Raw genomic sequence first — 110703 nt, forward strand, 5'->3', positions numbered from 1 at the left:
CCGGTACGAAACGTATTGTTATAACTTCCATAACCGGGGTCCAGCGAGGGTTTGCCCGGCCTACTGTGTGGCCGCCCCGGTATCGGCGACACTACCGCTCCGGATGTGTCACCCCGTCGAACCCGCCCCGGACCAGCGGCTTGGCGATGTGCCGACGAGCCACCGGCGGGACCTCGTACCAGCCCGGTTCGAGGTCGCGGGCGACGGGTTCCGGGACCTTCCCGTCGGCGCTGGTCCCGCAGTCCCGACAGCGGTAGCCCTGATTCCGCCCGGCCGAGGACATCGTCGCTCCGCAGTCGGGGCAGTCGGGCGTCGCCGGCTCGGTCCGGACCAGCTCGCGGACGGCGAACTTCTCGAGTTTCAGGGTCCCGTCGCTCACCTCGCCACAGACCGTGAGTTCGTCGCCCTCGCGCAGCGCTCGCACGCGGTCGCGAAAGCTCTTCGTGGGCTCGAAGGCGGCACACCGGAGCCGGGCGTCACCGTCGGCGAGCGTCAGGAACACGTGGCCGCCCTCGCGGGTCTCCGGGCCGTCGGCGACGGTGCCGGTGACGCGGTAGGCGCTGTCGTCGGCCACCGAGTCGACGGTCCCCGCCTGCAGATGCACGTCGGTCCCCTGGTTGGTCACGAACGTCGCCCGGCGGTCGACCGGCTCGCTCTCGATGGCGTCGGCGACGGCCCGGCAGGCGTCGGGCTCGTCGCCCCGAATCCCGTAGAGGATCGGACAGGGCGTCCGGGGCACACAGACCGGGTAGCCCGACGCGCTGTCGACGGTGTCCCACACCGTCGGGTAGTGGGCCTCGGCGGCGGCTCGAACGCTCCCGGCGTCGACCTCGCGCTCGGTGCCCCAGCGCGACGCCTCGCGGTAGGCGATGTGTTCGTAGGTCCAGTCGTCGATAGCGGCCCACGCGCCGACGGCCGCGAGCGCGCCGACGAGCCCGCGGCCGTTGCCCCGCTGGGCCCGGGCAAAGCCCGCGGTGTCGGCAAGCAGCGTCGCGGTCGTTCGGTCCTGAATCTCCCTGATCGCGTCGAGGGCGAACTCGGCGACCTGTGCCGGCACCGCGTCGGGCTCGCAGTCGGCGACGACGACGCCGGGGTTCGTCTTCGGGTCGTCGGTCTGAGCGAGGGCGAGCGTCTCGCGGGCCAGCGCGAGCGCGCGGTCGGGGTCGAGGTCGGTGTGTACCGAAAGTGCGGCGTTACCGCGGGTCTTGTGCTCGACGGCCGGGTTGAGACGGACGAGCAGCAGACGCTCGACGCTGCCGCCGGCGTCGCGTATCCGCTCGGCGAGCCGGGCGGCGGCGTAGGTCGTACACATTCCCGTCTCCCGGGAGTCGGTATCGTCCAGTCCGACGACGGTCACACCCTCGGGTACTGGGTTCTCCGGCATAGCGGTTTCGTCGCTGTTCGAGGTCGGCCAGAAACAGTCGCCCGGTTGTCTGTTTCACCGGACGGGAGAGAGGGCAAGGGCTGTCAGGCGGTGTGGACACAGGGGTACCGTCGGCGTTCAGACGGTGACACCGGTAGCTACGGCGACGTTCAGGCCGCGACTAACCGAGTCTCCAGCGACGGCACAACGCATATATGGGGTGACTGGCTTAGGGCCGAATAGAGAAACGATGTCACGGTCGGCACTGGTAGGCAACGTCACCGCTATGCTCGAGGACGCCGGGTTCCTCGTGAGCGACCGGTGTGCGATTCGACCCAAGAGCTTCGACATCGCGGCCCGCCGCGGCGAGGACGTGTTGCTCGTGAAGATTCTGGGCAACATCGACGCCTTCGACGCCCGAACTGGAGCGGAGATGCGCCGGCTGGGGACCTATCTGAACGCGACCCCGATCGTCGTCGGTCTCCGGACGCGCGACGAGGAGCTGAAACCGGGCGTGGTCTACTTCCGCAACGGCGTCCCGGTGCTCTCGCCCGACACCGCACTGGACCTGTTCGTCGAGGAGGTCCCGCCGCTCATCTACGCCGCACCGGGCGGGCTCTACGTCAACATCGACTCCGAGGTGCTGGCAGACATCCGCGAAGAGAAGGAGTGGTCGCTGGGGAAACTCGCCAAGGAACTGGGGGTGTCCAGACGGACGGTCTCGAAGTACGAGGACGGGATGGACGCCTCCGTCGAGGTCGCCGCCGAGCTGGAGGACCTCTTCGATGCCCCCCTCACGTCACCGGTCAGCGTCCTCGACGGCGCCGAAGAGATCCGGGACGAGGAGCCGACGCCGGAAGACCCCGACGTGGCGCCCGAGGACGAACCCATCGCCACCGTCTTCACCCGCATCGGCTTCGAGGTCCACCCGACCAACCGCGCGCCGTTCAAGACCGTCAACGAGAACGCCCGCCGGCGCGAGCAGGTGCTGACCGGCCACTCGACGTTCACCGAGGCCGCCGAGAAGCGCGCCCGCATCATGTCGTCGGTGGGTGCGGTCACCCGGACCCGCTCGGTGTACGTCGTCGACGAGCTGACCCGTGAGTCCGTCGACGGGACGGCGCTCATCGAGGAGGCGGAGATGGAAGATATCGAGGACGCCGACGACCTCCGGGACCTCATCATGGAGCGCGGCGAGGAGCCCGAAGAAGTGGCCTGAGAAGCGGTCGGTGGTTTCTATTCCCCGTGCCGGCGCCGAAAGAATTAGCGTCGATGCCGTCGAACGGCCGCCAATGGCGACACGACTCACTGAGGGGCTCTGGCATATCGACTGCCAGACCCGCGACAAGCCGAACGTCTACGTCGTCGAGGGGGATGGCGGCCGGACGCTCGTGGATGCCGGGTGGGCGGGGGACGAATCGGGGGTCCGAGACGGGCTCGCCGATGCTGGGGTCGACCCGGAGACTATCGACCGCGTACTGCTGACACACTACGACGCCGACCACGTCGGCACGCTAGCGCGGCTGACGCCCGACCTGGACGCGCCGGTGTTCATCCACCACGAGGACCGCGACTACGTCGCCGGTGAGAGCCTGCCACCGTGGACCGCGCGGTTCGGTCTAGAGGCGCTACACCGGCTGTACTACCGACAGCTCACGCTCCCCGACCTCCCGGTTCGCCCGGTCCGCGACGGCGACGATATCGGCGGGTTCGAGGCCCGCCACACGCCGGGACACACGCCCGGCCACACGGTGTACGTGCACGACGGCGTCGATGCGGCGTTCCTGGGTGACCTCGTCAACGCCAGGGGCGAGCGGCTCCGACCGACCGGGCGGGCGACCAACTACGACAGCGAGCGGCTCGAAGCGAGTATCCGGGAACTGCTCGATGACGTGCCGGAGTTCGAACACGCGTGCCCGGGTCACGGGCCGCCGCTGACCGACGGGTTCAGGCGACTGTCACGAGCGGTCGACGGCTGATACTGCGGCCACAACGGTGTTCGGACAGCGGTGCACCTCGAAAAACGCTCACTCACTCCCTTCGAGAACGGTAACGAGCCGGTTACGGACCTACTTACGCCGCGTTGCCGTACGTCTCTTCGAGGTACTCTACGATGTCGTCTGATTCGGGCATCCCCTCGACGCCGTGGTCGGGGTCCACGAGCACCGGGACGCCCGTCTGGCCGGATACCTCCTCGACCTCGGTGCGCTCGCTGTGGGAGCGCGGAACCATGTGTGAGTCGTAGTCCAGCCCCAGTTCGTCGAGCTTCGTGGTCACCTTCGCGCAGTACGGACACCCCTCCAGTTCGTAGAGTTCGAGATTCGCCATTACGCGAGCTTCTACGGGGTCGACCGGAAAAAGCGCGTCGGTGGTGTGTTCGGACGCCACCAGACGGATGGCAGCGGCTCCGCGAGGCAGTTCGTGCTCGCGGTTCCACCACTCGTTACGCGTCGATATCGTCCGGCGCGTCGGCGAGCAGGTCCGAGGCGGTCACCAGCGATTCCAGTTCGAGGTCGTGGTCGGCGAGGTTCTCGGTGGCGCCTTCCTCGCGGTCGACGACCACGAGGACACGTTCGACGACCGCGCCAGCGTCCCGAAGCGCCTCGGCCGCGTCGACGGCGCTCTGGCCCGTCGTCGCGATGTCTTCGATGATGACGACCTCCTCGCCGTCTTCGAGAGCGCCCTCGACGAGGTTCGCCGTGCCGTACTCCTTCTGTTGCTTGCGGGCGATGACGTAGGGGCGGCCCGTCTCGACGCTGGTGACGGCGACCAGCGGGACCCCGCCCAGCGCGACGCCGCCGAGCTTCGCGTCACCGAGGCGCTCGGCGAAGGCCTCGGCGATGAGTTCGAGACACCGCGGGTTCGTCTCGAAGACGTACTTGTCGACGTAGTAGTTCGAAGTCCCACCGTGGGAGAGCTCGAACTCCCCGTACTTGACCGCGTCCGCGTCCCGGAGCGCCGCGATGAGTTCCTGCTTGGCCATACCCCATCTGGACCGGCGGGTGGCTAATGGCTGTTGGAATCGCGTTCCGCGCCGTGAGACCACACAGTAACGGAGTTTGACAGGATTTCCGGCTGTCGACATTCATAAGCCAATCGGCCACGCAGTCTTCCATGAATGCACGTGTTCGGGTCGAGCGGCGTCCGAGGCGTCGCCGGCGAAGAGCTGACGCCACAGGACGCCATGCAGGTCGCACAGGCCGCGGGGAGCGTGTGGACCACGGACACCGAGCGGGTCGCCGTCGCTCGGGACACCCGGACCACCGGGCGGACCTACGAGAACGCCGTGACGAGCGGGTTCACCGGTGTCGGGTTCGACGTCGACAGGCTGGGTATCGTCCCGACGCCGGGGCTACAGGCGTACTGCGAGTCCGAGGGCGTGCCGGGGCTGATGGTGACGGCGAGTCACAACCCGCCGGCGTACAACGGTATCAAGCTCATCGGCCCCGAGGGCGTCGAACTGACGCGCGAGACGCTGGACGACGTCGAACGGGCGCTGGCGGAGGAGCCGACCCACGCCACGTGGGACCGGATGGGGACCGACCGGCGCGTCGAGAGCGCGCGGCGGGCCTACGAGACCGGCATACTGGCGTCGGTCGACCGTGACCGCATCGCCGGCGCCGACCTGACCGTCGTCGTCGACCCGGGCCACGGCGCGGGGGCGCTCGTCAGCCCCGGCCTGTTCCGGGAGCTGGGCTGTACGGTCCACACCGTCAACGCCCAGCCGGACGGCCACTTCCCGGGCAGGAATCCCGAACCCGTCGCGGCCACGCTGGGGGACCTGCGAAGCTACGTCGCCGCGACCGACGCCGACCTGGGCATCGCGCACGACGGCGACGGCGACCGAGCGATGTTCGTCGACGAACGGGGCGAGCATATCGACGGGAGCGCGATGTTCGCGGCGCTGGCCGCCGCAGAGCTCGAAGACGGCGACGGGGTCGTCAGCGCGGTCAACGCCTCACAGCGCCTCGTCGACGTCGTCGAGGAGGCCGGTGCGACCCTCTCGCTGACCCCCATCGGCTCGACGTACATCGTCAGCCGCATCCGGGAGCGACAGGCGGCGGGGACCCACGTCCCCATCGCCGGCGAGGGCAACGGCGGCGTCCTCTTCCCGAACTACCGCATCGCCCGCGACGGCGCCTACACCGCCGCTCGCTTCTGTGAACTGCTCGCGGACCGGTCGGCCCGCGAGCTGGTGGCGCCCTACGACGACTACTACAACGTCCGGCGGAACCTCCACGTCGACGACGAGAGCGCCCGCGAGTCGATGCTCGCCGGTATCGAGGCCCACGCCACAGACGCCGACGCCGAGCTCGACACGACCGACGGCTGGCGGCTGGACTACGGCGACGGCTGGGTGCTGGCCCGGCCCTCGGGGACGGAGCCGGTCGTCCGCGTCTACGCCGAAGCGCGGGCCCCGGAGCGGGCCGAGGAACTGGCCGGCCAGATGGTCGGCGCGGCCGAGCGGGGCGGATAAGATTCTTGATGCTGTGTTCGACGTAGCGGAGACTGACGTGTCGACAGGGAATCGCCCTGGCATACAACAACCTGGTCTTGGTGACACCCTCAATCGGTGAGAGGTGGTAGCAGCCGTGCTGCATACAGGGCGCATATCTCGCAGGGCACACTCCGAGAGCAGAAAATTGAATGAGCCGATACAGAAGACGAGCGTGGCGGTTAGTTCCGTCTGTAGGCCAACCAATACGAGAGTGGGAGCGTCACCGCTAGAATTAGCAATGTCGATATCACTTGGCTATAGAGGTCCGGAGGCAACACCTGAGCGGCAGTAGCGAATCCGAGTATGATCAGGAGCGATTCGTACACACCGAACTTCAGACGCCGTGATAGAGCCATTAATAAAGTGTGAGTTGATCAGAATATAACCCTGCCGGTAGCGGTGTCACACGTTCAGTCTCAGTGTGTAATTGGTTCAATAATCTCGGTACGACACAGGCGCAGTCATCGTGCTGACTACACCCGCTGTGTTCAGCATCCAGTTCCGCACAGACTACAACGCATCGTACTCTTCGAGCGCGTCCTCGACAGCCGCTTGCTCCTCACGAGCGTCCCGCAGTTCGTTCGCAACGGCCCCGCTCGACAGCCGCTCGCGCTCGCTCTCGTCCAATTCCGCCCGGGCCAGCGCGCTCTCGCGCAGCCGCTCGTAGTCCTCGCGTCGGGCCAGTACTCGGACCTCACGCAGTTTCTCGACCACGCCCTCGCCGGCAAACCCCGAAAGCACCGAGCGGTACTCCCGGACGAGCCACGGGAGGTGGTCGGCCGGCGGCGGCGGCCAGCCCACCGTCAGCGGGTCGGCGTCGAGATTCCGGAGGTAGGTCCGCCGGGTGCCCACGGCCCGCTTGAGCGCCGCGGTGTCGTCGACGTAGTGGTCGAGCTTCGAGGCGGAGTAGTCGGCGTATTCGAGCAGTTTCGGTATCGGTTCGGTGCCGGCCGCGTGGCTGTGGACGTAGTCGAACAGCTCGCTCGGCGGCGACTGGAACGGCACCAGCGGGAACGCGTCGGCCCGGGACACCGCCGACAGCACCTCGCGGGCCGACGCGGTCGACCGGAACTCGTCGAAGGCCGCCCGGACGGCCTCGTCGTAGGTCTTGATGGGGTAACGCAGCTTCTCGACCGGCGCGTCGAGGTCCGCCTCGCCGAGCCGCCGGAGTCGTTCGAGTTCGTCGATGCGGTCGTCCAGCTCACGCAGTCGCTTGCGAGCCACGCGGCGGGCGTCGGCGTAGCGCTCGCGGGCGTCCTCCCACTCGTCCAGCAGCGCCACGCGCTCGCCCACCGGTTCGAGCTTCCGTCGGGCGGTCTCGAAGTCGGACTCGCTGAGGCGGCGCTGCTGGAGGTGGTCGTCGACGGCCTCGAACGTCTCCTTCTCCGGGAGGTCGTCGGCCAGGTCGTCGGTCAGCGTCGCCACCCGTCCCTCGAACTCGGTGAACGCCTGGAAGTTCCCGCTCCCCGTCGCCGTGTCCCCGTAGCGGTCGAGCAGCTCGAGCAGCTCCCGGTAGCGCTCCTGACAGCGTCGCAGCCGGTCCTCGCCGACGTCCTCGACGCGCTCGCGGGCCTGTCGACGCTGCGTGGCAGCGTCCCGAAGCCGTTGGGCAGCGTCGGCCATCAGTAGACGTCGTCGGGGTCGAACACCTGCTCGCCGACCGTCTCGCCGTCGACGGTCCGGTGGAAACAGGACTCGTAGCCGGTGTGACAGGCCCCGCCGGACTGGTCTATCAGGTACAGCAGGGCGTCCCCGTCACAGTCGACCCGCACTTCCTCGATTTGCTGGGTGTGGCCACTCGTCGCGCCCTTCTTCCAGAGCTCGTCGCGGCTCCGGGAGTAGTAGTGGGCGTAGCCCGTCTCGCGCGTCTGTTCGAGGGCTTCCTCGGTGACGTACGCGAGCATCAGCACGTCGCCCGACTCGGCGTCCTGTGCGACCGCCGGGAGGTACTCGTTGTCGTCGAAAGCGAGCGTGACGTCGGTCATGTTCGGACGGTCGCCTGTGGCTAGTATAGGTCTTTTGCACGGTCAGGCGAACCCGAGCGCCGAAAGCAGCGCGTACAGCACGTCGCCGTAGACCAGCGCCGTCACCAGCCCGACGAACATCGGGACGAGGAACGGGATGCCCGGCGACACCCACACCTCGTCGGCGTCGACCACCAGTTCGAGCCCCTCACGGAGCGTTTCGGCGTCAGTGCCGTAGGCGGACCCCTCGATATCGTCGAGGAACCGCTCGGCCCCCCACGGGTCGGCCGTGCCGGCGGTGCCGAACTGGTCGGCGGAGCCCTCCGGCATGGGCATGCCGCCGTCAGAGCGTCCCTCTGACGAGTCTCGCCTCACGTCGTTCGGCTCACCGCCCTCGGACCGTGGCTCCGATGTGCCTCGCCTCGCGTCGTTCGGCTCACCGCCCTCGGACCGTGGCTCCGATGTGCCTCGCCTCGCGTCGTTCGGCTCACCGCCCTCGGACCGTGGCTCCGATGTGCCTCGCCTCACGTCGTTCGGCTCACCGCCCTCGGTGACGAACGAGCCGTCACCCGGCGGGTTCGGCTCGTCCGGCAGCGAGTCGGGGTCGCGGTGGGCCGCGGGGTCGGCCCGCAGCGCCGCCAGCGTGGCGCCGCGCCACTCGAGGTACATCCGGAGCGCGTCGAGGTCGAGTCCGGACCGGGTGAACCCGTCGGGGCACTCCAGCAGCCGGCCGTACTGCTCGGGAATCTCGGGGACAGGGACCGGTTTGCCGAGGAACATGGCCCAGGAGAACCGCCCCCGGGCGAGGTTGCCGGCGGCGACGCCGAGCGGGTAGACCACCCCCGCAAGCACCGTGTTCGAGAGGATGGTCAGGGAGAAGACGCCGATGAGCGACGGCTCCAGCGGGAGCGCCGCCGTCGTGAGGTAGTAGGTCGGGTAGATGGGAAAGAGGACGGAGACGAGCATGAACGCCTTGGCGTCGGCCCCGCCGAAGCCGCCGATGAGCCAGAAGCCGTAGGCGAGCGGCGCCACGAACCCCAGACTGATGGCGACCTGAACGAAGAACAGCGGGTCGGCCGCGGGGTCGGGCGGCCGGCCGAACGCCCCGCCGTTCACGACGGCGTAGGTGTCCCAGACGAGCAACACGACGGCCAGCACGGCCAGCGGGACCCACGTCCTGTTCGGGACCCGTCTGGTCTCGATATCACGGTACGCCGCCCAGCCGAACACGGGGACGGCAAACAGTCGCAACAGGTCCGGTATCGACCCCAGCACGACTCCCCATCCCGCGTGGACGGCCCTAATGGTTCCGGTCGGTTCGGTGCCGAAACCGGACGCTCCGCGCCCCGAGCCGGGACAGTTCGGGGTCGTACATTATCATATATCAATGTTTGCGGTAGATTGATTAGCGTAGCTTGACCTTGAAGGTTGTATGGGCGGGAGACTGGCACGAATTAAACTGGATATCGGTGGGAGCGGTGACGAGAGCAATCAACGGGCGACCGGGACGCTGTCTCGGGAGGTGTGAGTGTGGCACTCGACAGTCCGACGCCGACCCAGCAGTACATCGTCGACTTGGTGGACTCCGAACCGGGGATGTCGAACGCCGACATCGCCGAGGAGACGGGCACACACACCGCGCTGGTCCGTGACCTCCGGAAGACGAAGCAGGCGGCCGCGGAGAGCGACGACGACGCGAGCCCGGGCGCGCTCTCGTCGCAGACACGGGTCCTCGACGACCTCTCGGGGACCCAGGCGGCCGTGCTCCAGCGGGCGGCGGCGGAGCCCGACCTGTCGAACGCACGACTGGCCGAGGCGGTGGGGACACACACGGCGCTCGTCCGCGACCTCCGAAGCGACGTTCAGGCGGAGGTGCTGGCCCACACCCTCCGGAATCCGGACGCGACGAACGCCGACATCGCCGAGGAGCTGGGGACCCACACCGCTATCGTCAGAGACGCCCGAAGTGGGCTCGAAGCGGAGATTCTCGAACGGTCGGTGCGGAACCCCGGACTGTCGAACGCACAGTTGGCCGAGGAGCTGGGGACCCACATCGCCACCGTCAGGGACGCGAGAGCGGCCTACGAGGACGGCATCGGAGACGTCGACCTGACGCCGAGCGACGACGGGGGGACCGAACCGGCCGATTCCACCGCGAGCGAGCCCGCGACGACGGACGGCGGCGACGGAATGAGCGGGACCGTCGTCGCCCTGCTCGTCGGCGTGGTGCTGCTGGTCGCGGTCCTCGTTCTGGTGTCGATGTAGCTATCGAGACAGAGAAAACGGGAACGAGTGCGTCTCATCCCCGAGAAACTGTGCGTTCGGTGAACGCAGAGCCGTTGCTTATATGACGCGGTTCTGCAGGTAGTCGAGGTGCTTGGCGTTGTAGACGATCTTGACCTCGTCGGCGTCGGGACTGCCGATACAGGTCAGTCGGACGTTCTTCTCGTCGACTTCCTCGTCGCTGAGAATCTGCTGCATGTCCATGTCGATTTCGCCTTCGAGGACGATGGCAGCACAGTTCGCACAGGCGCCGGCGCGACACGAGAAGGGCCAGTCGTAGCCCTGTGCCTCCGCCGCCTCGAGGATGTACTCGCCCTCGTTGACGTCCAGCGAGCCGTGGTCCTCGTCGTCGAGGTCCTGGTCCGCGGCTTCCGCGAAGACGTCGTCGTCGTACATGTCCCAGCCGTTGTCGTCCACTACTTCGTAGTTTAGGTACTCTACCGTGGGCATCACTGCCGGGTTCGGACCCCGTCTTGTTAGACTTTGCCCTTCGCACAGACCAGATGTACAATTGTGACAGACGGAGCGGGCTCAAAACACTGGAAGAAAGCGAAAGACGAGGTAAGCGGCGACCGTCGCGACGGAGGGGACGACGTTCTGGAGGAAGATGACGCGAGCGGTCGTCGCCGGTTCGAACAGGTCCGAGGCGCGCGGGATGTCCTCGCGGGACTCGGCGCCGATTGGCTCGGGTTCGTTGGGCTCGGGAGTCCCCTTCGTCCCGCCGACGGTGGGGGCGTCGTCGGCGTCGGCGGTCAGGGCACCCACTGAAACGTCAGGGGCCTCCTGCCCGGTCACCGTGTCCGAGAGCCGGGTCATCCGCGTCGCGCGGCCCCACCCGAGGCCGACGATGCTCATCGTGGCGATGATGACGAAACTGGCGGGAATCCCGAGCGCCGAGAGGAAGGTGACGATGGTCGAGGCGACCGTCGCGACGACGATGGCGGCCACGAGCGGCAGGTCGGTGAGGTCGTTACCGACGGTGTCCATCGTCCGCCGGGCGATGGTAAACGCGCCGAGACCGATGGCGGCCCCGCCCAGCAGGATGGCCGGGTAGAGGTCGAGCGAGCCGTTGCCCACCAGCGGGGCGACGGCGTTGGCGACGTTCGACGCGCCGGCGGAAAAGCCCATGTAACAGCCGATTCCGATGACGACGACGGTGCCGACGAACTCCCGCCGTGTCGTGTTCTCGCCGAGCGAGGGGCGCGGAATCGCCCCCGAGCGGTCGAAATCGAGCAGCGCCCCCTCGCTCTGTGAGACGGCGAACCACGCGACCAGTTTCGGGTAGAAATATCGTCCGATGACGCCGCTGACCCAGAAGGCGAGGATGGGGGAGACGAGCCACCAGATGACGATTTCGAGCATCAGTCCCGCGTTGAGCGTCCCCCGGGCGAGTCCGAGTCCCGCGATGGCGCCGACGGCCGTCATCGAGGTGGAGGCCGGCACGCCGACGACGTTCGAGAGGAACAGCGCGATGCCGATGAAAAAGAGGACGACGATGCTGATGAGCGGCGAGAACTGCGTCGCGACGAGGTCGCTCCCGAGGCTCTGGACGACGGCGGGGCCGACGATGAGCCCGCCGGCCATCGCGAAGACGGTCATCAGCGCCGCGGCCGAGAGCTTCGAGAGCGTGTTGCTCCCGACGGCCGGGCCGAAGGCGACCCCCGTCGACGAACCCCCGATGTTGAAGCCGACGAAGATAGCGACGAGAACCCCGAGTGCGAAGAGAACCTCGACCATACGGGAAGCAGACGGGGTGGGGAGTAAAGGCTACTGTCTGGTGGCGAGGCGTGCTACAGCGCGTACTGGAAGACGAGGTAGGACGCCACGGCCGAGATAGAGGGAGTCAGTATCCACAGCATCACGACCCGGCCCGTCGCCGAGGGGTTGAACAGGTCGCCGGCGGTGGTCGTCGACTCGGGGTCCTCCTCACCGATGCCCGGGACCTCGCCGGGCTGGCCGCCGTCGGGGTCGGCGGGCTCGTGGTCGGCCGCGAGTGCGTTGACGGAGACGCCGCCGCCGTCACCGCTCCTGGCGGCGGAGCCCTTGACGGCCGCCCCGGCGGCGTCGGCCAGCGTCGTCGTCCGCGTGGCCCGGCCCCACCCGAGACCGACGACACACATGGTCGCCGAGACGGCCAGACTCGCCGGAATGCCGGCATAGGAGAGCAGGCTGATGATAGTCGCGCTCACCGTCTCGACGATGAGCGCGGCGAGGATGGGGAGCTCGGTGAGGTCGTTGCCCACCGTATCGAGCGTTCGCCGGGCGATCGTGAAGGCGCCGACTCCGATGGCCGCACCGGCCAGCAGGACGGCCGGATACAGCTCGATAGCGCCGTTGCCCACCAGCGGGGCGACGGCGTTGGCGACGTTCGACGCCCCCGCCGAGAACGCCATGTAACAGCCGATGGCGACCACGAGGAACTGCCCGACCCGCTCGCGCCGGGTCGTCCCCGGCCCCTCGGTCTCGAAGACGATGCGGGCCGCAAGGTGCGGGTAGAGGTAGCGGCCGACGACGGCCGAGAACCAGAAGGCGACGATGGGCGCGACCAGCCACCAGGAGACGATTTCGCCCATGACGGCCCAGTCGAGGGTCCCGCTGGCGACGCCCAGGCCGGCGATGGCGCCGACGGCGGTCATCGACGTGGACGCGGGCACCCCGAAGAGGTTCGAGACCAGCAGGGCGACGCCGACGAAAAACAGGACCGTCACGCTGGCGAGCAGCGTGAACTGGCTGCTGGGGACGATCTGTCCACCCATCGTCTCGATGACGCGGGTGCCGACGGTCGCCCCGCCCAGCAGCGCGAAGCCGGTCATCAGGGCTGCTGCCGAGACCTTCGAGATGGTGTTGCTCCCGACGGCCGGACCGAAGGCGACCCCCGTCGAAGAACCGCCGATGTTGAAACCGACGAAGACGGCCACGAGGAGGCCAAAGACTAAGAGCAGTTCTACCATAGAATCGTCAAGTTCGACGAGTCGGTAAAGGGTTCCGACACCGGGCTCGGGGGCGGCGGCGAACGGTTACTTCTCAGGGTCTTCGCTGTCCTCGGCGTCGGCCAGCCGCTGGCGCTTCTCGGCCGCGGTCTCTTCGACCTCGCTCGCGGTCTCCTTGGCCGCTTCGACCTCCTCGGTGACGGACTCGGCCGTCTGTTTGGCGTCGCTGGTCTTGTCTTTCACTTCGGTCGTCTTGTCCTTGGCCGCCGTGGTCTTGTCTTTCAGTTCGGTGGCCGTGTCCTTGACCTCGGTCGTCTTGTCCTTGACCTCGGTCGTCCGGTCCTTGGCCTCGGTCACCGTCTCGACGGCGTCGTCGTCGCCGGTCTGTGCGGCGGTCTGTTCGACCTCGTCGGCGGTCTGTTCGACCTCGTCGGCGGTCTGTTCGACTTCGTCGGCGGTCTGTTCGACCTCGTCGACGGACTGTTCGACTTCGTCGGCGGTCTGCTCGACGTCCTCGGCGGCCTCGTCGACGACTTCGGCCGCGGTCTCGACCTCGGTCGCGGTCGTTTCGATCTCCTCTGCGGTCTGTTCGAGCTGCTCTGCGGCCTCTTCGAGTTCGGCGGCCTTGGTCGCGACGTCTTGATTCGTCCGTTCGAGGACGTTGGCGAGCACCAGGAACTGGAGAATGCCGACGACGATGAACGCCGAGACGGCGACGCTCGCAGCGGTCGCGACCAGCGACGCGGTGGCGCCCCCGACCGATATGACGCCGACGGCGACGGCACCCCACAGCAACGTGAGGGCGATAGCGGCGGCGGTAATCGCCTGTGCGAACAGTCTGTACTGGCGCTCGTAGCGACCGAACATCGCGGACTCGAGCCGTCGAGCGAGCGGTGTGAGAAACAGGATTCCTGCGGACATGGTAGGGGATTCTTGTCGGGCCGGATAAGGATGTGGGCTGTGGGCCGGGCGACCGGCCCGAGCTGCCGGGGACCGACACGCTTTCGACCGGCGCCGTCCGACCCACAGCCATGTTTCAGGCGTTCGAGGTCGTTCCGGCGGTCGATATGCAGGACGGACAGGTGGTCCAGCTGGTCGGTGGCGAGCGCGGCACCGAGAAGACCTACGGCGACCCGGTCGCGGCGGCGGAGCGGTGGGTCGACGCCGGGGCCCGGACGCTTCACTTGGTCGACCTCGACGGCGCTTTCGAAGGCGAGCGGGCCAACGCAGACGCCATCGACGCGGTGCTGTCCGCCGTCGACGACGACGTGGGCGTCCAGCTGGGCGGGGGCATCCGGACCGCCGACGACGCCGTCGCGCTGCTCGACCGCGGCGTCGACCGCGTGATTCTGGGGACGGCCGCCGTCGAGAACCCCGATATCGTCGCCGAGATAGCCGACGAACACCCCGACGGCGTCCTCGTCAGCCTCGACGCGAAAGGTGGCGAGGTCGTCGTCTCGGGGTGGACCGAGGGGACGGGGCTGGACCCCGCCGAAGCCGCCGGCCGCTACGAGGAGCTCGGTGCGGCGGGCATCCTCTTTACCGATGTGGACGTGGAGGGCCAGCTAGAGGGGGTCCGGACCGACCCCGTCGAGCGGCTCGTCGAGGCCGTCGACATCCCCGTTATCGCCAGCGGCGGCGTCGCGACCGTCGAGGACGTGGTGGCACTCGAAGCCGCGGGCGCGGCGGCCGTCGTCGTCGGCAGCGCGCTGTACGAGGGCGAGTTCACGCTCGAATCGGCGATGGCCGCCGTCGAGGAGTCCTGACCTACGCCAGCGAGACGAACGGCAGCGTCGCTTTCTCCGAATCGGAGTACGCCAGCGCGTCGCGCTGGCTCGCGCCGTCGGGCGTGACGAGGTCCATCACCAGCGGCGCGTTGTCGACCGCGCCGGCTTTCGCCCCGCCGAAGGTGTAGCCGCCGGCGGTCTCCTCGACCGACCGGAGCGAGCCGAAGTCCTCCGACTGGACCATCCCGACGAGCTCGAACTCGGCGGCGTCCCGCCCGTCGAAGGCCTCGCGGTCGACCCCGAGCGTCACCGTGCCGGCGTCCCGGTCGGTCGAGACGTGCGGGACGACGGCGTTCCCGTCGTCGTCGAGCACCGGGCCGCCGCTGGCGTCGACCAGACCGACGTTGAACCCGTCGACCCGGAGGCGGTAGTGCCACTCGTCCTCGAAGGTGACGTTCGCGCCGAGGTCGTCGAGGCTGGCGGTCGACCCGCCGGAGTTCTCGGGGTCCCGGAGCCAGCAGACGAACATTTGCGGCGAGAACCGGCCGCCGAAGGACTCCGTGAGGTTCGCCACCTCGAAGCTGTACCGCTGGAGGGTCGGCGTCTGGCTGACGGTGACCGAGCGCAGGTCGAACGCCCCCGCCTCGAAGTCGTCGGCCGTCGGGTAGGTGTAGGCACCGGGGCCGTCGTCGTCGCCGGCGGGGTCGTCGATGGTCGCGACGGTCGCCGGGGGCTGGACCGCCACCGTCTCGCTCGACAGCACCGTCCCGTCGCCGCGGCGGACGGTCACGTCGTACTCGCCGGGCGAGTCGAGGGTGTACTCGAAGGGGACGGTCACGTCCGTCGCGTTCGGCGGGAGCCGGACGTTCGTCCGCGTCACCACCTCGTCGTCGACGAGCAGTTCGACCGGCGTCCCGCCGACGAAGGCGCTGTCGTTGTCGCCCGTGGCGGTGACGAACGGCTCCTGAACGAACGGCTCCGCGTCGACGGACACGTCGAACGACTGGGTCGGGCGCTCGTACTCGGGGAGGTCGTTGATTTCGCCGCCGCGAGCGCGACGGAACCGCACGGCCGTCCCGCCGCTGCCGACCATCGACGCGAGCAGCGTCGTGCTCGGGTCGACGACGGCCTCCGTGACGCGGACCGCGGTCGGGTCGGTGCCCGCGTCGACGCCGTCGGTGTAGATTTCGGCGACGTACTTCGGTCCCTGCGGGCCGCGACCGTTGCCGTTGCCACGGCCGTTCCCCGGGCTGAGAAAGTCGAGCGACACGTCGATAGCGCGGCCCGCTTCGTCGGTCATCGCGCCGAGGAACCACTCCTCGCCGGACCGTCGGGCCGTGACGGTGTAGTCGCCGATTTCGGCGTCGACGACGGTGGTGTCGTCCCACCCGCCGGCGGGCACCGCTTCGAGGAAGGCGAACTCGGACACCGGGTCGAAGTTCTCGTTCGCGGGCGTGTACCCCTCGTAGTCGGCCGGGACGGGCGAGGGCTCGCCGGTCTCGGTGACGGCGACGGTGTTGAGGTTGAACCCGCCCACGTCGCCCTCGAAGCCCGCCCCCGAGTCGTCGTACTGCAGTTCGACGGCGACGGTGTTGTCGCCGGCCGACAGCGACACCGTCGTCGTGAACACGTCCCACTGGTCCCAGTAGTCGGTGAAGCCGGGCTCGATGGTCGTCGCTTCCCCGTTCACCCGGAGCGTCGCCTGCGGGCCGCCGTTGTCGATGACTCGCTGGGCGTTCTCCCCGGGCGCGCTGCCGTAGCGCAGGTGGAGGTCGTACTCGCCCGTCGCCGGCACGTCGGTCACGGTGAACGAGACCGAGGCGCCCGACGCCTCGCGGTTCGGGTCGACGGGGACGTAGTGGGCGCCGAAGGCGTTGCGCCAGTCGTCGGCCGTAATCATCCCGTCCAGCTCGCCCGACTGGGCCTGCAGGCACTGGCCGACCTCGAACTCGGGGCTGACGTAGGCCTCGATGCGGTCGGCGAGCATCTGGAGCCCGGCGTGGTAGGTCGGGTACATCGCCAGTTGCTTGGCCCGGGTCGTCCGGATGCGCCCGCCCGTCGAGTCGTTGAACGTGATATCGAAGATGCCGGGCTGATAGCTCGTCGGCCCCGCCAGCATACGGGTAAAGGGCAGGGTGACGTGGTGACCCTCCCCGACGTCGGAGCCCAGCGCGCCGAACCCGTCGTACTCCTGGGCCTTGACCACTTCAGTCGCGGCCAGATTGGGGTAGGTGCGCCGTTTGCCGGTCGGTTTGTCCGACTCGTGGCGCTCCAGCAACTGGCGGTTGGCAGCGCCCTCTTTGGCGACCAGCTCGTGGTGGTTGACCGCCAGCTGGCTGTGGTGGTTGTGCGACGCGGTGGTGCCGTCGCCCTCGAAGCCGAGGCCGGGGTTGGAGACGTAGCCCGTCTTGATAGAGCGAATGTCCTCGGCCTCGTAGCCGGCGAAGATGCCCGCCGATATCTGTGACTCGTAGTTGACGATGTTGCCGGCCGTCTCGTTGTGCATCGTCATCTCGGCGGCGGGGGAGAGCGACTGCCCGAAGTCGGTCACCTCCGAGACGTCGAAGTCGGGCGTCGAGCCGTCGACCCCGAACTCGAAGGCGGCACCGCCCGGCCCGGGGAACGTGTCCCAGCCCTCGTCCCACCCCTCGACGAGGACGCTGTCGACGGCGTTGTCGCTGGCGAACCGGAGGTAGCGTTTCATCCGTTCGGTGCGCGCGCCGTGGATGTACGTCGCGGGGTTGTCGCCGCTGGCCGCGACCGCGCTGTCGCTCTTGTACTCCCAGTTGGCGCTGCCGGCTATCATCGTCCACCAGATGCCGACGTACTTCTTGGGCGTTATCCACTCCGTGTCCGGCTCCCCGTCGACCGTCGGGAGGACCGACTCGTCGACCTCGTCGTTGAGCAGCGGGATGAGCGACGACTCCAGCAGCTCCCCCGGGGAGTCCCCGACCTGTACCGTCCGCCACGGCGTGACGTGGGGGACCTGTGCCGACACCTTCGTCCCGTCGGGGAGCGGCGCCAGTTCGGCCGAGAAGTCGGTGCCGCCGTCGCTGTCGGGGGACAGCGAGAGCGTCGCGTAATCGGTCAGGGCCGCCTCGTGGACGCTCAGATACACGTCGTCGGCGTCGACGGTAAACGGCGTGTGGACGCCCTCGCGGGTCGACGCGCCGCCCGGGGTCTGGGACTCGGTGCCCGAGGGGACCTCGCTCAGGGCGGTCTCGCTGTACTCGGCCTCGAAGCGGCCGGGCTCGTTCTCGGGCTGGGCGAAGCGGTTCTCGATCCACCAGCAGGTGTAGTCCTCGGCGAAGTCGAAGGCGGTGTTCTCCGAGGCGACGACGAACCGGTCGTCGCCGTCGCCGAAGTCCTCGGAGAAGACGAAGCGAAAGCCCAGCCCGTCGTCGAACACGCGGAGTTCGAGGGTCGCCGCCCGCCCCGGTTCGGCGTCCTCGGCGAGGCCGACGCGGAGCGAACGGTAGTCGGCACGGACGCTGTCGTACTGGCCCCAGAGCGGGTCCCACGCTTCGGTCGCCGTCTCGCGCTCGGTGCCGGTGACACTGAGGGGGGCGCCGTCGCCGTCGCTGCCGGCCCCGAAGGGCTGCTGTTTCTGGAAGTCGAAACCGAGCGCGGAAGAATCGAGGTAAGTCGTGTCGTCGACGGCGACGCTGTACGTCGGGGCGCCGTCGCTCACGTCGACGGTGACCGCAATGTGACCGTCCGGCGACGTGACGGTCTGTGTGTCGGAGTCGTCGCCCGAGTCGACCTGGGCCGCCGTCGCCGGCTCGACCGCCCGGGAGAACGCCGCGGCAGCGAGCAGGGAGCTGACGCCGCCGAGGAACGAGCGACGTTTGTACTCTGAACTGGGGGAAAGTTTCTCGTCGGACATCGACCGTCACGACGCGTGAACGTTACTTATTAATTGGCATATATTTGATGCGACACGCTCAAAAGTTAACGCCAGTTACGTGCAAAAATAAAGTTTGCCTGACATTTCAGGGACGGTGACCGTCCCGGAGACCAGGTGGTCCCGTTTCAGGGTGGCTCCGCTCGCGGTGCGACTGTTCCACGGCTCACCGCGTTCCCTCGTTTCGCCTCGCTACCCCTCGTACAGCGTGACCGACCGCGCCCCGTACCCCTCGTAGAACGGCCCGATACCGCCGCCGGCGTTGCCCGCGGCGAGTCGGCCCTCCGGCGTCTCGAAGACGAGGCTGTTCTCCATCGGGAAGTCGTTCGTGGGGTCGCCGACGAGGTTCTGGCGGACCTCGACCACGGGGACCCGTTCGTAGCGGCGCTCGGTGTCGGCATCGAGGTCTTCGAGCGTCACGTCGGCGAGCAGGTCCCGGCCCGCGTCCCGGTGGAGCGCGGCGTTGGTGGCGGCGGTCCGCAGGTGGTCGTACGTCGCCGGGAGCCCGTCGGGCTCGGTGACGTGACACACCTCGCCCATCGGCCAGAAGTTGGCGACGGCGTTGCCGAAAAAGCCGCTTGCCACCTCGCGCTGGGAGAACGAGAGCGCGTACTCGCGCCCGTGGCGGCCGGCGAGGATGTCGTGGGCGCCCAGCAGTCCGGTACGCTCGTCGACGAGGACGTGCACCGGCGGGGCGGCGTCCCACGTCCGGACCACGTCGGCACACCCGCTCCAGTCGACGGCGTCCGCCGAGAGCGGCGAGACGGCCAGGAGATAGACGAACACGCCCCGCTCTCTGGCCGCCGCGAGCGCGCCTTCGAGGCGGGCCAGCTCAGGTTCGGGCAGCACGAGCAGCGCCTCCCGTCGGGCGTCGGCGAGATACCGCTCGGTGCGCTTGCGGACCGTCGCCCGGGAGTGGACGACCTCGACCGCCGGGCCGTCGTCGTCGGGCGTCGTGTAGAGACGCTCGACGCTGTCCCGTAGCTCGTCTAGCCGCGTGGTGAACGAGCCCAGCGCCTCCCCGGGCGGGCGCGCTCGGATGACAGTCGGACTGGCCGTCTCGTCTATCGTCACCAGCCCCCGCTCCCTGAGCTCCTCGGCGAGCTCGTAGACGTACCCCTGTGAGACGTCGGCCGCCCGCGAGACCTCGCCGGTCGTCGCCGCGCCGGCCCGGAGGACAGCCAGATACGCGTCTATCTCTTTCCCGGAGAGTCCGAAGGCCCCCAGATGGTCACGTACGGTGTCCGCAGACATGGTCGAATATTGTGTGACTACATACAAAATATTTTTCCACTAGCGCGCAGATGCCCACGTATGAGCGAGTCCTCCGCCACGCGCCCGCCGGAACGGCAGGTCAGCGAGGAGACAACGACTGACCGGTCCGGTCGGCGGTGGTGGACGGTGGCCATCTTCGCCTACATCACGCTGGAGGGTGCCGGCCTGCAGATGCGTGGCGCGGTCATCCCGGCGCTGCGGCGGAGCTTCGAGGTGCCCGAGTGGCAGCTGGGGCTGGTCGCGCCCGCCGGGACCGTCGGCTACGTGCTCGCCGTGGTGGTCGTCGGGGCCGTCGCGGGCCGGCTCGACACGAGACGGCTCCTGCTGGTCGGCATCGTCGGCACCGGCGCGGGCATTCTGGTGATGGGCGTCGCCCCCTCCTTCGCCCTCTTCCTCGCGGCGCTGCTGGGCCGGGGCCTGTTTACCGGCGTCGGCCGGGGGACCGACCGGCCGCTGCTCTCCCACCTCTACCCCACCCAGCGCGGCCGGATCTTCGGCTTCTACGACATGATGTGGGCGGTCGGTGCGACGGCCGGGCCGCTGCTCGTGGCCGCCGCGGTCGCCGCGGGGAACTGGCGGCTGGCCTACTACGCACTCGGGCTCGCCTTCGTCCCGGTCGTCGCGCTCGCCCTCTGGCTGCCGACGCCGGAGATCGAGAGCGGCGACGACCCGCTGGACTGGGCCGAACTGCGCCGCATCACGCGCCAGCCGGCGGTGCTGACGATGGCGGTCGCGCTCTTCCTCTCGACGGGGTTCGAGGGCGGGCTGTTCACCTGGGTGACCACCTACGCGCAGGGGCGCCTGCCCGGCTCGCTCGCGACGGCGTCGCTGTCGGTGATGCTGGCGGCCTACATCCCGGGACGGTTCGCCTCGGGCTGGCTCTCCGAACGCCTGGGCTACGTCCGTCTGGCCGTCGGGCTGGTCGGGCTGACCGTCCCCGCCTTCGTCTACACCTTCTTCCTCGCGGAGGGGTACGGCCTGCTCGTCGGCCTCTTCGCCATCGGGCTGGCGCTCTCGGGGATGTACCCGACGCTGCTGGCGTACGCGACGGAGGCGGTGCCCGAACACAGCGCGCCGGTCAACGCGACCGCCGCCGTCACGAGCGCCGCCGGTATCGCCGTCGTCCCCGCGATGATGGGATTCGTCATCAGCGACACCGGCGTCGCCGGGGCGATGCGGCTGCTCGCGCTCCCGCTCGCCATGCTCGCACTCGTGCTCTCGTTCGCGCTGTACCGACGGGTGCGGTGAGTGACTGCTGCGGACTGTGCACTGCTCAGGCTGTCAGATGTAGTCGCTACTCGGGCCGGTGTGCTGTACACAGTGCGCATTTCTCGCAAGGTACTATCCTTAGCTCAAGCCGGTCAGTACAGAGCTTGAGTCTATCGTGGAGTGAAACACCGGAGAATCTGCGTCTGAGTTCCTCTGTTACACGTGGTTACGGTTAGCCAGATGAGACGACGTACATCCCGAGAAGTGTAGCGGAGATTCCCACCAGTGCAGCAGGAATTTGGAGTCCGTCAATCCAGAGCATTGCACCGACCAAATACCCGAGCATCACGGCGAACGTTGCCGACCACTGCCATGACCACCATCCCTGCCCTGCCGCCGGACTTTTGCTCATACTACGCAGATTATCGTGTCGGTACGAAATAATATTTCCATTGAGACACCGGACACGCTATGGTATACCATTTATAGAAAGTGCGAGGCGAAAACCCACGGCTTTAGCCGTGGGTAGCTCAAACTCGCCCCACGCTGAGCAGCTGATACAGCGAAACACGTCTGGAGCAAACGAAATCACTACGCTGACTACACTCTCTGTATCGGTAACGCCGGTACTGACGGCGGTCGAGTAGTTGGTGTGGGAACTGCAGCAAACAGGGGCGTGTACGTCACGCCAGCGTTGGCAACCGTTCGAGCCGAGACCTCCGGAAGCTCGCACGCCGGATAGGTCGCTCGATAGCTCGGTCGAGCACGGCCGTCGAGAGGGAGGCCCGTGGCCCCAGCGAGTCACTCCCGGGGTTCGTGTCCGGTCGGGCTGTCGGGTTCGAGATGTTCGGTGAGCCACCCGAGGTCCGCGCCGTCTGTCGCGGGGCCGCCCTCGATAGCCGTGATGAGTTCGTCCGATGCCATCGCCGTCGTGTAGAGGTCACAGACCAGTCGCTTCAGTACGTCCGGGTCGTCGGGTAGGTCCTCCGGGTGGAGTTCCGCCGGGAGTTCGTCGCTCATGTGCCCAGAGACGGATGGACAGGGCAAAAGGTTGGCGTCGACCGCGCCGTCGCTCGTGGTCACCGTCCACGAGCGGCTCAGAGGAGGAACGAGCCGTTGCTCGAACCATAGTAGCCATTAAAAACCGGCGCACACCCGACCGCACTGTCGTCGTGCGGTCGGTGTGTAACTCGTTTCAACTGGTAGTATAGCCGCTCCCACTGGTACCCACATCGTGTGCCCGCTCGACGGCCGCCAGCAGTTCCGCGCGGTCGTCACAGCCGACGAGATGCGACCGACAGCTGCAGTCGGAACAGCCAAAGTCAGAAACGGCACCGCCCACAGCGTCGGCCAGCCGCCGGGCGACGGCACACTCGATGTCGGCGGTGGTCGTCACGACGCTGTCGACGCTGGTCGCGTCGTCGCCCAAGAGGTAGTCGATATGCCAGTGGCGGGCGTCGTTCTCGCCGCTCGCGACGGCGCGGTGGCGCTCGACGCGCGAAAAGCCGCCGGTGCCGAGTGCGCTCCCGGTGTAGGCGTACCAGCCCGCGGGGAAGCCGATTTCGCCCAGCGCGCCGACCTGGATGTGGCCGTCGCTTTCGCGTTCGATGACGAGCGTGTACGTCCCGCCGTCCATGCGACAGCCTCAGCCAGTGATAGTGGGGTCGGCGCCGAACGGTCCGAAGCCCTCGATGCGGAACTCCCGGGAGTCCGTGCAGTCCTCGTTGCCGGCCGCCAGATCGCCCACGAGCCAGTCGAACGCGCGGCGGAAGTCGGCGTAGGGGGCGTCCTCGAACCGATCGAGGACGGCCGCCGCGGTGAGGTCCTCGTCGTACTGTTCGGCGAAGGCCTGGACGTTCTCCGCGGCGGTCTGTGCGAGGGCGGCGTCGGTCTCCTCGCCGAAGGCCTCGGCGAGTTCGTCGGTGAGGTCGGACATACGCGAGAGCACGCGCCGAAGCCACGTATGCGTTCTGGAACCGGGAAAGCGGGGTCCCCCGCCCGAGTCAGCGAGCCCCAGCCACGCCTCGAAGAGCGTCGTTTCCCAACGCTTTTGCACCGATTTGGCCTACCGAGAGCACACGGAGATGCGACGCACGTGGTGACCGAGCTGTCGAGTGCGCTGGATACGGTCGTCGACCGTGTCCGCGGCCAGCACGTCGTCGTGTGGGCCGTCATCACTAGCACGTTCTTCATCGGTTTCGGGGGCGGCGTGGTCTACCCTATCTTGCCCAACCTCGGCGCGGTCCTGGGCATCTCCCCGTTTCTCGTGGGGCTGATCCTCTCCGCCAACCGGTTTTCGCGGCTGGTCGCCAACGCGCCGGCGGGTAACCTCGTCGACCGGCTCGGAACGAGAACGCCGTTCGTCGTCGGAATGGTCGTGCAGGCGTTTGCCACCGCCGGCTACGTGGTCGCGATGCTCGCGCCCGCCCCCGAGGCGTGGTTCATGCTCGCCCGGATCGGCTGGGGGGTCGGGAGCGCGCTCGTCTTCGCCACGGCCTACACTATCGCCTCGGACGTCAGCGACGGCGACTCGCGGGGCGCGAACATGGGCCTCATCAGGGGCGGCATCGTCTTTGGCTTCCCGGCGGGCGTGGTCGTCGGCGGCGTCGTCAGCGAGCTGAGTGGCACCGTCACGGCCTTTGCCGTCGCCACTGTCTTCGCCTTCGTCGCGAGCGCCATCGCGTACTGGGCCGTGCCGGAGACACACGTCAGCGACGACCGGAACCAGTCGGTCAGGCCGTGGGACATCAACACCAGTCTGCCGGCACTCACGGTCGGGGTAGTGAACTTCGCCGTCTTCTTCGTCTACATCGGCGCGTTCTTCGCCACGCTCGTCCTCTTTCTGGACCAGACACAGCTGCGCGTGTTCGGGTTCGACGCGCAGGGCTCGTCGGGCATCTTCATGGGCGTCACCGTCGTCGCCGCCGGCCTCTCGATGTACACCGGCGGCTACGTCAGCGACCGCCAGGGGTCCCGCGTCCCGACGCTACTGTTCTTTCTGGCCACCACGTCGCTGGGTTTCCTCCTCCTCGCCGTCGTCGAAAGCACCGCCGTCCTCGTCGTCGCCTGCGTGTGTATCGGCGTCGGGCAGGGCGGGACGAGCGGGCCGCTGATGGCGCTGCTCGCCGACCTCGTCCCCGACGCCCAGATGGGACGGGCCGTCGGGACGAACAACGTGCTCGGTGATCTGGGCGGCGGGTTCGGCCCCATCGTCACGCTGCCGCTGGTCGACACGCTCGGGTTCGACCCCATCTACGTCGCCTGTGCGACCCTGCCGCTGCTGGGCGGCGTCTGCCTGCTCGGCGGCGTCCGCCGGGAGACCGGCCGGTTCGCCCCGCGTGTGAGCGGTGGCGAGGACGTCGGCTAGGGAGACGGAGAGTCGGCGTCCGAACAGCCGGACCGTCCCCGACTTCGGCCCGACCTTCTTGTACGCTGGCTGCCAACACTGGCGTATGCGCGCCCTCCGACGCAGTCCGACGGTCGTGACGCTGACCGTCATCGTCGCCGTCTTCGCCTGCCAGCAGGTCGCCGGACTCCTCGGATGGCGGGGCCTGTTCGCGCTGTCGAACCCCCTGCTGGTGCGCCCGTGGACGCTGCTCACGAGCGTCTACGCCCACGCCGACGTCTCGCACCTGGTCGCCAACGCCCTCGCGCTCGCCTTTGCCGGCCTGCTGGTCGAGCGGCTGACGACCAGCGCCCGCTTTCACGGCTTCTTCGCCGCCGTCGGGTCGCTGGCCGGGGTGACACAGGTCGCCGTCGTCGGGTTCGTCGGCCCGCTCGTCCCGGGGATGCCCGCGAGCGTGACCGTACTGGGCGCGAGCGGGGCTATCCTCGGGCTCTTTGGCTACCTGCTCGGGGCGAACCGCCTCACCGAGTTGCTCGTGGCCGGCGTCGAACTCGCCCCGCGGCTCCAGCTCGCGCTCGGCGTGGCGCTGGCAGCGGTGATAACGCTCCTGACAGCTAATCCAGGTGCCGCGCTCGTCGCGCATTTCACCGGCCTGCTGCTCGGCTTTCTCGCCGGTCGCGCGCACCTGCTCGCGCCGGGTGAGCGGTCACAGGAGCGACGGCCGACGGCGGAGTGACGCAGTCGTCGCTTCGAGGAATCTCGCTACGCCCGCTAGGCTCCGCGGGTCGCTACCCTCCCCGCGTCGATTCGAGGAATCTCGCTACGCTCGATTCCTCGCACGCTACGCTCGATTCCTCGCACGCTACGCTCGATTCCTCGCACGCTACGCTCGATTCCTCGCACGCTACGCTCGATTCCTCGCACGCTACGCTCGATTCCTCGCACGCTACGCTCGATTCCTCGCTAGATGAATACTTGCTCGTCCAGCCGCGTCGTCACCGTCTCGGCAAGTGTCTGCAGATTGACGGTGTCCTCGCGGTTGTAGGAGATGAGCGTTTCGAGCGACCCGTCCTGTCCCCGCTCGTGTTCGCGCCAGAGCCGCACCGCGTCCCGTCCCGAGATGTCGGGTCGGTCGCGCTCGATGCCGATATCCTGTTCGACCTGCTTCAACCCGCCGGAGAGGCCGATCTTCTTGCAGGTGTACATGAGGTCCAGATGCGGGCGCTGGAGGTCGATATCGAAGTTCGCCTCGATGAAGGGGACGTCGAAGCGCTTGCCGTTGAACGTCACCAGCAGGTCGGCATCGGCGAAGGCCGCCCGGAGGTTGCCGGCGGTGAGGTCGTCGCCGGCGACGAGCGTCTCGGTCTCGCCGGCCTGGTGCAGGGAGACCGTGGTCACCTGATTGCGATGTTCGTCCAGCCCGGTAGTCTCGATATCGAAGAAACACGCCCGGTCCGAGAAAGTCTCGTAGAGGCGCCACTGCTCGCCGCTGGGGAACTGGCGGTCGAAGTACGCCACGTCGGCCGAATCGAGATACGACCGGCCCTCGCGGATGAACTGCTCGATTCGGTCGCCGCGTTTCCCGCCGACGACGCCCGGTTCGAACTCGTCCCAGTGGGTGACGCCCTGCTCCCAGATGGACCGCTCGGTCTTCTCGCCGACGCCGTCGACCCCGATGAAACTGTTCTCGACGCGCACGCTATCCGGTAGTGGTGGGGGTGTATGTAAATTCGTCGGGTAACGAGGAAGCGACCGAAGGGAGCTTCCTCGAAAGCGATGCGGGGCACGAAGTGACCCGCGGAGCACGGCGAACCGGCGAGTAGTAGTGAAGGGCCTCGAAGCGAGCTCGGCGAAGCGTACACGCCTCGACGGGCGCGGCCTACACCGCGTGGCCCCGCCGGCCACCAAGCGTTGAAGTGTTGCCGAACAAACCATTCTGCCATGGCACTGTGCCCGCACTGCGACAGCGACATCACGGACTGGGCCAACAGAGTCGAGCGCGCGCCGGCCGCGAACGCCCCCATGGTCTGGTCGTGTCCGGAGTGTGACGCCGTTCTCGGTGTCACCGACCACGAGTGAGCGGCCAGCGAAACGCGGAACCGGCTGGCGCACACGGACAGTAGTATGACCGAGTATCTCGTCGCCACGGCGTCGGTCCACGTGACGGCCGCCGCGGCGGACTACCTCCATGACCGAATCGACCCCGGCGAGGACAGCGTCGTCGTGGTCGGCGTCCGTGAACCCGACCGCCACGACCGCGACGCCGGCGACGCGGCGAACGTCGCGCGGTCCCGGCTGGCGGCCGCGATGCCCGAGACGGCGCTCCGTGAGGGCGACCCGACCGCGGAGCTGCTGGCGGCCGTCGAGGAACGGGACCCCGACGTCGTCGTCATCGGGGCCAACAGCGGGACTGACGGGGCAACGGGCGTCGGGTCGACGGCGACGGCGCTACTGGCGCGGGCCGACCTGCCCGTCGTGGTGGTTCCGTTGCCCGACCTCTAGCCGAGGCTGTCGAACAGCCCAGACTCCTCGAACGTCAGTTCGAGGTCGACCTCCAGCAAGGCCTCGGTCGCGGCGGCGACGGCGGGGGCGAGCGGTGACTCCGGGTCGAGCGCGGCCGGGCCGACGGGGTCGGCCGCGGGGATGTCGAAATCGGTGTCGCTGACGGCGACCGCCTCCGGCGCGTCGGTTCGGGTGGCGAGGACAGCGTCGGCGGGGGCGTCGAGGTCCCGCAGCCGGCCGCGCTGTCTGGGGAGCAGGTCGACGCCGCGCTGGGTCGCGGGAGCGACGAGCGCGCGGCGCTGGGCCGTCGTGAGGAGGGCGACCGACTGGTTGGCCGCGACCGGCGGGACATCGAGCAGGACGTGGTCGAACCGGTCGGCGGCGTCGGCGACCGCCGTCTCGAACGCCCGCGCCGCGTCGGGCGTCTTCGCGCGGGCGAGGCGCTCGAACGGCGCGTGGGCGGGACAGAACGCGACGCGGCCCGGAACGTCGTAGTCAGCGTCGTACAGCGCGTCCTGGAGGGCGGCGTCGCCGGTGACGACGGCCGTGATATCGTCGGTGAGCCGACCGTCGACGTACGTCGCGAGCCCCTGCGTCCCGAAAGCGGCGTCCACGACGGCGACCGACCGGTCGGCCCGGGCGAGCGTCGCCGCCGTCTCGACAGCCGTTCGGGTCGTCCCGGCGCCGCCAGCGACCCCCACCAGTGCGAGCGTCGATATGACCATACAATACGTGGGTGTCGGCTCGAAATAAAAAGTTCAGTGCGGAACGGGAGTGGAAACGGTTATCTTCCCTATTAATAAGAATACTTATGATATCTTCAGTCGTACGGTACCCTCTACTAAGAGAGTATCATGGCAGATAAACCGAATTTAGGCGCGTGGAATCGACGGCAGTTCCTCCGGGCGGCCGGTGTCACGACCGTGACCGGGATGCTCGCGGGTTGTGGCGGACTGACGAATCAGGAGTTCATCGCCGATAGGGTCGTCCTGCCGGAGGCCGACCAGCAGGCGCTCGACTTCGCGCCGCTGGTCGAGGATACCGAGCGCCGCACGTTCACCCGGTCGGTCGGCGGACAGGACGTGACGGCGACGGTCGAGAGCGCCATTTCGGTGTACGGCCAGACGGACCTCGAGCTCTCGTTTAGCGGCTCCGAAGGGGCGCTGCTGTTCCGATTCGCCGGCGGCGACGCGCCCTTCGAGGGCTCGCCCACCGACCGGCGCGCCGCGCCGGCGTCGGCGTTCGACACCGCCGGCGGCTATCTGCCCTTCCTCGACGGCGACGACACCGTCGACCCGGCCGGTATCGTGCTGTTCGCGCCGACGGACACCGACGGTCCCGTCGACGCGAGCCGGACACTGGCCGTGGCCCACCGTTCGGCGTTCGAGGGGAACGAGTCGTTCGCCGTCGCCGACGGCGGCGTGCTGTTCCCGGGCGACCAGTTCTTCCCGGGGAGCGACTGGTTCCCGGGGGCCGACTGGTTCCCGAGTGACAACTGGGTGATGCCCGGCGACAACGCGAGCGCGGATGTGGCGTTCTTCCCCGGGCCCGACGTAGACGCCGAATCCGCCGGCCCGTCGGGGACCGGCAAGACGATGTTCGAGGCGGGCCAGAAGGTCGAAGCCGAGTACGTCGCCGCGCCGGCCAGCGTGTTCCTCGACACTGGCGTCTCAATCACCGACCCGGACCGCGTGGCCGACGCGCTCGGGGTGGACCAGCGGCCCGTGGCCGAGCCCGCCGACGCGGGCATCATCGTGTTCTCCGACCGCAAACGGGGCGTGCCGATGGCGTATTTCCCCGGCGACACGCTCTTTCCGGACGGGTACTTCTTCCCGGACGGCTACTTCGCCGGGGACCGGCAGGTGCTGTCGGCCCCGCTCGGCGAACTGTTCCCCGATTCGGCGTTCTTCCCGGACTCCGCGTTCTCGCCGGCCTACACGGAGAAGACACCGGCGCTTTTCTTCCCGGATTCGACCTTCGACGACGTGCCGGAGCCGTTCAGCGTCGTCGAATCGGGTTCGGAACTCCGGCCGGAGGAGGCGCTGCTGTTCTTCGGGGCCGACGGCACTGCGTTCCCGGACTCGACGTTCTTCCCGGACTCGACGTTCTTCCCGGACACGCTGTTTTTCCCCGACTCGGCGTTCTTTCCGGATTCAGCCTTCGCCACGATGGGAGCGACCACCAACCCGGTTGCCGGCGGCGACCTTCCGGAGGCGTTCCCGGACACGCTTTTCTTCCCGGACTCGACGTTCAGTCCCACGGAACTGCTCCACGTCCCCGGCGAGTTCGACCTCTCGGCCGACACCTTCGAGCGCGGAGGGACCACCGTCGCGCTCACCACGGGCTCGTTCGACAACCTCAACGCCGACACCCTCGGCGGCGGGACGATAAGCGTCGGCGCGCTCAGTACGCCCGCGGCGAACGTGGCCGGCCAGTCGCTGAACCCGCTGGCTCGGCTCGGGCTGGCCGACCTCCTGACCAGCGACCAGGCCGAGTCGTTCCTCACCGCTGCCGGCGTCGGCGGCGGCGAGACCGTGAACTGGGAACGCGGGCCCGAAAAGCTCTCCACGGTCGACGGAACGCTGCTGGACCGGGACGTGACCATCGAGACCCACGCCGGCATCGTCAGCGGTGAGACGCCGGACGCCACCTACCTCCACATGGCCCGGGTCGAGACCGACAGCAGCGTGGTCGTCACGACCGGCATCCAGAGCTTCGGCGTCGAGTCCACGGACAGGGCCTTCGCCGGGGCGGACGGCTACCTCACGGAGAGCGAACTCGAAGACGTCCGGTCGACGGTCGCGGGCGTCGTCGAGCGACTGGTCGTCCGCTAGAGCCGGATTTCCGCGGCGATATCGTCCAGTTCGTCGTCGCTCAGGTCGGGGCGGTCGCTGACCAGCGCGTGGATGGGGCGACCGCCGTCGTCCGAAAAGCGCGGGACGATGTGTGCGTGGACGTGGGGGACCTCCTGTCCGGCTTCCTCGCCGTTGTTGAACGCCACGGTACTGGCGGGCGCGTCGACGGCGCTCTCGGCCGCCGGCGTCAGCTCGTGCAGTGCGCTGAAGAGGGCGCGCCCCTCGTCGGCGGGGAGGTCGGCCAGCGACTCGTGGTGGTCTTTCGGGATGACGAGCGTGTGTCCCGGCGCGAGGGGGTTCGCGTCCAGGAAAGCGAGCACGTCGTCGCCCTCGTAGACCGTTCTGCTCGGGATGTCACCCGCGACGATCTGACAGAAGATACAGTCGTCCATGGTCGGCGGTGCGGCCGGCGCGGGCATGAAAGTTTCTCCGGGAGCCACCGGACCGGCGACACATCGCGACGTGTCTCCGCAGAGACGCCGATTAGCGCGGACAGCTCCGAGCGGATAGACGCCGACGCCCCGGGCGGTGTCGGAAATGAAAATTGATTTAACACTCCGAGTGGCCGAATAATCTATGCGAGAGTACATCTATCTCGCCGCTGCCATCGCGGCCGAAGTAACGGGTACTACCGCGCTGAAATTCTCGGACGGGTTCTCGGCACTCGTCCCGACCACTGTCGTACTTGTCGCGTACATCGGCTCGTTTTACTTGCTCAGCCTCACGCTCCAGGAGCTGCCTATCGGGCTGGTGTATGCGACCTGGTCCGCAGTCGGAATCGTCGGGGCCGCCGCGATCGGGTTGGTGCTGTTCGACGAGACGGTCGACGTGGCCGGTGTCGCCGGCATCCTGCTCATCATCGCCGGCGTCGCCGTTCTCAACCTCATGTCGGAGACGTACTCGCCCGCTGCCTGAGGTCGACCCCGGAGGTCCGGTCCTCAGCTCAGAAGCAGCCAGAGACCGGGCACCATCAGGGGGATACCGACGACGGCGTTGATCGTCGGGAACCACCAGTAGGCCCGTTCCACGTCGATGTCCTCGACCATGATGAACAGGTCGATCACCGGATAGAGAAGGAAGACGAGCGCCGCGGCCAGATGCAACTGAGCGAAGACGACGGCCGCGAGCAGCCAGCAGACGCCGGTGTAGACGAGTGATTTCCGTTTGCCCAGCACCGACGCGAGCGTCCGAACACCCGCTTTTCGGTCCGGGCCGATATCCGGGATGGCGGAGAAGGTGTGATACCCCATCGTCCAGAGCCAGAACCCGACGACACCACTCATCGGCGGGAACGAACCGGCGATAGTGATGTACGCCGCGATACCGGGCAGCAGGTAGAGCCCGTTCACGACCGAGTCGACGAAGGGTATCGACTTCAGCCGGAGCGGCGGTGCGCTGTAGGTCACTGTGAGGAACGCCCATCCCCCGAGTGCGAGCAACGCGACGGGTGATGTCGTCAGGAAAAACAGCGGCACCGCGAGGAGACCGCTGAGCACGATCGCCGCCTTCACGCCCGGAGTGTCACGGAACGACTGCTCCTTGCCCTCCTCGGACTTTTTCGGGTTGTGTTCGTCGGTGTCCGTGTCGAAGGCGTCGTTGACCCCGTAGAGGAACAGGTTCCCCGGGACGAGGAAGTACACTGCGAACGCGATCGCGGCCGGTGACGTGAGGTCCGAGGCCGAACTCGCTCCGTAGATGAGTGCGAGCAACACTGGGCTGCCAAGGAAATGCCAGTAGCGGGGTCTGGATAGCCGGAAGAGGTATCCGAGCCGTGACTCCGCGGTCGGGACGATTCGCATCGGCTGTGTCTCTCTGTTTTCGCTCATATCTGTTGTTGGATTTGTAGCTTACACTGCGTGGCTGGTTGGTTCGCTGGCGCGTTCGGTGTGCTGACGACAGCACCACCGAGGCAGGGGAAGCGACTCATAGCGGTAGTATGACCGGGTTCGTCTGGAACGAGAGCCCGACGAAGATGACGGTGAGTGCTGCGAGCGATACCCACTGTGCCTCGGATAGTGGCCCCCAGTTCGGCCGGGCACTCGACATCCTGAAGAAGTCGCTCAGGAACCGGTAACCGGTGTAGCTGAGGAGATACAGCGGCAGCGTCAGTCCGGTGACGCCCACGGCGAGGAGCCGCCACAGGAGGACGCCAAACAGCAGGAAGTTGAACGCCGCTTCGACGATTTGGATGGGGAACACCCGGCAGCCGGGGTTTTCGCCGGAGGAGAACGACTGACAGTTGCCGTCGTGGTCCGTGAAAACCTTGCTCGGGTATCGCACCCCGTACTTCCAGGGAACACCGTAGCAACAGCCGCCGAGGAAACAGCCGACCCGGATGAACCCGAGCAGGACTGGGAGCTGCAAGCCGATGAGGTCCATCGTCGCGCGGAGGTCCACGCCCAGCGCGACGGCCGTTCCGATCCACACTGGTAGGACGTAGGCAAAGAGGTCCTGCAGGTACGACCGGGAGTCGATACCGAACAGAGCGCGCTTCACTCGCAGATATCCCACCTCGAAGGACACCGTCGTGAAGGCGAAGGCGGCGAGAAACCGGAGCCACTGCATCTGAGAGATGGACCCAGAGAACAGTACCGCCATCGCGGCGACCAGGACGAGTCCGCTATCGAACAGGATGTGGTACGGATGTATCCCGAGTGTGTCGCGTGTATACTCGTGGACCGTTCTGAGCGCGTGTTCGATTCTGTTACTCGACGCTCGGCCTCGCTCGGGCGTGGACGATTCCGAGAGTTCATCAGCGGCGTTCATTGTTTCGTCTTTTCGTCAGCTATATTATATTCTCTTCTGTCAGTAATATCTTTTTATCTGTTTTTCTATAGTAAATATTAGCTCAAAATGCTTTTGTTATAACAACCCGACGTGTACGTATGGATGACAGCGCGACCGAACACGCACATCCGTGGTTCGCTGCGGTGTACGACCCAGTGACTGCGTGGGTCGAACGGCTCGTATTCCGGCGACACCGGGCGTATCTGACCGAGAATCTCTCCGGCCCCGTACTGGATATCGGGAGCGGCACGGGAGCCATGTTCTCACACTACGGTGACAAACTCGAATCGGGGGCGACGACGGTCCACGCCGTCGAACCCGATCCGCATATGCTCGAACAGGCCAGAGAGAAGGCCACAGAGTCGGACGTGGACATCGAGTTACAGCGGGCGGCCGCCGAGTCACTGCCGTTTGCCGACGACACCTTCGACACCGTAATCGGCGCGCTGGTGTTCTGTACAATCGGCGACGCGGAACAGGCGCTATCCGAGATTCACCGTGTCCTGTCCCCAGACGGGGAGTTCCGGTTCTTCGAGCACGTCCGTGACACCGGCTGGCGACAGTCGGTACAGACCGCCCTCAACCCGGTCTGGAAGCGGGCTGTCGGTGGCTGTAACCTCGTCCGGGACACACAGCGGCTCTTCGCGTCGGGACCCGAGTTTGAAGTCGCCGAGTGCCAGCAGTTCAGGGACGGACTCGTTCCGGTGAACCCATTTATTCGTGGAGTGCTGTGCCCGACGAACGTGGGCTAGTATTTCGGCTCCGCTCCGGTAATCTCGTAGACGTCGGCCAGTATCTCGTCCCGCTCCGACTGCCAGGCCGGTAATCCCTCGGGATGGGACGGGTAGGAGAGATAGTGGTCTTTGAGCGCCTGGGCCTTCGATCGGACCTGCGAAAGCTCGTACAGTGTGTCCCAGTGCCCGACCGTCCGGAGCAGTATCTTGAGTTTACTCGCCAGACCGACGCTCGCGTCACCGGAGCTGAGGCCGGCCACCAGAGCTTCGCCCGGAATCGCGGAGACGATACCCGAGAGCTCGTCGACCGAGTTGGCACCGCCCCAGATGTTGTACAGGTCCGCCGCCGCGAACCGCGCCCCGAAGTCGGTCATCACCTCGTCGTTGTACTGCCAGAGCCGTTCCTCGCTGACATCGTCGGTGGTAATCGCTTCAATCGCCCTCTCAGTCGCTGCTACGGCCGATTTCGCCGCTGCGACGATACCGCCGCCAGTGGTCGGATTGACGTGTGCCGCCGAGTCACCCGCCGCCACGAACCCGTCCGCGACGGCGGAATCGTACGGCCGCCGGGTCGGGAGCGCCGCGCCGAGCTTGTTTCGGACGGTCGCGTCAGCGAACTCGGGGCGGTTCTGCAGGTCGTCCTTGAGAATGTCGACGAGCGCCATCGGGTCCTTGTTCATCTGGAATCCGAGCCCCGCGTTGATCTCGGTCCCGTCCCGCGGGAAGTACCACAGATACCCGAGACGCTCGGTCGGTTTGAACACGAGCGAGTCCTGCCAGGGGACGGGGTCCGGCACGTCCAGTATCTCCCGGTAGGCCGAACAGAACTGCGAGTAGTCGACGTTCGTATCGAACGTCGACGCCGAGAACTCCCCCTTGTCTTGGAGGACCGAGAGCGCGCCAGCGGCATCGACCGTCACCGTGGCCTCGTATCTGGTCTGGACACCGTCCCGCACCGCGATGACGCCCTCGACGCGGCCGTCGTTCTGCACCAGGTCGTTGACGACCGTGTCGAAGTGGATATCGGCCCCGAGCCGCTCCGCCTCCTCCAGAACGACCTCACCGTACCGTTTCCGGTCGATGACGACGCTGGACTCGTCGAACGGAATCTCCAGTGTCTGACCGTCGATCGGGTTCTCGAACCGCGCGCCGGTGATGGCTCGGTTCGTGAACGATTCCGACCGGAGGTAGTCGAGGTCCATGACGTCCGGCAGGCTGTGTTTGCCCTTTATCGCGTCCCCACAGGCTATCTCGCCCGCCTGATCGCGCGACTTCCGTTCGAGGATTACTACGTCGAGGCCAGCAGCGGCCGCTTTCGCGGCCGCGAAGGCCCCGGCTGTACCACCACCGACGATTACGATGTCGAAGGAGGTCCGTTTCATTCGGTAGGCACCAGTTAGGAAAAAGTAACGTTCAGGGCAGCTAAAAGTCCATCGCAGTGGACCGGAACGGCAGATTATGCCGGTTCACCGGCAAAGAACCGCTGATAGGCGGCCGGAAGGTCGTCAGACGGCGTCGCCGCCTCGGCGCGGGCCGAGATGTCGGTCTCGTTGTACGTGTGGAGATAGAGGACGGTCTGCTGGTCCAGCGCCCGGGCGTTCCGCTCGCCGCGCAGGCCCGCGAGCGTCTTGGCGGTGTACGTGAGGTCGAGTTCGAGCCCACAGTCGGCGGCAGTCCGCTTCGCCCGCCGCGCTTCGGGGGTCACCTCCCCGTACCCGTCTCCGACGTAGCCGTCGACGATAGTTACGTCTTCGGCGGCGAAACTCGGACTGTCGGGGACGCCGTGCTCCGCGAGGAGGTCGGCGGTGCGGTTGGCCAGTCGAGCGATCCGGTAGGAGTTCGCGAGGAGTCGCCCGCTGACCCTGACACCGAGCAGTTCGCTCTGTATCGACGCGAGGCGACAGCCCACTAACAGGCCGGCGAGCGTCCCGCCCGAACCCACGGCGACGACGATGACGTCCGGTTCCGGGAGCTCCCCGGCGTCTATCTGTCGGCGTAGCTCGAAGGCCGCGTTCACGTATCCGAGTTCGCCAACCGGCGAGGCGCCACCGGGGGGGATGTAGTAGAACGAGGGGTTCGGATGCAGCCACCGCGTCGCCTTCAGCCGGACCGCCTCGGCGGCGGCCCGTGGCTCGCTCGAAACGAGTTTCAGGTAGGGGTCGGTCGTGCTCACCGCTCGCAGGTTCTCCCGGACGTGGTCGGTGACCGGTTGCGGGAAGTGGACGATCTGCGGTCGGAGCGACTGCGCTCTCGCGTAGAGACACGTCGCGAGCACGTGGTTACTGCCGATACCACCGCCGGTCCAGACGGTCGTACAGTTCCGCCGTTTGGCGTCACCGAGCAGGAACTCCAGTTTCCGGACCTTGTTGCCGCCGTACAGCTCGCCACTCTGTCCGTCCCGTTTCACGTACAGGTCGGGAACCCCCAGCGTGGCACCCAGTTCGTCGTATCGCTGGACCGGTGTCGGGAACGTCCCGAGGTCGACGTGTGGCAACTCGGCCCGGTCGGGCAGGAACTCGAACAAAGTGGCAGCCATATGCTACGTTTCCCGGCAGCGAGATATAATTGTACTGGACAGACGACCGAAACCGAGTCGCGCCTCGCCGGAGAGCCGACTGGTAACAGCCGTCGACGCCGGTGCTGTGAGCCGTGTCGGCGCCTACTCGTCGGCCAGGTGGCCGGGCGTCCACTCGCCGTCGAACTCCCGGTGGGTAAAGGGCAGCGCGTCCTCCCCGGCGTAGCTGGCGACGAGCTGGCCGTCGCCTTCGAGGTAGTACTTGTAGGTCGTGAGACCTTCGAGGCCGACCGGACCGCGGGCGTGAATCTTGCCCGTGGAGATGCCGACCTCCGCGCCGAGGCCGTAGCGGTAGCCGTCCGCGAAGCGCGTCGAGGCGTTGTGGAAGACGCTGGCGGCGTCGATACCGGTCATGAACGTCTCGGCCGCGTCGGCGTCCTCGGTGACGATGGATTCGGTGTGCTTCGAGCCGTTAGTGTTGATGTGGTCCACGGCCTCGATAGTGTCCGAAACGACCTTGATGGCCAGTTCGAGGTCGCCGTACTCCGCGCGCCAGTCGTCGTCGGTGACGGGGTCGACGTCGACGATATCGCGGGTGGCCGCGTCGCCCCGCAGCGTGACGCCTGCCTCGCGGTAGCGGGCGACGGCGCCCGGCAGGAAGTCGTCGGCGACAGCCTCGTTGACCAGCAGCGTCTCGACGGCGTTACACACCGCGGGGTACTGGACCTTCGCGTCGAGCGCGATGTCCTCGGCCATCCCCAGGTCGGCCGCCTCGTCGACGTAGACGTGACAGACGCCCTCGGTGTGGCCCAGCACCGGAATCTGGGTGTTTTCCTCGATGTAGGAGACGAACTCCGAGGAGCCGCGAGGCATCACGAGGTCCACCATGTCGTCCATCGAAAGCAGGCGGTCGACCTCCTCGTGGGCCTCGATGAGCGTGGCCCACCCCTCGGGGAGGTCGGCGGTCGCCTCGACGACGGTCTCGTACAGCACGCGGTTGGACTCGCTGGCCTCGCTGCCGCCCTTCAGGATGACGGCGTTGCCCGATTTCAGGGCGAGCGCGGCGATCTGCACCAGCGCGTCGGGTCGGGACTCGAAGATGGTCCCGACGACGCCGATGGGGACCGACAGCTTGTACAGTTCGAGGTCCGCGTCGAGTTCGCGCGCGGCGAGTGTCTTCCCCAGCGGGTCCTCCTGTTCCGCGACGGACTCGACCATGCCCGCGATGCTTTCGAGCTTGCCCTCGTCCAGTTTGAGCCGGTCGACCAGCGCCTGCGTGTACTCGCCCTCGGCGAGCATCGCCTCGGCCGCCTCGACGTCCCGGTCGTTGGCCGCGAGAATCGCCTCGCTGTTTGCCCGGATAGCGTCCGCAATCTCGGCGAGGGCGGCGTCCCGCCGTGCTGTCTCGACGTTCGCGAGCCGAAGGGCGGCCGTTCCCGCCCGTTCGACCTGTTCGTGCGTGGCAGTCTCAGTCATCTAGTCCACCGTTGATGGGGACGAATATTGTGCCCACCGATTCGGCGTCAGCGATTCGCGCCAGGACCCGCGGCTCGGCCGACCCCGCGATGACCGCCGGGATGCCGTGTTCGGACACGTCACGGGCGCCACGGACCTTGGTCTGGATACCGCCGAACCCGCCGGTCGAACTCGCGGTGACGACGTCCTCGACCTCGCCGTAGTTGCGACCGACGACCTCGATGCGCTCGGCGGTCGGATCCTCCTTCGGGTTGCCGGTGTAGACGCCGCCCACGTCGGTCAGCGTCACGAGCAGGTCCACGTCGACGCCGATGGCGATAGACGCCGAAATCATGTCGTTGTCGCCGATTCGCAACTCTTCGGTAGCGATAGCGTCGTTCTCGTTGATGATGGGGACGATGCCCCACGAGAGCAGGGTCTCGACGGTGTTTCGGAAGTTCGTAAAGCGCTCGGGGTTGTCGAGGTCGTGTTCGGTGATGAGGATCTGGGCGACCTTGCGGTCGTACCGCTCGAAGCTCTCGGTGTAGCGGCGCATCAGGTGGCTCTGGCCGACCGTCGACAGCGCCTGGGACTCCTCGACGGTCCCGGTGTCGTGGCCGACCCGGCCGATGCCGGCCCCCACGGCACCGGACGAGACCAGCAGCACCTCTTTGCCCCGCGAGAGCAGGGCCTCGATGTCGTCGACCAGCTTGTCCAGCTTGGCGTCGTCGAGGTTCGACTCGTCGTCGGTCAGGGAGTTCGTGCCCGCCTTGACGATGACCCGCTCCGCGTCGGCCGCCAGCTGTCGGGTCGCCGCGAGCGTCTCGTCGGAGACCGGGTCACTCATCGTCGAAGTCGGCCGCCAGCTCCTTCGACCGGCGTTCGGCGGCGGCGACGGCGTCCGTCATGGCCCCGTCGGCGTCGCTGTCCCAGAGGACTTCCATCCCTTCGATAGTCGTCCCGTTGGGCGAACAGACGGCGTCGATGAGCTCGTCGGCGCTGCGGTCGTCCTGCAGCACCGTCTCGGCGGCGCCTTTGAACGTCTGTGCGGAGAGGACCTGAGCCTCTTCGTGGTCCAGCCCGCCGGCGACGCCGGCCTCTGTCATGGCCTCGATGAGATAGAAGACGAAGGCCGGACCGCTGCCGTTGACCGCCGTGGCGATGTCCATCTGGGACTCCTCGATTTCGGCGAACTCGCCGACGTCGTCGAGGAGCTCGCGGACCTCGTCGGTGATGTCGCCGGTCGCGGCGGCGGCCATATCGCGCGTCTCGGCCGCCAGGTTCGGCATGATTCGAACCACGCGAGCGTCGGTTCGGGCCTCGACGAACGCGGTCGGGACGCCAGCGGCGATAGTGACCAGCGTCTGGTCGGCAGAGAGGTCGAGCTCGTCGAGGACGGCCTCGACGATGTCGGGCTTGACCGCGACGAAGACCACGTCGGCCGCTGCCGCCCGCGAGATGTCGTCTGTGGTCTCGTCGGCGTAGTCGGCCACCGCTGCGAGCGCGTCCGGGTCCAGGTCACACGCGATTATCGTGTGGTTCCCGGCCTTCGACAGCCCCGTGACCAGCGCACTGCCCATGTTCCCGCAACCGATGACGCTCGTATGTACCATTGTTCGTAGCTCAATACACGAGCGACGGAAAGTAACTATGTTTTCATTCCCGTTCCGGGGCGCACGAGGCCGGACACCGGTGCCGTGCTCCGACGACCGTCGACGGGACCGCTCAGCGGTCGTTCCAGGCTTCGAGCGCCTCGACGACGGGCATCTCCAGCCACTCGTCGCCGTCGAGGGGGAGTTCGCCGGCCGAGACCAGTCCGCGCTGTGGGTTGTACCGGACGAGGCCCGCAGCGGCCAGGGGCGGGATGTCCGCGTGGTGGAGCCGGACCTTGTTGCGGTCGACCTCGTCCATGGTCACGGTTTCGGCCGGTTTCTCCGCTTCGGCCGCGGCCAGTTCCGCGGCGAGCCAGCCGACGGGAACGGCCTCTGCGGCCCCGCTGACCCGGGCGAGAACGAGCCGGCGACGGTAGCTGCTGAGGAGGTCGAACGCGTCACCGAGGTCCCGGTCGGCGGTGGTCTGTGATATCTTCATCACCAGAGACGAAGCGACGCATCGATATCAACGGTGTACCGGAACAGTCCGGTAGCTGAGTGGTCAGGGTCGGGTCACGTCGGACCGGTCGTACCGGCGTCGAAATAGCCCGCGAACACCTTCGCCGAAGCGACCCGGAGGTGCTGGTGGAGCGTCGAGGTGGCGATATCCAGCGAGTCGGCCAGCTCCTCGCCGGTGGTCCGCCGGCGCGGCCAGTCGAAGTAGCCGGAGAGGTACGCGGCCTCGAGCACTGCGCGCTGGCGGTCGGTCAGCCCGAGGTCGGTTCCGTCGGCGGCCCAGACCGCCGGCGTCGTGCGTTCGACCTCGCGCCTCGCGTGCAGCTCGGCGTCGATACCGCGCTGTTCGAGCCGGTCGAGATAGGTCCGCACGTCGGTATCGAGCGTGACGTCGACGACGAACTGGGCGATACCGTTCTCGATAGTCCCGTCGTGAATCCAGCCGCCGGCGTCGAGCAGTCCGCTGATGGGGGTGTCGTGGTCGACGCGCAGCTCCAGCAGCCGGTCGCTGTCGACCTCGACGGGGCGGAGCGTCTCGATACCGGGCACAGCGTCTACGGTTCGTTCGATATCGGTGACGGGGGTCCCGTCGACGTCGACGTACAGCAGGTACCGGCCCGCTTCGACGGGGACGATACCTTCGAGCCGCCACTGGCCGCCGACACGGTCGTTCAGCGCGGCGAGCGGTTCGACCCGGCTCGACACCGACAGCTCCAGTTCGAGGAACGCGTTCGCGTACAGCAGCCGCTTCGTCTGGATGGCGTCGATGGCCTTTCCCAGGAGCCGGCCGAGCTCGGCGAACACGGCACCGTCACGCCGCCCGAACGCCTCCTCGTGGGTCGAGCCGACGGTCAACACGCCGTAGACGGCGCCGTCGTGCTCGATGGGGATAGCGCCGATGGTCCGAAGGTCGTGGTCGGCCGCGAGTCGGCGAAGCGGGTCGGGGTAGGTCGGGTCGGACTGGAGGTCCGCCAGGACCGTCAGAGCGTTCGTTTCGCTCGTGCGCCGGAGCGCCGATTCGACGCAGGTCGCTCCGTCTCTGCGGAGCGTGTCACGCAGGCGTTTCGAGACGCCGGCGGTGTACTCCACCTGGTGCTCCTCGGCGGCCGTGAGCCGGGTCGTCATCGCGACCGGGTAGCTCTCGGCGGTCACGAGCACGTCACAGACGGCCGTCTCGATAGTCTCCCGGTCCGTCGCGCCGACGATGGCTCGATGGACGCGCCGGATGAGTTCGTTGACCTCGTCGAGCCGCCCGAGCTCGTCGCGCTGGGCCGCCAGCCGCTCCTCGTCGGCCTTGCGCTCGGTGATGTCCCGGAGCGCCGAGAGGTGCAGGCCCGGCGCGATGTTCGACGTGGCCACGAAGTCCGTCACGCGGCGCTCCCCGTCCGACCGCACGAGCGGGAACTCCCCCCTGAGCGTGCCCGTCTCGATGAAGCGCTCCCACGCCGCCGCCACGTCGTATCCCGGCGGGGCGAAGTCCGCGACGTTCCGGCCGACCAGTGCCGTCTCGTCGAGCCCGTAGAGGTCACAGGCGGCCTCGTTGACGTCGAGATACGTCCCCTCGTCGTCGGTGAGCACCAGCGCGTCGAGCGTCCCCTCGAAGACGGCGCGAAAGCGCTGTTCGCTCGCCGTGAGCTCCCGTTCGTACCGTTTGCGCTCGGTTATCTCCTCGAAGGTGACGATGACCCGTTCGATGTCGCCGTCCGTGTCCAACAGCGGCGCGGCGCTGACCGAGAGCCAGAGCCGGGTTCCGTCAGCCCGCCGGAGCGACATCTCCGTCCCGAACGTCGCCGTGCCGGTACGCAGGACGACGTTGAGCGGGAACGCCTCGTCGGGAAACGCCTCGCCGTCGGGGCCGTAGGCGTCCCACATCGGTTCGTCCAGTATCTCGCCGACCAGCTCCTCGCGGTCGACGCCGAGTATCTCCTCGGCACGCTCGTTGAGCCGGACGAACCGGCCGTCGGGCGCGTGGACGGCGATGCCAATCGGGCTCACCCGGAGGAGCTGCTCGGTCAGGTCCCGTTCCTGCCGGAGGTCGGTCTCCTGGGCCAGCCGGTCGGTGATGTCCCGGAAGTAGACCGAGAGCCCGGTCGGCGAGGGGAAACACCGGACCTCTAGTTGCTGGTCGGCCGGCTCCCAGTACCACTCCAGGGTCTCCGGCTCCTGTGTCGCCAGCGCCCGCTCGAACGTCCGCTGGATCTGGGTCCCCTGCAACGCGGGAAACACCTCCCAGATGACCTCGCCGAGCAGGGCCGCCCGCGGCGTGTCGAGCAGCGCCAGGGCGGCGTCGTTGGCGTAGCTGTATCGCCAGTCCGTGGTCAGCGCGACGACGGCGTCGGTCACGCGGGAGAGCACAGTCCACAGCCCGAGCTGCTCGTCGTCGACACGCTGACAGCGGTAGGTCGTCACGTCCGGGCCGGGAACGGTCTCGGCGGTGACGTCGAGCAGGCGGGGCTCGCCCTCGGCTGTGGTCGTCGTCAGGCGCTGGCTGACGGGCACGGTCCCGACCGGCGGCGGGTCGGGAACGGTCGGGCCGAACAGCGACTCGACGGTGGTGAGGTCCATGGGTTGCCGCCCCAGCACGTCACTGGGAGCGGACGCCCAGGCGATGTCCCCGCGGGAGTCGGTCAGCAGCACACACTCCGGAACGGCGTGGTCGACGGTTGGCGTATCGATATCTGAATGCATTGTCTCGCGACGGCGCGCGGGCGAACGCGCCGATCATCGTTGGTACAGGTTCAGTGCACCAGCCGCTATACTATCACTGGTATTACACAGTATCCGACACGTAGCCGGACACCGACCCGGGAGTAGCTGCCTCCGGAGCGGCCGTGTGCCGGTGCAACGGCGACAGCACGGTCGGCGGGGCAACCGAGTCCCCTTTAATCCCGGCGGCGAATGTCCCCGGTATGGAACGGTTCGCCGCGGTCGACGACCAGTACGACCCCGAGGCGGTCGAGTCCGGGGTCTTCGATTTCTGGGACGCCGTCGACGCCTACGAGCAGACCAAGCAGCACCGTGCCGACGGGGAGGACTTCTTCTTCGTCGACGGGCCGCCCTACACCTCCGGGGCCGCCCATATGGGGACGACGTGGAACAAGACGCTGAAGGACTGCTACATCCGCTATCTCCGGATGCAGGGGTACGACGTCACCGACCGGCCGGGCTACGACATGCACGGCCTGCCCATCGAGACCAAGGTCGAGGAACGGCTGGACTTCGAGAACAAGAAGGACATCGAGCGCTTCGGCGAGGAGAACTTCATCGAGGAGTGCAAGGCCTTCGCCAACGAGCAACTCGACGGACTACAGAGCGACTTCCAGGACTTCGGCGTCTGGATGGACTGGGACGACCCCTACAAGACGCTCAGCCCGGAGTACATGGAGGCCGCCTGGTGGGGGTTCCAGCAGGCCCACGAGCGCGGGCTGGTCGAACAGGGGCAACGCTCCATCAACCAGTGTCCCCGCTGTGAGACCGGTATCGCCAACAACGAGGTCGAGTACCACGACGTCGGCAAGCCCTCGATCTACGTGAAATTCCCCCTGAGCGACCGCGAGGGGAGCCTCGTCATCTGGACGACCACCCCGTGGACCATCGTCGCCAACACCTTCGTCGCCGCCGACGGCGACCTCGACTACGTCGGGGTCGACGCCACGAAAGACGGCGAGACGGAGCGCCTCTACGTCGCCGAGCCGTGCATCGAGGGCGTACTGAAAGCCGGCCGCTACGACGACTACGAGGTCGTCGAGGAACTGACCGGCGAGGATCTGGTCGGCTGGCAGTACGACCATCCGCTCGCCGAGGAAGTCCCCGACCACGCCCAGGGGGAGGGCGCCGGGCAGGTGTACACCGCGGAGTACGTCGAAGCCGATAGAACGGGGCTCGTCCACTCCGCGCCGGGCCACGGTGAGGAGGACTTCGAGCGCGGGCAGGAGCTGGGGCTGGACATCTTCTGTCCCGTCGGCGGCGACGGCGTCTACACCGACGCGGCCGGCAAGTACGCGGGCACCTTCGTCCGCGACGCCAACGACGAGGTCATCGCCGACCTCGACGCGAACGGCCACCTGCTCTCCAGCGAACAGGGCCATACGGTTCGAGAGGGGCAGTGCTGGCGCTGTGACACGGACATCGTCCGCATCGTCACCGACCAGTGGTTCATCACGGTCACCGACATCAAGGACGAGCTACTTGCGAACATCGAGGACAGCGAGTGGCATCCCCAGTGGGCCCGTGACAACCGCTTCCGGGACTTCGTCGAGGACGCGCCGGACTGGAACGTCTCCCGGCAGCGCTACTGGGGCATCCCCATCCCCATCTGGCTTCCCGAGGACTGGAGCGGCGATATGACCGACGCTATCGTCGTCGGCGACCGCGAGGAGCTGGCCGAGCGCGTCGACCAGGACATCGACCCCGAGTCCGTCGACATCCACAAGGGGACCGTCGACGAGCTGACGATTACCGAGGACGGTACGACCTACAGCCGCGTCGGCGACGTCTTCGACGTGTGGCTCGACTCCTCGGTCGCGACGTGGGGCACGGTCGACTATCCCCAGGAGACGGACGCCTTCGAGGAGCTCTGGCCCGCCGACCTCATCATGGAGGCCCACGACCAGACGCGTGGCTGGTTCTGGTCACAGCTCGGGATGAGCACCGCGGCGACCGGCGAGATTCCCTACAAGGAGGTGCTGATGCACGGCTACGCCAACATGCCCGACGGCCGCGGGATGTCCAAGTCGAAGGGCATCCTCGTCGACCCCCACGAGGTCATCGACGAGCACGGTCGGGACCCGATGCGGCTGTTCCTGCTCTCCGTGACCGCCCAGGGCGAGGACATGAACTTCTCGTGGGAGGAGACCGGCGAGATGCAACGGCGGCTCAACATCCTCTGGAACGTCGCCCGGTTCCCGCTACCGTACATGCGGGCCGACGATTTCGACCCGAACGAGACGACCGTCGAGTCGATGCGAGCGGCGCTCGAACTGGTCGACGAGTGGGTGCTCTCGCGGCTGCAGACGGTGAAGACCGCGATGACCGAGCACATGGACGACTACGAGAACGACAAGGCCGTCGGCGAGCTGCTCGATTTCGTCGTCGAGGACGTCTCGCGGTTCTACATCCAGGTCGTCCGCGAGCGGATGTGGGAAGAGGAGGACAGCGACTCCAAACAGGCCGCCTACGCGACGCTGTATCGCGTACTGGAGGAGGTCGCGGCACTCTTTGCTCCCTTCACCCCGTTCGTCGCCGAGGAAGTGTACGGCTCGCTGACCGGGGAGACCGACCACCCGACGGTCCACATGTGCGACTGGCCAGAGCCCGTCGACGACCTCCACGACCCCGCGCTGGAGGACGAGATCGAGGTCGTCCGCGAGGTCGAGGAGGCCGGCTCGAACGCCCGCCAGCAAGCGGAACGCAAGCTGCGCTGGCCCGTCACGCGCGTCGTGGTCGACGTCGCTGGACAGGGTCCAGCGGGCAGTCAGACGGGGTCTGACGACAGCGACGACGTGGCCGACGCCGTCCGGAGCCAGTCCGAAGTCGTCGCCGACCGGCTCAACGCCCGCGCCGTCGAGGTCGTCGGCGCCGACGAGCAGTGGGGCGAGCTCCACTACTCCGCCGGGGCCGACATGAGCGAGCTCGGCCCCGCCTTCGGCGACGACGCCGGCCGCGTGATGAACGCGATGAACGAGGCCAACATCGACACGCCGTCCCTCGATACCCTCGAAGGGAGCGTCTCGGACGCGCTCGGCGAACCCGTCGAGCTGACCGAGGAGATGGTGACCTTCCGCCGGGAGACGCCCGACGGCGTCTCGGGGACCGAGTTCACGGCCCTCGACGGCGGCGGGACGGTGTACGTCGACACCGCCCTCACCGAGGACATCGAGAGCGAGGGGTACGCACGGGAGGTCATCCGCCGCGTCCAGGAGATGCGAAAGGACCTCGAACTGGATATCGAGGCCCGTATCGTGGTAGACCTCGCTATCGAGGACGAGCGCGTGGACGCGCTGGTTCGAGAGCACGAAGCCCTCATCAAAGAGGAAGTCCGAGCCGACGAACTCGACGGTGTGGAGGACGGCCACCGCAAGACCTGGGACGTGGAAGGCGTGGAGATGGAGATCGCGATTGCGCCTGTGGCAGCTGCGGAAGCGTCCGACTAACACGAGCCCGACCAGCGGGAGGGCTCGAACCGAGTGAGCGGTGATAGCGGAGCCGCGAGCACACGAGCCCGTCCAGCGGGAGGGCTCGAACCGAGTGAGCGGTGATAGCGGAGCCGCGAGCACACGAGCCCGTCCAGCGGGAGGGCTCGCACCGAGCGAGCGGTGACAGCGGGGCGACGCTTGCACCGGGGACCAGCACCGACCGGGTCGTTCGGATTCGAAGGCAGTCCCCGTCGTCTTTTGCACGTTTTCCAAGAAGTGGCGAGCAAACGCCGCGGGCGACCCCGCCGGTGAACACGTATCGGGTGACCCCCCGCCATAACGTTCGTTTTTCAATAGACAAGATTTTTTATTTGCCCAATCATCCAAGCAGGTAGAGAGATGCTATCAGAATGGTCGCGTTCTACCTGTAATAATGGACGCTCAGGCGATACGGCGGAGCGGGGTCGTCCGTGAGCGACTGGGTCCCCACGACGTGCATGCGGTGTGCCGTCGGCTGTGGCCACATGCAGCGGGGCGCCGACATCGGGTACGGTATCGATATGGTGCGGGGTGACGCCGCCCATCCGGTGAATCAGGGGCTGGCCTGTGCGCGTGGCATCCAGGAGAGCCGCGACCCGGACGGCAAGTGGCTCACGCGGCCGCTCGTCAGGGACGACGGCGAGCTCCGGACGACCACGTGGGATGTCGCGCTCGCGCGAGCGACCCAGGGGCTGCGCGAGGCCCACGCGAACGACCCCGACAGCGTCGCCGTGCTGGGCAGCGGCCAGCAGACCAACGAGGCGGCCTACGCGCTGGGGAAACTCGCCCGCGGCGGGTTCGGGACGCGCAACTACGACGCGAACACGACGCTGTGTATGGCCAGCGCAGTCACCGCCTACTACCAGGCCTTCGGCAGCGACGCGCCGCCGTGTACGTACGACGATATCGAAGACGCCGACAGACACGTCGTCTGGGGGGCAAACCCCGCCGTTGCCCACCCCGTGATGTTCCGCTGGATAAGCGAGGCCGCCGAGGAGACGGAGCTCATTACCGTCGACCCGGTCCGGTCCGAAACCGCCGAGAACAGCGACCACCACGTCGCTCCCGAACCGGGGAAGGACCTCGCGTTCGCCCGGGCGATTTTCGCCCGACTGGTCGAGACCGACCGGCTCGACCACGATTTCATCGTCGACGCCACGGACGGCTTCGAGGAGCTACTCGCGACGCTGCCGACGGCCGAGGAAGCGGCCGACGACGCCGGCGTGTCGATGGACGATGTCGAGTTGCTGGCCGACGCGATGGACCACCGGGCGCTGCTGTACTGGGGAATGGGTATCAATCAGCACGTCCAGGGGACCGAGACCGCACGCGCGCTCGTGGACCTCACGCTCGCGACGGGGAACCTGCGGCCCGGCGCCGGCCCGTTCTCGCTGACCGGGCAGGCCAACTCGATGGGCACTCGCATCTGCTCCTCGAAGGGGTCCTGGCCCGGGCAACGGTCCTTCGGCGACCCGAACCACCGACAGCTCGTGGCCGACGAGTGGGGCGTGCCGGTCGACCGCCTGCCCGACGACACCGGCCCCGGCCCGGTCGGGATGCTCGAAAACGGGCCCGACGCGGTGTGGGCCGTCGCCACGAACCCGGTCGCCGGGATGCCCGACGCCGACAGCGCCCGCGACCGGCTCGAAGACGCCTTCGTCGTCGCACAGGACGCCTTCCACACGGAGACGACCGAGCTGGCCGACGTGGTGCTACCGGCGGCGACGTGGGGCGAGAGCGAGGGGACGACGACGAACATGGAACGGACCATCTCGCGTGTCCGCGCCGCGACCGAGGTGCCAAGCGGCGTTCGGTCGGACCTCGACATCATCGCGACCGTCGGCTCGCGGCTGTTCCCCGGGCTGTTCGAGAGCACCTCGCCGGACCCGAGCGACGTGTTCGACGAGTTCGCTGGCCTCACCGAGGGAACCGTCGCCGATTGTTCGGGTATCAGCTACGAGCGGCTGGACGAGGGGCACGCGGTCCGCTGGCCGGCCCCCGACGCCGACAGTTCGGGCGGGTACCGCTACTACGACGACGGGTCGTGGTCGTTCCCGACCGCGACCGGGAACGCCCAGTTCTCTACCGGTCGCCAGCAGAAGCTCCCCGAGCCGACCGACGGCGACTATCCGCTGACGCTGACCACGGCCCGCGAGGCCGACGGGTACAACACCGGCGTCCGCTCCCGGAGCGGCGCGCCCGGTGAACTGGTCGCTCGCATCCACCCGGACACGGTCGAGCTTCACGCCGACCGCATCGTCCGGGACCGACTGAGCGTCGTCTCCCGCCGCGGCGACGCGACAGTCCGCGTCGACCGCGACGAAGGGGTCCCCCGCGGCGTGGTCTGGCTCCCCATCCACCACCCGGCCACCAACAGGCTCACGCTCCCGGAGCGGGACCCCCAGTCCAGCGAGCCCCACTTCAAGCAGTGTGCCGTCAGACTGGTCGCACCCGAGACGGAGCTGCCGCCGGCGACGGCCGACTGAGACAGGTGGGAGCTGCCGTCCGGGGTCGACGCCAGCCGGAGATACTCTACAACAATCCGTACGAGAGGGCGGGAGTCACCCGTCGGCCGGGGCCGCCTCCGCGGCGGTCGTCGGCTGCGTGCGGTAGAGCCGTTCGGAGAGCGCGACGGCGACGAACGCCAGCGCGACGAAGACCAGGAAACCGGTGGCGTACCCTTCGCTGCCGTAGGTATCCACGAACAGTCCCAGCACCGGCGGGACCACGAAGCCGCCGAAGGCGCCGAGCCCGCCGACGAGCCCGGAGGCCCCGCCGACCGCTTCCGGGACGTATTTCGGAACGAGCTGGAACACCGCGGCGTTGGCGACGCCCATTCCGACCGCGACGAGCACCGTCGCACCGAGGGCGATGTTGTACTCCCGGCTGACGACGAGGGCGCCGGCGCCGACGGCGACGAGGAGGAAACTGCCGGCCGCCGTCAGTTCGCCACCGATCCGGTCGCTCATCACGCCGCCCGGAATCCGGACGAGCGCCGCCAGCAGGGTGAAGGCCACCGCGGTCAGGGCCCCGGCCGACTGGACGTCCATGCCGTGGACAGTCGTCCAGTAGGAGGGAAGCCACACCGTGAGCGCGAGAAAGCCGCCGAAGGAGGTGAAAAACAGCGCGACCAGCACCCACGTCCGGCGGATGCGGGCGGCCTCGCGGACGGAGGCGAAGGCGTCGCCGCCGGGGAACAGCTCCTGGCCGTGGTCGGCGGCGCGTGCTCTGCTCGTCTCGGCGTCCACGCCGGCCGCCCGCAGCTGGAAGTACGGCGGGTCGACCGCGTACCGGGCGAACGCCAGCGTCCCGGCGACGAGGAAGCCGAACCAGACGAGATACGCCGTCGTCAGTCCGAGCGCGGCCAGGGCGACCGGGAGCAACAGCGTGAACAGCCCCGGCGAGCTGTTGCCGAGCCCGGCGTACACCGCGAGCACGGTCCCCTGCGTCTCCTTCGGATACCAGTAGGCGGTCTGTGTCGTCCCCACGGAGAAGACGGCGATGCCACAGCCCGAGAGCGCACCACAGAGGAACACGAGCGGGTACAGCTCCATCGTCAGCCCGCCGGGGTAGAAGACGGTCAGCAGCAGCGCGAGTCCGGCCATCCCCGCGATGGAGAGCCCGAGCAGGACAAGAAACGGCCGCCGCGGCCCGACGTCGTCGACCCACGCGCCGAAGGGGATACGCAGCAGCGAGCCGGTCAGTTGGGGCGCGGCGACGAGCAGGCCCAGCGCCAGCCCGGACAGCCCCATCGCCGACTCGAACTCGGTGGCGACGGGGCCATAGAGCACGACGCCGGCGAAGCCGATGAAAAAGCCCAGTGTCGCGGACGCCAGCCCTCGCCGGGGGGTTCCGCGAATCTGTCGGTCGTCCATACAGGTCGCGGTTCCGCGATACCCAATATATTTCCGATATGAGACGGGATTAGCCGCCATTAGCCACGATAAGGTACAAAATATTCAAAATATAGCCACCTTCAGCAATCAAACGGTCATAAAATATCTGCGGGCGAGGCCGGCCACGCTGCCGGCCGTGTGGCCGGCGAGACGGTCTGGGCCCAAGGCAGCCGAATTCCGTCGAACTGTTACAGCCGGAAGTGTCAGAGAGAACGGCGCAGCGTATTGCTGGATTGGCCGACTCCGGGGGTCGGCCCAGACCACAGCAGTCCCTCTCAGTCGGTGGTGCCGGTGTGTGGGAGGCCGCTGCGGGTGACCGTCGAGGACGTGTCCGGCGACGACAGGCGGACGGCGCACTGCTTGAAGTTGGGCTCGTTGGAGTCGGGGTCGACGGCTGACAGGGTCAGTTCGTTGACCACGGGGTGGTGGACGTCCATCCAGATAGCGCCGGTCGGGACGCTGTCGTCGGGGGCGAGGTCGACGGTGACGGCGGCCCGCCGCGACTCCACGATGGTGCGTCCGCGGTCCAGCAGGTGGACGTACTGGCCGGCGGTCTCGGGGTGGATGCGCGCGCTGGGGACGTCGCCGGTCTCCTCGCGGGTCCGGACGCCCGTGTTGTAAGCGTCGGGCCGTCGCCCGGTCGTCAGCACGAGCGGGTAGGTCGCGTCGGTCGGCTCGGGCACCCCGTCGTAGCTGGCCGTCGAGAGCTGTGCGCGCCCGGAGTCGGTCGGGAACGACCACGACCCCTCGTCGTAGTACCGATACCCGCCCTCGCTCGTCCCGTCTGGCGCCGGCCAGCGGACGGCCAGCTCGCGGTCCAGTCGGTCGTAGCTGATGCCCGAGCAGTCCGCCACGGTCCCCGCCGTCAGCTCGCGTATCTCGTCGAACACCCCCTCGGGGTCGACCGGCGGCGCCTCGAACAGCCCCGACTCGATGCGGTTGCCCACCGCGGCGATGATGTCGAGGTCCGTGCGGACGTTGTCGACCACGTCGCTCACTGCCGTCACGCGGGAGACGCGCCGTTCCATGTTCATCGTCGTCCCCTCGGTCTCCCCCCACGTCGCCGCCGGCAACACCACGTCGGCGTGTTCGACCGTCTCCGACCGGAACGCGTCCTGGACGACCAGGAACACGTCGTCCAGCGCGCGGGCGACGTTCGTGGCGTCGGGCATCCCCGCGACGGGGTTGGTCGCGACCGTCCAGACGGCGTCGATGTGGCCCCGGTTTATTTCGTCGACGATGCCCACGGGCCCGGGCCCGGTCGACGCCGGGAGCCGACTCAACGGGACGTCCCACGTCTCGGCCATCTCGGCGCGGGCGTCTTCGTCGGTGAAGGGGCGCTGGCCGGGGAAGGTCCCCTTCGAGGAGCAGACGCGCACCCCCATCGAGTTGGCCTGCCCGGTCAGCGAGAACGGGCCGCTACCGGGGCCCATGTTCCCCGTCGCCAGACAGCAGTTGATGAGCATCCGCGCCGCGTCCGTGCCGTGGGTGCTCTGGTTGACGCCCATCCCCCAGTACAGCAGCGTCGGGGACTCGAAGGCGGCGGCGATTTCCTCGACCGTCTCGACGTCGACGCCGGCGGTCTCGGCGGCGGCGTCGACGGGCGGCAGCGAGTCGACCAGCGCCTCGTACCCGTCGGTGTTGGCGTCGACGAACTCGCGGTCGACGCGGTCGGTCTCCACCAGTCGGGCGAGGACGGCCCGCGCGAGTTCGAGGTCGGTTCCGGGCTCGACCTGGACGAAGGTGTCCGCGTCGGCGGCCGTCTCGCTTTTCACCGGGTCGACCACGACGAGACGGCCGTCGGCCGCGCTGTCGAGTATCCACCGGTACAGCACCGGGTGGGCCGCAGCCGGGTTCGCGCCCCAGACCAGATGCGTCTCGGCTTCGGGGATGTCGTCGTAGGTCGGCGGCGGCGCGTCGCTGCCGAAGGCGTCGTAGTAGGCGGTGACCGCGCTGGCCATACACAGCGTCGTGTTCGCGTCGAAGTACGTCGTCCCGATGCCGCCGCGGGCGAGTTTCCCCAGCGCGTAGGCCGCCTCGTTGGTCTGCTGGCCGCTGCCCAGCACGGCGAGGTTGTCCGGGTCCTCGGCGATGGTCCCGATGAACTCCGCCGCGACGACGCCGAGCGCCGTCTCCCACGAGGCGGGTCGGAGGGTGTTCCCCCGCCGGACCAGCGGCTCCGTGAGCCACTCTCCCGCCGGGTTCTCCGTCTCCCGGATGCCGCGCTCGCAGGCGAGCCCGTTCGTCGCCGGGTGGTCGTAGTTGCCCCGGACCTTGTCGACGCCGTACCCCCTGTCGACGCCGCGCTGGTGCTGGCCACAGCCGACCGCACACCGCATACACGTCGTCGGTTTCCACTGTGTCACGGTCGCGTCTCCCGCGGGGCGAGCGGGCGCGCACCGACGAGGACCCCCGGAGACCGTCGGTTCGCCCGCACAGCTCCGTTGCTCGCTGGTAATTGATATTCGGGCATTTTTCTGACCCAGATAGATACAATGTTGTTTGAGAGGGCGAATAACCTTTCGGTTGGACGAATATTAGCGCGGAGATTTGTCAGTACAGCCAGCTGGCCTCTGTAGCGCCCGCCACGGTCGGTGTCGCGATACACCGGAACGACACAACCTTCGCCAGGAGCGGGCGAACCGGCCCACGCGCCCCGTGGCGCGGCGACCCGTTGACACTGTCCGCCTGCCTGCGGAACTTTTCCACGATTGGAAAAAAACGCCGTCTGCGCCGACGGCTGCGCGACCGTATTGGTGAGTCGTCCGCCGACCAGTTCCTAATTTTAGATTTGTAAACGATTATGGTTATATGGTCGTGGATTGTCGTATGAAACCGAAGCAATGTGCCTGAACGTATTCGAGAATGGGCTTAAAGTTCGTGAAGTACAAATAGCCAACAGTGAGTCGGCCACGTCCCCGGAGGTGAGAGCATGGGACTGATCAGGATGACGAAGTACCGGACGCTGCTGCTCGCGACCATCGGGTTCAACTTCTCGTTCCTGATATGGTTCTCCTTTGCCCCCTTCACGGGCGGGATGGCCGAGGAGTTCAACCTGACGACGGCCCAGATCGGTATCCTCGCCAGCTCGGCCATCTGGATGGCCCCCTTCGGCCGGATGCTGACCGGCTGGCTCTCCGATAAGTACGGTGCGCCCACGATATTCGCCATCGTGCTCGCGTACGTCGGCGTGTTCTCGATAGCGAGCGCGTTCGCGCAGAACTACAGCGTGTTCTTCGTGACCCGGCTCATCGTCGCGACGGCCGGCATCACCTTCGTCATCGGCATCCAGCACGTCGCCGAGTGGTTCGAGGAGGAGAACCTCGGGCTGGCGGAGGGCATCTACGCCGGCATCGGCAACGCCGGGGCCGCGGGCGGGGCGCTCATCCTCCCGCGCGTGTTCGGGACCGACTGGAGCGGCCCGCTGTTCTCGACGAACTGGCGCGCCGCCTTCTTCTACACCGGCATCGTCTCCATCTTCCTCGCGGTCGCCTACTACACCCTCGGCGAGGCCGCAAAGTCCGAGGCGAAGCGGGAGGCGACCAAGAGCAACACCAGCTTCAAGGACTGGCTCCACACGGCGACCCGCTACGGCACCGTCGTGCTGGCGGTCGCGTACATCATGTCCTTTGGCCTCGAACTGTCGATGAACGGGTGGCTCGCCACCTACTACCGCGAGGCGTTCAACCAGGACAACCTCGTCATCGCGAGCACGTTCGCCGCGACGTTCTCCATCGCGGCCGGCCTGCTCCGCCCCATCGGCGGCTACGTCAGCGACGTACTGGCTCGCAAGGAGAAGAACATCCTGCCGGTGTTCAAAGGTCGCTACCGCGAGCAGTGGACGTTCGTCTCGCTGTGTTTCATCGTCGTCTCGATGTTCGGCATGACGCTCGCCGGACTCTCCGGCGTCGTGATGAACGCCGTCATCGTCGGCTTCCTCGTCGGGACCGCCTGTGCCTTCGCCGAGGGCGCCATCTTCGCGCAGGTGCCCGCGATGTTCCCCGACAACTCCGGGTCGGTCGCCGGCGTCGTCGGCGGTATCGGTACCGTCGGCGGTATCGTCTACCCGCTGGTGTACGCCGCGCCGTTCCTGTCGAGTCTCCACATCGGCTACGCCATCGTCGCCGCGTCGATGATTCCGTTCGTGCTGCTGGCCGCGTGGGTGTTCCAGCCCAACGTCGCGGAAGTCGCGAACACCAGCGGCTTCATCGGCGGCTCTAGCGAGCCCAGCGCGGCGACGAGCGACGACTGAGTCCGCGGTCGGTTTTCCGAGGACGGAACACCGTCTCCCGACCACAATCTACAAGCGGACGCGTAGTAGACAGCGCGCTGACAGCCGCGGTGGGTGAGGGATATCCCGAGCCGCCGGCGTCGGGCTCTTCGCCCGCCGTGGCGAGGCGGCGACACGACGGCGGCTCCTGTCGCTGATGGGTGCTGCCGTGCTGGCTCCCGACGTCGGGTCGTCGCCCGGGGACGCCGAGGCGTCGTGACCGACTACAGTTCCTCGGCCACGACCGGCGCGGCGCTGACCTCGCTGACGGCCCGTTCGACGGTGTCGGTGCCGTAGACGGCGTCGACGCCGGCGACCGACAGCTTCGTCAGCGCGTTGCTGGCGAGCATCGGGTGGACGCAAGTGACGAAAATCCGGTCCGCGGCCCGCTCGTTCAACACTTCGATGGACTCGCTCATCGTCGAGCCCGTCGCGATGATGTCGTCGGTCAACACCACGTCCCGCCCCTCGACGGTGGCGTCGCTGGGAGTGATATCGACGTCGCCGCTGTCGTAGTCCCGATTCTTGACGAAGTGGTCGGTCTCGCCGGTCCCGTAGGCGTCCCGGACCGTCCGGGCCAGTTCGATAGCGCCCTCGTCCGGCGAGAGGAAGAGCGGGTCCGAGAGGTCCGCCGGGAGCGGGTCGGCCAGCACGCGGGCGGCGTCGACGTTCGTCGCCGGCACGTCGAAAAAGTCACACACGGCGGGCTCGTGTGGCGTGACCGTGATGACGCGGTCGGTGCCCGTCGAGATGGCCCGGGCCATCGCCCGGGAGGAGACCGGCTCGCCCGCGCGGAAGGCGGCGTCCTGACGGGCATAGCCCATGTATGGCAGGACGGTGACGACCTCGCTGGCACCGGCCTCGCGCACGGCGTCCTGGAGCTGGAGCAACTGGACGTGCGCGTCCGAGTCGACCGTCGAGGCGACGACGACCGCCCGTTCGTTGTCGACGGCCTCGGGCACCCGGACGACGTGCTCCCCGTCGGCGAATCGTTCGTACTCGACCCGTCCGAGCGGCTCGTCGGCCGCCTCGGCAAGCGCCACCGCAAACGCCTGTGTCTCCGCGCCGGGGATAATCATGTGCGAGGGGTTATCGGCCGGGCTAAACCACTTTTCGATTCACGGGCTAGCGATCGCGTAGTGAGTCTGTGGGCAGGAGACGAACGTCATGAACAGCCAAAAGCCCCACCCACCACCGGCAGAACCGCTCTCACGCCACCGCGACGCCGACCACTTCGGGGACGCCCAGCGACCGGGCCCGCCAGCCGCCGCGGCCGTCGGCCGTCGCGTCATCGGCCGTGTCGACGAGGAACGTACCGTCCTCGGTGATGGCGTGGGTATCCTGGCCGTAGGTCACGTCGACGACCCGCTCGCGGACCGGGAGGTCACAGGGCTCCCAGTGGGGGTCGGGGCTGGCGCCGCCGTGGTCGGCCAGTTCGTACAGGGTGTCGGCGTCCGCTGCATGGACCCGAGCGCCGTCGGTGGCGACGACGCCGTGCGCGCCCGACCGGACGATTGCCCAGTTCTCCCGGGGGCCGACGGTTCCCTCCTGGGCGTCGCGTTTGTACAGCCCGTCCGCGGTGGCGGCGAAAGGGCCTGCCACGTCGGCGGCGTCGTGCAGTCCGAGATACGCGCAGCCGGGCAGGCCGTAGACGCCGTCGGCGGCCGCGACGAGGTCGGCGGCCAGCGCCCGCACGTCGTCGACGGTCCCCATCTCCCACCACTCGCCGTCGTCGTAGCGGGCGACCCGCCCCTCGCCAGCAGCCACCAACCCGTCGGCGTCGTAGCCGACGGCCGTCGCCGGACCGAAGCCCGTCTCCGCGAAGCCGTCCGCCGTCGAAATCAGGACCGACTCCTCGGTGGCGACGGCTATCTCGCCGTTCGCACCGGCGATGTCACGGGCCGAACAGCGCTCGGCGAGGCTGAACCGGCCGATCTGCCCGCCGGCAGTCTCGACCCGGGTGACGCCCAGCCCCGAAGCGACGTAGGCGTGGGTCTCCGGGCGAGTCTGGCCGTACATCCGCTTCTCGGACAGCGAGATGTCGTCGCTCATATCGCCGTCTTGTAGGCCTCCAGGGTCTCCTCGATGTCCGCGTCGGTGTGGGCGTCACAGACGAACTGGGACTCGAACTGGTTGGCGGTGAGGAAGACGCCCTGTTCTTTCATCGCGGGCCAGAACAGCCGCTCCCACCGTTCGGTCTCGGCCTGTGTCACGTCGTGACCGTTCTTCGGGCAGTGGTCGTAGCGGGAGCACTCCTCGCGTTGCGTACAGCCGGCCTCGCAGTGGCCCTCGAAGCTGTCCGGTGCATCGCGCGTGAAGACGACCTTGAACATCGAGTCCGTCCCGACGACGGTGTACTCGGGGGCCCGATCTTCGAGGATGTCCTGCAGACCCGACCGCAGGTCTTCGGCGAGCCCGTTGACGCGACTGTACACGTCGTTCTCGGCCACGTACCGCAGCGTCTCCAGCCCGGCGGCCATGCCGACCGGGTGGCCCGAGTAGGTGCCGGACTGGAACACGTCGCCGGCGGGCGTGAACTGCTCGATTATCTCGCTTTTCCCACCGACCGCCGCGACCGGGAAGCCACCCCCGACGATCTTCCCGAAGGTGGTGATGTCGGGGTCGATGTCGAACTTGCCCTGAGCGCACTGGAGCCCGCCGACGCGGAAGCCGGTGATGACCTCGTCGAAAATCAGCAGCGAGCCGTGGTCGTCACACAGCTCCCGCAGGGTCTCGTGAAAGCCCTCGACGGGGTGGACGATGCCGTAGTTGCCGAGGATGGGTTCGGTGAGGACGGCGGCGATGTCGTCGCCGTGTTCGGCGAAGAGCTCGCGGGCGGCCTCGCGGTCGTTAAACGGGATAGTGAGAGTGTGCTCGGCGAAGCTCTCGGGGATGCCGGGGCTGGACGGGGCGGTGTGGTCGCCCTCGCCCTCGACGAGCGTGGACTCCTGGGCGCCGTGGTAGCCGCTCTGCATCACGACGATCTTGTCGCGACCGGTGTAGCCGCGGGCCAGACGAACGGCCGAGACGGTGGCCTCGGTGCCGGAGTTGACGAAGCGGGTCATCTCGACGCCGGGGACGTGGCGGGCGACGAACTCGGCGAGTTCGACCTCGACCTCCGTCGGCGCGCCGTACATCGGCCCCTCGGCGGCGTGTCGCTGGACTGCCGACTGGACCGACTCGGGCATGTCGTGGCCCAGCAGGAGCGGCCCGTACCCCATCACGTAGTCGATGTAGCGGTTGCCGTCGGCGTCGATGACGTGGCCGCCGTCGCCCTTCTGGACGAAGAAGGGGTACGGACGGACGGCCCGCACCGAGGAGTTGACGCCGCCGGGCATCACCGACAGCGCCCGGTCGTAGAGCGCACGTGACTGCTCGTGGTTCATACCGCCGGGTTGGGTGCCGGGGTGAAAGAAACTGTTGGGTCGCCCGACGCGGGCGGGCCCGCCCGGTGGAAATCGGGCGGACGACGACCGAGAACGACGGGAGCCACCACCCGAACATCGGTGGACGAATGTCTGCCCGACCCCCCGTTCGGTGGAAGATGGGCAATACCGACCCGAGTCGCCCCACGGACCGGACCGGATTTGGGGATTGTCAGCATCGGTGGCCGAATAGCCGTATTTGTTAAGGATTAGGCTTATCAGCGCACAGACTGACGCGTTTGTACGAGAGATGCACGACATACAAGCCAAAATGGAGAATGAAATCAAACAAATCTTAATTCACGACGGGGTCTCCGATGGCGAATAAGAAAGAGGACATCAAGGGCGAGCTGTACGGCGACGAAGTCCGGGAGAAGATAGAGGAGTTCGCCGAAAAGGGGTGGGACGCTATCCCCGAGGACGAGCACGACGAGTGGTTCTCCCGGTTCAAGTTCTGGGGCGTGTTCCATCATCGGGGCGGACAGGAGTCGTACTTCATGATGCGGCTAACGAACTGCGGCGGCGTCCTGGAACCGGGACAGCTACGGGCCATCGGCGAGGTGGCCGAGGAGTACGCCAGCGGCCCCGTCGACAACCCCGAGTTCGGCGACGCGTGGATCGACTTCACGACCCGCCAGTCGGTCCAGCTCCACTGGCTCAAACTCGAAGACATCCCGGACATCTGGGACAAACTCGAAGGCGTCGGTCTCACCTCCCGGTCGGCCGGCGGCGACACGATGCGCAACATCTCGGGCTGTCCGGTCGCGGGCAAGGGCGAGGAGTACATCGAGTCCCGCCCCATCCTCGACGAGATTCAGGAGACCATCCGCGGGGACGACGAGCTCTGTAACATGCCCCGGAAGTTCAACATCTCCGTGTCGGGCTGCAAGCAGGGGTGTGCGCAGGACGCGATCAACGACATCGGCCTCGAACCGGCCCACAAGTTCGTCGACGGGGAGGAGGTCAAGGGGTTCAACGTCCGCGTCGGCGGGGGACTGGGCGGCCGCGAGCCGCGCAACGCCCGCCCGCTGAACCTGTTCATCGAGCCCGAACACGCCGTCGAGACGGTCCGCGAGTTCGTCGAGTACTACCACGAGAACGGCAACCGGACGAACCGGTCGAAAAACCGCGCGCGCTTCTTCGTCGACGAACACGGTACCGAGAAAATCCGCGAGGACCTCGACGAACGGCTCGACTTCGAGTTCGAGACCGCCGGGACGGACTTCCGCGGCGAGTACACCTACAACGCCGGCAAGAACACCGAGTTTGGCGCCCACGACCACGTCGGCGTCTACGACCAGAAAGACGACAAAAACTACGTCGGCCTCTCCGTGCCCGTCGGCCGGCTCCCGGCCGAAGACGTCGTCAAACTCGCCGATCTGGCCGACGCCTACGGCTCCGGCGCGGTGCGACTCACCCGCCGACAGAACCCGCTCATCATGGACGTGCCGGACGGCAACCTGGCGAACCTGCTCAACGAGCCGTTCCTCGAGAAGTACTCGCCCGAGCCGAACCCGTTCACGCAGGGCGCGGTGGCCTGTACCGGGACGGAGTTCTGCTCGCTGGCGCTCACCGAGACCAAAGCCCGGATGGCGCGGATGCTGCGCTGGCTGGGCGACAACGTCGAGCTGCCAAGCGACGTCGACCGCATCAAGATGCACTACTCGGGCTGTACCGCCGACTGCGGCCAGGCCATGACCGGCGACATCGGGCTGCAGGGGATGCGCGCCCGGAAAGACGGCGAGATGGTCGAGGCCCTGGACGTCGGCGTCGGCGGCGGCATGGGCGAAGAGGCGGAGTTCACCGAGTGGGTCCGCCAGCGCGTCCCCGCCGACGAGGTGCCCGGCATGATTCGGAACATCGCCGAGGCCTACGCGGCGCTGCGTTCGGAGGGCCAGACCTTCAGCGACTGGGTCGCCGCCACCGGCCACGAGACCCTCGTCGAACTCGCCGAGCCCGAAGAGGTCGAGGGATACGAGGACCCCTGCCTCAACGACGCCAAGCAGTCGTGGTACCCGTTCGAGGACGGCGAGAGCCCCGCGCCCACGGACGCCAGCGGCGAACCGCTCTCGGCGGACGACTGACCATGCACGGCACCGAAACGCCCGACCAGCAGTCGGAACCGACGGCCGAACACGTCCAGGAGGTGGCCTACGACGCAGCGCCGGAACTCATCGAATAGCGATGACACGCGGCCCCCGGCCCGAAGCCGGAATCCCGACGTTCGGTAGAGCGAAGCTCTACCGCAACCCATCAGAAATCTTCGATTTCTGAGGACGGCACTGCTCGTGTCCAACACTGCCGTCAGCGCGGAGCGCCGACGATGTTCGCCTCGTCGGTTCGTCTTTTTCGACCGGTGGTACGACACTCGGTAGCGTGTCATGGGTTGTCTATATCCCCGCCGGCGAGAGATATTTCAGTATGGCAACCAGTCCAGCGCCAGGCGGGGAACCGACAGTACTGCGCGCCGAGGACGGTGAGGCGCTCTGGGCAGTGGGGATACTGATGGTCGTCAAGGTCGACGCCGGACAGACCGACGGCGCGTACACCCTCGTCGACCACACGGCCCCGGCGGGATACGAGACGCCCTACCACGTCCACCACCGGGAGGACGAACTGTTCTACGTTATCGACGGCCGACTGGAGTGTCTCCACGGTGAGGACGCCCAGAACCGAGTGCGAGCGGAGCCACACGACACCGTCGTGCTCCCGCGGGACGTGCCCCACGGCTTCCGCGTCGTCGGCGACGAGCCGTGTCGCATGGTCGTGCAGGTGACGCCGGGCGGACTGGAGGAGCTATTCAGAAGCGTCGGCGAGCCCGCGCCGCGCCTGGAGACGCCGCCACCGGGCGAGCCCGACGCGGCGGCACTGGCCGAAGCGGCCGCCGAATACGACCTCGACATCCTCGGACCGCTGCCGGAGTAGCTACACCGGGTCGGCAGCGACGTCCGTCTCGGGGTCGATACCACGGACGAGTTCGACGGGAGTCGTCTCGTCGGGTTCGCTCTGTCCGCCTGCCTCGAAACGCCAGTTCCAGGTGTCTCAGTGGTCCGAAGCCGTCAGTCCGCAGGAGCTGACCGGGCAGGGGCGTCGGGAACCAGATACCCCGGAACGACCCGCGTGAGGACCACCATCCCACACAGTTCGACGAGGGTCTGTGTCACGACGACGGCCGGGGCGAGCGCGTATCCTGCTGGCAGCGCGAGCGCCAGCGGCAGCACGACCAGCGAGTTTCGCGTCACCGAGGTGAACAGGAGCGCGCGGCTCTCTCCGACGGCCATCCCGAGCCCACCGGTCACGAGTCGCGCGAGCAGCGGCATGATAATCAGGAAGGCCACGTACACCGGTACGACGGCAGCTATCTGGTCGACGGACGCCCGAACACGGGGCAGCTGGGAGGCGATGACGACGAACAGCGTCACACCCATCATCGGCACCGGGAGCCATCCCATCGACTCCTGCCAGCCCTCGCCACGAGCGGACCGCTCGGCCCAGTACTCGGTGGCCCAGGCGAGTGAGAGCGGCAGGGCGATGATGACGACGAACGCCTCCACGAAGGGACCGGCTTCAATGAACTCGGCGACCCGCTGGCCCATGAACAGCCAGAGATACAGCGGGAGCACGAGCAACTGGACGAGCATCAGCGCCGGCGTCGCGGCGGTTATCTGCTCGGCGTCGCCGCCCGCGAGCTCGGTAAAGGTGATGACGTAGTCGATACAGGGCGTCAGCAACACCATGAACACCCCGACGAGGACCACCGGGTCCTGTGGGAGAAAGCGGGTGAGAGCGAACACGACGACCGGGACGACGAGGAAGTTCATCCCCAGCGCCGCGAACATGAACCGCCCGTTCCGGAACGCACGCCGGATGCGGACAAACGGTATCTCCAGAAAAGTGACGTACAGCAGCACCGCCAGAACGGGGTTGATGAGCGGTTCCAGCGCGGTGGTGGCAGTCGGTCGCCCGACAGCGAGCCCGACGGCGGCGAGGACGGCGACCGCGTAGAGGGCGACCTGATTGTGCTGGATCCACTGTTTCGAGAGGCGTGTCATACTCCACCTGTCGCCGTCATCGGATAGGACCGGGTTCGGGACGGCCACAGAACTGCCTTGCCATGCTCTACCGGAGATGGCGGCGGGCGGCCATGGTACCTTACACCAGGTCGTCGGCCTGCGTATCGGCGACGACGTCCGTATCGAGGTCGATACCCTGGATGAGCGCCACGAGGTCTTCGAGTTCGGGGAACGTGTAGACGGTCATCCCGAGGTCGCCGTCCTCGACGGTTATCTGGGAGTCGATGACGAACACGAGCTCGGAGTCGGGCCAACCGCCCATCTTCTCGATGATGCCGGCGGCGGGCCCGAGCACGAAGTTCGGGGTGCCCATGTCGATGGTCGTATCCAGCACGTTCGCCCAGCCGTCGATGAACGCCGAGGTCATGATGTTGCCGATCTCCCCCATCGCGGAGCGCTCCATCTCCGAGAAGCCCTCGGCGTCGGCGTCCCCGCCCATGCCGCCCAGCATCGCGCCCGCCAGACGCTTGCTGTCGGCCGGGTCGAGCATGAACAGGACGTAGCCGTAGGGCGGTTCGTTCAGCTCGACGTAGATGCCGACCTGCCTCTCGGTGCCGATGTGTGTCGTCACGTCGTCGATGTCGAGAAAGTTTATCTGGGACGTGTGGACCGAGGCGTTCAACCCCGTGAGCTGCCCGAGGTGGTCCGCGACGGTCCCCGACCCCTCTTTTGCCATCTGGTTGAAGAGGTCGAGCTTTCGCACGTCGACTTGCAGGCCCATACGCCATCGAACGGGTCGATTGGCTTAATCCCACCGCCGGCGTGGGGCCGTTGGAAACGGAGAACACTGTGGCCGAAGGGCCACAGGGGCTGTCGGCGTCGACCGACAGTTACTCGCCGGTGTCGTCCACCGGGAACTGTTCGTGCTCGCGGACCGTGTTCAACACGACCGACGTGGAGGCAGTGCGGATATCAGGGTCGGTCAGCAGCTCTTTGATGTGTGCGTTCATCTCGCCGGTGTCGCGGAACTTCCCGACGGCGACGATGTCGTGGCTGCCGGTCACCTCGTACACCGCGACCATGTTGTCGAGGTCGCGGAGGCGTTCCGTCACGGTCTTCAGCCCGCTACCATCGACCGACAGCTGGAAGACGGCAGTTACGTCGTACCCCAGCGCCTCGTAGTCGACGCGAGCAGTGTACTCCTCGATGACGCCGGAGTCGACCAGCTGGTCCATCCGTCGCGAGACCGTCGTCGCGGCCACGCCGGTCTCGGCGGCGACATCGCGGGCACTCGCCCGACCGTCCCGGAGCAGGGCGTTCACCACCTGTCTATCGATATCGTCGACCATCGCCCGCCGCTCAGACGGCCTCGGGACCGGTCTTGCCCGTTCGGACCTGGTAGGCGTCGTCGACCGGGAGGACGAAGATCTTGCCGTCGCCCTTCTCGCCGGTGTGGGCGCCATCTGCGATAGCCTCGACGACGTCGTCTGCGGGGATGTCAGCGACCACTGTCTCGATTTTGACCTTCTGGTGGAGGTCGACGACGTACTCCTCGCCGCGCCACTGGCCCTTCTTCGCGGGCTGGGAGCCACGGCCGGAGACGTTCGTCACTGTCAGCGAGGGGGCACCGACTTCCGCCAGTGCCTGTTTCACGTCGCCGAGCTTGTCGGGACGGACCATTGCAACGACCATCTTGATTTCGTTTTCGTCAGTCATCTTTGGAACCTCGAGTCGCTTCGATATCTTCGGTCATGATACCACCGTCGGCGACGACGCTGTCGCCGGAGCCGAACTCTGGGTAGGTCTCGACGCCGTGTTCGCTGACGTCCAGGCCTTCCTGCTCGTGTTCGGGCGTGACGCGGGCCTCGCCCATGGCCTTGAGCGCGTACCAGATAACCGCCGTCGCGGTCAGCGTCCAGCCGCCGATGACGAACACACCGAACGCCTGAGCGATGAACGCACCGCCGACGTTACTGACGACGCCGGGGGCAGCGACGAACGGGTACAGCAGGGTTCCCAGCACGCCCGCGCTCCCGTGGACCGGGAACACGGCACAGACATCGTCGATGTTGAGTTTGGTTTCGACGAACTTGAACACGATGGGGAGCTGTGCGCCCGAGAGGATGCCGACGACGAACGCACCCCACCACGCGGTCGTGTGGGGAATCGCCGTGATACCGACCAGCCCGGCCAGCAGGCCGTTGGCGACGTACAGCGTGTCGACCTTGCCCGTCTGGAACCACGCGACTGCGCCGGCGGCGATAGCGCCCATCGCCATCGAGATAGTCGTCGTCATCGCGACGCGGCCGAGCTGTTCGGCCATGAAGGTACCGTCGCCGCCGTAGATGGCGGAGGTGCCGACGTTGAAGCCGTACCAGCCGAAGGCGAGGACGAGCGTCCCGAGCACGGCGAAGGTCATCGAGTGGCCGGGGATGACGTTCGCGGAGCCGTCCTCGTTGAACCGGCCCATCCGCGGGCCGAGGATGGCTGCGGCGGTCAGGCCGGCGATGCCACCCATGCCGTGAACGATCATGCCGCCGGCGAAGTCAGCGAACGCGTAGCCGGTGACGATCTCGACGAAACCGGTCTCGCTGGCGCTCCAGGTGAAGCCGATGACGACGGGGTAGATGACCGCCGCCAGCAGGATGGTGTAGGTCACGTACGCACGGAGCTTCGCGCGACCGGCCACCGCCCCGGAGACGATGGTCGCGGCGGTCATCGCGAACACCGCGCCGTAGAGCCAGTCGATCCAGCCGAGCCCGCTGGCCATGTAGGCGGCGGCCCAGTCGGCGCCACCGACGACCGAGGCCACGCCCGAGCCGATGAGGAAGAACACCGTCACACCTATCGACCAGGTGAGGAGGTTCTTCGTGAGCTGGTTCGCGACGTTCTTCGAGCGCACCTGTCCGGCTTCCAGCATCGCGAAGCCGGCGTGCATGAAGAAGATCAGGAACGATACCATCAGTATCCACGTGTAGTTCAGCGCTTCCGTGCTTGCTTGGAGTAGTACCATGATTTGTATCAGTGTGTCTCTATTGCGGTTGAACGTCCAACTTTATCGGCGCGAGCACCAACTTCGTCAAGTCGTTCACGGAGAAATCTCTGGCAACACCACTACATAAGGATTTGGTTTACGATATTCCGAATTTAGACATTACAGTGGTCGAACGTCCAGATTACCACATGATATAATGGATATAAGGTTGTTCTCCGTCAAGAAATTCGGCATCTCTCTCTCCGCATTCTGGACGTTCGTACACCCGGATTCCGGGGTTGTGAGGCCATAACGGGGTGTTTTGCCTGCGCGCGCACCCCGGAACCGCCCGTGTGGCCCGACACCGACGGTCGAACCCCGGAGAGACGGTCGTTTCGGGGGGCAGATACCACAATCAGCGAATCGGGGAGCGGCTGTGACAGTTACTTCTTGCAGTTCTGCACCGAACCCCCGGTAAAAATTTACGTTCGGACTGTCGGCCGTGTCGCCACGGGGCCTCAGAGCCGGTCGGCGATGTCCTCGGCGAAGTAGGTGAGAATCAGGTCGGCGCCGGCCCGTTTGATAGAGAGCAGCGACTCGTAGGCAACTTCCTCCAGCTGGAGCCACCCCTTGTCGGCGGCGGCGTGGAGCATCGCGTACTCCCCGGAGACGTTGTAGGCCGCCACGGGGTGGTCGTGGTCCCGGCGGACCTGCGAGACGATATCGAGATAGGGGAGCGCGGGCTTGACCATCAGCACGTCCGCGGCCTGGGAGACGTCCAGTTCGACCTCGCGGCGGGCCTCCCGGGCGTTCGCGGGGTCCATCTGGTAGTGCCGGCGGTCGCCGAACTCGGGGGCGCCGTCGGCGGCGTCGCGGAAGGGGCCGTAGAAGGCCGACTCGAACTTCGCGGCGTAGCTCATGATAGGCACCTCCGTGTGGCCGTCGTCGTCCAGCGCCCCGCGGATGGCGCCGACCATCCCGTCTATCATGCCCGAGGGGGCGACCATGTCCGCGCCCGCACGCGCGTGACTGACCGCGATGTCGCCGAGCAGGTCGAGCGTCTCGTCGTTGCGGACGGTGAGGTCGGGCTCCGACCGGGCGTGGTCCTCCAGCAGGCCGCAGTGGCCGTGGCTCGTGTACTCACACAGGCAGACGTCCGTGATGACGTAGGCGTCGGTCGCCTCGGTGATGCGCCGGACCGCGTTCTGGACGACGCCGTCCTCGGCCCAGGCCCGGGTCCCCCGCTCGTCTTTCGACTCGGGGATGCCGAACACCATGACGGCCTCGACACCGGTCGCCAGTATCTCCTCGACGCGGGCGACGCTCTCCTCGACGGGCACCCGCTCGTGGCCCGGCATCGTCTGAATCGGGACCCGCTCGTCGGTCGTCGCGTCGACGAACACCGGCGCGATGAGATCCGACGCCGATACCTCCGTCTCCCGTACCAGGGGCCGCACGCCGTCGGTTCGGAGCCGGCGTGGGCGACGTGTCATATCCATGTCCGGGTGTGTGGCCTTGATGGCCATGAACCCACCGCTCACCGGGGCACAACACATATACCTCTGATGTCACTTGTTTGAACAGATGGGAGCCGACGCCCCGGAGCCGTCCGCGCGTGGCGCTGTCAGAGCGCTCGCCGAAGACTACGGGCTGTTGGTCGTCGCCGCGCTGTTCGCCGTGCTCGGCGTCGCCGGCATCGCGCTGTACGCCTTCGGCGACGCGGGCGACGCCGAGTCGTTACTGCGTCGCTACGGGCTGGTCGCGCTGCTGTTCGTGTTCGTGCTCGAAGGGGCGATGTTGCTGTATTTCGCGCCCAGCGAGGCGCTCGTCCCGGCGGCGGTGACCGTCCTCGCCCGGACCGAAAGCGGGTACGATATCCCGACCGTCGCGGGCATCCTGCTCGTCGCCGTCACCGGGGCCACCGCGGGCCAGACCACGCTGTTCCTGCTGGCCAGGCGCGGCGGCCGGCAGTGGCTGCTGGACAGACCGTGGTTTCGCGTCGACGAGGCTCGACTGGACCGCTTTGGCGACGTGTTCGACACGTACGGGGTGGTCGCGGTGCCGGCGAGTAACACGCTGCTTTTCACCCGCGGCATGTTGACCGTGCCGGCGGGCGTGGCGGGCATGACGACCCGGCGGTTCGCCGCCCTCTCGGCGCTTGGCACCCTCGCCTTCGAGCTACTGCTGGCTGGGGGCGCTATCGGCGTTCTGGAACTGCTCTAGGCGTCCTCGTAGTACTCGTCTGCGGCCCGTGTCCCGGTGATGATACCCTTGCGGCCTTTCTTCTCGTAAGCGATATCGCCGACCGTCGCGAACGGCGCGGACGACCCGCCGGTGCCGTCGTCGTTGGCCTCGACGTAGGCCCTGAGCGCGTCGATGTCGACGTCCTGTGGGCTGTCGTAGACGTAGACCCACTTCTCCGCGACCGTCCCCCCGTCGAACGTGCTCGTCGACCCCTCGGCCACCAGCCCCTCGTACCGACCGCTCTCGGCCTCGACTCCGCTGGCGTCGTCCCTCGTCGCCCCGCTGACGAACGTGGCCGTGCCGAGTTCGTCGACGAGGGTCTGCATGTCCTCGCTGGCCTCGGCGTAGCGGGTCACGTCACCGGTCTGTGCGTCCAGCACCGCCCGAACGCGGGAAGCCGGGTCGACCGGGTCGCTGGCGTACCTGTCGACCCGCGAGACGACCAGTGTGCCGTCGGTGACACCGAACACCGTCCGGCCGTCCGCGTCGTGATACAGCGTGGACCCCTCGTACTCGTCGCCCTGGCTGTAGCCCGCGTCTTCGAGGTCCGAGACGGCGTCCGAGCGCGTGAAATCGGCGGTGACCACGTCGGCCGAGTCGACGGCGACGGCGCTCGTGGCGTCCGCCCAGTCCAGGCCGACGGGCCGCCACGTCCTCTCGAACACGGTGGGCTCCCCGCCGAGGGTCTCTCTCTGGGAAGCGAGGCGCTCCAGATCGTAGTAGTCGAACCAGTAATGCTCAGCGGCCCCGATGGCACCCGGTTTCGGCAACCACTGCGTGAACGCGCCGGTGTCGTCGCCGCCGCCGGAGAACAGGCTCGAACAGCCGGCAGTGGTGCCCGCTGCAGCGGCGCCCGCAGCCGCGAGGCCCCGTCGGAGCAGCGTTCGTCTGGGCAGCGGACGGTCGGACATAGACGGGGGAATCGCTGCCAGCTAGTTCACCCTTGTGGTTCAGCCCACCAAACAGATATATACCTCGGCGACGGTTATTTCCTGTCTGATGGACGAAAAGACCGAACAGCTGCGGGAGATCTTCATCGACGTCTCCGGCGAGGAGTCGGTGACGGAGTCACAGGCCGAGGGCCCCGGCTCGCTGACCGACACCGACGAGGAGCGCGTCGATGAACGCCTCCGAGCGGTCGTCTCGCGCATGCGCGAGCGCTACGAGTTCCGGACGGCGCTCTCCGACGCGGCACTGGTGACGCTGGTCCGGGGGTTCTACGCGGGTCGGGGGGACGACGAGCTCGCCGCGGAGCTCGGGGTCGACGAGTCGGCTATCGTCGAGGCACGACTCGACCTGCATCTCCTGCGGGAGTCCGACGACGACGCCGACTTCGACGCGGCCGCGTTCCGCCGCCGGGTGGTCGGCGAGGACCCCGCCGACGAGGAGCTGGCCGCGGCGTTCGACGTCGACGCCGGGACGGCGGCCCGCTACCGCCGCGTGGTCGCGGCCGAGGCCGAGGCCCGGCAGGTGAGCTACCGCTTCACCAGCGAGTTCGAGGACGCGCTGGCCGAGGCCGGGCTCTCGACCCGGATGACCGCTGCCGTTCGGGAAACTGGGCTGGACGAGGCCACCGAAGACATCGACTCGCTGGACTCGGACGCCGACGTCTCGATGTGAGCGGCCGGCGGCGTCGGTCCGGCGAACGTTTTTGACCCATCGCGGGACCAGCCCGGCACATGGCCGACCACACCTTCCGCGAGCTCGAAACCGCGGCGTACTGTCCGCGAAAGCTCTACTACCGCCGCCGGGACGGCCCGCCGGACGTGCCCGAGGAAATCGCACAGATTCGACGGCTCGCCCGCGACTACGAGCGGTTGCTGGCCGACGACGCGGCGCTGCTGTCGGCCCCTATCGAGCCCGACCCGACGACCGTCAGAGAGCGGTTGCGGGCGGCCAGCGACCGCATCGAGGCGTGGGACGCGGTGGTCGACCCGGTCGACACCGACGTGTATCTCGCGGGCAAGGACGCCCGCGGTATCGCTCACAAGCTCGTCGGGACCGACGCGGGCGCCGTCCCCTCGCTGGTGTTCGCCGGTCGTCCACCGGAGACGGGCGTCTGGGAGCCCCAGACCGTGCGGCTGGTCGCGGCCGCCAAGGCGCTGTCATGGGAGCGCGAACGGTCGGTCGAGCGAGTGTTCGCGGAGTACCCGGGCTACGGCGTCGTCCGCGAGGTCGAGGTGACGGCGCGACGGGCGGGCCTCTACCGCCGGGCGCTGCGCACGGCCGAGAGCATCGACGGCCCGCCGGGCCGGGTCGACAACGACGCGAAGTGTGACCCCTGTGAGTATCGCGACCAGTGTGGCGTCAGAACGCGGTCGCTGCGGTCGTTACTCTAGTTCGCTTCGAGCCAGCGTTCGACGGCGTCGGCGTTTGCGCCGCGGCGGTGGACGGTGCCCGCCGCGACGTCCACCACGGTCGAGCCCGTCCCGCCGGTCTCGCCGCCGTCGAGTACCACGGCCGCCGCCTCGGTGATGGCGTCCAGTTCGTCTACGGTCGTGGCGCTCGGGTTCCCCGAGACGTTCGCGCTCGTCGCCGTCAGCGGCGCGACCGCTTCCAGCAGGGCCAGCGCCACGAGATGGTCCGGAACGCGGACGCCGACGCGGGGTGCGCCGTCGGTGAGTGCGTCGGGGACCGACTCGCGACGCTCGGCGACGACCGTCACGGGCCCCGGGAGGAACTCGCGCATGAACGCCTCCTCGCGGTCGGTCGGGTCGACGTAGTCGAGTGCGCTGTCCACGTCCGGCACCGCGAGCGAGACGGGCTTGTCACGGGAGCGCCCCTTGGCCTCGAACAGCCGCTCGATGGCGTCAGGGTCGGTGGCGTCGGCAGCCAGCCCGTACACCGTCTCGGTCGGGTAGACCACGAGCGCACCCTCGCGTATGGCTGTGGCCGCGTCGTCGATGTCCTCCGCCGCGTCGAACGCGCCCGGGTCGATATCGTCGCTCACAGCTGTGCTTCGACGTCGTCGTAGTCGGGGAAGGCGGGCCACTCCTCGCCGACCCACGCGTACTCGATAGTGCGGTCCGAGTCGAGGACGAAGACGGCGGGGCGTGGCTCGGCGACGCCGGCCATCCCGTCGAGGGCCATGTCGATGCCGTAGGCCTCGGCGATGCCGTTTGCCGGGTCCGAGAACAGACGGGCCTCGCCCGCGACGCCGCGCTCGTCGAGGAGGTCCTTGTGGGCGTACGGCGTCGAGATAGAGCACCCGACCACGGTCGCGTCCTCGTGCCAGCCCCGGTCGCGGACCTCGTTCCAGAGGTACGTCGCCGGGAACGCCCCGTCCATGGCGTGGAACACGAGGACCACGGGGTCGTCGCTCTCGGCACAGACCGCCGACAGCGAGGTGTCCTCCCAGTACTCGTCGTTCACCAGCGGTCGTGTGAAGTCGGGGGCCTGGTCGCCCGCCTCGGGGTGGTCTGCCGGACCGAGTTCCACCACGTCGAAGCCGAGCTCGACCATCAGGCGGCCCCCGGTTCGGTGTTCGCGCCCTCGCTTCCGTACGTCCGCTCCAGATACGCGACGATGTTCGCGCTCTCGCTCATCGTGACGCCGGTGCCCTCGTCGACGATAGCGGGGACGGTCCGCTTGCCGGTGAGTCGCTTGACCACGTCGCGCTCTGAGTGCATCGGTTCGACGAACCGCGAGCGGTAGTCCAGGCCCAGTTCCTCGAGTACCCGGACGACCCGCTCACAGAACGGACAGGCCTGCAGGCGGTAGAGTGTAATCGATGGCTCGCTCATACGGCTACGCTATGGCGGAGACGCCCCTAAGCGCTTCGCCGTCCGAACCATGACAAGGCTTAATCCCCGGCGATGACAACTCCGACCGTTGATGGCCCTACCCATCGCGTTCGAGTCGTCCCTGGCCTTGCAGACGTTCGATATCGTCGGCATCGCCGTCCCGGAGAGTGCCGTCCTCGGCGGCGGCATCGTCACAATAATTCTGCTCATCGTCCTCTCGGCGTTCTTTTCGTCCTCGGAAATCGCGATGTTCTCGCTCCCGGCCCACCGGACGGAGGCGCTGGTCGAGGACGGCGTGCCGGGCGCCAAGACGCTCAAAGCGCTCAAGGCCGACCCCCACCGGCTGCTCGTGACCATCCTCGTCGGCAACAACCTCGTCAACATCGCGATGTCCTCCATCGCGACCGGGTTGCTGGGCTTTTACCTCTCGCGGGGCCAGGCCGTGCTGGCGGCGACGTTCGGCATCACCGCCATCGTCCTGCTCTTTGGCGAGAGCGCCCCCAAGAGCTACGCCGTCGAGAACACGGAGTCGTGGGCGCTGCGGATATCGAAGCCGCTGAAGTTCGCCGAGAAGGTCCTGCTCCCGCTCATCCTCTTTTTCGACTACCTGACCCGTATCGTCAACAGGATAACCGGCGGTCGCTCGGCCATCGAGACCTCCTACGTCACCCGCGAGGAGATTCAGGACATCATCGAGACGGGCGAGCGCGAGGGCGTTCTGGACGAGGAGGAACGCGAGATGCTCCAGCGCACGCTCCGGTTCAACGACACCATCGCCAAGGAGGTGATGACCCCCCGCCTCGATATGACCGCCGTCGCGAAGGACGCCCCAGTGCGCGAGGCGCTCGAAACGGCCATCCAGAGCGGCCACGCGCGCCTGCCCGTCTACGAGGGGAGCCTCGACAACGTCATCGGCGTCGTCCACATCCGCGACCTCGTCCGGGACCTGGACTACGGCGAGAAGTTCTCCGATGAGATCGTCCTGGCGGATCTCATCGAGCCGACGCTGCACGTCCCCGAGTCCAAGAACGTCGACGACCTGCTGACCGAGATGCGCGCCGAACGGCTCCACATGGTCATCGTCATCGACGAGTTCGGCACCACCGAAGGGCTCGTGACGATGGAGGACCTCACCGAGGAGATCGTCGGCGAGATTCTCGAAGGCGAGGAGGAAGAGCCGATCGAGTACATCGGCGACGATACGGTCACCGTCAAAGGCGAGGTCAACATCGAGGAAGTCAACGAGGCGCTCGGCCTCGAACTGCCCGAGGGCGAGGAGTTCGAGACCATCGCCGGCTTCATCTTCAACCGCGCGGGCCGACTTGTCGAGGAGGGCGAGACCATCACCTACGAGGGCGTCGAAATCCGCATCGAACAGGTCGAGAACACCCGCATCATGAAGGCCCGAATCGTCAAACTCGACGTCGAGGAAGACGAGGCCGAGGAAGCGCAGGTCGAATGACACGGCCGTCTCTCGGTCGGGCAGTGCCAGTAGTTCTCGCCGCTCGATAGACAGTCGCTAGAACGTGTGACCGGCGCCGCAAGCAGGACCGGTCGGACGGAGAGCTAGCAGTGTTCAGGCGAGCGTATCGACGGCGAAGAAGACGCCGTACGAGAGCGCGAAGGCGAGCACGAGCGAGCCGAGCCACGCCAGTACGGTTTTGCCCATCTTGCCGCGGCTCACTTCGCCGTCGCCGGCGGCCGCGCCGGAGCCGACGATGGCCGAGACGATGATTTCGTTGAAGGAGACGGGGAGCCCGAAAAACACCGCGGTCTGGGCGATGATGAAACTCGGGATGAGCGCGGCGATAGAGCGCCTGGGGCCCAGCGAGGAGTAGTCCTGCGCGATGGCCTTTATCATCCGCGGGGCGCCGGTCCAGGAGCCGATAAGCAGGCCGAGACCACCGAAGAGCAGGACGCCGGTGATTGGGACGACCGACGCCGGCCCCGAGTCGAGCAGCGGGAGCAGCGGACCCAGTGCGAGCCCGACCTGGCTCCCGCCCGCCGAGAACGCGACCAGGCCGCCGAGCACGAGCAGGAAGTGGCGCTGCCCGGCCGCGGTGTCGTTTCGCACGTCCCGGTAGAGCAGGCCGCCGCCGAGCAGCGCCGCCAGCAGCGTGACGACGGCTATCGTCGGCAGTATCGGCGTCCCGAGCGCCCGTCCGACCGCTCGCGCGACGGAGGCCTGCTCGGAGCCGGGCGCGAGCAGGACGAAGCGGACGTTCGCGAGCAGCCCGGCGACGAGCGCGCCCAGCAGCGGGACCACGACGTCTTCGGGGACGGACTCGTGACGAAGCGACCACGCCGTCGCGTAGGCGATGCCGCCGCCGACGAAGGGCACCGCGACCCACAGCGAGACGATTTCGACGTACTTCGCCGTGGCGGGCTGGCCGCCCATCGCCAGCCCGACGCCGACGACGGCGCCGGTGACGGTGAAGGCCGTCGCTATCGGGTAGCCGGTGAAGATGCCAAACGCCACGAGCAGGGCCGCCGTCACGAGCGCGACGATAGCCGCTATCGCGGAGAGACCGCCGCCGTCGGGGAACAGTACTAACCCGCCACCGACGGTCTCGGTGACGTTCGCGCCCTGTAACACCGCGCCGGCGAGCCCGAGGATGCCGACGAAGAACCCGGCCCGCATCACCGAGATAGCGTTGGCGCCGACCGCCGGCGCGAACGGCGTGGACCCCGAGGAACCCGCCCCGATTGCCCACGCCATGAACAGGCTCGCCGCGGACGCTACGATGAGCGTCACCAGCACACTCGTCGCTACCATCTACACCGGCGTTTGCCCTTGCCACCAATGAGCCTACCGTTCGCCGCGTCGGCCATCTCCAGTCGAAGCGGAGGGGTATGCGGCTGTATGCCACGGAGCGGTCGGTGACCGGTGACAGCTCTGGCCCAACATGTTGGTCAAACGCTGAACCCGTCGGCGGGGTTTCACTGCGGTATGCGACGCACCGACGACCCGCCGGCGAGAGAGACGACGGACCGCCCCACTGTGACACGTGCCGTGGCTGTGACGGCCGCGCTTTCGACGCTGCTTGGCCTCGCCCACCACGTCGACCACGTCGTCAGGGGGAACCACGTGGGCTGGCCCGTGACGGGGCAAGTGAACCCATTTACCTACAGCCTCGCAATCTACCCGTTCGTCGCCGTCGGGCTCTATCTGACGGTGACCGGGCGCGTCGGCAACCGGTACTGGGCCGGCTTTTTCGCCTGCAGCGCGGCCATGCTCGCGTACTTCCACGTGAGCCCGTGGGCCATCGAGCCGCCGGGCGACGTGATACTGCCCTACGCCGACCCGACCGCGGGCTATCTCGCCTTCGCCGTTCTGCTCGCTCTCATCGCGTCGGTCACGCTCGGCTCGCTGTTCGCGGCAGTGGCGTGGTCCCGGGAGACGGCATGACCGATGCCCGAGCGCGGCGGCCGGCCGGGTGCGGGCGACGAGCGGCCGGACGTTTATTCCGGACCGGAGCCAACGGACAGCAGAGATGGTCCCACGACGAGGTCCGGAGGGAGCGCCGTGATACGGGCGCGCTTCCGGCTTGCGCTCCGGGAAGGGCTGTGGGTCACAGCGGTGTCCACGAGGTTCCCGGACGCGACGCTCCGGTTGCTCACGGGCGTCCCGATGGGGGACCGAGCGCTGGAACTGGGGGAGGTTCGGGCCGACGACCCCGACCCCGTCGTCGAGGCCATCCGAACCCATCCCGACATCACCGACTACGAGGCGCTCTGGACCGGCGACGGGCGGGCCCTCGCGCAGTACGAGGCCGTCGAGCAGGGGCTCTACGAGTTTCTCTGGGCGTCCTCGTTGCCGCCGGAGTTCCCCATCCTCGTCGAGAACGGCGTCATGGAGTTCGACCTGACGGCGACCCGGGACCAGTTCGAGGCGTTCGGGGCGTCACTCGACGCGGGCGACCACGACTACGAGCTGCTGTCGGTCGTCCACGCGGCGGACGGCGGCGGCCCGCTCACGGAGCGCCAGCGCGAGTGTGTCACCGCGGCGCTCCGGCTGGGCTACTTCGAGGTCCCGCGGCGGTGTACCCTCGCCGAGGTCGCCGACGAACTGGACGTCGACAAATCGACCGCCAGCGAGACCATCCGTCGGGGCACGGCCCGCGTGATGGGACAGTTCCTGCTGGGCGACGACCGACGGGAGTGAGACGCGGGCACGACGTGGAGTCGGCGGTCGCGCGACCGGACGGTGGTGTGTCGTGAGCCGACTGTGGCGGCGCTCGACCCACCGGCTGGCCCATCTGGTGCTGGCGGTCGCGCTCGGCGCGTTCGTCTACTCGCCGCTGCGGACGGACCCGACAGCTGTGCTCGCCGTGCAGGTCGGCCTGTTCCCGCTGCTGGCGCTCTCCGGACTGTTGCTGTGGAAAGGGGCGGCGCTACGACGCCGATTCCGCGGCCGGTGAGGTCGGCGGCCTATCGCCGCCCGCCCGGGAGCGTCCGTAGAACGGCGAGACGAGTGCAGCGACGGGCCGGCCGTCTCAGTTGGTCTTCGGGTCCCGTTCCTCGCCGGGTTCGACGGCGTCGACGCCCTCGGCGGCCTCGACCGCCTCGGTCGTCTTCTCGGTGTCGACGTGCCAGCGGTCGACGTCGGAGTCGTAGTCGGCCAACTGGTTCGAGACGCGCAGCTTCAGGTCGTCGTCGTTGACGTTGACCTCGAAGACGTACTCCGGGTCGTCCTCGTCGCCGATGCGCCGGAGGTTCGCACTGACCAGCGGGTTGTCGAAGTAGTACGGGGCGATCTGGGTCATCACGTTGCGGTAGACGGTGTCCTCGACCTTTCGCAGCGCCTTCCGACCGGCCGAGTCGGCCGCGCGGGCGACGTAGTCGACCGACTCGCCCCACTTGTCGATGGCCTCGTCGGGCTCGTCGAGGTTCTCGTAGGACTCGGTCAGTTTCTCGCCGGCCTTCTGGAGGTCCTCGTCGGGTTCCTTGCCGGCCTGCTCGCCCTTCCCCTCGTCGATGCTGGCCTGTTCGGCCGTCTTCTCGTTGACGTCCTCGTCGAGCCGTTCGTGGGTCTTCGGTCGCCACTCGTCGAACTCCTCGAGAGCGTCGTCGTCGATGTCGGTCGCGACTTCGTCGTCACCGAGGAGCTCTTTCAGTGCCTGCGTGATGCGCTCGCCGTGTTCGACCACGTCGACCCAGCCGCCGTGTGTCTTGAATCCAGAGACGCTCTCTTCGATATCTGCCATTGTAGAAGGTGCGAACGGTGTAGTACCGTGTGTCTTTCTGTTACCGCTCGCAGTGGTTAAACGTTTCCGCCGGGCGTGTTCGGGGACTGCGTCTCAGATGGTGTCCGGGAACTGCGCTGGTGATTTCCCGATGTCGACCGGGCGCGACAGCGGGCGCGGACCCGCGTCGACTGGGCGCTGTGGCCACCGGCAGGTCGGGGAGCCGGCGGCAGTTTGTTCCCCTTATCAGTGTCGCGCACCTACGTTCGACGATGCCATCCGCACTATTCGTCGTCAGCGAGGAAGGCTACTGGGGCGAGGAATGTATCGAACCGCTCACGACACTCACCGACGCGGGCGTCGACATCGAGGTCGCGACGCCCAGCGGCAGCCCGCCGGTCATCGACGAGCGCTCCGTCGACCCCGAGGAAGTCGGCGAGGAGACGGCCGAACGCTGCATCTCGGTCCACGAGAACGACGAGCGGCTCAACGACCCGTCACCGACCGCGCAGGTCGACGCCGTCGACTACGACGCCGTCGTCTTCCCCGGCGGCCACGGCACCGAGTGGGACGTGAATCAGGACCGGGACGCGCGTCGGCTGCTGCGCGACGCCGTCGCCCACGAGGACGGGACGGCGCTGGTCGTCTGTCACGCCGTCGGTATCCTCGCCTTTACCCGGACGAGCACCGGCGACTTCCTCGTCGACGGCCGCTCGGTCACCGGCTTCCCGAACGAGTGGGAGGAGGGTATCGTCGACGACAACGGCGTGATGCCCGACGGCCGCAAGCTCCCCTACTGGGTCGAGGACGAAGTGATAGCCGCCGGCGGTGAGTGGGACGCAGAGCTCGACGACGACACCAGCGTCACCGTCGACGGCGACCTCGTCACGGCCCGGGGCCCGCCCTCCTCGGCCGAGGCCGCCCGGACGCTGCTCGACGAGCTCGGTGTCGAGCAGCCGGCGTAACCAGCCGACAGCGGTCTACCGCGTTCGGCTCGCGGCCGCATCGGGGCCCGAGTCACGCAGTAACGCCCCCGAAACCGCCTATAAGCTGTTTGTAACTTTCTCGCCGGCTGGATAATTGTGAGCACATGTCACGCAGAACGACACGGCGGCGGTTACTGCGGCTTACCGGCCTCGCTGGTGTCGCCGCGCTGGCAGGTTGTGGCGGAAACGGTGGGTCGGGCGGTGGCGGTGGGAACCGGCTCTCCTGGCACGCTGGGGGGACCGGCGGGACCTACTTCCCGCTCTCGAACGAGTTCAAGACCGTCGTCGAGGGCCGGACCGACTACACGCTGAACGTCCAGTCAACCGGCGCGAGCGTCGAGAACGTCGGTAACCTCGCCAGCGGTGACGCCGACTTCGCGCTCATCCAGAACGACATCGCCTCCTTCGCGAAGAACGGCACCGGCATCGACGCCTTCGAGGGGAGCCCCGTCGAGAGCCTGCGGGGCGTCGCGACGCTGTACCCCGAGACCATCACCATCGTCACGCTGGGGAGTACCGGCATCACGCAGATGTCGGACCTCTCGGGGGCGACCATCAACACCGGCGACCTCGGGTCGGGGACGCAGGTCAACGCCCTCCAGATTCTGGACGCGGTGGGTATCAGCGACTTCACCGAGCAGAACGCATCCTTCTCGCAGGCGGCCGACCAGCTTCGCAACGGCGACATCGACGCTGCGTTCGTCGTCGGCGGCTGGCCCGTCGGCGCCATCGAGGACCTCGCGAACACCAACGACGTCGTCCTCGTCCCCATCGAGGGGCAGAACCGCCAGTCAGTCAAAGACGCCGCGTCGTGGTTCTCCGACGACACCATCCCGGCGGGCACCTACACTGGCGTCGAGCAGGCTGTCGAGACGGTCGCGGTGCAGGCCATGATAGCCACGCGGGCGGGGATGGCCGAGGCGACGGTCCGGGAGGTGACCGCGGCCATCTTCGACAACACGGGCGAGCTCACCATCAAGACCGACTTCATCACGAAGGACAGCGCTCAGGACGGGATGTCCATCGAGCTCCACCCCGGCGCCGCGGCGTACTTCGGCACCGGGGCAGGCACCGGCACCGGCACTGCCACTGGCACCGGCATGGGGAACTGACCGCGGGCGCCCACATGCCCACCGCCCGCACCGTCGCACTTGCCGCCGTCGCACTGGTCGCACTCGCGGCCGCCCCGGCCGTGCCGACCGGACGCGCCCTCGTCGTCGCGGACGCCGAGACCGGCGAGGCCTACCTGCAAACGCCGGTCGAGAACGGGACCGCCGTCACCCTCGCGTACACCCACAGCGTCGAGAAGACTCCGGTCAGAGACGTCTACGTCGTCGACGGCGACCGCCTCGTCGCCGCGAGGATGACCTTCGAGTCCTACGGCTGGGGGTTACCGAGTCGCGCGAACGTCACGCGAGAGGACGGCCGCTTCGTCTCCGACCCGTCCGGGGCCTACCAGCGCATCACCGTCGCGCCCGGCGACGTCGCCGGCCACAGGCTGCGCGTGGGGAATCGGAGCTACGACCTCGTCGGCCTGACCGACGAGCGCTCGGTCGATATCCACATCACCCGGCGGTCGGCGGTCGCGGCCGCCGCTGACTCACTATGACTGGCACACACACCGACGACGACCCGCCAGCCGAATCGGACGATCAGGAAGACGTCGAGGAGATGCTCCAGGAGATAGAGCGGCGGCGGTCGCTCCAGGGCGTGGCGGCCGTGACAGTCGCCGTCGTCGGCATCTCCTTCTCGCTGTTCCAGATGTGGCTCGCCGCGAAGGGGTTCGTCCTCTCGGTGACACTGCCCGGCCTCGGCCGGTTCCAGCTCGCGGCGCTCCAGTTGCTCCAGATAAACGCCGTCCACGTGGCCTTCGGACTGGTGCTCGCGTTCCTGCTGTATCCCACGTCGACCGGCGACGGCGTGGTGAGCCGCCGGTTCGCGAGCCTCGGAACCCGGACGCGCGAGCGCCTCGGGCCGGACCACCCCGTGAGCCGCGGCGTCGACACCGTCGGCGACGGGCTGGCCTGGCTCGCCCTGGACCGCGACATGGACCGGGTGACGCCGTTCGACCTGGTCTTGATAGCTATCTCGGTGCTCGCGGCGTCGTACTTCATCACCGACTTCGCGGAGATACAGCGGATGCGCGCGCTCGGGCTGGAAGCGGGCCGGACGCTCGTGGAGGTGTATCCGCTGCTTTCGCCCGTCGCGGGGCTGCTCGGTCCGCTCGCCGACACGTCGTACGCGTTCGTTCTGGGGGTGCTGGGCGTCCTGCTCGTCCTCGAAGCGACCCGACGGGCCATCGGCCTGCCGCTGATGCTCATCGTCGCGGCCTTCGTCGTCTACGCCCGCTACGGCTACCTCATTCCGGGCGGGACCGCCTACGTCGGCGTCCTCTCTATCCCGCGGCTCGGGTGGAACTCCATCATCCAGAACCTCTGGTACAACACCGAGAACGGCGTCTTCGGGATTCCGGTCACCGTCTCGGTGCAGTTCATCTACATCTTCATCCTCTTCGGCGCGTTCCTGGAGATGTCCGGTGCCGGCCAGTGGTTCATCGACCTCGCCTACGGCGCCACCGGGACCCGGCGGGGCGGCCCGGCGAAAGCGAGCATCCTCGCCAGCGGGTTCATGGGCACTATCTCGGGCTCCTCTATCGCGAACACCGTTACCACCGGCGCCTTCACCATCCCGCTGATGAAGCGGTCCGGCTACCGGCCGGAGTTCGCCGGCGGCGTCGAGGCGTCGGCGTCCTCGGGCGGGCAGATACTCCCGCCGGTGATGGGCGCCGCGGCCTTCCTCATCGTCCAGTACACGGCGACGCCCTTCGCCGACGTCATCATCGCCGCCTCGATTCCCGCCATCGTCTTCTTCTTCGGCGTCTGGGTGATGGTCCACTTCGAGGCGACGAAGGAGCAGATCGGGGGGCTGGACCCCGCGGAGCTGGTCGACCTCCGCCAGCACCTCCGGAACGGCTGGTTCTACCTCGTCCCGATCAGCTTGCTGCTGTACTACCTGCTGGTCGCGCGGCTCTCGGTCGCCCGGTCGGCGTGGTTCACACTCATCGCAATCGGGGCGCTCATCACGCTCGTGGCGGCCTACAGCCACGAGACGCGGGGGCGGTTGCTCGGGCTGCTCGGGCTCCTGTTCGCGGGGACCCTCCTCGCCCAGTACCTCGCCGGCGCGGGCGTCCTCGGGGCGCTGCTGGGCGGTGGCTCCGGCGGCCAGTCGCTGCGAGCCGCCTTCGCGGCCACCGTCGGCTCGCTGGGCGGCATCGCCATTACGGCCGGCGTGCTCACGCTCGCCACGCACCCGTACATCGACGCGCACGTCCTCGACTTCGACGATGCGGTCGACAACGCTGCCGAGCGCACCGCGAGAGTCGTCGGCAGCCCCTCCCTGACCGGCAACGGGCTCTACCGGCTGGGCACCTTCCTCGGGAAGTCGATGGAGAGCGGCGCGCGGACGGCGGTGCCGGTCGTCGTCGCCGTCGCCGCCGCTGGCATCATCCCCGGCGTCATCAGCGTCTCCGGACTGGGGCCGAACCTCGTCGCGCTCATCCGGGCGGTCGCCGGCGGCTCGCTCGTCCTGCTCTTGCTCGTGACCGCCGTCGCCTCCATCATCCTCGGGATGGGGATGCCGACGACGGTGACCTACATCATCCTGGTCTCGCTGCTCGCGCCCGCGCTGGTCACCTTCGGCGTCCCCGAGCTGGCGGCGCACCTGTTCATCCTCTACTTCGGCGTCATCGCCGACATCACACCGCCGGTGGCGGTCGCGGCCTACGCGGCCGCCGGGGTGGCCAAGTCGGACGCCTTCCAGACCGGTATCGAGGCGTTCTCGCTGTCGCTGAACAAGGCCATCGTCCCGTTCGCGTTCATCCTCGCGCCGGGTATCGTCCTGCTCCGTCCCACGGAGCCCGGCAGCCAGATCTACCGGGTCGTCAGACTGTCGGACTTCGCCGACCCGGGCTTTGCCATCTTCGAGGTCGCCATCCCGGTCATCGGGGTGTTCGTCGGCGTCGTGGCGCTGGCGGCGACGGTCATCGGCTTCGTCTCCGCGCCGGTCGCCCGGAGCCGGCGGGTGGCCTTCGCCGTGAGTTCACTGCTGTTGATGGCCCCCGGGCTGGCCGTCTCGGGGACCTACGACGTCCTCGGGTTCATCGGCATGGGCGGCGGCGAGATGACGCTCCTGCTGGACGTGGCGTTGCGGGCCGCGGGGCTGGCGCTCTTTGCCGTCCTGCTGGCCGAGAACCGTCGGCAGTCGGAGGGCGTCACCGAAACGACCGGGAGCCCCGAGCCCGCGTGATACCGCCGGCCGGACGGTCGTCGCGAGCTTCGCCGGCCCGTGCGCGGCGTCCGCTCGAAACGGGACAGCCGGCAGTACGACCGGCGCGCCGTCAACGTTTACTCCCCACCCGCCGAGAGCCACCGTATGGCACTCGAACGGCGCGGTGACGCCTCGCTGGTCACACACGCGCTCGCGAAGGACGAACTCTCCCGGCTGCGCGAGAAGGACACCGAACAGGTCGAGTTCCGGAAGGGGCTGGTCCGGCTGGGTCGCCTCTGTGGTTACGAGATAATCGACGGGCGCATGGAGACCGAGTACGTCGAAATCGAGACGCCCCTGACCACGACGATGGGCGAGCGGGTGACGGGGCTGGACGACGTGGTCATCGTCAACGTCCTCCGGGCGGCGACGCCGTTCGTCGAAGGGCTGTTGAAGGCGTTTCCCCGGGCCCGGCAAGGCGTCATCTCGGCGAGCCGCGACGAGTCGGCTGGGATGGACGAGGACGGCGAGTTCCCCATCTCCGTCGACTACGTCAAGCTCCCCGACATCGGTCCCGACGACACCGTCATCGTCGCCGACCCGATGCTGGCGACCGGGTCGACGATGACCGCCGTGCTGGACCACATCACCGGGGCGGGCGGCGACCCCGACCACCTCGTCGTCCTCTCGGCGGTGGCCGCCCCGCCCGGCATCGTCCGCGTGAGCGAGGCGTTCCCCGACGTGGACCTGCTGACCGTCGCTATCGACGACGAGCTCGACGAGGAGGGCTTTATCGTCCCCGGACTTGGCGACGCGGGCGACCGGGCGTTCCGGACGACCTGAGGGGAGCGCCGGCCCCGTCGGCAGCTCGCTACAGCGGCTCCGCCGAGTCGAAACGGTTTTTGTGTGGGTCCGATTATGACGGATATCCCGTCGACCAGCCGAACCGCAAACCCCCTTTCTTCCGCTGGAAACCGACAGACAGCGCCGGTTTTTCTCTCCACCCGAAACTCAGTTCGCTGAGAGCATGACCGGGGTGCTCATACTGTTGGCTGTAACTTCGTGAAGATATTCGCCACCCCGGGGTGGCGAAATCGGTCACGTGATTACAGCCGACAGTATCAGTAGTCGATGTCGGCTCGGCCGCTGGTCGCGCTGCGAATCCGGTCCCGGAGGTCGCTCGCCTCGGCCGTCGGCAACCGGACTGAAAACGTCACCTCGGCCCCGTACTCGGCCGAAAAGTCCACATCGGCCGACTCCAGCAGGCTCCGCACGCTGCCCGAGTCGTCGTATTCGACGGTGACGGTGAACCGCTCGTGTGGGACCGACTCGACGACGCCGGCGGCGTCGACGGCGTCTTTGACCGACCGCGAATACGACCGGGCCAGCCCGCCCACGCCGAGGTTCGTCCCGCCGTAGTAGCGGGTGACCACGGCGGCGACGTTCTCGATGTCCCGTTGCTGGAGCACGTTCAGGGCCGGCTTGCCGGCGCTCCCGCTGGGTTCGGCGTCGTCGCTCGAATACTCCCGGAACGGTTCGGCCCGCACCCGATACGCCGGGACGTTGTGGGTGGCGTCGGCGTACTGCTCGCGTATCTCGTCGACGAACGCCTCGGCCTCGGCGACGGTCTCGGCTGGCGCGACGTGGCCGATGAACTCCGAGCCCTGCACCTCGAAGCTCGCGGCGGCGCGCTCGGCGACGGTCCGGAAACTCTCTGCCACACCGGTGGTTCGCCCGACGGCCGCATAGCCCTTATTCTTGCTCGCCGCGCGAGGCGGCGTCGGGGTCGCGGCTACCCCACAGCCGCTTGTCGAGCAGTCGGACGCGCATCCCCGCCCGGACGCGAATCTGACAGGACAGCCGCGGGTAACCAAAACGCTCCGCGAGGTCGTCGTGCCAGTGGTCCGGGTCGGACGGCTCGGCCAGCCGGACGCCACAGGTGGCACAGAGCCCGTTGCCGCCGCAGTTGAGCCGGCGGGCGTAACGGCCGTGGGGCGAGAGACCGGCATCGAGGAGGGCGTCGCGGAGAACACTCCCCGCCGGCGCGGTCAGCTCCTCGACCGAGCCGTCGGGCAGTTCGACGGTGATGGTGACCGGGTGCGCCATCAGGCCAGTTCGATAGTCCGGACGAACGCCATCTCGCGCAGTTCGTTGATGAGGTCGCCGGGCAGCGCCTCGTCGGTGATGACGTAGAGCCGGGGGTCGTCGGTGAACTCCGGGTCCTCGCTGAGCACCTGCCGGATGGAGATGTCGCGCTCGGCGATAGCGGCCGTCACCCGCGAGACGATACCGGACTCGTCGGCCGCCCGCACGGAGATGGTGATAGCGGTGAGGTCGAGCACCGGCGCGAGGTCCAGCAGACTGGGAACGGCGGAGATGTTCCGGAAGATGCGCCGCAGCTCGTCGTCGGCGAGGATAGCGTCCGTCGTGGCGTTGACGACCCGGCGGTCGACGCCGACCTCGCGGGCGATGCCGGTGTTGGGAATCTCGATGCCGCCCGAGACCACCCGCCCCTCCTCGTTGACCGAGAACCCCCGTTCGAGCAGCAGGCGGATGACGGCCTGCTGGCCCGGAGAGTCCTCGAACTTCTCCATAATCTCGTCGAACATGGGAGACCAATCGTGAGCAGTGCGTTTCGCTCTTGGGGTCCTAGAATTCGAAGGTGTCAGACGAGACAGTAAACACGATCCGCTTGCCCTGCTGTTCGAGACTCTCCAGAGTCTGGTCGGCGTCGGGTGCGTCCGCCCGTATCTCGTCCTCGTTGTTTTCGAATACCTCCGCAGCTCTGCTCTCGGAGTCAAACATCAGGTGGGCCGTGATGGTCGCGCCGCCGCCGCTGGCCGCGTTGATAGCGATCCCGCTTCGGGGGACGCTGACCGACAACGAGTCGACGAACGAACCGGACTGGACACCGGAGAGCGTCCCAGAGCTGACCACCGAGAGCAGCGTCTCCCAGCCCGTCCCGGCTGCATCGATAGACTGGGTGCCCCCGAATCGCGTGTCCAGCACCGTCTGGTAGTTGCTCGTGACGATAGCGTCCGGCCCCCAGGCGAGCCCATCGTAGACGGTGGACCCCTGATACGACTCGGTGTCCGACTCCGAGACCCCGAGGTTCGAACGAATCTCGTCCTGGTCGAACGTCCCCGTCAGAAAGACGAGCCCGGAATCGTCCGACCGTTCCATCCCGCCAAGATAGTCGATGTCCGACTGTTCGATACCGAACGTGTCGGCGATGTCTTGTATCTCGTAACGCTCGTACTCCGCCTGCGGGAACTCCGCTCGCGCCCCCTGTACGTCGAGCGCAAATGTCTCCGCAGTGCCCGAGACGACCGGGTCGGACGGAATCCACTGGGCCCAGGCAGGCGTGTCGGTCTGCCCGCCAGTCCCTGTCTCTCCGCTGCTCTCGGGCTGTTCGTCGGTCTCTCCGTCACTCTCGGTCTGTGTCCCAGTCTCGGTGCCCGTCGACTGACTGGTGGCAGTCCCGGTCCCCGACTCCGGGTCGCCGAGACGGAGACAGCCAGCCATCGCACCGACACCGGCGCCCCCGAGCCCGGTGAGTAGTGCCCGCCGCGACTGTCGCTGTGTCATGGTTTGGTGTGATTGCCAATCAGTATAAATTTTCTTTATTGAGATCAGAATTATCGCGTTGCAGCGCCAGTCACCCGAACATAGCGGGACGCACCGGTTCGGGACCGGACTGGAAATCGAGCGTGTCCTGTTCGGTGGCGACGACGAGCCGGCGTCCCCGCTGTTCGATACGCCGGACAGCTCCCGAACTGCTCGGTGAGCGTCGGTCGGTGTCGTAGACAGTGCCGGCCTGGAACTCGGAGACGAAGAGACACTGCGCCAGAAGTGCTCGGTACCGCGTCGAACGCACGTCTCGTCCGTCGACACCACCGTGAGACAGCCTACAGTTCGCCTTTCGTGCTGGCCACGTCGCTGCGCCGTTCGTCGATACGGGTCGCGTCGTCCAGCGCTCGGGCGAGCCCCTTGAACAGCGCCTCTATCTCGTGGTGGGCGTTCTCGCCCTCGACGGCACAGTGCAGCGTCAGTCCCGCGTTCGTCGCCAGCGAGCGCCCGAAGTGGCCGGCCATGTCGCTGGTCATCCCGCCGACCTCCGCTTGCGAGAACGCCCCGTCGAACTCGTAGTACGGTCGCCCGGAGATGTCGACGACGACGCTCGCGACGGCCTCGTCGAGGGGCACCTTCCGGTCGGCGAAGCGGACGATACCGCGCTTCTCGCCGAGCGCCTCGGTAAAGGCCTCACCGAGCGTGATGGCCACGTCCTCGACGGTGTGGTGGTCGTCGATTTCGAGGTCGCCGTCACACTGGACGGTGAGGTCGAACAGGCCGTGTGTCGAGAAGGAGTCCAGCATGTGGTCGAAAAAGCCGATGCCGGTGTCGACCGTCGAGTCGCCGTCGCCGTCGACGTCGAGGGTCACCTCGATGTCCGTCTCGGCCGTCTCGCGTGTCACGGCCGCCGTGCGGTCGGTCATACCCGGACTCTCGCGGGCCGGCTATTTGGGGGTTTTGTCCGCTGTGAATCGTTTTCCGTGCCACCGGGTCTGAGCCCGAAGTCCACCCGCCGGCACGCGCGGGGCAGAGCGGCAGACGGTCGGCGCGCCACCCGCGTGTCAGTGGCCGTCCGGACCGATATATCGGCAACGAGACGCGCTGTCAGTGGGTAGCTCGGAAGACAAGCTATTCGTAGCAGCACGAGATACCTCTGTCAATGTCAGAGTCGCCGTTTCTCATAGGAATTGCGGGTGGTACGGGCGCCGGAAAGACGACAATCGCGACCGAAATCGTGGACGCGGTGGACGTGGATATGGTTCTGCTGTCGCTGGACAACTACTACTGCGACCAGTCGGAGCTCTCGCCGGAAGAGCGGGCAGAGCTAAATTTCGACCATCCCGACGCGATCGACTGGGAACGGTTGATCGGCGACGTCCGTTCGCTTTCGGAGAACGAGGCGGTCGCCGTTCCACAGTACAACCTGGAGACGCACACGCGTGAGCGAGACCCCATCACAGTCGAACCCGAACCGATCGTCATCGTCGAGGGCATTCTCGCCCTGTACCACGACCGCATTCTGGACCAGCTGGACCTCTCGATTTACGTCCAGACGGACCCCGACGTCCGTGTCCTCCGGCGCATCCGGCGAGATATCGAGGAGCGTGACCGAACAGTCGACGGGGTCATCGAACAGTATCTATCGACGGTGAAACCGATGCACGAACAGTTCGTCGAGCCCACGAAGCGGAAAGCCGATATCATCATCCCGGAGGGCGTGAACGAACCCGCGATGGAGCTCCTCCAGGAGAAGGCGATGAGGGAGATCGGTCCGAAAGCCGAGTATCAGGAGATGTGAATCGCGGGCTTGTTCGGTCTGGCCTTCTTCGCGAGGTCGTCGTCCTCGCTCGCCCGCCGAACGGTCACCTCGGCGCCGAACTCGTCCTCGAAGAGCCAGGCGGCCTGCGCCAGCACGTCGAGCTCCCGCTCGCCGTCGACGATCGGTTCGAGGCCCTTGCTCCGGTCGGCCAGGTCGGCGGCGTAGTCCGCGGCGGCGTCGCCGTGGGCCTGCATCGACTCGTCGGCCATGATCTCGCCGACGATGGCGGCGTCGGGGTCGGCCGACTGGGCCGTGCGGTAGGCCTCGTACTTCCAGTCCTCGGCGACCACGAGCTCGATTCGCTCGGGGTCCGAGATGTCGACGACCTCGGTGATGTCGCGCACGTCGGCGAGCGTCGTCCGGACGAGCCCGCGCTCGATGCGGTAGTCGGAGACGTCACGCAGCGACTCGGGCCAGTCGGCCTCGGCGACGAGCCCGTCCGCCTCCAGCAGGTGCCACAGCTCCTCGGCCAGATACGGGGCGATGGGAGCGAGCAGCTTCGTCAGCACGCGCAGCCCGCGGCTGTAGGCGAACAGGTAGGGCGGTTCGTAGCGCTCGTAGCGCCGGAGGAGGCGGGCGAACCGCTGGAGTTCGCCGACGACGCGGTGGAACCGGAAGCGGTCGTACTCCTCGGTGACGGCGGCGATGGTGCGGTCTATCTCCCGTTCGAGGTAGGCGTCGTGGGGCTCGCTCTCCGTGCGGACGGGGCGGGCTTCCTGAGAGCGGTGCCGGCGCGTTCGCTGGTCGACGAAGTCGCTGACCATCCCGTAGATGTCCTGCTGGAACTCGTAGGCCGTCGAGACGTCCTTGACCGTCCACTCGAAGTCCTGAGCGGGGTGGGCCGCCGAGAGGACGAACAGTCGGGTGGTCTCGGCGCCGTACTCGTGGGGCGCGACGGCGTTGCCGGCGGACTTGGACATCTTCTCGCCGCTGTGTAACACCGTCCCCTGATTGATGAGCCGCTCGACGGGTTCACGCTCGTCGAGCAGCCCCAGGTCCGCCAGCGCCCGCGTGAAAAAGCGGATGTACAGCAGGTGGAGCACGGCGTGTTCCTCGCCGCCGACGTAGACGTCGACTGGGAGCCACTGGTCGGCCGTCTGCTGGTCGAACGGCGCATCGTCGAAGTGAGGACTGAGGAATCGCAGGAAGTACCACGAGGAGTCGACGAACGTGTCCATCGTGTCGGTCTCCCGGGTCGCCTCGCCGCCGCAGTCGGGACAGGTCGTCGCTTTCCACTCCTCGGCCGCATCGAGCGGGTTACCGGTCGTCTGGACGTACGCGGGCAGTTCGACGGGGAGGTCCTCGTCGGGGACCGGGACGGCCCCACAGTCGGGGCAGTGGACGATGGGGATGGGCGTCCCCCAGTAGCGCTGCCGGGAGATGAGCCAGTCCCGCAGGCGGTAGGTCGTCGCTTCCTCGACGCCGTCGTGGTCGAGCAGGCGCTCGCGGGCGGCCGTGCTGGCGAGGCCGTCGTACTCGCCGCTCGACGTCAGCATGCCGTCTTCGGTGTAGGGGTCGTCTGGCAGGTTCGTCCCGCTGCCGTCGACGGGTTCGACCACCTGCGAGACGGGGAGGTCGTGTGCCTCGGCGAAGTCGTGGTCGCGCTCGTTGTGGGCGGGCACGCCCATCACCGCGCCGGTGCCCACGTCGTCCAGCACGTAGGCGGCGACGTAGACGGGAATCCGCTCGCCGGTGAACGGGTGGGTCGCTGTCAGGTCGGTCGCGACGCCGGAGAGCCCGGCGTCGTCCGTGCCGGCGACCTCGTCGAGGTAGGCCGCCACGTCGTCGTCCGTCTCGGCCAGCTCGCTCACCAGGTCGTGGCCCGGCGCGAGCGCGAGATAGGTCGCGCCGTAGACGGTGTCCAGCCGGGTGGTAAAGGCCGACACCTCGCCGTACTCGTCCACGTCGAAAGTCACGCCGGCACCCTCCTGTCGGCCGATCCAGTTTCGCTGGCTGTCCCTGACCCCTTCGGGCCACCCCTCTAGGTCGTCCAGCCCGTCGTACAGCTCGTCGGCGTAGTCGGTGATGGTGAAGAACCACTGGTCGAGGTCCCGCTGGGTGACCGCAGTGCCACAGCGCCAGCAGACGCCGCCGGCGGTGTGGCCGTGGGCGGCCTCGTACTCGTCGGTCTCGACCTGTGCGTCCGCGAGAACGGTCTCACAGTCCGGACACCAGTTGACCGTCGCGGAGTCGTACTCGACGAGGTCGTTGTCGAGAAACCGGGTGAACAGCCACTGGTTCCACTGGTAGTACTCCGGGTCACAGGTCGTAATCTCCCGTGACCAGTCGTAGCCAAAGCCCATCTCCTTCAGGTCGTCGCGCATCCGCTCGATACAGGAGCGGGTCCAGGACTCCGGGTCCGTATCGCGCTCGTAGGCCGCGTTCTCGGCGGGCAGGCCGAAGGCGTCCCAGCCCATCGGGTGGAGGACGCGGTCCCCGGCCATCCGTCGGTAGCGGGCGTGGGCGTCGGTGATGGCGTAGTTGCGGATGTGGCCCATATGCAGCGACCCGGAGGTGTAGGGGAACATCCCCAGCACGTAGGTTCGGTCCTCGGGGGCCTCAGCTCCCGAGGGCGTCTCGTAGACCCCCTCCCGCTCCCAGACGTGCTGCCAGTACTCCGTGACCCGTGCGTGGTCGTAGCGGCGCGACATTCGATAGTGGGAGTGGGTCGCCGTGACACATGAGTGTTCGGCTCACGGGAGCGCGGTGGCTCCGTCAGACCGGTCAGTCGGGTTTTCGGGCCTCGATAGTGGCGGAGACGAGATACTCGCTCGGGTCGTAGTCGTCGGCCCACTCGCGGATGAAGGAGTCGCTGTCGTCTTTCGGCGAGATGTCGACAGCCTCGAAGCCGGCGTCGGCGAGCATCGTTTCGAGCGCGTCGACGGTCGCCGCGCCGGCCACACACGCGGCGAGCGAGTCGGGGTCACGCGTCACCTCGGGCGGGAACTCGGCCGTCTGGACCACGTCCGAGACGGCGAGTCGACCGCCGGGGCGCAGCGCCCGGTAGGCCTCGCGGAACACCTGCGGTTTGTCCGGCGAGAGGTTGACGACACAGTTCGAGATGACCGCGTCGACGGTGGCGTCGGCTACAGGGAGGTGTTCGATTTCGCCGAGGCGGAACTCGACCGTCTCCGCGTCGTTCGCCCGGGCGTTCTCGCGGGCTTTCTCGACCATCTCGGGCGTCATGTCGACGCCGATGACACGGCCCGCCGAACCGACGGCGTCGGCCGCGAGAAAGCAGTCGAAGCCGGCGCCCGACCCGAGGTCGAGGACCGTCTCGCCGGCGTCGAGGTCGGCGATAGCCTGTGGGTTCCCACAGCCCAGCCCGAGGTTCGCGTCGCCGGCCACCGCGTCGACCTCGTCGTCCGCGTAGCCCAGCTGGCGGGCCGTCGCGTCGGCGCCGCTCGCGCCCGCGGCGTCGTCACAGCAGCCGCCGCCGTCCGCCGACTCGTCCCCGCAGCAGCCGTCGCTGTCGGTCGCGATGTCGGCGTACCGCTCGCGGACGATGCGTCGCTGTTCGTCGTCGGGCCGGCCGGACGGTGTGGGTGAATCAGTGTCAGTCATCGGTGTGGAGCGTATCGAGGGTGTTCAGCAGCGACGCTGCGGCCGGCGTCAGGTCGTAGTAGCGCCAGCGGCCGTCCTTCTCGCGCGTGACGAGGCCGGCGTCGAACAGCGTCGAGAGCGCGTGGCTCACGGCGCTCTGGCTCAGCCCGACGGCGTCGGGGAGCTCGCAGGCGCAGACGGCACCGTCGGCGGCCGAGAGCAACAGGAGCAGCTCGTATCTGGTGTCGTTCGCGGCGCCCGACAGCAGGCCCACGTCGGCCGCGAGGCGCTCGTCGTCGACGTCGTGGGCCAGCGGTTCACAGCAGGCCCGGCCGTCGGTCCGTTGGTTCGATGCCATCGTTCTACTTCGATATATGAGCATATATGCATATGACTGTTTCGCCGGCGGTGGTACCGGTGTTACCCGGTAACATCGGTGTCCGCGGGCGTTTTTCAGCGGGGCCCGCGAGTACCCCCACATGGCCTCGAACAAGGACGGCTACGCGGAGACGGTCGACTACGACAAGTCGCTGGACGAACACCCCACGGACGACGAACTCGACGCCGCCGTCGAGAACCTCGAAGCCAGTGGCTTCGACGTGGTCGTCGTCGACGACGCGGCGGCCGCGCTGGCCGAACTCGAATCACAGATTCCGGCCGGTGCCGGCGTGATGGACGGTCACTCCACGACGCTGGAGGAGATCGGCTTCATGGACCACCTCATGGAGGGCGACCACGACTGGGACAACCGCCACGCCGAGGTGTACGGTATCGACGACGACGCCGAGCGCCAGCGCGCCCGCCGGGAGGCCCAGGCCAGCGACTACTTCGTCGGCAGCGTCAACGCCATCGCCGGCACCGGCGAACTCGTCGCCGCCGACGCCTCCGGCAGCCGCGTCGGGGCCTATCCGTTCGCCGCCGAAAACCTCCTGCTGGTCGCCGGCACCAACAAGATCGTCGACGACCTCGACGCGGCGCTCGACCGACTGGAAAACGTCGCGTATCCGCTCGAAGACGCGCGTGCACAGGAAGCCTACGGACAGGGGAGTATGATCGGCAAACAGCTCATCTACCGCCAGGAAGCCGAAGAAGGCCGGACGACACTGGTTCTGGTCCGCGAGTCGCTGGGCTACTGACACTGTCGGCTGTCATCACGCGGAAAATATCGCCGCGACGGGATGGCGGATATTTCCACGAAGTTACGGCCACCAGTACGAGTACCCCCCGTCACTCCTCGCCGGACTCGTAGTGTTCGCCGGCCGACTCCGGAAGCCGGGTCCGGCCGACGAACGCGAGGACGACGATGACCGCGACGAAGGGGATAGTCTGGACGAGCGAGTCGGGCACGGCATAGAGCTGGCTCGTCTGCAGACGCAACTGGATAGCGTCCAGACCGGCAAACAGCGCCGTCGAGAGCAACGCCCCGACCGGGTTGTAGTTCCCGAAGAGGTACGCGACGATGGCGATGAACCCCTTGCCGTTGACCATCGTCGGCCCGTTGCCGGTGAACTGACCGATACTGAACGCCAGTGCCGCCCCGCCCATCCCGGAGAAGGTCCCCGACAGCAGGACGGCGGCGTAGCGGACCCGCGAGACGTCGACGCCGGCGGTGTCGAGCGCCTTCGGGTTCTCGCCGGCGGCCCGGACCCACCGCCCGAAGGCCGTCCGGTTGAGCGTGTACCACGCGGTGCCGACGGCCAGAAACATCAGGTAGACCGCGGGCGAGGCGTCGAACAGCGCGCCCACGACCGGGAGGTCAGCCAGCACGGGCACTGTGATGGTCCCGAGCGTCCCGACGCTGTCGGTGTTGGGGCCGCCGTAGATGACCTGCGAACCGAACGGCGCCAGGCCCAGCGCGATGAGCCACACCGCCAGTCCGGCGATAATCTGGTCGGCCCGGAACTCGATACAGACGACGGCGAACAGGCCGGCGAGCGCCGTCGCGGCGACGACACCGACGAGGAAGCCGAGCCACAGGGAGCCGGTGATATCGGCGCCGAAGACAGCCGTGAACGCCGCGATGATGAGCAGCCCCTCCAGCCCGATGTTGATGACGCCCGACTTCTCGGCGAAGATGCCGCCGATAGCGGCGAAGACGATAGGGACCGACAGCCGGAGCGTGGCCGCGAGCGTCGACGACGAGACCACGAGCCCGAACAGGCGGCCGGGCCCGGAGGCGGGCGCGACGAGCGCGGCGACGCCCAGCCCCGCAAGGAGCAGGCCCGCCGCCAGCGCGACGAGTGCCCGCCCGGAGGTCGGGACCGCGTCGAAGCGCTCAGTCATCGGCCTCACCTCCGATGGCGGCGGTGCCCGGGTCGTCCTGCCCGGCGGCGAGGCGCCGCCCGACGAGCCGGAAGAACTCCGGCATCGCCACGAAGAGGATGATGAGCCCGCGCAACACGCCGACCAGCTGGGGCGGCACGTTCGTCGCGAAGGCCACGACTGTCGACCCCGACTTGAGGACGCCAAAGAGCAGGGCCGCGAAGACGACGCCGACGGGGTTGTTGCCGGCGAGGATGGAGACGGTGATGCCGTCGAACCCGTAGCTGGGGACGCCCGTCTGGAACGTCCCGAGTATCATCATCACGTACACCGCGCCGCCGACGCCGCCGATAGCGCCCGACAGCGTCAGCGACGAGACGACGGTCCGCGCGGCGTCGACCCCGCCGTACTCCGCCGCGGCGGGCTGGATACCCGCGGTTCGGAGGTCGTAGCCGAAGGCCGTGGCGGTCAGCAGGTAGTAGACGCCGGCGACGAACGCGAGCGCCAGGAGCAGTGCCAGTATCGAGAAGTCGGTCCGCGGGTCGAAGATGACCGACGGGAACTGGCCGGCCGCCGGCAGCGGCGGCGTCTGGTTCGCCTGGCTGTTAGGGTCGTTGAACGGACCGGTGACGAGATACCGCGCCACCAGCACGGCGACGAAGTTGAGCATGATCGTGGTGATGACCTCGTTGGCTTCGGCGTAGGCCTTCAGCGCCCCCGGAATCGCCCCGTAGGCGCCGCCACCGACGGCACCGGCCAGGATACCGAGCGGGACCAGCAGCACCGCTCCCAGCCCGCCCGAGACCAGCGGCGCGGCCCACAGGACCGTCAGCGCCGACAGCAGCCCGCCCATGACGAGCTGGCCCTGCGTGCCGATGTTGAAGATGCCGGCCCGGAAGGCCAGCGCCACCGACAGCCCCGTGAACACGAGGACGGTCGTCTCCCGGAGCGTCAGCGCGAACTGCGGGTTCAGCGGCGACCAGCCGCCGGCGAAGGGGTCGCCCAGCGCACCCAGGAAGAGGCGGTCGAAGACGTAGAACGGGTCGTAACACAGCGTCGACCCGCCGATGGTCAACACGGGGTCCCGGCAGGTGGCCAGCAGGCCGGCGACGAAGACGATGACCGTCCCGAGGAGTATCGACAGCAAGAGCGCCGAGGCGGCGATGAGCACCCGCTCGCCGACCGACGTCTGTCCCAGCGCGATGAGTCGGCGGCGCGCCGTCTCGCGCCAGGACTCCCCGTCCGCGCTCATCGGTCGCCCCCCGTGGGGACGGGGTCGGGACGCGGGATGTCGGCGGGCTCCTCGCCGGCCATCAGGAGCCCCAGTTGCGACTCGGTCACCGAGTCGGGGTCGACCACGTCGACGAGCGACCCCTCGTACATGACGCCGAGGCGGTCGGAGAGCGACTGTACCTCGTCGAGCTTCGAGGAGACGAGCACGACGGCGACACCGGCGGCCCGGAGCGCGTCGATGCGGTCGTGGATGAACTCCATCGACCCGACGTCGACGCCTCTGGTCGGATGAGAGGCGATCAGCACGCTCGGGTCCCGGGCCAGTTCCCGGCCGACGACGAACTTCTGCTGGTTCCCGCCGGAGAGGGATTCGGCGTCCGTCCCGGCGTCCGGCGGTCGAACGTCGTACTCCGCGATGATCGACTCGGCGTGGTCAGTGGCCACGTCCCAGTCGATGCGCCCAGAGCGAGCGTAGGGCGCGCTGTGCTGGCTCCCCAGCAACCCGTTGCTCACGAGGTCGAAGTCCATCACGAGCCCCCTGTCCTGGCGGTCCTCGGGGACGTAAGCCATACCCTGCTCGATTCGGTCGCGCCGACTCGCCCCGGTCACGTCGGTGCCGTCGAGTTCGACACTGCCGGATTCGACCCTTCGGAGCCCGGTAATCGCCTCGATGAGTTCCGACTGCCCGTTGCCGTCGACGCCCGCGATGCCCAGCACCTCCCCGGCCCGGACCGAGAGCGAGACGCCGTCGACGGCGCGCACGCCGCGGCTGTCCTCGACGGCGAGGTCGTCGACCCGCAGGCGCTGCTCGCCGGGGTCGGCGGCCCGCCGGTCCACGTCCAGCAGGACCTCGCGGCCGACCATCAGCCGCGCCAGTTCCTCGCGCGTGACCGCGTCAGCGTCGACGACACCGACGTTCTGCCCGCCTCGCAGGACGGTTATCTCGTCGGCGGCGGTCATCGCCTCGCCGAGCTTGTGCGTGATGAAGATTATCGTCTTGCCCTGCGCGGTGAGTTCCTCGAACACCGAGAACAGGTCCGAGACCTCCTGTGGCGTCAGAACGGCCGTCGGTTCGTCGAGAATGAGAACGTCGGCACCGCGGTACAGCGCTTTGAGTATCTCGACGCGTTGCTGGGCGCCGACGCCGATGTCCTCGACGGCCGCGTCTGGGTCGACCGAGAAGCCGTAGCGGTCCACGAGCGTGCTGACCTCGCGGCGGGCCCGGTCGCGGTCGACAGTCAGTCCCAGCCACTTCCGTGGCTCGTTGCCCAGCGTGATGTTCTCGGTGACGGTCATCGGGTCGACCAGCATGAAGTGCTGGTGGATCATCCCGACGCCCGCGTCGATGGCGTCGCGCGGCGAGTCGAACGCCCGCTCGCGCCCGTCGACGACGACCCGGCCCGCGTCGGGCTCGTAGAGCCCGTAGAGGACGTTCATCAGCGTCGTCTTGCCGGCCCCGTTCTCCCCGAGGAGCGCGTGGACGGTCCCGCGTTCGACTTCGAGGTCCGCGGCGTCGTTGGCGACGACACCGGGGAACCGCTTCGTGATTCCATCGAGGTGGACGGCCGTACTCATTATTAGTGACCCTTGGGAGGGCAGGGTTTCAAGCTAGCGACCTCGTTACGCGTCGTTCGGGTCCGTCGGGACGCTGATGTCGCCGGCGATGATGTCCTCGCGGGCCGTGCTCACCTCGTCTGTGAGCTCCTGTGGGAGTTCGCTGCCGAGCTCCTGCCCGTAGACGGCCTCGACACCGTCCTGGTCGAGTCCCAGCGCCGTCGTGGCGCCGCCCTCGAAGTTGTCGTTGACCACGTCGTCGACGGCGGAGAAGACGGCGTTGTCGACTCGCTTTACCATGCTCGCGAGGATGACGTCGCTGTAGGAGGACTTGGTGACCGACTGGTCCCGGTCGACGCCGATAGCGAACTTCCCGGCCTCCTGTGCGGCCTGAAAGACGCCGGTTCCGGTGTTGCCGGCCGCGTGATACACGATGTCGGCCCCGGAGTCGAACATCGAGATAGCCGCTTCCTGCCCGCCGGACGGGTCGTTGAAGTCGCCGACGTAGGCGGTCTGGACGTCCACGTCGTCGCTGGCGTACTTCACGCCGGCGGTGTAGCCGGCCTCGAAGCGCTTGATGAGGTCGGATTCTCTGCCGCCGACGAAGCCGACGTTCGTCGAATCGCTTGCCGTCGACCCGGCACCCGCCGAGAAGGACATCGTCGTCAGTCGGCCCGCGAGCAGGCCGACGAGGAACGACCCCTCGTGCTCGCGGAAGACGTACGACCCGACGTTGTCGGCATCGACGACGGAGTCGACGATCATGAACTGCTGGTCGGGGTACTCGCCCGCGTTCTCGGTCAGGGAGTCGGCCTGCAGGAAGCCGATACAACAGACCAGGTCGTAGGCTGGGTCCGTCGACTGAGCGTACTGTTGCTGGAGCGTGCCAAACTCCGACACCGAGTCGGGCTGGGACTCGTCGTAGGCGATACTCAGCTCCTCTTCGGCCCGGACAGCGCCGGTCTGGGCCTGGTCGTTGAACGAGCCGTCACCGAGCCCACCTGTGGCGTACACCATGCCGATTCGCGCGGCGGTGTCACCGCCATCGCTGCCACCGCCGCCGCCGATACAGCCGGCCAGTGTGGTCGCAGTTGCGGCTCCGAGGCCCCCGAGTAACGTTCGCCGGTCGAATTGCATATTCATGGAAGTAACATGGTACCGGTTAACAACTTCGATGCCCGCAGGCTTCGCCAGAACCCGTCGCGTAGTCGATAGATAGGCACATCGTCGCCGTCCGCTCGGGAATCCTTATCACCGCCGCGTGTAAACTGTCGCCAATGAACCGGACCCGACTGCACTGGGAGCGCTGAGTCACCGGTGGCGGACCTCCTCTTCTGGGCGCTGGTCGCCGTCGCGACGCTGACTGGCCTGGTGACGGCCTGGACCCTGGGCGCCAACAGCAACTCCCCGCCCTTCGCGCCGGCCATCGGCGCGAACGCCATCTCGACGATGCGCGCCGCCTTTCTCATCGGCATCCTCGCCGCGCTGGGCGCGCTGACCCAGGGCGGGGCCATCTCCGAGACCGTCGGTGCGGGGCTCACCGAGGGCGTCCCGATAACGTCGCTCGCGGCCACGGCGGGGCTGCTGACCGCGACGCTGTTCATGGCCTTTGGCATCTACAGCGGCTATCCCGTGCCGGCGGCGTTCGCGACGACCGGCGCGATGGTCGGCGTCGGGCTCTCGCTGGGCGGCGACCCCGTCTTCGGGACGTACCAGCGCATCGTCACCTTCTGGGCGCTCGTCCCGCCGGTCTCGGGCGGTCTGGCCTACCTCACCGCGACCATCCTGCGCCGCGACGACATCCCCGAGACCGTGGGCGTCCCGCTGCTGGCGGCGGTCGTCGGCGCCATCGTGGCGAACGTCCAGTTGAGCATCATCCCGTCAGCGCCGGGCGAGACGCAGAACTCGCTGGCCGGCTTCGCCGCCATGCTCGTCCCGGTCCCCGGCGTGGTCGTCGCCGCGACAGTGCTGCTCGCTGCGGGCAGTTTCGCCTACATCCGGCGGAAGACACAGGCGTCCGTGGACAAGGGCATCAGGACCTTCCTCGTGGTGCTGGGCAGCGTCGTCGCCTTCTCCAGTGGCGGGAGTCAGGTCGGCCTCGCCACCGGCCCGCTGGAGAACCTCTACACGGCGGAGCTGGGACTGCCCAGTATCCTCCTGCTGGGAATCGGCGCCGTCGGGATTCTGGGCGGCGCGTGGATGGGCGCACCGCGACTCCTGCAGGCCACGGCGCGGGAGTACGCCCAGCTCGGGGTTCGGCGCTCCATCGCCGCCCTGGTCCCGGGCTTCATCATCGCCCAGAGCGCCATCGCGCTCGGCATCCCCATCTCGTTCAACAACATCATCATCTCCGGCGTCATCGGCGGCGGTCTCGCCGGCGGGTCGGCGGGCGTCTCGCGGCGGAAAATCGGCGTCACCGTCGGCTTCTGGCTCGTCACGCTGGCCACCTCGGTGGTCGTCGGGTTCGTGCTCTACCGGGGGCTCGCGCTGGTGCTCGCGTAGCTACCGGACGACCGTCACCGTCACCGGCGCCTCGCCGACGACGGCGGTCGCGACCGTGCCCAGCAGTCGCCGAGCGAGGTCGTTTCGGGAGCCGCCGTGGCCGCCCATCACGACGTGGTCGATATCGCGGTCCTCGACGAAGGCGAGGATGGTGTCGGCCGGGTCGCCCGTCTCTACCGTCGTCTCGACGGTCCGGTCGGCTTCGGTGGCGCGCTCTCGCGCCCGCTCGACGAGACGGTCCGCCCGGTCCATCGCCGCCTCGCGGCGCGCCTCGCCCGGCTCCAGCAGACCGCCCTCGCTCATCGCCGTGTCCAGGGGCGCGACGACGTTCAGGACGGAGACCCGGCAGTCGAAAGTCTCCAGTGCGTGTTCGAGCGCCTCGTCGGCCAGCGGCGAACCGTCCAGCGGGACGAGGACGTGGTCGGGTGCCATGGCTCTAGTGGGTCGTGGAGGGGCAAGTAAGGCGGTGGGTGGTCGACGGTGCTATGGCTCGGGGGTTCGGTAGTAAGAATTGGAAGCATCTACACACCGACCGCACTGTCGTCGTGCGGTCGGGTGTGCATGAGCTTCAACGGCTACTATAGCGGGATTCGAACCGCCCGCGGACTCACTCCGTTCGTCCTCCGCACTGATTACGACACTGTCGCTCACGGGTTTGTTCGCGAGAGGAGTAGTCCTAGCTGGATTCGAACCAGCGTCATCGGCCCCAGAAGCCGATAGGATTGGCCACTACCCTATAGGACTGATATGTTCACGTCGGTCGGCGCGTCGCCGCTGTATCATCGGGTAGCGGTGTAGCGCATATCAGTGTTGCGGATTGTACTACCCGTGTTGTGGCATTGTGACACGCTTACACGTCTGGCGGTGTGAAGTGTTCCTTCCGGTGGCAGTTGGCACAGACGACCTCACATTTCCCCATTTCGTCGAGAATTTTGTCCCGGCCGTCGCCGTACGATATCATCGTGGTTACCTGCTGTTTCTTCTCGTCCTCATCGAGGTGGTGGAAGTCGAGACACGCCGGCTCGTCCCCGGGACAGCGAGCACAGCCAGCGGTGCTTTGATGTCGTCGGCCCACGCGCGGAGTTCGGCTCGCCGTTACAGACTTCGCCCCGTGTTCCACTCCCGGTTCCGGTAGTGCCAGCGCTGACCCTGACTCAGTTCGGTCCACTCCAGCCCGTCCGGAAGCTCGACGTCGTCGGGTTTCGGTTCGACGCGGCTGCCCGTCGAGGCGTTCGTCCCCAGTCCCGCGGCCGCCTTCGCTTCGTTCCAGCCACCCATGACACGCTGGATAGTGCCCGAGGCGGGCGTCAGCCCGAAGTCCTCGTAATCGGCCTTTGTCGGTGACTCGCCGAATCGGTCGGTCGCCTCGCACAGAGCCCGGACACAGTCGTCCTCGCTCGTCACGGCGGGGCTGGTCACGCCCTCGTGTTTCAACGGTCGGACAGTCACAGCGACTTCTCGTAGAACAGTAGCGTCGTATCTGCGGCCTCGACGTACTCGCGGCCGATTCGCTCGTAGCCGTGGTGTTCGTAGAACGCGACGGCGGTGGTCTGGGCGGGTGTGGTGTCCAGTTCGGCCCGTTCGAAGCCGCGCTTGCGGGCGCGGGCTTCCAGTTCGTGGAGGAGGCGTGTCCCGTGGCCGGCCCGCTGGTGGGCGGGCGCGACGCGCATCCGCCGGAGCACGACGGCCCCGTCGTCGGTGTCGTGGGGCTGGAACGCGCCCATCGCCACGACCTCGCCCGACCGTTCGCCGACGAGGAACTCCCCCCCGGCGTCCAGATACGCACCGGTGACGTCCCGCAGGTCCGTATCGCGGTGGGCGAAGGCCTCGTCGTAGCCACCGGCGTCGCGAAGCGCGCGTTCGTGGAGGTCCCATACGGTATCGGCGTCAGCCGGGTCGTACCGTCGAACGGTAAGGTCGCCCATAGATACTCTTTAGCCAGCCGACAGTTCAAGGGGGGTGTCAACGGCAACACCTGCAGCCGAACCGACACGGCTTTGCCACCTTGCGAGTGACGACCCTGTATGTACGTCGGACGCTTCGTCGTCGTCGGCCCCGCCGTCGGCGCCTACCGAGTCTCCTCTCGCTCGTTCCCGAACCGACAGGCAGTACGGCGAGACGACACCGTCACCGTCGAGCCGACACCCGACGCTCCCGAGACGGACAACCCCTACATCTCCTACAACGGTGTCCGGCTCACCGACCGGGGCGCAGTCGTGGGCAACGGTTCGCACGTCGACCCTATCGCCGAAAAGCTCGAACTGGGGTATCCCGCCCGCGACGCCGTCGCGGAGACGCTGCTCGCGCTGGACTTCGAGAAGGACGACTACGACACCCCCCGCATCGCGGGTATCGTCGGTGTCGACGCGGCGGACCCGACGACGCGGGCCGACGGGCCGGGGGCGGTCATCGGGACCGTCCGCCGGGACGCGCTGCTGGTCGAGGAAGTCACCGAGCCGACGCTGGTCGCGACCTACGAGCGTGACAGCCCCGGCGCCGTCGACCTGACCGCGGCGACGGCGGCGGACGCGGCCCGCGAGGTGTACGACCACGAGTTCGAGCACGCCGTCTGTTCGGCCGGCGTCACCGGCGAGGCGGGCGAGTTCGACCTCGCGGTGTACAACGGGGAGTAAGTCGCCGTGGCACGCACACACCCCAGCCGAGCGAGGGCGGACACTCAAGAGCCCCCACATGCAAGTGACAAAGCATGAAGGTTGGCGTCATCTCCGATATCCACGGCAACCGAGTCGCCCTGCGCGAGGTGCTGGCAGCGATGCCGTCGGTGGACCGCTTGCTCTGTGCCGGCGACGTGGTGGGCTACAACCCGTGGCACGCCGACTGCGTCGACGCGATGCGGGGCGAGCCGGCGGCGCTCCCCGAGGGGCCCTGGCCCACCGAGGAGATATCGACGGTGATGGGCAACCACGACCGCGCGGTCGCCGGCGAGATGCCCTTTACGTTCAACGGGATGGCACAGGCGGGGGTCGAACACGCGAAAGAGACGCTCGACGACGAGCAGCTGTCGTGGCTGGCGGCGCTCCCGGAGGAGCTGCTGGCGTGTGACGACCGGGTAAAGGCCGTCCACGGCCACCCCGAAGACCCCGACCACTACACCTACCCCGAGGAGTTCGGGCCGGAGCTGCTCGGCGACGAGGACGTGCTCGTGATGGGCCACACCCACCACCAGCACCACGAGGTGTACGACGAGGGCATCGTGTTGAACCCCGGGAGCGTCGGCCAGCCCCGCGACGGGAACTACCGGGCGGCCTTCGCGGTCGTCGACCTCGACGAGTGGACCGTCGAGGAGCACCGCGTCCGCTACGACACGGGCGCAGTCATCGACGCCGTCGAGGAGGCCGGGCTCCCCCGCGAGATCGGCTTCCGGCTGACGCAGGGGCGGTAGCGGCTTTTTGCACTCGGATGTCTTCTCGCGCAAAGAGCCTACGCTAAAAGAGCCGGACGGCTCGTTCACTCCGTTCGCTCGCGTCCGGTGACCCGCGGCGAGGCGACCACCGCGTGCCGAAGGCACGCGACGGGAGCCGAAGCCGCGATTTTTCCCACCGGAAGGCCCAAGCGCCTTCCGAGCGCTGCGTCACTTCGTTCAGCAGGACCACGTTTTGTCGCGGAGGCGTGGCGAGCGCAACCGCGCTCGACCGCCGGAGTGTGCAAAAAGCGGTCTAGAAGACACCCTGGACCAGTTCCAGGGCCTGCTCTCGATCGTCCCACGGGACGAACACGGAGACCGAGGTGGCCGAGGTGACCACGTCGTAGATCTGGATGTGGGCGTCCGCAAGCGGTTCGATGACCCGGTAGGGGAGCGCGTGCTCGGCGGGGTCGCCGCCGGTGACGCGGATGACGGCGATGCCGTCCTCGACGGTGACAGAGGAGAGCGTGTCGTCGTCGACGATGCGGTCGTGCAGCAGCGATTCGACCTCGTCGGCGTCGTCCTCGCTGACGTAGAAGGTCAGCGAGTCCATCCCGGAGGAGTTGGCGTCGATGTTGATGCCGGCGTCGCCGATAGCCGAGGCGAGGTCCGCGAGGATGCCCGGGCTGTTACGGATAGCCCGCCCGGCGACCGTGACACACGCCACCGGTCCCTCGTGGAGGTCGATGAGGTTCTCGAACTCGCCCTCGATGGAGGTCCCGCCGGTCAGGAGGTCGCCGTGCTGGTAGTGGGCCACCCGGACCCCGAGATTGGCGTTCTTGTAGGAGAGCGCGGAGGGGGCGACGACCTCGGCGCCGCGGAAGGAGAGCGAGCGGAGCTCGTCGACGGATATCTCGCCGACGTTGCGGGCGCCCTCGACGACGCGCGGGTCGCCGGTCATGACGCCCTCGACGTCGGTGACGATGACGACTTCGTCGGCGTCCATGTAGTTGCCCAGCATGACGGCGGTGGTGTCGGAGCCGCCGCGGCCGAGCGTCGTCACGTTGCCCTCGTGGTCCTCCGCGAGGAAGCCGGTGATGACCGGGACGATGTCTTTCATCTGGCCGGCCAGAGCGTGGGCGCGTTTCTTGGTCTCCTCGACGTCGACCTCGCCGTACTCGTCGGTGATGATGGGCCACTCCTCGCTGCCGGGTTCGAGGAAGACCGCCTCGATGCCGCGGGCGTTCAGCGCGCCCTTGAGCATCCGGACGGAGATTCGTTCGCCCATCGAGACGATTTCGGCGCGGTCCTCGTCGGCGGCGTTGTACTCGATGCCCTCCAGCAGTTCGTCCGTCGTGTTGCCCATCGCCGAGGCGACGACACCGACCTCGTGACCCTGCTGGACGGCGGCCGCGATGGAGTCCGCGGCCCGGTTGATTCGGTCGCCGCTCCCGAGGCTCGTCCCGCCGAACTTCGCGATTACGCGCATCCGACCACCCGTCTGTCGTGTCCGTGAGTCATGCACGCGGATTTGCCGTCGCTCGGGATAACTGTGTCCATCTGCCTTGCCTGCCCGCGTCATGGGACTGTCCGACACACCGTTTATTTGCATGGGGCACGGAGGGACACGCATGGAGATTCGCGACGCCGTCGAGGCCGACGCCGGGCGTCTCGCCGACCTCGCAGACAGCCCGCCCGACGTGATGCGTAACCTCGTTCACGACCGGACGGTTCGGGTGGCGACGGAGGCGGACGAGGTGGTGGGATTCGTCAGCTACGACGCCAAGCAGGGGACGGTCCACGTGACACAGCTCGCCGGCTCCCAGGCGGTCTGTGAACGGTTGCTGGCCGAGCCGATTACCTTCGCCGAGCGAGAGCACATGGCGGTCGAACTGCTCGTCACGGCCGACGAGTCCGAGGTCGAGACCGCGGTGGAGGCCACCGGGTTCACCCAGTCCGGGCCGGGGCCGGAGTTCGCCGGTGAGTCGACGGTTCGGTATCGCCTGGAGCCCGCCGAAAAAGCGAGCGGGGAGCGGTAGGGAGCCGCGAGGACAGCGCGAGGAGAAGGCGGCTCAGTCAGTCGGGACAGCGAGGCGCCAGCCGACGAGCCCCAGCAGCGCGAACCCGAAGGCGTTCAGCGAGCCGTGCAGGGCGACCATCGTCGCGATGTCGAGCCCGAGGGCCAGCCCGCTGAAGGTGGCGATACCGTAGCCAAGCGCCAGCGCCATCGACACCGGCAGTGCGACGGCCGAGGCGCCGAGCAAGACGCCCTGTGCCCGCGGCCGGGTCGGCGCGACGCGGAGGACGACGTACCAGCCAAACAGCGCCACGGCAACGGTGAAGCCGCCGACGGCGAGCACCTCGACGAGCGGCGAAAAGGAGATGCCCACGGCGATGATGGCCGGACCGGCGAGGATGACCCCGACGAGGCGCCGCCAGGTCGGTGAGCCGAGTTGGCCGGTGTAGCCGGTGAGCCCCGTCATCACGGGTAACACGAACCCCGCGTAGTGGAAGTGGACCGCCGTCAGCAGGATGATGGTCGAGCCGAACCAGAAGGTGATGTCGAGGTGGAACAGCAGCATGGCGACCGCGCCGACGGAGACGTAAGCGAGGCCGGCGTCGACGGCCGTCGCCGGCAGGGCGAGGCCGCCGCGGTCGACGGTCCGAAAGAGGGCGGTCAGACCGAGCAGGCCGGTGACGAGGAGCCACGGGGCGGCCAGCCCGGCGGCCGGGACGCCGTCGACCGGCAGCGCCAGCGACGCGGTAAAGAGGAGGGCGCCGACGGGCTGGAGCCACACCGCCGCCGCGAGCAACCGGCCGCTGGGACCGGGGAACGGTCGCCGGCCGACCAGCCCGATACCGAGCGGGACCAGTACCAGGGGAGCGAGCGCGAGCGCTCGCGGCACCGTCCCGAGCGCCCCCGCCAGCACTGCAGCAGTCCAGACGGCGGCCCCGAAACCAGCGCTGACGTCGGGGACAGCGACGCCGTTGACGGTCGGAACGGCGCCGGTAGCGGAAGCGGTCCGCTGGTGGGTCGTCATCTCGGCGGGAGCCCGGGGAGTTCCTGCATCGGTTTGAGCGTCGCGACGTCGTGGTCGCCGCGGTCCTCGCTGGCCTGCCTGAAGCTGCCGCGGTAGCTGAGGACGTGGCCGGCCAGCGGGTTCTCGACGGTGGCGAGCACGTGGTAGCGCTCGCCGGGCTCGTCGTAGCGGTCACGCACTTCGACGCCGGCGGCCATGGCTTCGGGGAGGGAGACGTAGCGGCCCTTGCGGTGGAGCCACTGCCGACCCGCCTCGACTACGAGCTCCCCGTCCTCGACGCGGGGGTGGAGTTCGGTGGCGATGAGGCCGCCCTTTCCGAGGTAGTCCAGCAAGCGCTCGTTCGCGGCGTCCCACACCGTCACGGAGTCGAACCGGCGGCGGGTGCCGTCGAAGTTGAACACTCGTCGGGTGGTCATGGCCTCGTGTCCACCGAGTTCGTAGCCGACGGTGGTCACGGCGAACCGGATGTCGTGGCCCGCCTCGGGAAACAGCATGTCCCGGGTCGTCATCGCGTACAGCGCCGGGAGCACGTGGGTCCCGCGGGAGATGTCCATCCGCCCGCGACCGACCGTGACGCCGTCCTCGGGGCCGAGGCTGTATCGCTCGCGGACCTTCGGATGGAGGTCGTCGGCCGCCTCGCCAAGCGCCCGCTCGTAGACGCCCGTCATCGGGGCCTCCAGCGTCCGGCATGGGTTGTCGGCGTGGTGCGACGCGGACTGGTATCTGGGACCACCATAACGTCTTGATTTCGGCCGGTCGATGAATAAGAATTTCCTGTGAGTATGTGCCACGGTGCCGGCGATATCAAGGCGGTCGGAACGCTCGAACCGTCTCGCCATCCGTCGTGTAGATCAGGTCGTCGACGGCGACGACCGTCTCGCCGATATCGTCGCCGGGCACCGTCCACCGCTGTGTCCCGTCGGCCGGGTCGAAACAGTGGAGGGTGTCGGCGGTCGGGACCAGCACGGCTCCGTCGGTCACGACCGGGCGGCCGGCGGTCGCGGCGTCAAGGTCAGTAGTCGACCACGCCCGCAAACCATCGGCGAGCCCCAGCGCGTACAGGCCGGGGCCGTCGTCTGGACTGTCGTCTCTAGGTTCGACGCTGTCGCCCGGCGCGATGCAGTACAGGTGGTCGGCTCCGGCACTCAGCGGGCCGAGACCCGTTACCCAGATGTGTTCGCGCCACTGGGAGCCGCTGTCAGTCCCGGGAGCGGGTCGGGCGTCGACTGCGGCAGGGAGGAAGTCCCGGCTATAGACAGTGCCGTCCCGGTAGAACCGGGGACTGGGGGAGTCAGTGGCGATGCCCGGTTTCTCGCCGACGATGTCGCCGGTGTCGGCTGCGAGTCTCCAGGGCGTCGAGCCGCTCCCGCCGCTGGAGATGAAGACAGCGTCGTCACTCGCAAACAGGTGCGCCGTCGACGGGCCGCCAGTGAGGGCTGTCCGCCATCGTTCGGTACCGCTCGCACTGTCGAACGCGACGACGGTGGGCTCCTCGCCATCGACCAGCGCGTACACGCCGTGGTCGGCCGCGAAGACCCCTGCATCTACCTTCGAGGGCAGGTCAGCGTTCCACCGTTCGCTCCCGTCGGCCACCGCCAGCGCGGCCACGCCGCTGTCGGTCGGAACCATAACCGACTCACCGACGACCCACGGCGTCTCGGCCGTCCCGGAGAGTGACTGCTGCCACTGCTGGTCGCCGGTGCGGGCGTCCACTGCATGGAGCGCCTCGTCCGCGCCGACGTACAGCGTCTCGCCGGCGACGACGGGGTCGGTGAGCGAGGCGCCCAGGTCGGTCGTCCACAGCCCGGCCACCGCCGCCGTGGGACCGGTCGCTCCCGCGGCGTAGTTGCTCCGGCCCGGCTCCGCGCCCGGCACCGGCCACGCCGAGTCGAGGGTGTCGGGCAGGTCGGGGTCGCCATCGGGGATAGCGGGGGCACCGGAGGTTGGCTCGCTAGTTGGACTCGGGGATTGCTCGCCGTCGTCGCTGACACAGCCGGCCAGCGCTGCCGTGCCGAGCGAGGCGAGGAGCGCGCGTCGGGACCAGTAAGAGGGCACAACTGGGCGTTCAGAAGAGTCCAGTAAGTGTTTTCTGTCGAACTGGAGTCGGCAGACGAGCGTGTCCGACCCAGCCCCGGCTACGTTCTCCAGCATGCCATCGGGGCCTTTGCTGGCCGACAGCGGTGCGGGCACGACGCGCGTGCCCTCTCAGTCGTGAAGGGTTATCTGTCAACGGTGAGTGGCGTTCGTATGGACACCGAGACGCAGCGGTGCTGGTGACCATGCTGGGGACGTTCGCCGTCGGCAGTCTGGTGTTCACGCCGGTCGGCGGCGCGATACTGGCGCTGATACTCGGGTTCTACGTCATGTACGTCCGACAGTACGAGCTGAAGTACATCCCGCGATAGCGACGGACGCCTCGAGAGACCGTCCGTGGTCGACCCCTCGCCGGCCGACCTCACTCCTTCGAGCGGAGTTTCCGGTAGAGATACGCGACGCCGAGACCGCCGGCGACAAGCGCCAGCGGAGACGTGAGCACCTTCGACGCCCCTCGCCGGACCGTCGACGACGATTCGGCGCCGATGTGCTCCAGCACGGCTTCGGTGCTGTTTGCGACCGGTTCTGGGTCGTTCCCCGCCTCGGCCGCCGCGTCGGGGTCTTTGAGCAGGTGGCCCGTCGTCAGGCAGACGACCGACTCGTCGGCCTCGATTTCCCCTTCCTCGCGGAGCTTGTGGAGCCCGGCGACCGACGCCGCGGAGGCCGGCTCGACGCCGACGCCCTCGCCGGCGAGTTCGCGCTGGGCCTCGGTGATCTCCTCGTCGGAGACGGCGACGGCCGTGCCGCCGGTCTCGCGGATGCCCGGCAGCGCCTTCGGGGCGTTGACCGGGTTGCCGATACGGATAGCGGTCGCGCGGGTCTCGACCGACTCCCAGCGGTTGGTCTCGTCGAGGCCCTCGTGGATGGCCTCGACCATCGGCGCGGCGCCCTCGGCCTGTGCGCCGGTGAGTTTCGGCACCTGGTCCTCCGTGATGGCGCCCGATTTGACCAGCTCCCGGAAACACTTGTACAGCGCCGCGGTGTTGCCGGCGTTGCCGACGGGCAGGACGATGCGGTCGGGGTACTCGCCGTAGTCGGCGTAGTGCTCCTCCATGATTTCGAGGCCGATGGTCTTCTGGCCCTCCAGGCGGAACGGGTTCAGCGAGTTCAGCAGATAGGCCTCGCCCCGGGCCGCGAGGTCCTGGACGATGTCGAGACACTGGTCGAAGTTGCCGTCGACTTCGAGGATGCGGGCCTTGTGCAGGGCCGCCTGTGCTATCTTCCCGGCGGCGACCTTCCCGGCGGGGAGCAAGACGAGCGTCTCCATGTCGCCGCGGGCGCCGTAGGCCGCGAGCGCCGCGGAGGTGTTCCCCGTCGAGGCACAGGCCAGCCGGTCGACGCCGACCTCCTGGGCGACGCGGACGCCGACCGTCATTCCGCGGTCCTTGAACGAGCCGGTGGGGTTCATCCCCTCGTGTTTCACGCGGAGGCTGTCGACGCCCGCGGCCTCCTCGATGCGGGGCACCTCGTGCAGCGGCGTGTCCCCCTCGGGGAGCGTCACGCCCACGTCGAAGGGCAGGGCGGCGTGGTAGCGCCAGACCCCGGACCCCTCGCCCTCGAAGTCCTCGAACGTCGGCAGGTCGCCGTAGCGCACTTCGAGGAGCCCGTCGCAGTCGTCGCAGGTGTAACGGACCTCCTCGAACGGTGCGAACGTCTCCCCACACTCGATACAGGCCAGCCAGACGCCGTCGGCGGCCTCCGGCGGCACGTCGTCAGTGAGTTGCAGGTCGGCCATTATCGTCTCGATGGTCCCATCCGGCAAAAGTCGGACGGTTACGGGCCGTAGCAGTCGGACTTCTTTCGTCTGATGGCGCTACGTACCTCTCCCGCAAGCACTGACCGCCCTTCAGACCGCAAACAGACCGAACGCTCGACGGCTGCGACTGGAGCAAGCGGGGCTTTCTGGCTCTCTGTATCGGGACCTGCAGGCACGAATACCGTTGTTTTACCACGCCGCCACCAGCGCTTCCCCGTCACGCTCGAACGCAGTATCGAACTCCCGGCTCCGCCGTCGCATCGTCTCGCGACACCACTGGGCGACCGCGCCGCCGGCCAGATGGACCGCACAGTTCCTGATTTCGACGGGGACCAGCCGAAGCTGCTCCGGCGTCCCGTCCTCGGCGACGGTCAGTTCGAAGAGGAAGCTCCGGTCGTTGCGCAGAGCGTCGTCGACAGCGTAGTCGTCGACGAAGTCGCCGCAGTCGTACATGAGGAGTCCGTTGTCGGCGACCTCGACGGCTTTGAACACGTGAGCGCTGTGGCCGTGGACGACGTCGACACCGCGGTCCAGCAGCCAGTGGCCCACCTCGCGGTGCCGGCCGAACACCTCGGTCGTCATGTTGGGGCCCCAGTGGAGCGAGGCGACGAGCAGGTCGGGGTCGGTCGCCAGCGCGTCGTCGACGGCGGTCGCCAGTTTCCCTCGCTCGGTGGGGTCGTTCAGGTCCAGCGCCGTCCGGGCGACGCCGGGACCGTCGGGACCGGCGGCGTACTCGGGCGTGTTGTCGGTCGCCGAGCAGAACGCCACCGTGAGCTCGCCGACGGTCGCCGTCGCGGGTGCCCGGGCGTCGCGCTCGTCCCGGCCCGCGCCGCTGTGGGCGATGCCGGCCGCCGAGAGCGCGTCGAGGGTGTCCAGCAGCGCCGGCTCCCCGAAGTCGAGCAGGTGGTTGTTCGCCAGCGTGGCCCAGTCGACGCCGGCGGCCGAAAGGGCGGGAACCGCCCAGTCCTGGTCGGCCCGGAAGTGAAAGGGGCGGTGCGTGCGCTGCCAGGGTCGGCCCCGCGTCGACAGCGGGCACTCCAGATTGATGAACAGCGCGTCCAGCGCCCGCAAGCGCGACAGCGCGCCGTCCCAGACGGCATCGACGGCGCGGGTCCGCTGGCGCTCGTCGACGAGGCGCCCGAGCATCACGTCGCCCGTGAAACCGAGCGTGTACGTTATGTGCTACCGTACGCCGCGCAGGCGAAAAGGGGCGTCGGTCAGGAGTCAGGCGCCGTCGGCTGGCGCCTCGTCGAGTGTCTCGCCGTCGAACGAATCGATGCTGTCGTGGACCGCGGCGGTCCACCCGTCCAGAGCCTCGTGCATCAGTTCCCGGGCCTCGTCGAGCGGCGTCGCCGTGTACTGGTAGACGTGGCCGCCGCCGTCGAGCAGACGGCGCTCGCGCCGTGCCAGCCCCTTCTCGCGCAGCGTCGACAGCGAGCGATTGACGTTCGAGCGGTCCCGCTCTAACGCGTTCGCCAACTCCTCGACGGTGGTGGCCGGCGTGGACAGCAGCGTCCGGTAGGTCCGGACTTCGTGGCCCTGGACGCCGAAAACACACGCCATCACTTCCGCGAGGTCCGGTTCGTCAGTGGCCATCAGGTCGCGAAACTGCTCCGGCGAGGGGTCGAGACTCATATGCGAGCGGATAGACGCGCCGGGCGCATAAACGGGGTTGTTACCCCGAACTCACCCGCTCTCCGTGCCGTACCCCTGGCGCTGCAGGCAGCCTCGCATCTCCTCGCGGGACTCGTGTCTGTGTAGCCGGGTCGGCGTATCGCAGTACCAGACCCCGTCGTAGCGCAGTGTCACCTCGTGAGAGGACCCGAGGAACTCGGTGCGGACGACGACGCGCTGGCCGGATTCGAGAGCATCGAGTATGGTCTCGATGTCCGTGTCACCGGCGTCGACGACGAGTGGCTCCATCGGCCGACGGTACCGGGGCCAGCGACTTAGGCTATTGGTAGTGTGACGACCGTTCACACCCGGAGTGGAAAGGGTAGTGTTTCGGGTGGAACTCCCGGCCCGAGACGGGCCGTTGCAGTCTCTTACCGGTACTCCTCTGACCGGGGTCGGCGATACCGGTAGAGAGCTACGGCGGTCAGTGCGACACAACTTCTATACCCGTCTCGGTCGGGGACACACGTATGACGGAACGAGCCGACGAGACAGTTCTCGTCACGGGCGCGAGTTCGGGTATCGGCGCGGCGACGGTCCGACGGGTCGCTGCCGACGGGGCCGAGATCGCCCTGCTGGCACGCAGTGAGGACCGGCTCCGTGAGCTGGCCGACGAGGTGGCCGCCGACCACGGCGTCGAGACCCACGTCGTCCCGGCCGACGTGCGCGACTCGGCGGCAGTGGCGGCCGCCGTCGAGTCCACCGTCGAGACGCTCGGGCCGCTCTCGGGCGTCGTGGTCAACGCCGGCCTCGCCCGCGGGAGCGACGTCGAGGCGATGACCGACGACGAGTTCCTGACGACACAGCGGGTCAACACCGAGGGCGCGTTCTACACCGCCCGCGAGGCGCTCCCGGCGCTCCGCGAGACGGCGGGCAATATCGTCTTCATCGGGAGCTTCGCGGGCAAGTACCCCCGGCCGTTCAACCCGGTCTACGCCGCGACGAAGTGGTGGGTCCGCGGGTTCGCGATGAGCCTCGCCGCACAGGTCGGCGACGACGATATCGGCGTCACCGTCGTCAATCCCTCGGAGGTCCGCACGGAGTTCGAGAGCGCCGACGGCACCCCTTTCGAGGAGGTGTTCGAGGAAGGCGAGGTGACCGAACCCGAAGAAGTCGCCGACGCCGTCGCCTTCGCGCTCTCTCAGGAGCCGCCGACGACGGTCAACGAACTCGACGTCTATCGCCGGGACAAGTTCGGACACTTCTAACTCGGTTGCCCGCCACTGGGCAAATTAGGACGTAAATTACTTTCCTGAGCGACACGAACACTCTCCCATGTCCCACGAGGTCGAAGACGAGACGACAGTGAACGAGAGCTACTCGGTCACGGTGCCGGCGTCGGTACGGCGAGAAGCCGGTGTCGAAGCTGGTGACAAACTCCGCTGGCACGTCGACGAGAGCGGGGGGCTCTCGGTCAAAGTCGTCAAGCAACAGTATGGCGCGTTCTCGAAGCTCGAACCGGTCGACGTCGGCGAACCGACCGACGCCGCCGAGGACCACGACCTCCTCGCCGGCGATTACTGATGGCTGCGGTCGTCGTCGACGCCAACGTCGTCATTTCGGCCCGTCTCGCACGGGACCAGAACCACGACCGTGGCGCCGCGATTACAGCGGCTATCGACCAGGGACGGCTCCCCACGGCGTACGTTCTCAGCGA

109 protein-coding genes and 1 tRNA gene (1 of these 110 running past the window's edge) are annotated in these 110703 nt (G+C 67.8%); 40 read left to right on the top strand and 70 right to left on the bottom strand.

The window, feature by feature from the left end; all coding sequences use genetic code 11:
- Positions 1-91: 91 nt before the first annotated feature.
- Positions 92-1357, bottom strand: a complete 1266-nt coding sequence (locus NDI56_RS11885) for a TiaS agmantine-binding domain-containing protein (RefSeq protein ID WP_310919748.1) — start codon at positions 1355-1357, stop codon at positions 92-94.
- A 256-nt stretch (positions 1358-1613) separates the two neighbouring features.
- On the opposite strand from NDI56_RS11885, the gene NDI56_RS11890 reads away from it, so the two are divergent.
- Positions 1614-2582 (top strand): transcriptional regulator, encoded by a 969-nt coding sequence (locus tag NDI56_RS11890; protein ID WP_310919749.1) that lies wholly within the window; start codon positions 1614-1616, stop codon positions 2580-2582.
- 73 nt (positions 2583-2655) lie between these two features.
- Complete coding sequence (locus NDI56_RS11895; RefSeq protein ID WP_310919750.1) at positions 2656-3342, top strand: MBL fold metallo-hydrolase; 687 nt, start codon at positions 2656-2658, stop codon at positions 3340-3342.
- A 94-nt stretch (positions 3343-3436) separates the two neighbouring features.
- Here the strand turns inward: NDI56_RS11895 and NDI56_RS11900 are convergent, their stop codons facing one another.
- Both NDI56_RS11900 and pyrE read right to left on the bottom strand, forming a co-directional pair.
- Positions 3437-3691, bottom strand: coding sequence for a glutathione S-transferase N-terminal domain-containing protein (locus tag NDI56_RS11900; protein ID WP_310919751.1), 255 nt, complete (start codon positions 3689-3691; stop codon positions 3437-3439).
- A 115-nt stretch (positions 3692-3806) separates the two neighbouring features.
- Positions 3807-4346 (bottom strand): orotate phosphoribosyltransferase, encoded by a 540-nt coding sequence (pyrE, locus tag NDI56_RS11905; protein WP_310919752.1) that lies wholly within the window; start codon positions 4344-4346, stop codon positions 3807-3809.
- Positions 4347-4481: 135 nt separating this feature from the next.
- Between pyrE and glmM the strand changes: the two genes are divergently transcribed.
- On the top strand, positions 4482-5840 hold the full coding sequence (gene glmM, locus NDI56_RS11910; RefSeq protein ID WP_310919753.1) for a phosphoglucosamine mutase: 1359 nt from the start codon (positions 4482-4484) through the stop codon (positions 5838-5840).
- Positions 5841-6040: 200 nt separating this feature from the next.
- Here the strand turns inward: glmM and NDI56_RS21860 are convergent, their stop codons facing one another.
- The 4 genes from NDI56_RS21860 to NDI56_RS11925 all read right to left on the bottom strand — a co-directional run bounded on the left by NDI56_RS21860 (position 6041) and on the right by NDI56_RS11925 (position 9100).
- The gene (locus NDI56_RS21860; RefSeq protein WP_470303411.1) at positions 6041-6217 is read right to left on the bottom strand and encodes a DUF7534 family protein; all 177 of its coding nucleotides are present in this window, start codon (positions 6215-6217) and stop codon (positions 6041-6043) included.
- A gap of 154 nt (positions 6218-6371) precedes the next feature.
- Entirely contained in the window at positions 6372-7484 is a 1113-nt protein-coding gene (locus tag NDI56_RS11915; RefSeq protein WP_310919754.1) for a DUF7118 family protein, read from the bottom strand.
- Positions 7484-7846 (bottom strand): phosphoribosyl-AMP cyclohydrolase, encoded by a 363-nt coding sequence (gene hisI / locus NDI56_RS11920; RefSeq protein WP_310919755.1) that lies wholly within the window; start codon positions 7844-7846, stop codon positions 7484-7486. Before hisI ends, NDI56_RS11915 begins: the two co-directional genes overlap by 1 nt.
- A 42-nt stretch (positions 7847-7888) precedes the next feature.
- The gene (locus NDI56_RS11925) at positions 7889-9100 is read right to left on the bottom strand and encodes an A24 family peptidase C-terminal domain-containing protein (RefSeq protein ID WP_310919756.1); all 1212 of its coding nucleotides are present in this window, start codon (positions 9098-9100) and stop codon (positions 7889-7891) included.
- Between the two features lie 255 nt (positions 9101-9355).
- Here NDI56_RS11925 and NDI56_RS11930 point away from each other — a divergent pair, with 255 nt between their 5' ends.
- Complete coding sequence (locus NDI56_RS11930; RefSeq protein WP_310919757.1) at positions 9356-10090, top strand: hypothetical protein; 735 nt, start codon at positions 9356-9358, stop codon at positions 10088-10090.
- Between the two features lie 78 nt (positions 10091-10168).
- Here NDI56_RS11930 and fer read toward each other — a convergent pair whose 3' ends face one another.
- The 4 genes from fer to NDI56_RS11950 form a co-directional block, all read right to left on the bottom strand.
- Positions 10169-10558, bottom strand: coding sequence for a ferredoxin Fer (gene fer / locus NDI56_RS11935; RefSeq protein WP_310919758.1), 390 nt, complete (start codon positions 10556-10558; stop codon positions 10169-10171).
- 81 nt (positions 10559-10639) lie between these two features.
- Entirely contained in the window at positions 10640-11845 is a 1206-nt protein-coding gene (locus NDI56_RS11940; RefSeq protein ID WP_310919759.1) for an inorganic phosphate transporter, read from the bottom strand.
- Positions 11846-11898: 53 nt separating this feature from the next.
- Positions 11899-13059: an inorganic phosphate transporter gene (locus tag NDI56_RS11945; protein WP_310919760.1), complete on the bottom strand. Its 1161-nt coding sequence runs from the start codon at positions 13057-13059 to the stop codon at positions 11899-11901.
- A 66-nt stretch (positions 13060-13125) separates the two neighbouring features.
- The gene (locus NDI56_RS11950; RefSeq protein ID WP_310919761.1) at positions 13126-13959 is read right to left on the bottom strand and encodes a hypothetical protein; all 834 of its coding nucleotides are present in this window, start codon (positions 13957-13959) and stop codon (positions 13126-13128) included.
- 110 nt (positions 13960-14069) lie between these two features.
- Between NDI56_RS11950 and hisA the strand changes: the two genes are divergently transcribed.
- On the top strand, positions 14070-14804 hold the full coding sequence (gene hisA, locus NDI56_RS11955) for a 1-(5-phosphoribosyl)-5-[(5-phosphoribosylamino)methylideneamino]imidazole-4-carboxamide isomerase (RefSeq protein ID WP_310919762.1): 735 nt from the start codon (positions 14070-14072) through the stop codon (positions 14802-14804).
- Between the two features lies 1 nt (position 14805).
- On the opposite strand, the gene NDI56_RS11960 is transcribed toward hisA, so the two are convergent.
- Together NDI56_RS11960 and NDI56_RS11965 are read right to left on the bottom strand one after the other, a co-directional pair.
- On the bottom strand, positions 14806-18651 hold the full coding sequence (locus NDI56_RS11960) for a glycoside hydrolase family 97 N-terminal domain-containing protein (RefSeq protein ID WP_310919763.1): 3846 nt from the start codon (positions 18649-18651) through the stop codon (positions 14806-14808).
- A gap of 210 nt (positions 18652-18861) precedes the next feature.
- Complete coding sequence (locus tag NDI56_RS11965) at positions 18862-19923, bottom strand: TrmB family transcriptional regulator (protein WP_310919764.1); 1062 nt, start codon at positions 19921-19923, stop codon at positions 18862-18864.
- Positions 19924-19983: 60 nt separating this feature from the next.
- Between NDI56_RS11965 and NDI56_RS11970 the strand changes: the two genes are divergently transcribed.
- Positions 19984-21192 carry an MFS transporter gene (locus NDI56_RS11970; protein WP_310919765.1) on the top strand — a complete coding sequence of 403 codons (1209 nt, stop codon included), beginning with the start codon at positions 19984-19986 and terminating at the stop codon, positions 21190-21192.
- 762 nt (positions 21193-21954) lie between these two features.
- On the opposite strand, the gene NDI56_RS11975 is transcribed toward NDI56_RS11970, so the two are convergent.
- The 3 genes from NDI56_RS11975 to NDI56_RS11985 all read right to left on the bottom strand — a co-directional run bounded on the left by NDI56_RS11975 (position 21955) and on the right by NDI56_RS11985 (position 23089).
- Positions 21955-22173, bottom strand: a complete 219-nt coding sequence (locus NDI56_RS11975; RefSeq protein WP_310919766.1) for a hypothetical protein — start codon at positions 22171-22173, stop codon at positions 21955-21957.
- 175 nt (positions 22174-22348) lie between these two features.
- Positions 22349-22789, bottom strand: coding sequence for a GIY-YIG nuclease family protein (locus NDI56_RS11980; RefSeq protein WP_310919767.1), 441 nt, complete (start codon positions 22787-22789; stop codon positions 22349-22351).
- Positions 22790-22798: 9 nt separating this feature from the next.
- Positions 22799-23089: a hypothetical protein gene (locus NDI56_RS11985; protein ID WP_310919768.1), complete on the bottom strand. Its 291-nt coding sequence runs from the start codon at positions 23087-23089 to the stop codon at positions 22799-22801.
- A gap of 171 nt (positions 23090-23260) precedes the next feature.
- Between NDI56_RS11985 and NDI56_RS11990 the strand changes: the two genes are divergently transcribed.
- Both NDI56_RS11990 and NDI56_RS11995 read left to right on the top strand, forming a co-directional pair.
- Positions 23261-24520, top strand: coding sequence for an MFS transporter (locus tag NDI56_RS11990; protein WP_417936020.1), 1260 nt, complete (start codon positions 23261-23263; stop codon positions 24518-24520).
- Positions 24521-24605: 85 nt separating this feature from the next.
- Positions 24606-25235 (top strand): rhomboid family intramembrane serine protease, encoded by a 630-nt coding sequence (locus NDI56_RS11995; RefSeq protein ID WP_310919770.1) that lies wholly within the window; start codon positions 24606-24608, stop codon positions 25233-25235.
- 227 nt (positions 25236-25462) lie between these two features.
- Here the strand turns inward: NDI56_RS11995 and NDI56_RS12000 are convergent, their stop codons facing one another.
- Positions 25463-26197, bottom strand: coding sequence for a ribonuclease H-like domain-containing protein (locus tag NDI56_RS12000; protein WP_310919771.1), 735 nt, complete (start codon positions 26195-26197; stop codon positions 25463-25465).
- A 243-nt stretch (positions 26198-26440) separates the two neighbouring features.
- On the opposite strand from NDI56_RS12000, the gene NDI56_RS12005 reads away from it, so the two are divergent.
- Both NDI56_RS12005 and NDI56_RS12010 read left to right on the top strand, forming a co-directional pair.
- Positions 26441-26578: a hypothetical protein gene (locus tag NDI56_RS12005; protein WP_310919772.1), complete on the top strand. Its 138-nt coding sequence runs from the start codon at positions 26441-26443 to the stop codon at positions 26576-26578.
- A gap of 45 nt (positions 26579-26623) precedes the next feature.
- Complete coding sequence (locus tag NDI56_RS12010) at positions 26624-27001, top strand: universal stress protein (protein ID WP_310919773.1); 378 nt, start codon at positions 26624-26626, stop codon at positions 26999-27001.
- Here the strand turns inward: NDI56_RS12010 and NDI56_RS12015 are convergent.
- Positions 26998-27726 carry a ParA family protein gene (locus NDI56_RS12015; RefSeq protein ID WP_310919774.1) on the bottom strand — a complete coding sequence of 243 codons (729 nt, stop codon included), beginning with the start codon at positions 27724-27726 and terminating at the stop codon, positions 26998-27000. The genes NDI56_RS12010 and NDI56_RS12015 overlap by 4 nt on opposite strands.
- Before the next feature lie 129 nt (positions 27727-27855).
- Here NDI56_RS12015 and NDI56_RS12020 point away from each other — a divergent pair, with 129 nt between their 5' ends.
- Positions 27856-29835, top strand: a complete 1980-nt coding sequence (locus tag NDI56_RS12020) for a DUF6517 family protein (protein ID WP_310919775.1) — start codon at positions 27856-27858, stop codon at positions 29833-29835.
- Here the strand turns inward: NDI56_RS12020 and NDI56_RS12025 are convergent.
- The gene (locus NDI56_RS12025; RefSeq protein ID WP_310919776.1) at positions 29832-30248 is read right to left on the bottom strand and encodes an HIT family protein; all 417 of its coding nucleotides are present in this window, start codon (positions 30246-30248) and stop codon (positions 29832-29834) included. The genes NDI56_RS12020 and NDI56_RS12025 overlap by 4 nt on opposite strands.
- 184 nt (positions 30249-30432) lie before the next feature.
- On the opposite strand from NDI56_RS12025, the gene NDI56_RS12030 reads away from it, so the two are divergent.
- A complete protein-coding gene (locus NDI56_RS12030; RefSeq protein WP_310919777.1) occupies positions 30433-30771 on the top strand; it encodes a DMT family transporter in 339 nt (112 codons plus the stop codon).
- A gap of 23 nt (positions 30772-30794) precedes the next feature.
- Here NDI56_RS12030 and NDI56_RS12035 read toward each other — a convergent pair whose 3' ends face one another.
- A complete protein-coding gene (locus NDI56_RS12035) occupies positions 30795-31655 on the bottom strand; it encodes a prenyltransferase (RefSeq protein ID WP_310919778.1) in 861 nt (286 codons plus the stop codon).
- Positions 31656-31779: 124 nt separating this feature from the next.
- Entirely contained in the window at positions 31780-32622 is an 843-nt protein-coding gene (locus NDI56_RS12040) for a prolipoprotein diacylglyceryl transferase family protein (protein WP_310919779.1), read from the bottom strand.
- Positions 32623-32741: 119 nt separating this feature from the next.
- On the opposite strand from NDI56_RS12040, the gene NDI56_RS12045 reads away from it, so the two are divergent.
- Positions 32742-33395, top strand: a complete 654-nt coding sequence (locus tag NDI56_RS12045; protein WP_310919780.1) for a class I SAM-dependent methyltransferase — start codon at positions 32742-32744, stop codon at positions 33393-33395.
- On the opposite strand, the gene NDI56_RS12050 is transcribed toward NDI56_RS12045, so the two are convergent.
- From NDI56_RS12050 to NDI56_RS12080, 7 genes are all read right to left on the bottom strand, one after another.
- The gene (locus NDI56_RS12050; protein ID WP_310919781.1) at positions 33392-34759 is read right to left on the bottom strand and encodes a geranylgeranyl reductase family protein; all 1368 of its coding nucleotides are present in this window, start codon (positions 34757-34759) and stop codon (positions 33392-33394) included. The two genes, NDI56_RS12045 and NDI56_RS12050, sit on opposite strands and share 4 nt — an antisense overlap.
- Positions 34760-34833: 74 nt before the next feature.
- Positions 34834-35913, bottom strand: coding sequence for a 1-aminocyclopropane-1-carboxylate deaminase/D-cysteine desulfhydrase (locus tag NDI56_RS12055; protein WP_310919782.1), 1080 nt, complete (start codon positions 35911-35913; stop codon positions 34834-34836).
- 123 nt (positions 35914-36036) lie between these two features.
- The gene (locus NDI56_RS12060) at positions 36037-37368 is read right to left on the bottom strand and encodes a glutamate-5-semialdehyde dehydrogenase (protein ID WP_310919783.1); all 1332 of its coding nucleotides are present in this window, start codon (positions 37366-37368) and stop codon (positions 36037-36039) included.
- Complete coding sequence (gene proB, locus NDI56_RS12065) at positions 37361-38194, bottom strand: glutamate 5-kinase (protein WP_310919784.1); 834 nt, start codon at positions 38192-38194, stop codon at positions 37361-37363. The genes NDI56_RS12060 and proB overlap by 8 nt, the downstream gene beginning before the upstream one ends.
- Positions 38187-38960: a pyrroline-5-carboxylate reductase gene (proC, locus tag NDI56_RS12070; protein WP_310919785.1), complete on the bottom strand. Its 774-nt coding sequence runs from the start codon at positions 38958-38960 to the stop codon at positions 38187-38189. Before proC ends, proB begins: the two co-directional genes overlap by 8 nt.
- A gap of 112 nt (positions 38961-39072) precedes the next feature.
- On the bottom strand, positions 39073-39438 hold the full coding sequence (locus NDI56_RS12075; RefSeq protein ID WP_310919786.1) for a DUF7344 domain-containing protein: 366 nt from the start codon (positions 39436-39438) through the stop codon (positions 39073-39075).
- 74 nt (positions 39439-39512) lie between these two features.
- Positions 39513-42143 (bottom strand): PAS domain-containing protein, encoded by a 2631-nt coding sequence (locus NDI56_RS12080; RefSeq protein ID WP_310919787.1) that lies wholly within the window; start codon positions 42141-42143, stop codon positions 39513-39515.
- Positions 42144-42364: 221 nt separating this feature from the next.
- On the opposite strand from NDI56_RS12080, the gene ileS reads away from it, so the two are divergent.
- Both ileS and nasA (NDI56_RS12090) read left to right on the top strand, forming a co-directional pair.
- Complete coding sequence (ileS, locus tag NDI56_RS12085; RefSeq protein WP_310919788.1) at positions 42365-45607, top strand: isoleucine--tRNA ligase; 3243 nt, start codon at positions 42365-42367, stop codon at positions 45605-45607.
- A gap of 452 nt (positions 45608-46059) precedes the next feature.
- The gene (gene nasA, locus NDI56_RS12090) at positions 46060-48114 is read left to right on the top strand and encodes an assimilatory nitrate reductase NasA (RefSeq protein ID WP_310919790.1); all 2055 of its coding nucleotides are present in this window, start codon (positions 46060-46062) and stop codon (positions 48112-48114) included.
- Positions 48115-48189: 75 nt separating this feature from the next.
- Here the strand turns inward: nasA (NDI56_RS12090) and NDI56_RS12095 are convergent, their stop codons facing one another.
- Both NDI56_RS12095 and nasA (NDI56_RS12100) read right to left on the bottom strand, forming a co-directional pair.
- The gene (locus tag NDI56_RS12095) at positions 48190-49503 is read right to left on the bottom strand and encodes an MFS transporter (RefSeq protein WP_310919791.1); all 1314 of its coding nucleotides are present in this window, start codon (positions 49501-49503) and stop codon (positions 48190-48192) included.
- Between the two features lie 296 nt (positions 49504-49799).
- Entirely contained in the window at positions 49800-51890 is a 2091-nt protein-coding gene (gene nasA / locus NDI56_RS12100; RefSeq protein ID WP_310919792.1) for an assimilatory nitrate reductase NasA, read from the bottom strand.
- Positions 51891-52456: 566 nt separating this feature from the next.
- On the opposite strand from nasA (NDI56_RS12100), the gene NDI56_RS12105 reads away from it, so the two are divergent.
- Positions 52457-53776 carry an MFS transporter gene (locus NDI56_RS12105; RefSeq protein WP_310919793.1) on the top strand — a complete coding sequence of 440 codons (1320 nt, stop codon included), beginning with the start codon at positions 52457-52459 and terminating at the stop codon, positions 53774-53776.
- Positions 53777-54018: 242 nt separating this feature from the next.
- On the opposite strand, the gene prs is transcribed toward NDI56_RS12105, so the two are convergent.
- From prs to hemL, 3 genes are all read right to left on the bottom strand, one after another.
- On the bottom strand, positions 54019-54873 hold the full coding sequence (gene prs, locus NDI56_RS12110) for a ribose-phosphate diphosphokinase (RefSeq protein WP_310919794.1): 855 nt from the start codon (positions 54871-54873) through the stop codon (positions 54019-54021).
- Positions 54874-55003: 130 nt separating this feature from the next.
- A complete protein-coding gene (locus NDI56_RS12115) occupies positions 55004-55846 on the bottom strand; it encodes an HVO_0234 family beta-propeller protein (RefSeq protein WP_310919795.1) in 843 nt (280 codons plus the stop codon).
- The gene (gene hemL, locus NDI56_RS12120; RefSeq protein WP_310919796.1) at positions 55843-57180 is read right to left on the bottom strand and encodes a glutamate-1-semialdehyde 2,1-aminomutase; all 1338 of its coding nucleotides are present in this window, start codon (positions 57178-57180) and stop codon (positions 55843-55845) included. Before hemL ends, NDI56_RS12115 begins: the two co-directional genes overlap by 4 nt.
- A gap of 356 nt (positions 57181-57536) precedes the next feature.
- On the opposite strand from hemL, the gene NDI56_RS12125 reads away from it, so the two are divergent.
- Positions 57537-59303: a nitrite/sulfite reductase gene (locus NDI56_RS12125; protein WP_310919797.1), complete on the top strand. Its 1767-nt coding sequence runs from the start codon at positions 57537-57539 to the stop codon at positions 59301-59303.
- Positions 59304-59640: 337 nt separating this feature from the next.
- Positions 59641-60144: a cupin domain-containing protein gene (locus NDI56_RS12130; RefSeq protein ID WP_310919798.1), complete on the top strand. Its 504-nt coding sequence runs from the start codon at positions 59641-59643 to the stop codon at positions 60142-60144.
- 134 nt (positions 60145-60278) lie between these two features.
- Here the strand turns inward: NDI56_RS12130 and NDI56_RS12135 are convergent, their stop codons facing one another.
- The 6 genes from NDI56_RS12135 to hemB form a co-directional block, all read right to left on the bottom strand.
- On the bottom strand, positions 60279-61271 hold the full coding sequence (locus NDI56_RS12135; protein ID WP_310919799.1) for an arsenic resistance protein: 993 nt from the start codon (positions 61269-61271) through the stop codon (positions 60279-60281).
- 100 nt (positions 61272-61371) lie between these two features.
- Positions 61372-62013 (bottom strand): chemotaxis protein CheC, encoded by a 642-nt coding sequence (locus tag NDI56_RS12140; RefSeq protein ID WP_310919800.1) that lies wholly within the window; start codon positions 62011-62013, stop codon positions 61372-61374.
- 109 nt (positions 62014-62122) lie between these two features.
- Entirely contained in the window at positions 62123-62581 is a 459-nt protein-coding gene (gene lrp / locus NDI56_RS12145; RefSeq protein WP_310919801.1) for an HTH-type transcriptional regulator Lrp, read from the bottom strand.
- A gap of 10 nt (positions 62582-62591) precedes the next feature.
- Positions 62592-62948, bottom strand: coding sequence for a P-II family nitrogen regulator (locus NDI56_RS12150; protein ID WP_310919802.1), 357 nt, complete (start codon positions 62946-62948; stop codon positions 62592-62594).
- Positions 62941-64245 carry an ammonium transporter gene (locus NDI56_RS12155; protein WP_310919803.1) on the bottom strand — a complete coding sequence of 435 codons (1305 nt, stop codon included), beginning with the start codon at positions 64243-64245 and terminating at the stop codon, positions 62941-62943. The genes NDI56_RS12150 and NDI56_RS12155 overlap by 8 nt, the downstream gene beginning before the upstream one ends.
- A gap of 479 nt (positions 64246-64724) precedes the next feature.
- Entirely contained in the window at positions 64725-65705 is a 981-nt protein-coding gene (gene hemB / locus NDI56_RS12160) for a porphobilinogen synthase (RefSeq protein ID WP_310920131.1), read from the bottom strand.
- An 85-nt stretch (positions 65706-65790) separates the two neighbouring features.
- Here hemB and NDI56_RS12165 point away from each other — a divergent pair, with 85 nt between their 5' ends.
- The gene (locus NDI56_RS12165; RefSeq protein WP_310919804.1) at positions 65791-66429 is read left to right on the top strand and encodes a DedA family protein; all 639 of its coding nucleotides are present in this window, start codon (positions 65791-65793) and stop codon (positions 66427-66429) included.
- Here the strand turns inward: NDI56_RS12165 and NDI56_RS12170 are convergent.
- Positions 66426-67361, bottom strand: coding sequence for a hypothetical protein (locus tag NDI56_RS12170; protein ID WP_310919805.1), 936 nt, complete (start codon positions 67359-67361; stop codon positions 66426-66428). The two genes, NDI56_RS12165 and NDI56_RS12170, sit on opposite strands and share 4 nt — an antisense overlap.
- A gap of 88 nt (positions 67362-67449) precedes the next feature.
- Between NDI56_RS12170 and NDI56_RS12175 the strand changes: the two genes are divergently transcribed.
- Together NDI56_RS12175 and NDI56_RS12180 are read left to right on the top strand one after the other, a co-directional pair.
- The gene (locus NDI56_RS12175) at positions 67450-68070 is read left to right on the top strand and encodes a conditioned medium-induced protein 4 (RefSeq protein WP_310919806.1); all 621 of its coding nucleotides are present in this window, start codon (positions 67450-67452) and stop codon (positions 68068-68070) included.
- Positions 68071-68129: 59 nt separating this feature from the next.
- Positions 68130-68789, top strand: coding sequence for a CRISPR-associated protein Cas4 (locus NDI56_RS12180; RefSeq protein WP_310919807.1), 660 nt, complete (start codon positions 68130-68132; stop codon positions 68787-68789).
- On the opposite strand, the gene NDI56_RS12185 is transcribed toward NDI56_RS12180, so the two are convergent.
- From NDI56_RS12185 to NDI56_RS12195, 3 genes are read right to left on the bottom strand one after another with little or no spacing between them, the layout of a single operon-like run.
- Complete coding sequence (locus tag NDI56_RS12185) at positions 68786-69400, bottom strand: L-threonylcarbamoyladenylate synthase (protein ID WP_310919808.1); 615 nt, start codon at positions 69398-69400, stop codon at positions 68786-68788. The genes NDI56_RS12180 and NDI56_RS12185 overlap by 4 nt on opposite strands.
- A complete protein-coding gene (locus tag NDI56_RS12190; protein WP_310919809.1) occupies positions 69397-69912 on the bottom strand; it encodes a redoxin domain-containing protein in 516 nt (171 codons plus the stop codon). The genes NDI56_RS12185 and NDI56_RS12190 overlap by 4 nt, the downstream gene beginning before the upstream one ends.
- A complete protein-coding gene (locus NDI56_RS12195; protein ID WP_310919810.1) occupies positions 69912-70193 on the bottom strand; it encodes a glutaredoxin family protein in 282 nt (93 codons plus the stop codon). Before NDI56_RS12195 ends, NDI56_RS12190 begins: the two co-directional genes overlap by 1 nt.
- Before the next feature lie 91 nt (positions 70194-70284).
- Here NDI56_RS12195 and NDI56_RS12200 point away from each other — a divergent pair, with 91 nt between their 5' ends.
- On the top strand, positions 70285-71655 hold the full coding sequence (locus NDI56_RS12200) for a hemolysin family protein (protein WP_310919811.1): 1371 nt from the start codon (positions 70285-70287) through the stop codon (positions 71653-71655).
- Positions 71656-71769: 114 nt separating this feature from the next.
- Here NDI56_RS12200 and NDI56_RS12205 read toward each other — a convergent pair whose 3' ends face one another.
- A complete protein-coding gene (locus NDI56_RS12205; protein ID WP_310919812.1) occupies positions 71770-72969 on the bottom strand; it encodes an inorganic phosphate transporter in 1200 nt (399 codons plus the stop codon).
- 174 nt (positions 72970-73143) lie between these two features.
- Between NDI56_RS12205 and NDI56_RS12210 the strand changes: the two genes are divergently transcribed.
- The 3 genes from NDI56_RS12210 to NDI56_RS12220 all read left to right on the top strand — a co-directional run bounded on the left by NDI56_RS12210 (position 73144) and on the right by NDI56_RS12220 (position 74614).
- On the top strand, positions 73144-73602 hold the full coding sequence (locus tag NDI56_RS12210) for a hypothetical protein (protein ID WP_310919813.1): 459 nt from the start codon (positions 73144-73146) through the stop codon (positions 73600-73602).
- A gap of 117 nt (positions 73603-73719) precedes the next feature.
- A complete protein-coding gene (locus tag NDI56_RS12215) occupies positions 73720-74358 on the top strand; it encodes a helix-turn-helix domain-containing protein (protein WP_310919815.1) in 639 nt (212 codons plus the stop codon).
- Positions 74359-74410: 52 nt separating this feature from the next.
- Positions 74411-74614, top strand: a complete 204-nt coding sequence (locus NDI56_RS12220) for a hypothetical protein (RefSeq protein WP_310919816.1) — start codon at positions 74411-74413, stop codon at positions 74612-74614.
- 75 nt (positions 74615-74689) lie between these two features.
- Here the strand turns inward: NDI56_RS12220 and NDI56_RS12225 are convergent, their stop codons facing one another.
- A complete protein-coding gene (locus NDI56_RS12225; protein WP_310919817.1) occupies positions 74690-75400 on the bottom strand; it encodes a DUF5828 family protein in 711 nt (236 codons plus the stop codon).
- A 251-nt stretch (positions 75401-75651) separates the two neighbouring features.
- On the opposite strand from NDI56_RS12225, the gene NDI56_RS12230 reads away from it, so the two are divergent.
- From NDI56_RS12230 to upp, 5 genes are all read left to right on the top strand, one after another.
- Positions 75652-76344: a type 1 glutamine amidotransferase domain-containing protein gene (locus tag NDI56_RS12230; RefSeq protein WP_310919818.1), complete on the top strand. Its 693-nt coding sequence runs from the start codon at positions 75652-75654 to the stop codon at positions 76342-76344.
- A gap of 125 nt (positions 76345-76469) precedes the next feature.
- Positions 76470-77477 carry a TAXI family TRAP transporter solute-binding subunit gene (locus NDI56_RS12235; RefSeq protein ID WP_310919819.1) on the top strand — a complete coding sequence of 336 codons (1008 nt, stop codon included), beginning with the start codon at positions 76470-76472 and terminating at the stop codon, positions 77475-77477.
- A 14-nt stretch (positions 77478-77491) separates the two neighbouring features.
- Positions 77492-77974 (top strand): DUF1850 domain-containing protein, encoded by a 483-nt coding sequence (locus NDI56_RS12240; RefSeq protein ID WP_310919820.1) that lies wholly within the window; start codon positions 77492-77494, stop codon positions 77972-77974.
- On the top strand, positions 77971-80670 hold the full coding sequence (locus tag NDI56_RS12245; protein ID WP_310919821.1) for a TRAP transporter permease: 2700 nt from the start codon (positions 77971-77973) through the stop codon (positions 80668-80670). The genes NDI56_RS12240 and NDI56_RS12245 overlap by 4 nt, the downstream gene beginning before the upstream one ends.
- A 126-nt stretch (positions 80671-80796) precedes the next feature.
- Entirely contained in the window at positions 80797-81474 is a 678-nt protein-coding gene (gene upp / locus NDI56_RS12250) for a uracil phosphoribosyltransferase (RefSeq protein WP_310919822.1), read from the top strand.
- A gap of 278 nt (positions 81475-81752) precedes the next feature.
- Here the strand turns inward: upp and NDI56_RS12255 are convergent, their stop codons facing one another.
- The 6 genes from NDI56_RS12255 to hisB form a co-directional block, all read right to left on the bottom strand.
- Positions 81753-82352, bottom strand: coding sequence for an IMPACT family protein (locus NDI56_RS12255; protein WP_310919823.1), 600 nt, complete (start codon positions 82350-82352; stop codon positions 81753-81755).
- A gap of 31 nt (positions 82353-82383) precedes the next feature.
- A complete protein-coding gene (locus tag NDI56_RS12260; protein WP_310919824.1) occupies positions 82384-82737 on the bottom strand; it encodes a 2Fe-2S iron-sulfur cluster-binding protein in 354 nt (117 codons plus the stop codon).
- On the bottom strand, positions 82737-83240 hold the full coding sequence (locus NDI56_RS12265) for an amino acid-binding protein (RefSeq protein WP_310919825.1): 504 nt from the start codon (positions 83238-83240) through the stop codon (positions 82737-82739). Before NDI56_RS12265 ends, NDI56_RS12260 begins: the two co-directional genes overlap by 1 nt.
- A 40-nt stretch (positions 83241-83280) precedes the next feature.
- On the bottom strand, positions 83281-84219 hold the full coding sequence (locus NDI56_RS12270) for a hypothetical protein (RefSeq protein ID WP_310919826.1): 939 nt from the start codon (positions 84217-84219) through the stop codon (positions 83281-83283).
- A 70-nt stretch (positions 84220-84289) separates the two neighbouring features.
- Entirely contained in the window at positions 84290-84508 is a 219-nt protein-coding gene (locus NDI56_RS12275) for a hypothetical protein (RefSeq protein ID WP_310919827.1), read from the bottom strand.
- 31 nt (positions 84509-84539) lie between these two features.
- Positions 84540-85127: an imidazoleglycerol-phosphate dehydratase HisB gene (hisB, locus tag NDI56_RS12280; RefSeq protein ID WP_310919828.1), complete on the bottom strand. Its 588-nt coding sequence runs from the start codon at positions 85125-85127 to the stop codon at positions 84540-84542.
- Between the two features lie 236 nt (positions 85128-85363).
- On the opposite strand from hisB, the gene udk reads away from it, so the two are divergent.
- The gene (udk, locus tag NDI56_RS12285) at positions 85364-86002 is read left to right on the top strand and encodes a uridine kinase (RefSeq protein WP_310919829.1); all 639 of its coding nucleotides are present in this window, start codon (positions 85364-85366) and stop codon (positions 86000-86002) included.
- On the opposite strand, the gene leuS is transcribed toward udk, so the two are convergent.
- The 3 genes from leuS to NDI56_RS12300 all read right to left on the bottom strand — a co-directional run bounded on the left by leuS (position 85990) and on the right by NDI56_RS12300 (position 89924).
- Positions 85990-88674: a leucine--tRNA ligase gene (gene leuS, locus NDI56_RS12290; RefSeq protein ID WP_310919830.1), complete on the bottom strand. Its 2685-nt coding sequence runs from the start codon at positions 88672-88674 to the stop codon at positions 85990-85992. The genes udk and leuS overlap by 13 nt on opposite strands.
- A gap of 73 nt (positions 88675-88747) precedes the next feature.
- Positions 88748-89587 (bottom strand): arsenite methyltransferase, encoded by an 840-nt coding sequence (gene arsM / locus NDI56_RS12295; RefSeq protein WP_310919831.1) that lies wholly within the window; start codon positions 89585-89587, stop codon positions 88748-88750.
- On the bottom strand, positions 89580-89924 hold the full coding sequence (locus NDI56_RS12300; protein ID WP_310919833.1) for an ArsR/SmtB family transcription factor: 345 nt from the start codon (positions 89922-89924) through the stop codon (positions 89580-89582). The genes arsM and NDI56_RS12300 overlap by 8 nt, the downstream gene beginning before the upstream one ends.
- 121 nt (positions 89925-90045) lie before the next feature.
- Here NDI56_RS12300 and NDI56_RS12305 point away from each other — a divergent pair, with 121 nt between their 5' ends.
- Positions 90046-90702, top strand: coding sequence for a lactate utilization protein (locus NDI56_RS12305; RefSeq protein WP_310919834.1), 657 nt, complete (start codon positions 90046-90048; stop codon positions 90700-90702).
- Between the two features lie 91 nt (positions 90703-90793).
- Here the strand turns inward: NDI56_RS12305 and NDI56_RS12310 are convergent, their stop codons facing one another.
- From NDI56_RS12310 to NDI56_RS12325, 4 genes are read right to left on the bottom strand one after another with little or no spacing between them, the layout of a single operon-like run.
- Positions 90794-91849, bottom strand: a complete 1056-nt coding sequence (locus NDI56_RS12310) for an ABC transporter permease (protein ID WP_310919835.1) — start codon at positions 91847-91849, stop codon at positions 90794-90796.
- Entirely contained in the window at positions 91842-93080 is a 1239-nt protein-coding gene (locus NDI56_RS12315) for an ABC transporter permease (protein ID WP_310919836.1), read from the bottom strand. Before NDI56_RS12315 ends, NDI56_RS12310 begins: the two co-directional genes overlap by 8 nt.
- Positions 93077-94636 carry an ABC transporter ATP-binding protein gene (locus NDI56_RS12320; protein WP_310919837.1) on the bottom strand — a complete coding sequence of 520 codons (1560 nt, stop codon included), beginning with the start codon at positions 94634-94636 and terminating at the stop codon, positions 93077-93079. The genes NDI56_RS12315 and NDI56_RS12320 overlap by 4 nt, the downstream gene beginning before the upstream one ends.
- A gap of 45 nt (positions 94637-94681) precedes the next feature.
- Positions 94682-95758: a BMP family lipoprotein gene (locus NDI56_RS12325; RefSeq protein ID WP_417936015.1), complete on the bottom strand. Its 1077-nt coding sequence runs from the start codon at positions 95756-95758 to the stop codon at positions 94682-94684.
- Between the two features lie 174 nt (positions 95759-95932).
- Here NDI56_RS12325 and NDI56_RS12330 point away from each other — a divergent pair, with 174 nt between their 5' ends.
- Positions 95933-97117, top strand: a complete 1185-nt coding sequence (locus tag NDI56_RS12330) for an inorganic phosphate transporter (protein ID WP_310919839.1) — start codon at positions 95933-95935, stop codon at positions 97115-97117.
- On the opposite strand, the gene NDI56_RS12335 is transcribed toward NDI56_RS12330, so the two are convergent.
- The 4 genes from NDI56_RS12335 to NDI56_RS12350 form a co-directional block, all read right to left on the bottom strand.
- Positions 97118-97549 (bottom strand): universal stress protein, encoded by a 432-nt coding sequence (locus NDI56_RS12335; RefSeq protein WP_310919841.1) that lies wholly within the window; start codon positions 97547-97549, stop codon positions 97118-97120.
- Between the two features lie 239 nt (positions 97550-97788).
- Positions 97789-97861 (bottom strand) — tRNA-Gln (locus tag NDI56_RS12340).
- A 351-nt stretch (positions 97862-98212) separates the two neighbouring features.
- Positions 98213-98566 (bottom strand): homing endonuclease associated repeat-containing protein, encoded by a 354-nt coding sequence (locus NDI56_RS12345; protein WP_310919842.1) that lies wholly within the window; start codon positions 98564-98566, stop codon positions 98213-98215.
- On the bottom strand, positions 98563-99042 hold the full coding sequence (locus tag NDI56_RS12350; protein ID WP_310919844.1) for a GNAT family N-acetyltransferase: 480 nt from the start codon (positions 99040-99042) through the stop codon (positions 98563-98565). Before NDI56_RS12350 ends, NDI56_RS12345 begins: the two co-directional genes overlap by 4 nt.
- A gap of 99 nt (positions 99043-99141) precedes the next feature.
- Between NDI56_RS12350 and NDI56_RS12355 the strand changes: the two genes are divergently transcribed.
- Both NDI56_RS12355 and NDI56_RS12360 read left to right on the top strand, forming a co-directional pair.
- Positions 99142-99750, top strand: a complete 609-nt coding sequence (locus tag NDI56_RS12355; RefSeq protein WP_310919845.1) for an IMP cyclohydrolase — start codon at positions 99142-99144, stop codon at positions 99748-99750.
- Between the two features lie 74 nt (positions 99751-99824).
- A complete protein-coding gene (locus NDI56_RS12360; RefSeq protein ID WP_310919846.1) occupies positions 99825-100520 on the top strand; it encodes a metallophosphoesterase family protein in 696 nt (231 codons plus the stop codon).
- Between the two features lie 274 nt (positions 100521-100794).
- Here the strand turns inward: NDI56_RS12360 and NDI56_RS12365 are convergent, their stop codons facing one another.
- Positions 100795-101970, bottom strand: coding sequence for an aspartate kinase (locus NDI56_RS12365; RefSeq protein ID WP_310919847.1), 1176 nt, complete (start codon positions 101968-101970; stop codon positions 100795-100797).
- 142 nt (positions 101971-102112) lie between these two features.
- On the opposite strand from NDI56_RS12365, the gene NDI56_RS12370 reads away from it, so the two are divergent.
- The gene (locus NDI56_RS12370) at positions 102113-102520 is read left to right on the top strand and encodes a hypothetical protein (protein WP_310919848.1); all 408 of its coding nucleotides are present in this window, start codon (positions 102113-102115) and stop codon (positions 102518-102520) included.
- Between the two features lie 33 nt (positions 102521-102553).
- On the opposite strand, the gene NDI56_RS12375 is transcribed toward NDI56_RS12370, so the two are convergent.
- The 3 genes from NDI56_RS12375 to NDI56_RS12385 all read right to left on the bottom strand — a co-directional run bounded on the left by NDI56_RS12375 (position 102554) and on the right by NDI56_RS12385 (position 105577).
- Positions 102554-103522, bottom strand: a complete 969-nt coding sequence (locus tag NDI56_RS12375) for a YndJ family protein (protein ID WP_310919849.1) — start codon at positions 103520-103522, stop codon at positions 102554-102556.
- Positions 103519-104190: a DUF4166 domain-containing protein gene (locus tag NDI56_RS12380; RefSeq protein WP_310919850.1), complete on the bottom strand. Its 672-nt coding sequence runs from the start codon at positions 104188-104190 to the stop codon at positions 103519-103521. The genes NDI56_RS12375 and NDI56_RS12380 overlap by 4 nt, the downstream gene beginning before the upstream one ends.
- A gap of 136 nt (positions 104191-104326) precedes the next feature.
- Positions 104327-105577, bottom strand: a complete 1251-nt coding sequence (locus tag NDI56_RS12385) for an outer membrane protein assembly factor BamB family protein (RefSeq protein ID WP_310919851.1) — start codon at positions 105575-105577, stop codon at positions 104327-104329.
- Positions 105578-105789: 212 nt separating this feature from the next.
- Between NDI56_RS12385 and NDI56_RS12390 the strand changes: the two genes are divergently transcribed.
- Positions 105790-105927 carry a hypothetical protein gene (locus tag NDI56_RS12390; protein ID WP_310919852.1) on the top strand — a complete coding sequence of 46 codons (138 nt, stop codon included), beginning with the start codon at positions 105790-105792 and terminating at the stop codon, positions 105925-105927.
- 50 nt (positions 105928-105977) lie between these two features.
- Here the strand turns inward: NDI56_RS12390 and thrC are convergent, their stop codons facing one another.
- The 4 genes from thrC to NDI56_RS12410 form a co-directional block, all read right to left on the bottom strand.
- Positions 105978-107351 (bottom strand): threonine synthase, encoded by a 1374-nt coding sequence (gene thrC, locus NDI56_RS12395; protein WP_310919853.1) that lies wholly within the window; start codon positions 107349-107351, stop codon positions 105978-105980.
- Between the two features lie 210 nt (positions 107352-107561).
- Positions 107562-108551 (bottom strand): CapA family protein, encoded by a 990-nt coding sequence (locus NDI56_RS12400; protein ID WP_310920132.1) that lies wholly within the window; start codon positions 108549-108551, stop codon positions 107562-107564.
- A 45-nt stretch (positions 108552-108596) separates the two neighbouring features.
- Positions 108597-109007, bottom strand: a complete 411-nt coding sequence (locus tag NDI56_RS12405) for a helix-turn-helix domain-containing protein (RefSeq protein ID WP_310919854.1) — start codon at positions 109005-109007, stop codon at positions 108597-108599.
- 51 nt (positions 109008-109058) lie between these two features.
- Positions 109059-109295 carry a DUF8001 family protein gene (locus tag NDI56_RS12410; RefSeq protein WP_310919855.1) on the bottom strand — a complete coding sequence of 79 codons (237 nt, stop codon included), beginning with the start codon at positions 109293-109295 and terminating at the stop codon, positions 109059-109061.
- Positions 109296-109516: 221 nt separating this feature from the next.
- Between NDI56_RS12410 and NDI56_RS12415 the strand changes: the two genes are divergently transcribed.
- From NDI56_RS12415 to NDI56_RS12425, 3 genes are all read left to right on the top strand, one after another.
- Positions 109517-110254, top strand: a complete 738-nt coding sequence (locus NDI56_RS12415) for an SDR family oxidoreductase (protein WP_310919856.1) — start codon at positions 109517-109519, stop codon at positions 110252-110254.
- Between the two features lie 67 nt (positions 110255-110321).
- On the top strand, positions 110322-110570 hold the full coding sequence (locus NDI56_RS12420; RefSeq protein ID WP_310919857.1) for an AbrB/MazE/SpoVT family DNA-binding domain-containing protein: 249 nt from the start codon (positions 110322-110324) through the stop codon (positions 110568-110570).
- On the top strand, positions 110570-110703 hold the start of the coding sequence (locus tag NDI56_RS12425) for a type II toxin-antitoxin system VapC family toxin (protein WP_310919858.1). It continues 298 nt past the right edge of the window; the window shows 134 of its 432 coding nt (coding positions 1-134); its start codon is at positions 110570-110572; its stop codon lies beyond the right edge, outside the window. Before NDI56_RS12420 ends, NDI56_RS12425 begins: the two co-directional genes overlap by 1 nt.

It is taken from the genome of Halomicroarcula saliterrae, assembly GCF_031624395.1.
In the GTDB taxonomy this organism is placed as follows: Archaea; Halobacteriota; Halobacteria; order Halobacteriales; family Haloarculaceae; genus Haloarcula; species Haloarcula saliterrae.

What these genes read in the sequence shown, in the direction of transcription:
- NDI56_RS11890 (WP_310919749.1), top strand. Translation starts at nt 1,614, where the DNA reads ATGTCACGGTCGGCACTGGTAGGCAACGTCACCGCTATGCTCGAGGAC.
- NDI56_RS11895 (WP_310919750.1), top strand. Translation starts at nt 2,656, where the DNA reads ATGGCGACACGACTCACTGAGGGGCTCTGGCATATCGACTGCCAGACC.
- NDI56_RS11900 (WP_310919751.1), bottom strand. Translation starts at nt 3,691, where the DNA reads ATGGCGAATCTCGAACTCTACGAACTGGAGGGGTGTCCGTACTGCGCG.
- pyrE (WP_310919752.1), bottom strand. Translation starts at nt 4,346, where the DNA reads ATGGCCAAGCAGGAACTCATCGCGGCGCTCCGGGACGCGGACGCGGTC.
- glmM (WP_310919753.1), top strand. Translation starts at nt 4,482, where the DNA reads ATGCACGTGTTCGGGTCGAGCGGCGTCCGAGGCGTCGCCGGCGAAGAG.
- NDI56_RS21860 (WP_470303411.1), bottom strand. Translation starts at nt 6,217, where the DNA reads ATGGCTCTATCACGGCGTCTGAAGTTCGGTGTGTACGAATCGCTCCTG.
- NDI56_RS11915 (WP_310919754.1), bottom strand. Translation starts at nt 7,484, where the DNA reads ATGGCCGACGCTGCCCAACGGCTTCGGGACGCTGCCACGCAGCGTCGA.
- hisI (WP_310919755.1), bottom strand. Translation starts at nt 7,846, where the DNA reads ATGACCGACGTCACGCTCGCTTTCGACGACAACGAGTACCTCCCGGCG.
- fer (WP_310919758.1), bottom strand. Translation starts at nt 10,558, where the DNA reads ATGCCCACGGTAGAGTACCTAAACTACGAAGTAGTGGACGACAACGGC.
- NDI56_RS11940 (WP_310919759.1), bottom strand. Translation starts at nt 11,845, where the DNA reads ATGGTCGAGGTTCTCTTCGCACTCGGGGTTCTCGTCGCTATCTTCGTC.
- NDI56_RS11945 (WP_310919760.1), bottom strand. Translation starts at nt 13,059, where the DNA reads ATGGTAGAACTGCTCTTAGTCTTTGGCCTCCTCGTGGCCGTCTTCGTC.
- NDI56_RS11950 (WP_310919761.1), bottom strand. Translation starts at nt 13,959, where the DNA reads ATGTCCGCAGGAATCCTGTTTCTCACACCGCTCGCTCGACGGCTCGAG.
- hisA (WP_310919762.1), top strand. Translation starts at nt 14,070, where the DNA reads ATGTTTCAGGCGTTCGAGGTCGTTCCGGCGGTCGATATGCAGGACGGA.
- NDI56_RS11960 (WP_310919763.1), bottom strand. Translation starts at nt 18,651, where the DNA reads ATGTCCGACGAGAAACTTTCCCCCAGTTCAGAGTACAAACGTCGCTCG.
- NDI56_RS11965 (WP_310919764.1), bottom strand. Translation starts at nt 19,923, where the DNA reads ATGTCTGCGGACACCGTACGTGACCATCTGGGGGCCTTCGGACTCTCC.
- NDI56_RS11970 (WP_310919765.1), top strand. Translation starts at nt 19,984, where the DNA reads ATGAGCGAGTCCTCCGCCACGCGCCCGCCGGAACGGCAGGTCAGCGAG.
- NDI56_RS11975 (WP_310919766.1), bottom strand. Translation starts at nt 22,173, where the DNA reads ATGAGCGACGAACTCCCGGCGGAACTCCACCCGGAGGACCTACCCGAC.
- NDI56_RS11980 (WP_310919767.1), bottom strand. Translation starts at nt 22,789, where the DNA reads ATGGACGGCGGGACGTACACGCTCGTCATCGAACGCGAAAGCGACGGC.
- NDI56_RS11985 (WP_310919768.1), bottom strand. Translation starts at nt 23,089, where the DNA reads ATGTCCGACCTCACCGACGAACTCGCCGAGGCCTTCGGCGAGGAGACC.
- NDI56_RS11995 (WP_310919770.1), top strand. Translation starts at nt 24,606, where the DNA reads ATGCGCGCCCTCCGACGCAGTCCGACGGTCGTGACGCTGACCGTCATC.
- NDI56_RS12005 (WP_310919772.1), top strand. Translation starts at nt 26,441, where the DNA reads ATGGCACTGTGCCCGCACTGCGACAGCGACATCACGGACTGGGCCAAC.
- NDI56_RS12010 (WP_310919773.1), top strand. Translation starts at nt 26,624, where the DNA reads ATGACCGAGTATCTCGTCGCCACGGCGTCGGTCCACGTGACGGCCGCC.
- NDI56_RS12015 (WP_310919774.1), bottom strand. Translation starts at nt 27,726, where the DNA reads ATGGTCATATCGACGCTCGCACTGGTGGGGGTCGCTGGCGGCGCCGGG.
- NDI56_RS12020 (WP_310919775.1), top strand. Translation starts at nt 27,856, where the DNA reads ATGGCAGATAAACCGAATTTAGGCGCGTGGAATCGACGGCAGTTCCTC.
- NDI56_RS12025 (WP_310919776.1), bottom strand. Translation starts at nt 30,248, where the DNA reads ATGGACGACTGTATCTTCTGTCAGATCGTCGCGGGTGACATCCCGAGC.
- NDI56_RS12030 (WP_310919777.1), top strand. Translation starts at nt 30,433, where the DNA reads ATGCGAGAGTACATCTATCTCGCCGCTGCCATCGCGGCCGAAGTAACG.
- NDI56_RS12035 (WP_310919778.1), bottom strand. Translation starts at nt 31,655, where the DNA reads ATGCGAATCGTCCCGACCGCGGAGTCACGGCTCGGATACCTCTTCCGG.
- NDI56_RS12040 (WP_310919779.1), bottom strand. Translation starts at nt 32,622, where the DNA reads ATGAACGCCGCTGATGAACTCTCGGAATCGTCCACGCCCGAGCGAGGC.
- NDI56_RS12045 (WP_310919780.1), top strand. Translation starts at nt 32,742, where the DNA reads ATGGATGACAGCGCGACCGAACACGCACATCCGTGGTTCGCTGCGGTG.
- NDI56_RS12050 (WP_310919781.1), bottom strand. Translation starts at nt 34,759, where the DNA reads ATGAAACGGACCTCCTTCGACATCGTAATCGTCGGTGGTGGTACAGCC.
- NDI56_RS12055 (WP_310919782.1), bottom strand. Translation starts at nt 35,913, where the DNA reads ATGGCTGCCACTTTGTTCGAGTTCCTGCCCGACCGGGCCGAGTTGCCA.
- NDI56_RS12060 (WP_310919783.1), bottom strand. Translation starts at nt 37,368, where the DNA reads ATGACTGAGACTGCCACGCACGAACAGGTCGAACGGGCGGGAACGGCC.
- proB (WP_310919784.1), bottom strand. Translation starts at nt 38,194, where the DNA reads ATGAGTGACCCGGTCTCCGACGAGACGCTCGCGGCGACCCGACAGCTG.
- proC (WP_310919785.1), bottom strand. Translation starts at nt 38,960, where the DNA reads ATGGTACATACGAGCGTCATCGGTTGCGGGAACATGGGCAGTGCGCTG.
- NDI56_RS12075 (WP_310919786.1), bottom strand. Translation starts at nt 39,438, where the DNA reads ATGAAGATATCACAGACCACCGCCGACCGGGACCTCGGTGACGCGTTC.
- NDI56_RS12080 (WP_310919787.1), bottom strand. Translation starts at nt 42,143, where the DNA reads ATGCATTCAGATATCGATACGCCAACCGTCGACCACGCCGTTCCGGAG.
- ileS (WP_310919788.1), top strand. Translation starts at nt 42,365, where the DNA reads ATGGAACGGTTCGCCGCGGTCGACGACCAGTACGACCCCGAGGCGGTC.
- NDI56_RS12095 (WP_310919791.1), bottom strand. Translation starts at nt 49,503, where the DNA reads ATGGACGACCGACAGATTCGCGGAACCCCCCGGCGAGGGCTGGCGTCC.
- NDI56_RS12105 (WP_310919793.1), top strand. Translation starts at nt 52,457, where the DNA reads ATGGGACTGATCAGGATGACGAAGTACCGGACGCTGCTGCTCGCGACC.
- prs (WP_310919794.1), bottom strand. Translation starts at nt 54,873, where the DNA reads ATGATTATCCCCGGCGCGGAGACACAGGCGTTTGCGGTGGCGCTTGCC.
- NDI56_RS12115 (WP_310919795.1), bottom strand. Translation starts at nt 55,846, where the DNA reads ATGAGCGACGACATCTCGCTGTCCGAGAAGCGGATGTACGGCCAGACT.
- hemL (WP_310919796.1), bottom strand. Translation starts at nt 57,180, where the DNA reads ATGAACCACGAGCAGTCACGTGCGCTCTACGACCGGGCGCTGTCGGTG.
- NDI56_RS12125 (WP_310919797.1), top strand. Translation starts at nt 57,537, where the DNA reads ATGGCGAATAAGAAAGAGGACATCAAGGGCGAGCTGTACGGCGACGAA.
- NDI56_RS12130 (WP_310919798.1), top strand. Translation starts at nt 59,641, where the DNA reads ATGGCAACCAGTCCAGCGCCAGGCGGGGAACCGACAGTACTGCGCGCC.
- NDI56_RS12135 (WP_310919799.1), bottom strand. Translation starts at nt 61,271, where the DNA reads ATGACACGCCTCTCGAAACAGTGGATCCAGCACAATCAGGTCGCCCTC.
- NDI56_RS12140 (WP_310919800.1), bottom strand. Translation starts at nt 62,013, where the DNA reads ATGGGCCTGCAAGTCGACGTGCGAAAGCTCGACCTCTTCAACCAGATG.
- lrp (WP_310919801.1), bottom strand. Translation starts at nt 62,581, where the DNA reads ATGGTCGACGATATCGATAGACAGGTGGTGAACGCCCTGCTCCGGGAC.
- NDI56_RS12150 (WP_310919802.1), bottom strand. Translation starts at nt 62,948, where the DNA reads ATGACTGACGAAAACGAAATCAAGATGGTCGTTGCAATGGTCCGTCCC.
- NDI56_RS12155 (WP_310919803.1), bottom strand. Translation starts at nt 64,245, where the DNA reads ATGGTACTACTCCAAGCAAGCACGGAAGCGCTGAACTACACGTGGATA.
- hemB (WP_310920131.1), bottom strand. Translation starts at nt 65,705, where the DNA reads ATGGATATGACACGTCGCCCACGCCGGCTCCGAACCGACGGCGTGCGG.
- NDI56_RS12165 (WP_310919804.1), top strand. Translation starts at nt 65,791, where the DNA reads ATGGGAGCCGACGCCCCGGAGCCGTCCGCGCGTGGCGCTGTCAGAGCG.
- NDI56_RS12170 (WP_310919805.1), bottom strand. Translation starts at nt 67,361, where the DNA reads ATGTCCGACCGTCCGCTGCCCAGACGAACGCTGCTCCGACGGGGCCTC.
- NDI56_RS12175 (WP_310919806.1), top strand. Translation starts at nt 67,450, where the DNA reads ATGGACGAAAAGACCGAACAGCTGCGGGAGATCTTCATCGACGTCTCC.
- NDI56_RS12180 (WP_310919807.1), top strand. Translation starts at nt 68,130, where the DNA reads ATGGCCGACCACACCTTCCGCGAGCTCGAAACCGCGGCGTACTGTCCG.
- NDI56_RS12190 (WP_310919809.1), bottom strand. Translation starts at nt 69,912, where the DNA reads ATGGTCGAGCTCGGCTTCGACGTGGTGGAACTCGGTCCGGCAGACCAC.
- NDI56_RS12195 (WP_310919810.1), bottom strand. Translation starts at nt 70,193, where the DNA reads ATGAGCGAGCCATCGATTACACTCTACCGCCTGCAGGCCTGTCCGTTC.
- NDI56_RS12200 (WP_310919811.1), top strand. Translation starts at nt 70,285, where the DNA reads ATGGCCCTACCCATCGCGTTCGAGTCGTCCCTGGCCTTGCAGACGTTC.
- NDI56_RS12205 (WP_310919812.1), bottom strand. Translation starts at nt 72,969, where the DNA reads ATGGTAGCGACGAGTGTGCTGGTGACGCTCATCGTAGCGTCCGCGGCG.
- NDI56_RS12210 (WP_310919813.1), top strand. Translation starts at nt 73,144, where the DNA reads ATGCGACGCACCGACGACCCGCCGGCGAGAGAGACGACGGACCGCCCC.
- NDI56_RS12225 (WP_310919817.1), bottom strand. Translation starts at nt 75,400, where the DNA reads ATGGCAGATATCGAAGAGAGCGTCTCTGGATTCAAGACACACGGCGGC.
- NDI56_RS12230 (WP_310919818.1), top strand. Translation starts at nt 75,652, where the DNA reads ATGCCATCCGCACTATTCGTCGTCAGCGAGGAAGGCTACTGGGGCGAG.
- NDI56_RS12235 (WP_310919819.1), top strand. Translation starts at nt 76,470, where the DNA reads ATGTCACGCAGAACGACACGGCGGCGGTTACTGCGGCTTACCGGCCTC.
- NDI56_RS12240 (WP_310919820.1), top strand. Translation starts at nt 77,492, where the DNA reads ATGCCCACCGCCCGCACCGTCGCACTTGCCGCCGTCGCACTGGTCGCA.
- NDI56_RS12245 (WP_310919821.1), top strand. Translation starts at nt 77,971, where the DNA reads ATGACTGGCACACACACCGACGACGACCCGCCAGCCGAATCGGACGAT.
- upp (WP_310919822.1), top strand. Translation starts at nt 80,797, where the DNA reads ATGGCACTCGAACGGCGCGGTGACGCCTCGCTGGTCACACACGCGCTC.
- NDI56_RS12260 (WP_310919824.1), bottom strand. Translation starts at nt 82,737, where the DNA reads ATGGCGCACCCGGTCACCATCACCGTCGAACTGCCCGACGGCTCGGTC.
- NDI56_RS12265 (WP_310919825.1), bottom strand. Translation starts at nt 83,240, where the DNA reads ATGTTCGACGAGATTATGGAGAAGTTCGAGGACTCTCCGGGCCAGCAG.
- NDI56_RS12270 (WP_310919826.1), bottom strand. Translation starts at nt 84,219, where the DNA reads ATGACACAGCGACAGTCGCGGCGGGCACTACTCACCGGGCTCGGGGGC.
- hisB (WP_310919828.1), bottom strand. Translation starts at nt 85,127, where the DNA reads ATGACCGACCGCACGGCGGCCGTGACACGCGAGACGGCCGAGACGGAC.
- udk (WP_310919829.1), top strand. Translation starts at nt 85,364, where the DNA reads ATGTCAGAGTCGCCGTTTCTCATAGGAATTGCGGGTGGTACGGGCGCC.
- leuS (WP_310919830.1), bottom strand. Translation starts at nt 88,674, where the DNA reads ATGTCGCGCCGCTACGACCACGCACGGGTCACGGAGTACTGGCAGCAC.
- arsM (WP_310919831.1), bottom strand. Translation starts at nt 89,587, where the DNA reads ATGACTGACACTGATTCACCCACACCGTCCGGCCGGCCCGACGACGAA.
- NDI56_RS12300 (WP_310919833.1), bottom strand. Translation starts at nt 89,924, where the DNA reads ATGGCATCGAACCAACGGACCGACGGCCGGGCCTGCTGTGAACCGCTG.
- NDI56_RS12305 (WP_310919834.1), top strand. Translation starts at nt 90,046, where the DNA reads ATGGCCTCGAACAAGGACGGCTACGCGGAGACGGTCGACTACGACAAG.
- NDI56_RS12310 (WP_310919835.1), bottom strand. Translation starts at nt 91,849, where the DNA reads ATGACTGAGCGCTTCGACGCGGTCCCGACCTCCGGGCGGGCACTCGTC.
- NDI56_RS12315 (WP_310919836.1), bottom strand. Translation starts at nt 93,080, where the DNA reads ATGAGCGCGGACGGGGAGTCCTGGCGCGAGACGGCGCGCCGCCGACTC.
- NDI56_RS12320 (WP_310919837.1), bottom strand. Translation starts at nt 94,636, where the DNA reads ATGAGTACGGCCGTCCACCTCGATGGAATCACGAAGCGGTTCCCCGGT.
- NDI56_RS12325 (WP_417936015.1), bottom strand. Translation starts at nt 95,758, where the DNA reads ATGAATATGCAATTCGACCGGCGAACGTTACTCGGGGGCCTCGGAGCC.
- NDI56_RS12335 (WP_310919841.1), bottom strand. Translation starts at nt 97,549, where the DNA reads ATGGCACCCGACCACGTCCTCGTCCCGCTGGACGGTTCGCCGCTGGCC.
- NDI56_RS12350 (WP_310919844.1), bottom strand. Translation starts at nt 99,042, where the DNA reads ATGGGCGACCTTACCGTTCGACGGTACGACCCGGCTGACGCCGATACC.
- NDI56_RS12355 (WP_310919845.1), top strand. Translation starts at nt 99,142, where the DNA reads ATGTACGTCGGACGCTTCGTCGTCGTCGGCCCCGCCGTCGGCGCCTAC.
- NDI56_RS12360 (WP_310919846.1), top strand. Translation starts at nt 99,825, where the DNA reads ATGAAGGTTGGCGTCATCTCCGATATCCACGGCAACCGAGTCGCCCTG.
- NDI56_RS12365 (WP_310919847.1), bottom strand. Translation starts at nt 101,970, where the DNA reads ATGCGCGTAATCGCGAAGTTCGGCGGGACGAGCCTCGGGAGCGGCGAC.
- NDI56_RS12370 (WP_310919848.1), top strand. Translation starts at nt 102,113, where the DNA reads ATGGAGATTCGCGACGCCGTCGAGGCCGACGCCGGGCGTCTCGCCGAC.
- NDI56_RS12375 (WP_310919849.1), bottom strand. Translation starts at nt 103,522, where the DNA reads ATGACGACCCACCAGCGGACCGCTTCCGCTACCGGCGCCGTTCCGACC.
- NDI56_RS12380 (WP_310919850.1), bottom strand. Translation starts at nt 104,190, where the DNA reads ATGACGGGCGTCTACGAGCGGGCGCTTGGCGAGGCGGCCGACGACCTC.
- thrC (WP_310919853.1), bottom strand. Translation starts at nt 107,351, where the DNA reads ATGGCCGACCTGCAACTCACTGACGACGTGCCGCCGGAGGCCGCCGAC.
- NDI56_RS12405 (WP_310919854.1), bottom strand. Translation starts at nt 109,007, where the DNA reads ATGAGTCTCGACCCCTCGCCGGAGCAGTTTCGCGACCTGATGGCCACT.
- NDI56_RS12410 (WP_310919855.1), bottom strand. Translation starts at nt 109,295, where the DNA reads ATGGAGCCACTCGTCGTCGACGCCGGTGACACGGACATCGAGACCATA.
- NDI56_RS12415 (WP_310919856.1), top strand. Translation starts at nt 109,517, where the DNA reads ATGACGGAACGAGCCGACGAGACAGTTCTCGTCACGGGCGCGAGTTCG.
- NDI56_RS12420 (WP_310919857.1), top strand. Translation starts at nt 110,322, where the DNA reads ATGTCCCACGAGGTCGAAGACGAGACGACAGTGAACGAGAGCTACTCG.